General features: G+C 69.6%; 93 protein-coding genes (1 of these 93 cut by a window edge). 38 read left to right on the plus strand and 55 right to left on the minus strand.

The genetic code is table 11. The annotated features are described in order from the left end of the window. Positions 1–65: 65 nt before the first annotated feature. From ACK4K7_RS00465 to ACK4K7_RS00475, 3 genes are all read left to right on the plus strand, one after another. Positions 66–353 carry a hypothetical protein gene (locus ACK4K7_RS00465; protein ID WP_431863151.1) on the plus strand — a complete coding sequence of 96 codons (288 nt, stop codon included), beginning with the start codon at positions 66–68 and terminating at the stop codon, positions 351–353. An 899-nt stretch (positions 354–1252) separates the two neighbouring features. Continuing rightward, entirely contained in the window at positions 1253–1657 is a 405-nt protein-coding gene (locus ACK4K7_RS00470) for a hypothetical protein (protein WP_431863152.1), read from the plus strand. A 132-nt stretch (positions 1658–1789) separates the two neighbouring features. After that, positions 1790–2380, plus strand: coding sequence for a hypothetical protein (locus tag ACK4K7_RS00475; protein WP_431863153.1), 591 nt, complete (start codon positions 1790–1792; stop codon positions 2378–2380). A gap of 282 nt (positions 2381–2662) precedes the next feature. Here the strand turns inward: ACK4K7_RS00475 and ACK4K7_RS00480 are convergent, their stop codons facing one another. The 3 genes from ACK4K7_RS00480 to thrS all read right to left on the minus strand — a co-directional run bounded on the left by ACK4K7_RS00480 (position 2663) and on the right by thrS (position 8403). Then, positions 2663–5485, minus strand: coding sequence for a TonB-dependent receptor (locus ACK4K7_RS00480; RefSeq protein ID WP_431863155.1), 2823 nt, complete (start codon positions 5483–5485; stop codon positions 2663–2665). Positions 5486–5749: 264 nt separating this feature from the next. Continuing rightward, positions 5750–6280, minus strand: a complete 531-nt coding sequence (gene infC, locus ACK4K7_RS00485; RefSeq protein WP_431863156.1) for a translation initiation factor IF-3 — start codon at positions 6278–6280, stop codon at positions 5750–5752. A gap of 119 nt (positions 6281–6399) precedes the next feature. Then, positions 6400–8403 (minus strand): threonine--tRNA ligase, encoded by a 2004-nt coding sequence (gene thrS, locus ACK4K7_RS00490; RefSeq protein ID WP_431863157.1) that lies wholly within the window; start codon positions 8401–8403, stop codon positions 6400–6402. 283 nt (positions 8404–8686) lie between these two features. On the opposite strand from thrS, the gene ACK4K7_RS00495 reads away from it, so the two are divergent. Further along, the gene (locus tag ACK4K7_RS00495; RefSeq protein ID WP_431863158.1) at positions 8687–10435 is read left to right on the plus strand and encodes a DUF885 domain-containing protein; all 1749 of its coding nucleotides are present in this window, start codon (positions 8687–8689) and stop codon (positions 10433–10435) included. A gap of 178 nt (positions 10436–10613) precedes the next feature. On the opposite strand, the gene ACK4K7_RS00500 is transcribed toward ACK4K7_RS00495, so the two are convergent. From ACK4K7_RS00500 to ACK4K7_RS00520, 5 genes are all read right to left on the minus strand, one after another. Continuing rightward, positions 10614–11081, minus strand: a complete 468-nt coding sequence (locus ACK4K7_RS00500) for a hypothetical protein (protein ID WP_431863159.1) — start codon at positions 11079–11081, stop codon at positions 10614–10616. 63 nt (positions 11082–11144) lie between these two features. After that, positions 11145–12479 carry a M24 family metallopeptidase gene (locus ACK4K7_RS00505; protein WP_431863161.1) on the minus strand — a complete coding sequence of 445 codons (1335 nt, stop codon included), beginning with the start codon at positions 12477–12479 and terminating at the stop codon, positions 11145–11147. Then, positions 12476–12781, minus strand: coding sequence for a DUF3297 family protein (locus ACK4K7_RS00510; protein ID WP_431863162.1), 306 nt, complete (start codon positions 12779–12781; stop codon positions 12476–12478). The genes ACK4K7_RS00505 and ACK4K7_RS00510 overlap by 4 nt, the downstream gene beginning before the upstream one ends. 1 nt (position 12782) lies before the next feature. Next, complete coding sequence (locus ACK4K7_RS00515) at positions 12783–14618, minus strand: DUF885 domain-containing protein (RefSeq protein WP_431863163.1); 1836 nt, start codon at positions 14616–14618, stop codon at positions 12783–12785. A gap of 35 nt (positions 14619–14653) precedes the next feature. Next, positions 14654–16513: a DUF885 domain-containing protein gene (locus ACK4K7_RS00520; RefSeq protein WP_431863164.1), complete on the minus strand. Its 1860-nt coding sequence runs from the start codon at positions 16511–16513 to the stop codon at positions 14654–14656. 59 nt (positions 16514–16572) lie between these two features. Here ACK4K7_RS00520 and xth point away from each other — a divergent pair, with 59 nt between their 5' ends. The 3 genes from xth to ACK4K7_RS00535 all read left to right on the plus strand — a co-directional run bounded on the left by xth (position 16573) and on the right by ACK4K7_RS00535 (position 19487). Further along, positions 16573–17346 (plus strand): exodeoxyribonuclease III, encoded by a 774-nt coding sequence (xth, locus tag ACK4K7_RS00525; RefSeq protein WP_431863165.1) that lies wholly within the window; start codon positions 16573–16575, stop codon positions 17344–17346. Between the two features lie 112 nt (positions 17347–17458). After that, the gene (locus ACK4K7_RS00530) at positions 17459–18811 is read left to right on the plus strand and encodes an amidohydrolase family protein (protein WP_431863166.1); all 1353 of its coding nucleotides are present in this window, start codon (positions 17459–17461) and stop codon (positions 18809–18811) included. A gap of 82 nt (positions 18812–18893) precedes the next feature. Continuing rightward, a complete protein-coding gene (locus ACK4K7_RS00535; RefSeq protein WP_431863167.1) occupies positions 18894–19487 on the plus strand; it encodes a hypothetical protein in 594 nt (197 codons plus the stop codon). An 85-nt stretch (positions 19488–19572) separates the two neighbouring features. Here ACK4K7_RS00535 and ACK4K7_RS00540 read toward each other — a convergent pair whose 3' ends face one another. After that, positions 19573–20832, minus strand: a complete 1260-nt coding sequence (locus tag ACK4K7_RS00540; RefSeq protein WP_431863168.1) for a cytochrome P450 — start codon at positions 20830–20832, stop codon at positions 19573–19575. 137 nt (positions 20833–20969) lie between these two features. Here ACK4K7_RS00540 and guaA point away from each other — a divergent pair, with 137 nt between their 5' ends. Next, positions 20970–22529, plus strand: a complete 1560-nt coding sequence (guaA, locus tag ACK4K7_RS00545; protein ID WP_431863170.1) for a glutamine-hydrolyzing GMP synthase — start codon at positions 20970–20972, stop codon at positions 22527–22529. Between the two features lie 32 nt (positions 22530–22561). Here the strand turns inward: guaA and ACK4K7_RS00550 are convergent, their stop codons facing one another. The 4 genes from ACK4K7_RS00550 to ACK4K7_RS00565 are packed head-to-tail and all read right to left on the minus strand — an operon-like array spanning position 22562 to position 24966. After that, positions 22562–22777 carry a DUF2007 domain-containing protein gene (locus ACK4K7_RS00550; RefSeq protein WP_431863615.1) on the minus strand — a complete coding sequence of 72 codons (216 nt, stop codon included), beginning with the start codon at positions 22775–22777 and terminating at the stop codon, positions 22562–22564. After that, positions 22777–23313, minus strand: a complete 537-nt coding sequence (locus tag ACK4K7_RS00555) for a DUF924 family protein (RefSeq protein WP_431863171.1) — start codon at positions 23311–23313, stop codon at positions 22777–22779. Before ACK4K7_RS00555 ends, ACK4K7_RS00550 begins: the two co-directional genes overlap by 1 nt. Then, a complete protein-coding gene (gene tldD / locus ACK4K7_RS00560; RefSeq protein ID WP_431863172.1) occupies positions 23310–24740 on the minus strand; it encodes a metalloprotease TldD in 1431 nt (476 codons plus the stop codon). Before tldD ends, ACK4K7_RS00555 begins: the two co-directional genes overlap by 4 nt. A gap of 19 nt (positions 24741–24759) precedes the next feature. Beyond that, positions 24760–24966: a zinc-finger domain-containing protein gene (locus ACK4K7_RS00565; RefSeq protein ID WP_431863173.1), complete on the minus strand. Its 207-nt coding sequence runs from the start codon at positions 24964–24966 to the stop codon at positions 24760–24762. Positions 24967–25599: 633 nt separating this feature from the next. Between ACK4K7_RS00565 and ACK4K7_RS00570 the strand changes: the two genes are divergently transcribed. Further along, positions 25600–25869 (plus strand): type II toxin-antitoxin system ParD family antitoxin, encoded by a 270-nt coding sequence (locus ACK4K7_RS00570; protein ID WP_431863174.1) that lies wholly within the window; start codon positions 25600–25602, stop codon positions 25867–25869. Continuing rightward, on the plus strand, positions 25866–26165 hold the full coding sequence (locus tag ACK4K7_RS00575; RefSeq protein ID WP_431863175.1) for a type II toxin-antitoxin system RelE/ParE family toxin: 300 nt from the start codon (positions 25866–25868) through the stop codon (positions 26163–26165). The genes ACK4K7_RS00570 and ACK4K7_RS00575 overlap by 4 nt, the downstream gene beginning before the upstream one ends. A gap of 360 nt (positions 26166–26525) precedes the next feature. On the opposite strand, the gene ACK4K7_RS00580 is transcribed toward ACK4K7_RS00575, so the two are convergent. From ACK4K7_RS00580 to uvrA, 3 genes are read right to left on the minus strand one after another with little or no spacing between them, the layout of a single operon-like run. Next, positions 26526–26675: a hypothetical protein gene (locus ACK4K7_RS00580; protein WP_431863176.1), complete on the minus strand. Its 150-nt coding sequence runs from the start codon at positions 26673–26675 to the stop codon at positions 26526–26528. A gap of 19 nt (positions 26676–26694) precedes the next feature. After that, the gene (locus tag ACK4K7_RS00585; protein ID WP_431863177.1) at positions 26695–27243 is read right to left on the minus strand and encodes a hypothetical protein; all 549 of its coding nucleotides are present in this window, start codon (positions 27241–27243) and stop codon (positions 26695–26697) included. Beyond that, complete coding sequence (gene uvrA / locus ACK4K7_RS00590) at positions 27240–30254, minus strand: excinuclease ABC subunit UvrA (RefSeq protein ID WP_431863178.1); 3015 nt, start codon at positions 30252–30254, stop codon at positions 27240–27242. Before uvrA ends, ACK4K7_RS00585 begins: the two co-directional genes overlap by 4 nt. Positions 30255–30412: 158 nt before the next feature. On the opposite strand from uvrA, the gene ACK4K7_RS00595 reads away from it, so the two are divergent. Together ACK4K7_RS00595 and ACK4K7_RS00600 are read left to right on the plus strand one after the other, a co-directional pair. Then, positions 30413–31687 (plus strand): serpin family protein, encoded by a 1275-nt coding sequence (locus ACK4K7_RS00595; RefSeq protein WP_431863179.1) that lies wholly within the window; start codon positions 30413–30415, stop codon positions 31685–31687. A 52-nt stretch (positions 31688–31739) separates the two neighbouring features. Then, positions 31740–33605, plus strand: coding sequence for an ABC-F family ATP-binding cassette domain-containing protein (locus ACK4K7_RS00600; protein WP_431863180.1), 1866 nt, complete (start codon positions 31740–31742; stop codon positions 33603–33605). Between the two features lie 41 nt (positions 33606–33646). Here ACK4K7_RS00600 and ACK4K7_RS00605 read toward each other — a convergent pair whose 3' ends face one another. Next, a complete protein-coding gene (locus tag ACK4K7_RS00605) occupies positions 33647–34438 on the minus strand; it encodes an SDR family oxidoreductase (protein WP_431863181.1) in 792 nt (263 codons plus the stop codon). A 71-nt stretch (positions 34439–34509) separates the two neighbouring features. Next, a complete protein-coding gene (yghU, locus tag ACK4K7_RS00610; RefSeq protein WP_431863182.1) occupies positions 34510–35391 on the minus strand; it encodes a glutathione-dependent disulfide-bond oxidoreductase in 882 nt (293 codons plus the stop codon). A 111-nt stretch (positions 35392–35502) separates the two neighbouring features. Between yghU and purT the strand changes: the two genes are divergently transcribed. Next, the gene (gene purT / locus ACK4K7_RS00615; protein ID WP_431863183.1) at positions 35503–36675 is read left to right on the plus strand and encodes a formate-dependent phosphoribosylglycinamide formyltransferase; all 1173 of its coding nucleotides are present in this window, start codon (positions 35503–35505) and stop codon (positions 36673–36675) included. Here purT and ACK4K7_RS00620 read toward each other — a convergent pair. From ACK4K7_RS00620 to ACK4K7_RS00645, 6 genes are all read right to left on the minus strand, one after another. Next, the gene (locus tag ACK4K7_RS00620; protein WP_431863184.1) at positions 36666–37130 is read right to left on the minus strand and encodes a hypothetical protein; all 465 of its coding nucleotides are present in this window, start codon (positions 37128–37130) and stop codon (positions 36666–36668) included. The two genes, purT and ACK4K7_RS00620, sit on opposite strands and share 10 nt — an antisense overlap. A gap of 115 nt (positions 37131–37245) precedes the next feature. Next, positions 37246–39375 carry a M13 family metallopeptidase gene (locus ACK4K7_RS00625; RefSeq protein ID WP_431863185.1) on the minus strand — a complete coding sequence of 710 codons (2130 nt, stop codon included), beginning with the start codon at positions 39373–39375 and terminating at the stop codon, positions 37246–37248. Positions 39376–39496: 121 nt separating this feature from the next. After that, positions 39497–41143: a mechanosensitive ion channel family protein gene (locus ACK4K7_RS00630; protein WP_431863186.1), complete on the minus strand. Its 1647-nt coding sequence runs from the start codon at positions 41141–41143 to the stop codon at positions 39497–39499. Next, positions 41077–41541, minus strand: coding sequence for a peroxiredoxin (locus ACK4K7_RS00635; RefSeq protein ID WP_431863187.1), 465 nt, complete (start codon positions 41539–41541; stop codon positions 41077–41079). The genes ACK4K7_RS00630 and ACK4K7_RS00635 overlap by 67 nt, the downstream gene beginning before the upstream one ends. A 4-nt stretch (positions 41542–41545) precedes the next feature. Further along, positions 41546–44257 carry a bifunctional [glutamate--ammonia ligase]-adenylyl-L-tyrosine phosphorylase/[glutamate--ammonia-ligase] adenylyltransferase gene (gene glnE / locus ACK4K7_RS00640; RefSeq protein WP_431863188.1) on the minus strand — a complete coding sequence of 904 codons (2712 nt, stop codon included), beginning with the start codon at positions 44255–44257 and terminating at the stop codon, positions 41546–41548. 347 nt (positions 44258–44604) lie between these two features. Continuing rightward, entirely contained in the window at positions 44605–44865 is a 261-nt protein-coding gene (locus ACK4K7_RS00645; protein WP_431863189.1) for a GlsB/YeaQ/YmgE family stress response membrane protein, read from the minus strand. Between the two features lie 207 nt (positions 44866–45072). On the opposite strand from ACK4K7_RS00645, the gene ACK4K7_RS00650 reads away from it, so the two are divergent. From ACK4K7_RS00650 to ACK4K7_RS00665, 4 genes are all read left to right on the plus strand, one after another. Then, on the plus strand, positions 45073–46287 hold the full coding sequence (locus ACK4K7_RS00650; RefSeq protein ID WP_431863616.1) for an efflux RND transporter periplasmic adaptor subunit: 1215 nt from the start codon (positions 45073–45075) through the stop codon (positions 46285–46287). 12 nt (positions 46288–46299) lie between these two features. Continuing rightward, on the plus strand, positions 46300–49386 hold the full coding sequence (locus tag ACK4K7_RS00655; RefSeq protein WP_431863190.1) for an efflux RND transporter permease subunit: 3087 nt from the start codon (positions 46300–46302) through the stop codon (positions 49384–49386). Between the two features lie 117 nt (positions 49387–49503). Continuing rightward, entirely contained in the window at positions 49504–50769 is a 1266-nt protein-coding gene (locus ACK4K7_RS00660; RefSeq protein ID WP_431863191.1) for a DUF445 domain-containing protein, read from the plus strand. A gap of 74 nt (positions 50770–50843) precedes the next feature. Further along, positions 50844–52196 carry an amidohydrolase family protein gene (locus ACK4K7_RS00665; protein WP_431863192.1) on the plus strand — a complete coding sequence of 451 codons (1353 nt, stop codon included), beginning with the start codon at positions 50844–50846 and terminating at the stop codon, positions 52194–52196. A 46-nt stretch (positions 52197–52242) separates the two neighbouring features. On the opposite strand, the gene murA is transcribed toward ACK4K7_RS00665, so the two are convergent. Then, on the minus strand, positions 52243–53526 hold the full coding sequence (gene murA / locus ACK4K7_RS00670; protein ID WP_431863193.1) for a UDP-N-acetylglucosamine 1-carboxyvinyltransferase: 1284 nt from the start codon (positions 53524–53526) through the stop codon (positions 52243–52245). A gap of 211 nt (positions 53527–53737) precedes the next feature. On the opposite strand from murA, the gene ACK4K7_RS00675 reads away from it, so the two are divergent. Beyond that, positions 53738–54430, plus strand: a complete 693-nt coding sequence (locus ACK4K7_RS00675) for a Crp/Fnr family transcriptional regulator (RefSeq protein ID WP_431863194.1) — start codon at positions 53738–53740, stop codon at positions 54428–54430. Positions 54431–54446: 16 nt separating this feature from the next. On the opposite strand, the gene clpS is transcribed toward ACK4K7_RS00675, so the two are convergent. Beyond that, complete coding sequence (gene clpS, locus ACK4K7_RS00680) at positions 54447–54806, minus strand: ATP-dependent Clp protease adapter ClpS (protein ID WP_431863195.1); 360 nt, start codon at positions 54804–54806, stop codon at positions 54447–54449. A 91-nt stretch (positions 54807–54897) separates the two neighbouring features. On the opposite strand from clpS, the gene ACK4K7_RS00685 reads away from it, so the two are divergent. After that, the gene (locus ACK4K7_RS00685) at positions 54898–56274 is read left to right on the plus strand and encodes a cytochrome P450 (protein ID WP_431863196.1); all 1377 of its coding nucleotides are present in this window, start codon (positions 54898–54900) and stop codon (positions 56272–56274) included. 73 nt (positions 56275–56347) lie between these two features. Beyond that, the gene (locus ACK4K7_RS00690; protein WP_431863197.1) at positions 56348–58417 is read left to right on the plus strand and encodes a TonB-dependent receptor; all 2070 of its coding nucleotides are present in this window, start codon (positions 56348–56350) and stop codon (positions 58415–58417) included. A 3-nt stretch (positions 58418–58420) separates the two neighbouring features. Here the strand turns inward: ACK4K7_RS00690 and ACK4K7_RS00695 are convergent, their stop codons facing one another. Together ACK4K7_RS00695 and ACK4K7_RS00700 are read right to left on the minus strand one after the other, a co-directional pair. After that, on the minus strand, positions 58421–60166 hold the full coding sequence (locus tag ACK4K7_RS00695) for a hypothetical protein (RefSeq protein WP_431863198.1): 1746 nt from the start codon (positions 60164–60166) through the stop codon (positions 58421–58423). A 119-nt stretch (positions 60167–60285) separates the two neighbouring features. Continuing rightward, on the minus strand, positions 60286–60981 hold the full coding sequence (locus tag ACK4K7_RS00700) for a hypothetical protein (RefSeq protein ID WP_431863199.1): 696 nt from the start codon (positions 60979–60981) through the stop codon (positions 60286–60288). Positions 60982–61055: 74 nt separating this feature from the next. On the opposite strand from ACK4K7_RS00700, the gene recF reads away from it, so the two are divergent. Both recF and gyrB read left to right on the plus strand, forming a co-directional pair. Further along, positions 61056–62120: a DNA replication/repair protein RecF gene (gene recF, locus ACK4K7_RS00705; RefSeq protein ID WP_431863200.1), complete on the plus strand. Its 1065-nt coding sequence runs from the start codon at positions 61056–61058 to the stop codon at positions 62118–62120. 60 nt (positions 62121–62180) lie between these two features. Further along, the gene (gene gyrB / locus ACK4K7_RS00710) at positions 62181–64706 is read left to right on the plus strand and encodes a DNA topoisomerase (ATP-hydrolyzing) subunit B (RefSeq protein ID WP_431863202.1); all 2526 of its coding nucleotides are present in this window, start codon (positions 62181–62183) and stop codon (positions 64704–64706) included. Between the two features lie 218 nt (positions 64707–64924). Here the strand turns inward: gyrB and ACK4K7_RS00715 are convergent, their stop codons facing one another. The 6 genes from ACK4K7_RS00715 to ACK4K7_RS00740 are packed head-to-tail and all read right to left on the minus strand — an operon-like array spanning position 64925 to position 70854. Next, positions 64925–65353: a Na+/H+ antiporter subunit G gene (locus ACK4K7_RS00715; RefSeq protein WP_431863203.1), complete on the minus strand. Its 429-nt coding sequence runs from the start codon at positions 65351–65353 to the stop codon at positions 64925–64927. Positions 65354–65357: 4 nt separating this feature from the next. Then, a complete protein-coding gene (locus ACK4K7_RS00720) occupies positions 65358–65627 on the minus strand; it encodes a K+/H+ antiporter subunit F (protein WP_431863204.1) in 270 nt (89 codons plus the stop codon). Then, positions 65624–66115 (minus strand): Na+/H+ antiporter subunit E, encoded by a 492-nt coding sequence (locus ACK4K7_RS00725; RefSeq protein ID WP_431863205.1) that lies wholly within the window; start codon positions 66113–66115, stop codon positions 65624–65626. The genes ACK4K7_RS00720 and ACK4K7_RS00725 overlap by 4 nt, the downstream gene beginning before the upstream one ends. Before the next feature lies 1 nt (position 66116). Beyond that, positions 66117–67640, minus strand: coding sequence for a monovalent cation/H+ antiporter subunit D (locus ACK4K7_RS00730; RefSeq protein WP_431863207.1), 1524 nt, complete (start codon positions 67638–67640; stop codon positions 66117–66119). Beyond that, entirely contained in the window at positions 67637–68005 is a 369-nt protein-coding gene (locus ACK4K7_RS00735) for a Na+/H+ antiporter subunit C (RefSeq protein WP_431863208.1), read from the minus strand. The genes ACK4K7_RS00730 and ACK4K7_RS00735 overlap by 4 nt, the downstream gene beginning before the upstream one ends. Beyond that, the gene (locus tag ACK4K7_RS00740; protein WP_431863209.1) at positions 68002–70854 is read right to left on the minus strand and encodes a monovalent cation/H+ antiporter subunit A; all 2853 of its coding nucleotides are present in this window, start codon (positions 70852–70854) and stop codon (positions 68002–68004) included. Before ACK4K7_RS00740 ends, ACK4K7_RS00735 begins: the two co-directional genes overlap by 4 nt. Positions 70855–71048: 194 nt before the next feature. On the opposite strand from ACK4K7_RS00740, the gene ACK4K7_RS00745 reads away from it, so the two are divergent. The 4 genes from ACK4K7_RS00745 (at position 71049) to ACK4K7_RS00760 (ending at position 76785) form a co-directional block, all read left to right on the plus strand. Continuing rightward, positions 71049–72053 (plus strand): 2-hydroxyacid dehydrogenase, encoded by a 1005-nt coding sequence (locus ACK4K7_RS00745; protein ID WP_431863210.1) that lies wholly within the window; start codon positions 71049–71051, stop codon positions 72051–72053. Between the two features lie 4 nt (positions 72054–72057). Beyond that, positions 72058–73533, plus strand: coding sequence for an L-lactate permease (locus ACK4K7_RS00750; protein WP_431863211.1), 1476 nt, complete (start codon positions 72058–72060; stop codon positions 73531–73533). Between the two features lie 74 nt (positions 73534–73607). Then, on the plus strand, positions 73608–75197 hold the full coding sequence (gene purH / locus ACK4K7_RS00755) for a bifunctional phosphoribosylaminoimidazolecarboxamide formyltransferase/IMP cyclohydrolase (RefSeq protein WP_431863212.1): 1590 nt from the start codon (positions 73608–73610) through the stop codon (positions 75195–75197). A gap of 58 nt (positions 75198–75255) precedes the next feature. Continuing rightward, entirely contained in the window at positions 75256–76785 is a 1530-nt protein-coding gene (locus tag ACK4K7_RS00760) for an FAD-dependent oxidoreductase (RefSeq protein WP_431863213.1), read from the plus strand. Here the strand turns inward: ACK4K7_RS00760 and ACK4K7_RS00765 are convergent. Together ACK4K7_RS00765 and polA are read right to left on the minus strand one after the other, a co-directional pair. Next, on the minus strand, positions 76742–78274 hold the full coding sequence (locus tag ACK4K7_RS00765) for a lipopolysaccharide biosynthesis protein (RefSeq protein WP_431863214.1): 1533 nt from the start codon (positions 78272–78274) through the stop codon (positions 76742–76744). The genes ACK4K7_RS00760 and ACK4K7_RS00765 overlap by 44 nt on opposite strands. Then, positions 78271–81039 carry a DNA polymerase I gene (gene polA, locus ACK4K7_RS00770; protein ID WP_431863215.1) on the minus strand — a complete coding sequence of 923 codons (2769 nt, stop codon included), beginning with the start codon at positions 81037–81039 and terminating at the stop codon, positions 78271–78273. Before polA ends, ACK4K7_RS00765 begins: the two co-directional genes overlap by 4 nt. A 96-nt stretch (positions 81040–81135) precedes the next feature. On the opposite strand from polA, the gene ACK4K7_RS00775 reads away from it, so the two are divergent. Further along, positions 81136–81960: an alpha/beta fold hydrolase gene (locus tag ACK4K7_RS00775; protein WP_431863216.1), complete on the plus strand. Its 825-nt coding sequence runs from the start codon at positions 81136–81138 to the stop codon at positions 81958–81960. A 22-nt stretch (positions 81961–81982) separates the two neighbouring features. On the opposite strand, the gene nadB is transcribed toward ACK4K7_RS00775, so the two are convergent. Genes nadB through ACK4K7_RS00810 form a run of 7 tightly spaced genes read right to left on the minus strand, consistent with a single transcriptional unit; the run spans position 81983 to position 88721 of the window. Further along, positions 81983–83575 carry an L-aspartate oxidase gene (nadB, locus tag ACK4K7_RS00780; RefSeq protein ID WP_431863217.1) on the minus strand — a complete coding sequence of 531 codons (1593 nt, stop codon included), beginning with the start codon at positions 83573–83575 and terminating at the stop codon, positions 81983–81985. Positions 83576–83632: 57 nt separating this feature from the next. Next, positions 83633–84562, minus strand: coding sequence for an ABC transporter ATP-binding protein (locus tag ACK4K7_RS00785; protein ID WP_431863218.1), 930 nt, complete (start codon positions 84560–84562; stop codon positions 83633–83635). Between the two features lie 59 nt (positions 84563–84621). Beyond that, the gene (gene ruvA, locus ACK4K7_RS00790; RefSeq protein ID WP_431863219.1) at positions 84622–85230 is read right to left on the minus strand and encodes a Holliday junction branch migration protein RuvA; all 609 of its coding nucleotides are present in this window, start codon (positions 85228–85230) and stop codon (positions 84622–84624) included. 58 nt (positions 85231–85288) lie between these two features. Next, a complete protein-coding gene (gene ruvC, locus ACK4K7_RS00795) occupies positions 85289–85786 on the minus strand; it encodes a crossover junction endodeoxyribonuclease RuvC (protein WP_431863220.1) in 498 nt (165 codons plus the stop codon). Positions 85787–85799: 13 nt separating this feature from the next. Next, positions 85800–86543, minus strand: coding sequence for a YebC/PmpR family DNA-binding transcriptional regulator (locus ACK4K7_RS00800; protein WP_431863221.1), 744 nt, complete (start codon positions 86541–86543; stop codon positions 85800–85802). A 40-nt stretch (positions 86544–86583) separates the two neighbouring features. After that, entirely contained in the window at positions 86584–87312 is a 729-nt protein-coding gene (locus ACK4K7_RS00805; RefSeq protein WP_431863222.1) for a hypothetical protein, read from the minus strand. A gap of 29 nt (positions 87313–87341) precedes the next feature. After that, the gene (locus ACK4K7_RS00810; RefSeq protein WP_431863223.1) at positions 87342–88721 is read right to left on the minus strand and encodes an L-serine ammonia-lyase; all 1380 of its coding nucleotides are present in this window, start codon (positions 88719–88721) and stop codon (positions 87342–87344) included. 42 nt (positions 88722–88763) lie between these two features. On the opposite strand from ACK4K7_RS00810, the gene pabB reads away from it, so the two are divergent. Then, a complete protein-coding gene (gene pabB / locus ACK4K7_RS00815) occupies positions 88764–90503 on the plus strand; it encodes an aminodeoxychorismate synthase component I (protein WP_431863224.1) in 1740 nt (579 codons plus the stop codon). Here pabB and ACK4K7_RS00820 read toward each other — a convergent pair. After that, positions 90487–91212, minus strand: coding sequence for a hypothetical protein (locus ACK4K7_RS00820; protein WP_431863225.1), 726 nt, complete (start codon positions 91210–91212; stop codon positions 90487–90489). The two genes, pabB and ACK4K7_RS00820, sit on opposite strands and share 17 nt — an antisense overlap. Positions 91213–91250: 38 nt before the next feature. Further along, complete coding sequence (gene pdeM, locus ACK4K7_RS00825; RefSeq protein ID WP_431863226.1) at positions 91251–91913, minus strand: ligase-associated DNA damage response endonuclease PdeM; 663 nt, start codon at positions 91911–91913, stop codon at positions 91251–91253. Between the two features lie 99 nt (positions 91914–92012). Here pdeM and ACK4K7_RS00830 point away from each other — a divergent pair, with 99 nt between their 5' ends. Both ACK4K7_RS00830 and ACK4K7_RS00835 read left to right on the plus strand, forming a co-directional pair. Continuing rightward, positions 92013–92555, plus strand: coding sequence for an RNA polymerase sigma factor (locus tag ACK4K7_RS00830; RefSeq protein WP_431863227.1), 543 nt, complete (start codon positions 92013–92015; stop codon positions 92553–92555). A gap of 2 nt (positions 92556–92557) precedes the next feature. Further along, positions 92558–92920, plus strand: a complete 363-nt coding sequence (locus tag ACK4K7_RS00835) for a DUF6768 family protein (protein WP_431863228.1) — start codon at positions 92558–92560, stop codon at positions 92918–92920. Here ACK4K7_RS00835 and ACK4K7_RS00840 read toward each other — a convergent pair whose 3' ends face one another. The 4 genes from ACK4K7_RS00840 to ACK4K7_RS00855 all read right to left on the minus strand — a co-directional run bounded on the left by ACK4K7_RS00840 (position 92921) and on the right by ACK4K7_RS00855 (position 97567). Further along, positions 92921–93067, minus strand: coding sequence for a hypothetical protein (locus ACK4K7_RS00840; RefSeq protein WP_431863230.1), 147 nt, complete (start codon positions 93065–93067; stop codon positions 92921–92923). It lies immediately after the preceding gene. A 137-nt stretch (positions 93068–93204) separates the two neighbouring features. Continuing rightward, the gene (locus ACK4K7_RS00845; protein ID WP_431863232.1) at positions 93205–93684 is read right to left on the minus strand and encodes an MgtC/SapB family protein; all 480 of its coding nucleotides are present in this window, start codon (positions 93682–93684) and stop codon (positions 93205–93207) included. 75 nt (positions 93685–93759) lie between these two features. Beyond that, on the minus strand, positions 93760–96294 hold the full coding sequence (locus ACK4K7_RS00850; RefSeq protein ID WP_431863233.1) for a PAS domain-containing protein: 2535 nt from the start codon (positions 96292–96294) through the stop codon (positions 93760–93762). A gap of 73 nt (positions 96295–96367) precedes the next feature. After that, positions 96368–97567, minus strand: coding sequence for a dipeptidase (locus tag ACK4K7_RS00855; protein WP_431863234.1), 1200 nt, complete (start codon positions 97565–97567; stop codon positions 96368–96370). Between the two features lie 125 nt (positions 97568–97692). Between ACK4K7_RS00855 and ACK4K7_RS00860 the strand changes: the two genes are divergently transcribed. Beyond that, the gene (locus ACK4K7_RS00860; protein WP_431863236.1) at positions 97693–99297 is read left to right on the plus strand and encodes an ATP-binding protein; all 1605 of its coding nucleotides are present in this window, start codon (positions 97693–97695) and stop codon (positions 99295–99297) included. Here the strand turns inward: ACK4K7_RS00860 and ACK4K7_RS00865 are convergent. Then, complete coding sequence (locus ACK4K7_RS00865) at positions 99294–99938, minus strand: sugar transferase (protein ID WP_431863237.1); 645 nt, start codon at positions 99936–99938, stop codon at positions 99294–99296. The two genes, ACK4K7_RS00860 and ACK4K7_RS00865, sit on opposite strands and share 4 nt — an antisense overlap. After that, a complete protein-coding gene (locus ACK4K7_RS00870) occupies positions 99925–101073 on the minus strand; it encodes a glycosyltransferase family 4 protein (RefSeq protein WP_431863239.1) in 1149 nt (382 codons plus the stop codon). The genes ACK4K7_RS00865 and ACK4K7_RS00870 overlap by 14 nt, the downstream gene beginning before the upstream one ends. Positions 101074–101186: 113 nt before the next feature. Here ACK4K7_RS00870 and asnB point away from each other — a divergent pair, with 113 nt between their 5' ends. Together asnB and ACK4K7_RS00880 are read left to right on the plus strand one after the other, a co-directional pair. Continuing rightward, the gene (gene asnB, locus ACK4K7_RS00875; RefSeq protein ID WP_431863240.1) at positions 101187–103169 is read left to right on the plus strand and encodes an asparagine synthase (glutamine-hydrolyzing); all 1983 of its coding nucleotides are present in this window, start codon (positions 101187–101189) and stop codon (positions 103167–103169) included. After that, complete coding sequence (locus tag ACK4K7_RS00880; protein ID WP_431863241.1) at positions 103162–103800, plus strand: acetyltransferase; 639 nt, start codon at positions 103162–103164, stop codon at positions 103798–103800. The genes asnB and ACK4K7_RS00880 overlap by 8 nt, the downstream gene beginning before the upstream one ends. Here ACK4K7_RS00880 and ACK4K7_RS00885 read toward each other — a convergent pair. Genes ACK4K7_RS00885 through ACK4K7_RS00895 form a run of 3 tightly spaced genes read right to left on the minus strand, consistent with a single transcriptional unit; the run spans position 103753 to position 108219 of the window. Beyond that, a complete protein-coding gene (locus ACK4K7_RS00885; RefSeq protein ID WP_431863242.1) occupies positions 103753–105723 on the minus strand; it encodes a polysaccharide biosynthesis protein in 1971 nt (656 codons plus the stop codon). The two genes, ACK4K7_RS00880 and ACK4K7_RS00885, sit on opposite strands and share 48 nt — an antisense overlap. 46 nt (positions 105724–105769) lie before the next feature. Further along, entirely contained in the window at positions 105770–106999 is a 1230-nt protein-coding gene (locus tag ACK4K7_RS00890) for a DegT/DnrJ/EryC1/StrS family aminotransferase (RefSeq protein ID WP_431863243.1), read from the minus strand. A 23-nt stretch (positions 107000–107022) separates the two neighbouring features. Continuing rightward, positions 107023–108219 carry a hypothetical protein gene (locus ACK4K7_RS00895; protein ID WP_431863244.1) on the minus strand — a complete coding sequence of 399 codons (1197 nt, stop codon included), beginning with the start codon at positions 108217–108219 and terminating at the stop codon, positions 107023–107025. Between the two features lie 306 nt (positions 108220–108525). On the opposite strand from ACK4K7_RS00895, the gene rfbA reads away from it, so the two are divergent. The 5 genes from rfbA to ACK4K7_RS00920 all read left to right on the plus strand — a co-directional run bounded on the left by rfbA (position 108526) and on the right by ACK4K7_RS00920 (position 113627). Continuing rightward, the gene (gene rfbA / locus ACK4K7_RS00900; RefSeq protein WP_431863245.1) at positions 108526–109434 is read left to right on the plus strand and encodes a glucose-1-phosphate thymidylyltransferase RfbA; all 909 of its coding nucleotides are present in this window, start codon (positions 108526–108528) and stop codon (positions 109432–109434) included. Beyond that, entirely contained in the window at positions 109431–110501 is a 1071-nt protein-coding gene (gene rfbB / locus ACK4K7_RS00905) for a dTDP-glucose 4,6-dehydratase (protein ID WP_431863246.1), read from the plus strand. The genes rfbA and rfbB overlap by 4 nt, the downstream gene beginning before the upstream one ends. Before the next feature lie 29 nt (positions 110502–110530). After that, entirely contained in the window at positions 110531–111079 is a 549-nt protein-coding gene (gene rfbC, locus ACK4K7_RS00910; RefSeq protein WP_431863247.1) for a dTDP-4-dehydrorhamnose 3,5-epimerase, read from the plus strand. A 65-nt stretch (positions 111080–111144) separates the two neighbouring features. After that, positions 111145–112617, plus strand: a complete 1473-nt coding sequence (locus tag ACK4K7_RS00915; RefSeq protein ID WP_431863248.1) for an oligosaccharide flippase family protein — start codon at positions 111145–111147, stop codon at positions 112615–112617. Continuing rightward, positions 112614–113627 carry a glycosyltransferase family 2 protein gene (locus ACK4K7_RS00920; protein ID WP_431863249.1) on the plus strand — a complete coding sequence of 338 codons (1014 nt, stop codon included), beginning with the start codon at positions 112614–112616 and terminating at the stop codon, positions 113625–113627. Before ACK4K7_RS00915 ends, ACK4K7_RS00920 begins: the two co-directional genes overlap by 4 nt. A 5-nt stretch (positions 113628–113632) precedes the next feature. Here the strand turns inward: ACK4K7_RS00920 and ACK4K7_RS00925 are convergent, their stop codons facing one another. Then, on the minus strand, positions 113633–114069 hold the final stretch of the coding sequence (locus ACK4K7_RS00925; protein ID WP_431863250.1) for a glycosyltransferase family 2 protein. 517 nt of this gene lie beyond the right edge of the window; 437 of the gene's 954 nt are visible here — the last part of the coding sequence; its start codon lies beyond the right edge, outside the window — the gene reads right to left on this strand; the stop codon is at positions 113633–113635.

Genomic DNA, 114069 nt, shown 5'->3' on the forward strand with positions numbered 1-114069 from the left:
GGTTCTCCCCTCCCCCACCCCGCCGCCGCCCCCCCCCCCGCCCGCTCCCGCGGAGGAGACCCGCCATGCGCCGATGCGACGTCGACCGCCTGGACCCGACCCGAAGCTGGTGGGTCCCCGCCGTCGTGTCGCCGCGGCGCAACTGGCCCGGCGCCCCGGGCTGCCGGCGCGGCGCCCGCTTCCTGGTCGACTGCGCGACGCTGAGCGCGAGCCGCGAGCGCTTCGACCCGTTCGACAGCCGCCTCACCTGCCTGCAGTGGATCATGCGCCACCGCGCCGAGCTCGAACGCCAGCTCCCCGGCGCCCCGGTCCGCCCGGTCCGGCTCGACCGCTGGCTGCTGGGACTGGAGTGAAATCGCCGCGAAGTGGTACTTCGCGCGGGGTTTAGCGGGCCTTGTCCGGCCCGAAACCACCCCAAAGCTGCACTTCACCGGGGAAACGCCCTTCGAAAAACGGCGGATTCGCGTCGAACTTCACTTCATGCACGTGTTGCGCGACCAAAAGTGCGAACTTCGCCCACCCGGCGCGAGGAGAGAAAAGCGGCGGAACGGCTGGTGATCCAACGATGCGAAAGAGCGGTTCGCGCCGAGGGTCGCAGGCGAATTCCTACATTGCAAGGGGGAGTGAGGCCGATCGGGGGCGTCCGCTTACGACCAATCCCGGACATTCCCCAAGGACCTCCCTTCGTGTAGCCTCTCCCCATGTGCCTTAGCGTCTATCTGGGAACTTCGCGCCCGCTCTCGTCGCCGTCGCCAGACGCCGGTCGGCTCGGAGTGGAAGCCGCAGCGTGGACCCCGCCGCCCTTACAAGGCCGCCAATTCATCTATTACCTTGGCAGGAAGGGTGACGGGGCGGGACCACTCGAGTGCTCGTGCTTGTTGGCCGAGCACGTCAAGTGGACCGAGAACGGCCCGCTTGTGGAACAGGACGACGCATACTCGCCGGAGGCATGCGCGTTCGCCGCGCTACGACAGCTTTGTGACCAAGCCACGCGAGACGCCGGAATTGCCACCATCGTTTGCGACGACAGTGGCGGCTTGCAGCAGGTTTGCTCGAAAGATGATTACTGCGAGGGCCTCATCCGACTGGACTCCATAGCTCGCGGAAACCTGCTGTTCGCTGGTGCGAGCGGAGATACCCCTTGGCGTGTTCTGCATGTGGTGCGGTAGCAAATGTCCGCTTTCCCGCCATTGCGGACGATCTCGGAGGGGTTCATCTTCGCTCGATGAGAGATGTCCTTCTCTCCGCTGCGTTGCTGATGCCGGCGGGATGCCTTGATATCTTCGGGACGGACAGCCGGGAGGAGGTCGCCTGGGCCGACGCCCCCGATGGGCTGACGCATGCAATCCTGCTGGAAACCAATGGCGGCGCGACGACCTCCTACGGCTATGAGATCGAGCTGCATCCCGCTCCGCACCAGGGCGAGCAGCCGGTTCCGGCCGGCCGCCTTTACGGCGCCGTTCGAAACGGCTGTGCTTCCGGCGTGACTCTTCGCTGGTTGTCGCCGACTGAACTGGTCCTGGATTTCAGCGAAGCGCGCGACGTTGATGTCCCTGCGCAGGTCATGGTTGGCGGCAGAGCGATAGCGGTCATCCCGCGATCCGGTGTCTCCGATCCCGGCGCGCCCTGCGGGAGTATGGGCGCCCACCGAAGCTGATTGCCTCTACCCTGGCGGTCATGCGGCATGGGGCTTCGCTGCCGCTGACGGGAACTAGTCGCTACCACCGCCGCCGCCGCACCTCCACCTTCAGCCATTGCGGTTCTCGCGGCCGTTAGCCACTATTCGAGGATGGCCATCACCAGCGGGGCAATGAGGGGATTGGTGGGCTCGCTGCTGGCTGTCGGCGGCGCCTTCCTGCCTTTTTACGCCATCACCACGTCGGTGCAGAACAGCTTCTGGGCAGAAGGCTATGACATTGCCCATTGGGCCGCCAGGTTCGCCATGATCGCGCCTGCCTTGGTCTTGGTCGTGAGCTTGGCGCAATATCTTGCCAGGCGGGGCTGGCTCAGCGTGTCCCGGACGCCCTATCTCCAGTTGGGCGCTGCGGCCTTGCTCCTGGGAGCATCTCTTGGATCGATGTCGGTTTGGTGGAATGCTGTCGAATATTTGAACGGCCGGTACGATCCTCATGCGGCGACGGTCTCCTTACCGATCGTCGGCATCGAGGAAAGAGGGAGGCCCGGCAGGCCGCCCGGCTACTTCCTCCTCGTTGAGGACAGCCAAGCGCCAGCTCGGCGAGCATCCTATTTCTGGGGACCGCACTATCCAACGAGCTGGAATCGCCCCGGCGCCTGCTTGGTCGGGAGCTCTGGGCCCGGGGCGCTCGGTCTAACATGGATCGGCAGTCGCCGAATTGAACAATGTCCCCGTAACTATTGAAGACCCGTCTGGACTTCGCAGTTCCACCGGCCGGAGGTCGAGCCCTCAGCCGAGGCCAGAACCTAGCCTGAGCCAAGTCCGTCATTGCGAGCGGAGCGCGGCAATCCATGGGCGTGGAGGCCCCTGGATTGCTTCGACGCTTTGCTCCTCGCAATGACAATCCGGCACCCCTCCACCACCGCCTTCGGCGGCGGTCCCCCTCCCCTTCAGGGAGGAGTCGGGCTCCCACAAAAAAGCCCCCGCCGTTGCCGGCGGGGGCCCTTTTTCGCGCCCTGTGCCCGCTTAGAAGCGGACGCGGCCGGTGATGCCGAAGGTGCGGGGTTCGGCGAGGAAGGCGGAGAAGATCTGCCGCCCGCCCGGGAATTGCGGATCGGTGAAGGGCGCCGTGCTCGCACCCGCCTGGAAGGGCGAGTTGAACGCGACCTGCGTGTAATTCTGGTTGAACAGATTCTGCCCCCACAGCTCCAGCGACCAGCGCTCTTCCGGGCCGCGGATGCCGATGCGGCCGTTCACCAGCGCATAGCTGTCCTGTTCCTTCTGCGGGAACAGGTCCGAGCCGGTGTTGTAATCGCTGGTGACGCGGGCATCGATGTAGAAGAGGCCCGACAGACCCGTATTGCCGATCGGCGGCGTGTAGGCGAAGGAGCCGGTGACGACCATCTCCGGCGCGTTCGACATATTGTTGCCGGGCAGCAGGCGCAGCGCCGGCGAGAGCGGAGCCCCGCTGCTGTTGCCGACCAGATTGTCGCGATATTTGGTGTCGGCGAAGGTCGCGCCGAGCGTCATCATCACTTCGCGCGACGGCCGCACCGAAGCTTCCAGTTCGATGCCCTGCGACACGACGCCGTGCGTGACCCGGTCCGGAGAGCAGCGGCCCGTGGCGGCCGCATTGGGATTGAAGTTGCCGGCCGTCGGGAAGGTGCTTTGATCGCGGTCGCCACCGCCCAGATTGTCGCGGCAGGCGTTGATGGTCTGCACCAGGAACACCGTGCCGTCGAACGTATTGAGCTGGAAATTGCGGAACTGCTGGCGGAAGGCGATGGCGTTGAAGGTCACCGCGCCTTGCGTCAGCTTCATGCCGATTTCGTAGGCGGTGTTGATTTCCGGGTCGAACTGCAGATTGCCGACCAGCGCCTGCGCGCCGCCGGGGGTGGAGGCGAAGGGCAGGATCGGCGATTTGAGCGCCGAGCGGTCGAGGTTGAAGCCGCCCGCTTTGTAGCCGCGCGAATAGCTGGCGTAGAGCAGGAGATCGCGGTTCGGCTTCCACGAGACGACGCCTGTGCCGGTGAATTCCGATTCGCTGCGGCGGTCGTTGATGGAGACGCCGTTCAGCTCCGCGGTGGAATTGCCCTGGCAGGTGAGGCCGATAAGGCCGCCCGCGAGCGCCGCGAGCCCCGGATTGGCGAGCAGCGGAAGCAGCGCCTGCTGCTGCGCGACGCAGGCCGTGTTGTCGTTGCCGAAGGTGGCGTTGAACCGCTTGCGCTCCCGCGTGTAGCGCAGGCCGCCCGTCAGGCTCAGCGTATCGGTGAGGTGGAAGATGTTGTGGGTGAAGACCGCGAAGTTGCGGCTGTTCTGCTCGTAAAGGTCGATCGTGGTGCCGCGATCGTTGACGCTGTTGAGGCGATCGAGACCGGCCACGATCGCCGGACCGGCCGGACCGAAGGGCGAGGGCACCGCCGGCGCGAGCGCGTTGCTGAGCACCGCGCGGCCGGTCGGCGTGATGCAGCCCGGCGAGGTCGGATCGTAGAAGCCGGCGAGGCCCGAACCGGAGATCAGGCGGCAGGTGGCGAAGCGGCCGTAATTGGCGCCGAACCGCAGATTGTCGCGGGTGGTGAGATCCTCGTTCGAAAAATAGGCGCCGACCAGCCAGTCCAGCCGGTCCGCGAACACGCTGCCCTGGAGGCGCAGCTCCTGGCTGAACGTCTGGAAGCGGCGGCCGGAATTGCCGTCGGCGGCGCGGTAGAGGATGTCGACCGGGCTGTAATCGGTGTCGGAGCCCTGCCAGCTGTCATAATCGCGATAGGCGGTGATCGAGGTCAGCGCGGCGCCGCCCAGATCCCAGTTCGCCTCCAGCGAGATGCCCTTGTCGGTGGTCTTGCCGTCATAGGAGCGGCCGGGCGTCACATAGATGTTGCGGCTGAACGGATTGGTGAAGGCGACCGCGGGCGTGCCGAGATCGCGCAGCACGTTGATGATGTTGTTGCCGTTCGGATTGGGCGCGCCGCCCACGAGCAGCGGGTTGGCCGGTTCATTCAAATTGCCGATCAGCGGGTTGAACTGCCGGTCGAGATAGACGGCGCCGCAGCAGCGCTCGTTGCGCCAGGTATAGTCGCCGATCAGGCGCAGCGAGAGCGCGTCGTTCGGCTCGTAGAGCAGCTGGCCGCGCACGAACAGGCGGTTGCGGTTGTTGACGTCGATGTCGTTGTTGACGTCGTTGTAGAAGCCGTCGCGGCGAACGTAGACGCCGTCGAGGCGGAAGCCGAGGCCGGTCTCGCCGATCGGCCCGGTGACGCCGGCATCGGCGCGGACATGATCGTAATTGCCGTAGGTGAGCGCGCCGAAGCCTTCGAACTGGTTGAGGTTCGGGCGCTTGGAGATGATGTGGATGAGGCCGGCCGAGGCGTTGCGGCCGAACAGGGTGCCCTGCGGGCCGCGCAGCACCTCGACCCGCTCGATCTCGCCGAGCTCGTTGAGGCCGATGCCGGAGCGCGAGCGGTAGACGCCGTCGATGAACACGGCGACCGAGCTTTCGAGGCCGGGATTGTCGCCGACCGTACCGATGCCGCGGATACGGGCCGAACCGTTCGCTTCGGTGCCGGTCGAGGAGACGAGCAGCGAGGGGGCGAGCTGGTTCAGCGCGCGGATGTCGCTGGCGCCGCTGTTCTGGAGGCTTTCGGCCGAGACGGCGGAGACGGCCAGCGGCACGTCCTGCAGGATCTGGCGGCGGCCCTGGGCGGTGACGATGATGTCGCCGGCCGCCGGTTCGCGAACCTCCCCGGCCTCGACCGGGCTGGCGACCGGAGTCGGCGACGAGGTGTCCTGCGCGAACGCAGGCGTCGAAAGCGCGAACGCGCCGACCGACATCAACCACACGGATTTGTTCATCTTAACCCCTCCATCCATTCTCGTTTGGATGAAGAGCTATCGGGTTTGCGACCGTCCTGCCAGCCGGAGAACCGCAGTTTTGCGTGAGATTCGGGCGATTATTGCATTTGCGCAACAGATAAGTTGCGGCTTGCAACGCAGTGCCGCGGCTGCCGCTACGGAAAGCGTGATTCGGACTTTCCGCCACCGCGGCGCCGCGCGCACGAAAACGGCCCCGGAAGCGCGCTCCCGGGGCCGTTTTCCGTGTCCGAGCGGCCGGCGGGCCTATTTCGGCGCCAGCACCATCAGCATCTGGCGGCCTTCCATGCGGGGATGCTGCTCGACCTTGGCGGTCTCCGCCACGTCGCCCTGCACCCGCTGGAGGAGGCGCATGCCGAGTTCGCCATGGGCGAGTTCGCGACCGCGGAAGCGGAGCGTCACCTTCACCTTGTCGCCCTCGTCGATGAAGGCGTGGATCTTCTTCATCTTCACGTCATAGTCGTGATCGTCGATGTTCGGACGCATCTTGATCTCCTTGATCTCCTGCGTCTTCTGGGTCTTGCGGGCGAGGTTGGCCTTTTTCTGGGCCTCGTACTTGTATTTGCCCACGTCCAGGAACTTGCACACCGGCGGATCGGCGTTGGGCGAGACCTCCACCAGATCGAGGCCGACATCGGCGGCCTGCTCGATCGCTTCGGCGGTGAGCATGACCCCGAGATTGTCGCCATTTTCATCGATCACGCGCACCTTGGGCACGGAGATGAATTCGTTGTAGCGGGGGCCGTTCAGCGGCGGCGCCATCGGGCGCCGGTTCATGGGGGGACGTATCGCGGTTTCTCCTGTGGACCTGTACCAGCCGATTACCTAGTGAATCTACGCGTCAATTGAAAGAGCGGCGGAGGCCTCCGCCGCGCTTTCGATCCGGCTGTGGCCGATCAGCCGCGTAGATCGGGGGGCAGCGCCTCCGCGCGCAGCCGCGCGACGACCGCGTCGAGGCCCAGCACCTCCTGCCGCGCGTCCTGGCCGAGCGGGCGCAGCGCCACGGTGCCCTCCTCCGCCTCGCGCTTGCCGACGACGAGGAGATAGGGGACCTTGGCGAGGCTGTGCTCGCGCACCTTGTAGTTGATCTTCTCATTGCGGGTGTCGGTCTCGACCCGGATCCCGGCCGCGCGCAGCTTTTCCGCCACTTCGCGGGCATAATCGTCGGCGTCGGACACGATCGTCGCGACCGCCGCCTGGACCGGCGCCAGCCACATCGGAAAGCGCCCGGCATGATGCTCGATCAGGATGCCGATGAAGCGCTCGAACGTGCCGAGGATGGCGCGGTGGAGCATGACCGGCCGGTGGCGCTCGCCGTCCTCGCCGACATAAGAGGCGTCGAGCCGCTCGGGCAGGACGGTGTCGGCCTGGATGGTGCCGACCTGCCAGGTGCGGCCGATCGCGTCCTTCAGGTGGAATTCCAGCTTGGGCGCGTAGAAGGCGCCTTCGCCGGGCAGTTCCTCCCAGCCATATTCGGCCGTCGCCCGCCCCGCCGCCTGGACGGCGTCGCGGAGGATCTGCTCGGCCTTGTCCCACATCGCGTCGTCGCCGAACCGGTTTTCGGGCCTGAGCGCGAGCTTGATCGCATAGTCCGAGAAGCCGAGATCGCGGTAGATGCCGTCGAGCAGGTCGCAGAAGGCGACGATCTCGCCCACCAGCTGGTCCTCGCGGCAGAAGATGTGCGCGTCGTCCTGGGTGAACTGGCGCACCCGCATGATGCCGTGCAGCGCGCCGTGCGGCTCGTTCCTGTGGCAGCAGCCGAACTCGGCCATCCGGATCGGCAGGTCGCGGTAGGACTTGATGCCCTGACGGAAGATGAGGACGTGGGCGGGGCAGTTCATCGGCTTCAGCGCCATCAGGTCGGCGTCGCCCGACAGGACCGGCGCGTCGTCGTCGGTGCCCGGAATCTCGTCCGGCACGATGAACATGTTCTCGCGATATTTGCCCCAGTGGCCGGACTGCTCCCACTGGCGCGCGTCCATCAGCTGCGGCGTCTTCACTTCCTCATAGCCGGCCGCGTCGAGCTTGCGGCGCATATAGGCTTCGAGCTGGCGCCAGACGAGGAAGCCCTTGGCGTGCCAGAAGACCGAGCCCTGCGCCTCGCTCTGGAGGTGGAACAGGTCCATCTCCTGGCCGATCTTGCGGTGGTCGCGCTTGGCCGCCTCCTCAAGCCGGACGAGATGCTCCTGGAGCTGCTTCTTGTTCAGCCAGCCGGTGCCGTAGATTCGGCTCAGCATCGGATTCTTCTGGTCGCCGCGCCAATAGGCGCCCGAGACGCGGGTGAGCTTGAAGGCCTGCGGGTCGAGCTTGCCGGTCGAGGCGAGATGGGGCCCGCGGCACATGTCGAGCCAGTCGCCGGCGCGGTAGACGGTGAGCTCCTCGCCTTCCGGCAGCTCGGCCGCCCATTCCGCCTTGAAGCTTTCGCCCTGCTCGCGGAAATAAGCGATGAGATCGTCGCGCGACCAGACCTCGCGCACCAAAGGCGCGTCGCGGGCGATCACGCGGCGCATCTCCTCCTCGATCGCCGGCAGGTCCTCGTCGGTGAACGGGCCGCGGCCGGGCGCGGGCGCGAAATCGTAATAGAAGCCGTCCTCGGTCGCCGGGCCGAAGGTGATCTGGGTGCCGGGGAACAGATTCTGCACCGCCTCGGCCAGCACATGGGCGTAATCGTGGCGGACGAGCTCCAACGCGTCCTTCTCGTCCCGCGCGGTCACGAGCGCGAGCTCGGCGTCGCCCTCGAACGGGCGAGCGAGGTCGCGCAGCTCCCCGTTGACGCGCGCGGCCAGCGCGGCCTTGGCGAGGCCGGGGCCGATCGCCGCCGCGACGTCGGCCGGGGTCGCCCCCGCCTGCATCTCGCGCACGGAGCCGTCGGGAAGCGAAATCTTGATCATCTCGGACATGGAACCGCACATAGCGCGGCGGCGGTGCGGGACAAGGGGCTTGGGTTGGAGCGCCCGTCCATCCTCCCTGTCGACGCAGGCGATGGGGAGGGGGGCCATGCGCAGGCTGGTGGAGGGGCGCGAGCGACGCGAGCCTGAGAACGCTGTTTGCCCCTCCACCGGGCTTCGCCCGGTCCCCCTCCCCATGGAGCTTCGCTCCACAGGGAGGATTGGGGCGGGGGCGTTGTGGATGCTGCTCGCACGGCTTAGGGTCCGCGCGCCCAACGAGAGAGAGGACCACGATTTGCGCACGTTCATCATCGCCGCCCTGCTCGCCACCAGCGCGCCCGCCGTCGCGGCGCCGGCCGACGATTTTCGCCGGCTGATGGACGAACATTGGCAGTGGACGCTACGCAACAATCCGGTCTGGGCCTCGACGCTCGGCTATCCCGGCTTCGAGGGGCAGGTCGCGGACATCAGCCTCGCCGCGCGCGAGCGGCAGGTGGCGGAGGCGCGGGCGCTGCTCGCCCGGCTCGACGCCATTCCGGCGGCCGAGCTCAGCCCGGCCGACCGCACCAACCAGGCGATGCTGCGCCGCGCGCTCAGCGAGGGGATCGAGGCGAGCCGCTTCGGCCAGCGCAACATCCTGTTCACCAACCGCTCCGGCTGGCACCAGGAAGCGGCCGGCATGGCGAACTTCCTGCCGTTCCGAAACCGGGCGGACTATGAAAGCTATCTGCGGCGGCTGGAGCAATATCCGCGCACCAACCGGGAGGCGATGGCGATCACCCGCCAGGCGGTGAGCCAGGGCTACAACCTGCCGTGCGAGGCGATGGAGAATTTCGACCGGACCATCATCGGCGTGGTGGTGGACGATCCCGCCCGGTCGCGCTTCTACCAGCCCTTCACCCGCACCCGCCCGCTCGACATGAGCGAGGCGGAATGGACCGCGATGCAGCAGCGCGCCCGCACCCTGATCGAAGGGACGCTCTACCCGGAATATCGCGCGCATCACCAATTCTACCTCAGCGAGGTCGCGCCGCGCTGCGCCCGCGAGGTCGGCGTGTCGGCCCAGCCGCAGGGCGCCGAATTTTACGCCTTCCGCGTGCGCCAGATGACGACCACCGACATGACGCCCGACCAGATCCACCAGCTCGGCCTGTCCGAAGTGGCGCGCATCCGGGCGGAGATGGAGGAGGTGTCCCGCGCCGCCGGCTTCCCGAGCCGCGAGGCCTTCATCCAGGAGCTGCGCACCAACCCGGTCTATTATCCCCGGACCGGCGAAGAGCTGATGCGCGAGGTGGCGCGGGTCACCAAGGAGATCGATGGTCACATGCCGCGCCTGTTCGGCACGCTGCCGAGGCTCCCCTACACGATCCGCGAGATCCCGGCCGAGACGGCGGAGGGCACGACCACGGCCTATTACAACCGCGGCTCGCTGGAGACCGGCATTCCGGGCATCTATTACGTCAACACGTCGAAGCTCGACCAGCGGCCGCTGTGGGAAGTGCCGGCGCTCAGCGTCCACGAGGCGGTGCCCGGCCACCACCACCAGATCGCGCTGCAGCAGGAGCTCGACCTGCCGGACTTCCGCCGCTTCGGTACCTTCGTCACCGCCTTCAGCGAAGGCTGGGGCCTTTATACCGAGCGGCTGGGCATCGAGATGGGCCTCTACGACACGCCGGCGCGGGACATGGGCCGCCTGTCCTACGAGATGTGGCGGGCGACGCGGCTGGTGGTCGACACCGGGCTGCACGCCAAGGGCTGGAACCGCCAGCAGGCGGTCGACTACATGATGGACAATACGGCGCTGTCGCGCGCCAATATCGAGGCGGAGGTCAACCGCTACATCGCCAATCCGGGCCAGGCGGTCGCCTACAAGATCGGCGAGCTCAAGTTCCGCGAGCTGCGCGCCCGCGCCGAGCAGGAGCTGGGCGGCCGCTTCGACATCCGCCGCTTCCACGACACGGTGCTGGAGCAGGGCGCGGTGCCGCTCGACGTGCTGGAGCGGCACGTGCTGGAGTGGATCGCGCGGGAGAAAGCGGCGGCGTGAGCGCCGCGTCTTTCGAGAGCGGACGGCGTCAAGGATCCTCCCCTTCGAGGGGAGGTGGCAGCCCGAAGGGCTGACGGAGGGGTGTCGGCGGCGGAGGATGTCTTCGGACGCTGACACCCCTCCACCAGCCTTCGGCTGGTCCCCCTCCCCTTGCAGGGGAGGATTTTCAGCCCCGGCTTCAGGGAATGGGCTGGCCCTGCGGGTCGACGCGCTGGTCGTTGCGGGCCTGGCGCATCATTTCCTCCCAGCAGCCGGTGATACCGTTCGGCCCGGTGGTCGAGCAGCTCATCGGACCTTCGCGGCCGACATATTGCAGCTCCTGCACGTTGATCGCCCAGCTCTCGTTGACGCGACGCTGCGGGTTTTCGCGGAAATTCTCCGGGATGCGGAACCGCTCCTCCTCGGGCTTGCGGGCGCAGACGATGATCTCGTCCGGACCGCTGGCCGGGCAGGGATCGGTGCCGTAGACCTCGATCACCGTGGTGCGGGTCTGGGCGTCGATCACGGCGGTGGCGTTGGGCGCGCCGGCGACCGGCGGGCCGGGGATCGACTGGGCCGGGACGCCCGGCACCGGCAGCCGTTCCTGCGCGGCCGCGCCGGCGGCTCCGGCGGCCAGCATCGCGGCCAGGAAGATGGCGGGTCGCATGGCGTTTCTCCTCGTCCAGGTCGCTGGAAAAAGGGATGAAAGCGCCGCTTTGTTCCCCGCCGGTCAGCCGCCGGGGATCAGGATCAGCTCGGTCTGGCGGCCGTTCAGGAAGCGGAAGGCGCGGCCGTCGAACCAGCCATTCTCCTCGAACATGAAGCGGACCTTCTGGCCGCCCCATTCGGGCACGGCGCGCTCCGCGTTGAGTTCGATCGACCAGGCGGTGTTCGGCTCGACCGGATAGTCGCCCTTGACGGGCACGCCGCCCTGCGCGTCCCACAGGCCGATCGTCGCGCCCGCGCCATGGCCGTGATAGCCGAGCGGGTGGGTGTAGATCGTCGCCTCGATCCCCTCGCGCGCGGCGCGGGCGCGGATCGCGGCGAGCGTCGCGTTGCCGCTGCGCCCGGCGCGCATCTCGGAGGTGTGGATGTCGACCAGCCGGCTCATCGCGGCCATGCCCTCGCGCAGGCCGCGCGGCGCCTCGGTTTCGCCGGGCCGGAGCACATAGGCCATGCGCTGATTGTCGGTGGTGAGGCCGAGATAGGAGATGCCGAAATCGATGTGGATGAGGTCGCCGGGCTGGATCGGCTCGCCGCTGGCCAGGCCCATGGTCGCGATCGAGAAGGTGCCCTGCTGCGGCCGCTGGATGTTGACGCTGGGATGGAACCAGGTCGACAGGCCGAGCTTCGACACGCGCTCGCGGAACCACCAGCGCAGATCGTCGGCGGTGGTGACGCCGGGGGTGATCGCGGCCGGCGACAGGCCTTCGGCGATGATCGCGTGGGTGATGCGCAGCAGCTGCGGATAGACCGCCATCTCGGCCGGGGTGCGCGTCTCCAGCCAGCCGAGCGAGAGCCGTTCCGGGCTGACCAGCCGGGCGGCATGATCGGGGCCGAGCGCGCGGACCAGAGCGTCGCGCTGGCTGGCGCTGAGGCCGTCGGCGAGCGGGAATTCCTCCGACATGTTGACGGCGATCCGCCGCGGATCGCGCTCCCGCACGATCTGGGCGAGGCGCGCCCACTGGTCGGGCTGCGCGTCGGGATCCCAGGCGGAGGCGAAGGTGCCGGCGGGATAGCGGGTGACCGCGATCCGCTCGACGCCCTGCTCCGGCCCGCGGTCGTGGAAGACGAGGATGGTGCGGCGGCGCGCGTTCAGCCAGGTCGCCGGCAGCATCGTCCTGACGACCGGATCCTCGTTATATTCGCCGGCGATCAGGATCCACATGTCGACGCCGTCGCGCCGCATCAGCGCGGGCACCAGCGCGTCGAGCCGCTCGGCGAGCCAGCGGTCCTGCACCGCCGCCCGCTCGCGCAGCGGCAGGATGTCGGGCATCGGCGGGGCCGCCGCCGCCGCGGCCGGCGCGGCGAGCGCGAGCAGCAAGGCGGCGGCGAGCCGGCTCACGCCTCGTCCTCCGCCTGATCGGCTTCGGCGGGGGCGGCGCCGCCCTGTTCCTGCCCCGCGGGACCCACGTCCGGATACCAGACCTCGACCTCGCCGTTGAGCTTGATCGTGACCGGCTGGCCGTAGCGGTCGAGCGCCTTGCCGGCGGCGACGCGGATCCAGCCTTCGGAGACGCAATATTCCTCCACGTCGGTGCGCTCGCGGCCCTTGAAGCGGACGTTGATGCCGCGGCGCAGCGGCTCCACGTCGAAATGCGGGCTGCGCGGATTGTTGGACAGGCGGTCGGGGGGCGTATCGGACATTTCAGCTCCTGTTGGCGGCGATATAGGCGTCGACCAGCTCCTCGAGCACGTCGAGCGGAACGGCTCCGTTCTCCAGCACGACGGCGTGGAAGTCGCGGATGTCGAAGCGGGGGCCGAGCGCGGAGCGGGCGCGGTCGCGCAGCTCCTGGATCTTCAGCTGCCCGATCATATAGGCGGTCGCCTGGCCGGGATTAAGGATGTAGCGCTCCACCTCCTTGGTGGCGTCCCGCTCGGAGAGGAGGCCGTTGTCGCGGAAATACTGGATCGCCTGCTCGCGGCTCCAGCGCTTGGCGTGAAGGCCGGTGTCGGTGACCAGCCGGATCGCCCGCCACAGAGCGGTCGAATACATGCCGAACTCGCTCATCGGATCCTGGTAGAAGCCCATCTCCTTGCCGAGCGCCTCGGCATAGAGGCCCCAGCCTTCGCCATAGGCGGTGTAGCCGCCGAAGCGGCGGAACTTCGGAACGTCCGGAAGCTCCTGCGCCAGCGCGCTCTGGAAATGGTGGCCGGGGGCGCCCTCGTGATAGGAGATCGCTTCGGTCTGAGGCTTGAGCACCTGGTTCATGTCGGCGAGGTTGACGTAATAGATGCCGGGCCGCGAACCGTCCGCCGACGGGCGGTTGTAGAAGGCGACCGGCGCGGTGTCCTGCCGCCAGGCCTCGACCGCGCGGACCTCCAGCGGCGCCCGCGGCAGGCGGCGGAACCACTGCGGGGCGGCGGCCATCGCCTGGTCGACGAAGGCGCGGGCGTCGGCGAGATACTGCTCCCGCCCTTCGGCGGTGTTCGGATATTTGAAGTCCGGGCTTTCGATCACGTGGCGGAAGAATTGCTGGCGCGTGCCCTGGAAGCCGACCTGGTTCCTGATCCGCTCCATCTCGCCATGGATGCGCGCCACTTCGCGCAGGCCGATCTCGTGGATCTGCTCGGCCGAAAGGTCGGTCGTGGTGTTGACCCGCAGCCGCTCCGCATAGAAGTCGCCGCCGTCCGGCAGGCTCCAGGCGCCATCATTGCCGGTCGCGCGCGGCTCGATCGCGTCGAGCGCGGCGAACATCGTGTCGAAGCCGCGGCGGAACGGCCCGTCCAGCGCCGCCGTCGCGTCCGCGACCAGCCGCGCCTTGACGTCGTCGCCGACCTGCAGGCGGCCGACCTTGGTCCGGAAATCGGCGAGCAGGGTGGAATCGGCCCCTTGAGTGAAGGGCGCGCCCTGCAGAACCGCGCGCGCGTCGGCGCGGACCGGCGCGAAGATGAAGCGCGGCGGCACGATGCCCATCTCCGCCTGGCCGCGGACGTTGGCCGAAATCTCGCCCATCACCCGCTCCACCTCGCGCAGGCGGGAGACATAGGCCTCGGCGTCCTCGACGCTGTCGATCCGGTGCTGGTTGATCAGGAAGGCGGGAATCGCGCCCGCAGGGCTCGAATTGGTCGAGATCGGGAAGAAGTGACGCCGCCAGCGCCAGCCCTCGCGCGAGCGTTCCACCTGGTCCTCGAACAGCCGGTAGCTGAGCCGCGCCGCCGGGCCGAGGCGCGCCGGATCGAATTGGGCGCGCATGTCGGCGAGCTGGCTTTCGGCGAGCCGCAGCTGCCGCTCGGCCTGCGCCTCCGTATAGTCGTTGAGCCGGTCGTAATGGACCTTGAGCCCGAGCGCGGTCAGCGCCTGCGGGTTCGACGCCATCTGGGCGTCGAACGCCTGATCCAGGAAGGCGGTGAGCCGCCGGTCCTCCGCTGCCGTGTCGGCCGCGGCGGCGGGCGGCGCGGCGGCGGGCGCGACGGCCGCCGGCTGCGGCGTCGCGCAGGCGGCGGTGGCGAGGAGAAGGGCGATGAGGGGGAGCTGTTTCAACGGCGGGTCCTTCGAAAGGCGGAAGAGGCGGCGCCTCAGCGGCGGTGGGCCGCGATGTAGAGGCCGACCTGGCGCTCCATCTCGTCGAGCGGCATGGCGCCGTTTTCGAGGATGGCGGCGTGGAAGTCGCGGATGTCGAAGCGGTCGCCCAGCTCCCGCCGCGCGCGGTCGCGCAGTTCGAAGATCTTGAGCTGGCCGATCTTGTAGGCGGTCGCCTGGCCGGGCCAGCCGATATAGCGCTCCACTTCCTTCACGATGTCGCGTTCGGACAGTAGCGAGTTGCGCTGGAAATATTCGATCGCCTGCTCGCGGGTCCAGCGCTTGTGATGGAGGCCGGTGTCGACCACCAGCCGCACCGCCCGCCACAGCTCCAGCGACTGCATCCCGAACTCGCTGTAGGGATCCTCGTAGAAGCCGAGCTCCTGGCCGAGCCGCTCGGCGTAAAGGCCCCAGCCCTCCACATAGGCGGTGTAGCCGCCGAAGCGGCGGAACATCGGCACGCCGTCCAGTTCCTGGGCCAGCGCGATCTGGAAATGGTGGCCGGGCGCGCCTTCATGATAGGCGATCGCCTCCACCTGCGGCTTCAGCACCTGCCGCATGTCGGACAGGTTCACATAATAGATGCCCGGGCGGGAGCCGTCCATCGACGGCTGGTTGTAGAAGGCGACGCCGGCGGTCTGCTCGCGCCATTCCTCGACGGCGCGGACCTCCAGCGGCGCGCGCGGCAGGCGCCGGAACATGCGCGGCGCGGCCGCCATCGCCTGGTCGATGAAGCGGCGCGAATCCGCCAGATACTGCTCCCGCCCTTCGGCGGTGTTGGGATATTGGAAGCGCGGATCGGTCTTCAGATGCTCGAAAAACTGCTCCAGCGTGCCGGTGAAGCCGACGCGGCGCATGATCTTTTCCATCTCGCCGTGGATGCGGGCGACTTCGCGCAGGCCGATCTGGTGGATCTCCTCCGGCGGCAGATCGGTGGTGGTCATCTGGCGCAGCTGGTGGGCGTAGAATTCGGCGCCGTTGGGCATGTTCCAGGCGCCGTGCTGCACCGGCGCGCGCGGCTCGATCGCGTCGAGCGTCGCCAGCATCGTCTCATAGCCGCGGCGGAAGGGGCCGGTGAGCGCGGCGGTCGCGTCGGCGATCAGCCGCTGCTTCGTCTCGGCCGGGGCATCGAGCCGCTCCACCTTGGCGCGGAAATCGGCCATCACCGTATTCTCCGCCCCGCCGTCGAACGGCGCGCCGGTGAGGATGCGGCGCCCGTCGTCGCGCACCGGCGCGAAGGCGAAGCGCGGCGGCACGATGCCCATCTCGGCCTGGCGGCGGGCATTGGCGCTGATCTCGTTCATCACCCGCTCCACCTCGCGCAGGCGGGACACATAGGCTTCGGCGTCCTCGACCGTGTCGACGCGGTGCTGGTTGATGAGGAAAGTGGGGATGTTGCCCATCGGGCTGCCCATCGTGGTGAAGGGCAGGCTGTGCCAGCGCCACTGATGGCCGGCGAGACCGCGCTGCACCTGATCCTCGAACAGGCGGTAGCTGAGCTGACCGGACGGGCCGAGGCGGGACGGATCGAATTCGGCGCGCAGCCGCGCCAGCGCCGCTTCGGCATGGGCGCGCTGCCGCTCGTTCGCCGCGTCGGTATAGTCGTTGAGCCGTCCGTAGTCGCGCTTCATGCCGAGCGCGGTCAGCGTCTGCGGGCTCATCGCCACCTGCTCCTGGAACACCTGGTCCAGGAAAGCGGTTAGGCGGCGGTCCTCCGCATTGGCCTCGGCCGACGCGGCGGCAGGGGCCGCGGGCGCCGCGGCTGCCGGAGCGGCGCTCGCAGCGCGCGGCGCCTCGTTCGCGGCGCAGGCGGCCAGGGACACGGAGGCGAGGAGGAGGAGGATCGGCTGCTTCACGGGCGGGGCATCCTTTTCGGAACGGGAACGAGGCCTTCCTATCGGCGGTTTGCCGGTTCGTGAAGATAGCGACCTTCAACGTGAACGGGGTGAACGGCCGGCTGGCGCGGCTGATCGAATGGCTGGAGGAGAGCCGGCCCGACGTCGCCTGCCTGCAGGAGCTGAAGGCGCCGCAGGACAAGTTTCCGCTGAAGGCGATCGAGCAGGCCGGCTATGGCGCGGCGTGGCAGGGGCAGAGCCGATGGAACGGCGTCGCCATCCTCGCCCGCGGCGCCGAGCCGGTCGAAACGCGGCGGAGTCTGCCAGGCGCGCCCGACGACGCGCAGGCGCGCTATATCGAGGCGGCGGTGAACGGCGTGCTGATCGGCTGCCTCTACGCGCCGAACGGCAATCCGGTGCCCGGGCCGAAGTTCGACTACAAAATGCGCTGGCTGGAGCGGCTCCACGCCCATGCCGCCGATCTGCTCGCCGCCGATTGTCCGGTGGTGCTGGCGGGCGACTATAACGTCATCCCGACCGACCGCGACGTCTACAAGCCCGAGCGCTGGGCCGACGACGCCCTGTTCCAGCCGGAGGCGCGGGAGGCCTATGCCCGGCTGGTGGCGCAGGGCTGGACCGACGCGCTCCGGCATCTGTTCCCGGACGAGCGGGTCTACACCTTCTGGGACTATTGGCGGAACGCCTGGGCACGCGACGCCGGCATCCGCATCGACCACCTCCTCCTCAGCCCGCGCGCCGCCCGGCGGCTGAAGACCGCGGGCGTCGACCGGGAGACCAGGGGCCGCGAAGGCGCGAGCGACCACGCCCCGACCTGGGTGACGCTGGAGGGGTAGGGAGATTGGCGCGCCCTTCCCTCTCCTCCCTGCACGCAGGGAGGGGAGGCCGCGCGGGGCTTGACCCACGGGCGGGGGGCGGGGATGAGGCGGGGCGTTGGGAGGGCCTGCCATGATCCGTCTGTTCGCCGCCGCGGCGGCCGCCTTGCTGCTGGCCGGTTGCGCGACCGTCCCGGGCGTGCCGGAGGCGCCGGCGCGCGCCGTCTATCGCGGGGCGACGTTGATCGACGGGACCGGTGCCGCGCCGCGGGCGGGGATGAGCCTGGTCACCGCAGGCGAGCGGATCGTCGCGGTGGTGCCGGACGCCGAACTGCCGCCGGAAAGCCTCGCCGGGGCACAGGTCCACGATCTTGGCGGCCGCTTCGTCATCCCCGGGCTGATCGACGCGCACCAGCATCTCGCCACGCCGCCCAACCTGCCGCGATCGCGCGCGCTGATGCGTCGCGACCTCTACGGCGGCATCACGGCGGTGCGGGTGATGGCGGACGATCTGCGGCCGGTGGCGGAGCTGGCGCGCGAGGCGCGGGCGGGAACGCTGCCCGGGCCGGACGTCAGCTTCGCCGCTCTGGTCGCGGGCCGCAGCTTCTTCGACGATCCGCGCACCCGCGCCGCGTCCGGCGAATATCGGCCGGGCGAGGCGCCCTGGATGCAGGCGATCGATGACCGGACCGACATCCCGCTCGCCGTCGCCCGCGCGCGCGGCACCGGCGCGACGGGCCTCAAAATCTACGCCAATCTGGAGCCGCATCTCGTCCGCGCGTTGACCGCGGAGGGGCGGCGCCAGGGCCTGGGCGTGTGGGCGCACGGAATGGTGTTTCCCACCCTGCCCGCCGACGTCATCGCCGCCGGGCCGCACGTCGTCTCCCACACCTGCTACCTTGCCTACCAGATCTCCGATCCTGCGCCGAGCACCTATCAGGAGCGCTTCCCGGTCGAGGCGGCGGCGCTGGCGGGCGGCGACCATCCGGCGATGGCCGCCTTGTTCCGGGAGATGAAGCGGCAGGGGATCGTCCTCGACGCGACCCTGCGCGTCTATGGCGAGGCCGAGCGGCGGCAGGCGGCGCGCGGAGGCCCGCCTTACCATTGCAGCCTGGAGCTCGCCGCCACGTTGACCGCGCAGGCGCATCGCGAAGGCGTTGACATCGCGGCCGGCACCGACGGGGCGACGGCGCGGACCGATCCCTGGCCCGCCTTGCACGAGGAGCTGGAACTGCTCGTCGCCCGCGCCGGGCTGACGCCGCTGGAGGCGCTGCGCTCGGCCACGTCGGTCGGCGCGCGGACGATCGGGCTGGAGGAGGAGATGGGGAGCATCGCGCCGGGCAAGCTCGCCAATTTCGTCGTGCTCGCCCGCGACCCCTCCCGGGACATCGGCGCGGTGCGCAGCGTGGTGACGACGGTGAAGCGCGGGCGCGTCTATCCGCGCGCCGGCTTCCGGCCGATCACGGCCGCTGAACTGCCCGATTGACCGCAGGCATTTGCGCGCCGCGCGCGGCGGGCTAAATGGGGCGCAGACGCCGGCTTGTCCGCCGGCCCTTCGGAGTGTTCGAATGCGCCACCTGCTGATGTCCGCCAGCCTTCTCCTCCTCGCCGCCGCCTGCGCGCGCAGCGAGGACGCCAACCTCACCCCGCCCGAGGAAGGCGGCTACAACACGGTCGAGCCGGTGCGCGCGCCGGAGGCCGAGGAGCAGGAGCTGGCGCTCGGCGAATGGCGGCAGTCGCTGCAGGAGGAGCAGCAGGTGGTCGAATTCGGCCCGACCGGGACCGAGCCGCTGATCAGCATCGTGTGCCGTCCGCAAGGCGGCGTGCTGCTGCAGCGCCACGGCGCCGTCCAGGTCGGCGGGTCGGAGATGATGACGGTGACGCTGGGCGGCGAGACCCGCCAGCTCGCCGTCACCGCGGGCACCGGCACGGTGCCGATGCTGGTCGCGGCGGTGCCGTCGAACGAGCCGATGCTACAGGGGCTGGCGACCAACCAGGAGCCGATCACGATCCGCATGGGCGACGGCGCGCCGATCATCGTGCCGCCGAGCCCGCTGGTCGGCGAGTTCATCCGCGGCTGCGCCGCCGACGCCCAGCAGGCGGCGGGCGCCGCGCGCGAAGCCGCCCCGGCCGCGCCGGCGGACGCGGGGAACGCTCAGTAGGGACTGGGGTCCCTCGCCGACGGCAAGGCCTTTTCCGGAGACCTACCCACCCCCGGCTCCTCCCTGCGTGCAGGGAGGGGAGTGTCTAGGCGCGTTCCAGGCGAACCGGGAGGCGGCGGTAGCCGTGGACGAAGCAGGAATTGACCCGCTCCGGCTCGCCGACCTGGACGGGGCGGAGGCCGCGGGCGACCAGCACCTCGAGCAGGGTGCCGATCTGAAGCTCGGCCAGGCGCGCGCCGACGCAGCGGTGGATGCCGAAGCCGAAGGCCAGGTGCCGCCGGGCGTTGGCGCGATCGGCGACGAAGCGGTCGGCATCGTCGAACACCGCCTCGTCGCGATTGCCCGACATGTACCAGATGACGACCTTGTCGCCCGCCTTGATCGTCTTGCCGGCGAGCTCATGCTCGGCGGTGGCGGTGCGGCGCATATGGGCGAGCGGCGTCTGCCAGCGGATCAGCTCCTGCGCGGCGTTCGGGACGAGCGCGGGGTCGGCGGCGACCTTGCCCCATTCGTCCGGCCAGAGCCGGTTCACGACCGGAAGCGCGCTCATCGAATTGCGGGTCGTGTCGTTGCCGCCGACGATCAGGAGGATGAGGTTGCCCAGATATTCCTGCGGCGTCATGTTCCGCGTCGCTTCGGAATGGATCATGCGGCTGATGAGATCGGGCCGCGGCTCGGCGCCCTGGCGCTCCTGCCAGAGGCGGGTGAAGAAGGCGGCGCATTCCCACAGCACCGCCATCCGCTTCGGCCCCAGCTCCGGATCGCGCGCCGCCTCGAGATCGCCCGCCCAGTCGGACCACAAGGTGAGCTTGCGCCGCTCCTCCCACGGGAAGTCGAACAGGATGGCGAGCATCTGGGTGGTGAGCTCGATCGACACCCGGTCGACCCAGTCGAACGTCTCGCCGACCGGCAGGGCGTCGATCACCTCTTCGGTGCGGGCGCGGACGGAGGGGCCGATCCGCTCGATCTCCGAGGGCGTGAAGGCGGGGGCGACGGTGCGGCGCTGGCCGGTATGTTCGGGCCGGTCCATCGCGATGAACATCGGCAGCAGGTCGTCGCCGAACAGAGGCTCGCCTTCGCCCAGGATGGTGATGCCGCCATATTGCCAGGAGGAGGAGAAGATGTCGGGCAGCGCCTCGACATGCATGATGTCGGCATGGCGGGTGATCGACCAATAGGGGCCGAAATCGCTTTCCGGCACGTAATGGACCGGATCCTCGGCGCGCAGCCGGGCGAAGAGCGGCGCGAAGTGGTCTTCCTTCCAAAGAGCGGCGGGACTGACGTCGACCGGCGGGATCGGGCTCGCCACGTCGAGCCGGGGCGTCATCGTCACCATCGTCGCCATGCAAAGCCTCCCGTCCTGCTGACATGGATGAAGATAGCGGAAGCCGACGGCGCTGGGAACGGAAAAGCGGACGGCGCGGGCGCGCCCGGCCCGCCGCCCGGCTTTACAGGGCGGCGGGGGCTCTCTATCCGCCCGCCATGACCGTCCAGCCCACAGATTCCATCCTGATCGTCGACTTCGGCAGCCAGGTCACCCAGCTCATCGCGCGGCGGGTGCGGGAGGCCGGGGTCTATTCCGAGATCGTGCCGTTCAACCGCGCGCTCGAGGGGCTGGAGCGGATGCAGCCCAAAGGCGTGATCCTGTCCGGCGGCCCGGCGTCCGTCACCACCGCCGACAGCCCGCGCGCCGCCGACGCGCTGTTCGAGGCGGGCGTGCCGATGCTCGGCATCTGTTACGGCCAGCAGCTGATGGCGGCGCAGCTCGGCGGGCGGGTGGTGAACGGCGACCATGCCGAATTCGGGCGCGCCTTCATCGAGGTGGTGGACGAATGCCCGCTGTTCGACGGGCTGTGGGCGCCGGGCGAGCGCCACCAGGTGTGGATGAGCCATGGCGACAAGGTCGAGGCGCTGCCCGAGGGCTTCCGCATCGTCGCCCGGTCCGAAGGCGCGCCGTTCGCCGCCACCGTCCACGACGCGCGGCGCTTCTACGGCGTGCAGTTCCACCCCGAAGTGGTGCACACGCCGGACGGCGCGCGGCTGATCGCCAATTTCGTGCGCCACGTCTGCGGCCTCGCCGGCGACTGGACGATGGCCGAGTTCCGCGCCGCCAAGATCGCGGACATCCGCGCCCAGGTGGGCGACGGCAAGGTGATCTGCGGCCTGTCCGGCGGCGTCGATTCGGCGGTGGCGGCGGTGCTGATCCACGAGGCGATCGGCCACCAGCTCACCTGCGTGTTCGTCGACCACGGCCTGATGCGCGCCGGCGAGGCGGAGCAGGTCGTGTCGCTGTTCCGCAACGCCTACAACATCCCGCTCGTCCATGTGGAGGCGGAGGAGCTGTTCCTGTCCGGCCTCGCCGGCGTCACCGACCCGGAGGCCAAGCGCAAGTTCATCGGCAAGACCTTCATCGACGTGTTCGAGGAGGAGGCGCGCAAGATCGGCGGCGCCGAATTCCTGGCGCAGGGCACGCTCTATCCCGACGTGATCGAAAGCGTCTCCTTCACCGGCGGACCGTCGGTGACGATCAAGAGCCACCACAATGTCGGCGGCCTGCCCGAGCGGATGAACATGCGGCTGGTCGAGCCGCTGCGCGAGCTGTTCAAGGACGAGGTGCGCGAGCTCGGCCGCGAGCTCGGCCTGCCCGACGCCTTCGTCGGCCGCCACCCCTTCCCCGGCCCCGGGCTCGCCATCCGCATCCCCGGCGAGGTCAGCAAGGAGCGCTGCGACATCCTGCGCAAGGCCGACGCCATCTACCTGGAGGAGATCCGCAACGCCGGCCTCTACGATGCGATCTGGCAGGCCTTCGCGGTGCTGCTGCCGGTCAAGACGGTGGGCGTGATGGGCGACGGGCGCACCTACGACCATGTCTGCGCGCTGCGCGCCGTCACCTCCACCGACGGCATGACCGCCGACATCTACCCGTTCGACAGCGCCTTCCTGTCGCGCGTCGCCACCCGCATCATCAACGAGGTGCGCGGCATCAACCGGGTGGTCTACGACTATACGTCCAAGCCCCCCGGCACGATCGAGTGGGAGTGAGGCGTTAGAAGCGGGCCTTTCGTCAGGCGTGGTCACCCCTCCCCTTCGGGGGGAGTGGCGAGGGCGCGGCGGGCGGCGGGTTCGTCGGTTTCGTCGACCATCAGGCGAACCGGGGTCATCGCGCCGATGCCGAGGCTGGAGAGGCCCGCGTCGAACAGCACCGCGGCGATGCCGTCGGCGGCGAGGCGGCTGCGGACGATCTCCGCCTCGATCCCGCTCTGGAAGACCTGGAGCTCGACCAGCGCCATCACCAGGGCACGTCCAGCCCGAACGCTTCTTCCTCGGCGGTCGAGCGGCGGCCGAGCATGCGGTTGCGGTGCGGGTAGCGGCCGAAGCGGGCGATGACGTCGTGATGCTTGCGGGCGAAGGCGAGCATCTCGTCGTCGCCGAGCCGGTGGAACAGGATCAGCGACTGCTTCTGATCGTCGAGATCCTCGCTGTGCTGGAAGGGCATGTAGAGGAAGCTGCGCTCCGGCTTGGGCAGCCGCTCGTCGAAGCCCTTGTCGATCGCCGCCTTGGCGATGGCGAGCGCCAGCGGATCGGTCGAGAATTGATCGGCATGGCCGCGATACATGTTGCGCGGGAACTGATCGAACAGGATGACCGCCGCCGCCGCCTTCTCCGGCGAGCCGAGGAATTCGGACGGATGGCGGTCGCGCTGCTCCTGCCACAGCTCCTCGAAGCGCTCCCTGATCTCCGCGTCCAGCGCCGCATCGGGCGACCACCATTGATCGGGCCGGAGGCCGAACCAGAAATCGAGGACGTCGCGGGTCCAGCCGCTCATGCCGCGGTGCCGCCGACGGTGAGGCCGTCGATGAGGAGGGTGGGCTGGCCGACGCCGGCGGGGACCGACTGGCCGCCCTTGCCGCAGACGCCGATCCCTTCGTCGAGCGCCATGTCGTCGCCGATCGCCCGCACTTTGGTCAGCACCGACGGGCCGTCGCCGATCAGGGTCGCGCCCTTGATCGGCGCGCCGAGCCGGCCGTTTTCGATCAGATAGGCCTCGGTGCAGGAGAAGACGAACTTGCCCGACACGATGTCGACCTGGCCGCCGCCGAAGCTCTTGGCGTAGATGCCCTTCTTCGCGCGCGACAGGATCTCGCCCGGATCGTCGCCGCCGCCCAGCATGAAGGTGTTGGTCATCCGGGGCATCGGCGCATGAGCGAAGCTTTCGCGGCGGCCGTTGCCGGTCGGCTCCACGCCCATCAGCCGCGCGTTCAGCCGGTCCTGCATATAGCCCTTGAGGATGCCGTCCTCGATCAGCACGGTGCGGCCGGTGGGCGTGCCTTCGTCGTCGATGGTGAGCGAGCCGCGGCGGTCGCCGACCGCGCCGTCGTCGACCACGGTGACGCCGGGCGCCGCCACCCGCTCGCCGATCCGGCCGGAGAAGGCCGACGTGCCCTTGCGGTTGAAATCGCCCTCCAGCCCGTGGCCGATCGCTTCGTGGAGGAGGACGCCGGGCCAGCCGGGGCCGAGCACCACCGTCATCTCGCCGGCCGGGGCATCGATCGATTCGAGGTTCACCAGCGCCTGGGCGAGCGCGATGTCGATGCCGCGCTGCCAGGCGGCCTCGTCGAACAGGCCATCGTAGAGATAGCGGCCGCCGAGGCCGTGGAATCCGGTTTCCCGCCGCCCGTCGCGTTCGACCACGATCTGGATGTTGAGCCGCACCAGCGGGCGCACGTCGTGCGCGGCAAAGCCGTCGGCGCGCAGGATGTCGACCACCGACCAGGAGCCGGCGAGGCCGACCGACACCTGGACGACGCGCGGATCGCGGGCGCGGGCGGCGGCGTCGATCTTCTGGCACAGCTCCACCTTGCGGGCGAACGGGACGAGGCCGAGCGGATCGGCGTCGGTATAGAGGCTGGCGTTGGTGCGGCGCGGCGGGGCGGCGGGGGCGCCCTTGGCCGAATCGAGCACCTGCATCGTTTCCGCCGCGCGGCGGATGGCGGCTTCGCTCAGCTCGTTGGCATGGGCGAAGGCGGTGGTCTCGCCCGACACGCCGCGCAGGCCGAAGCCGGCCTGGGTGTTGAAGTCCGCCGTCTTCAGCCGGCCGTCGTCGAAGCCGAAGCTCTCCGAGGCGGTATATTGGAGATAGAGCTCGCCGTCGTCGCAGGCGGCGAGCGCCTCGGCGGTGAGGCGGCGGGCGGCGTCGGGATCGAGCCCGCCATCGCGATAGAGGAAGCGGCGCGGATCGGAGAGCATGGTCATGCCCTCCCATATAGGCGCGTCAGACTTCGGCGCCAGTGTCCGCCGGGCCGCCCTTCAGGATGAAGCGCTTGTCGCAATAGCCGCAATCCACGAAGCCCTTCTCGTCGATCTGCAGATAGACGCGCGGATGGCCGAGCGCGGGATGGGTCGCGGACGCCCCGTCGCAGGCGACGCGCGGCAGCGAGGTGTAAGCGACTTCGGGCACGAAGGGATCGTCGATGGCCATGCCCGCGCCTTAGCAACAGCGAACCGGGGGGACAATCGGGTTCGGCGACTCGGGTCGGACCGGGGCGGAGGAGGCTAAGGTTCGGAAGGTTCGGCGTGCGGGAAAAATCCCGTCGATCAATGCGAGCGGATTGATCGATCGGGGCGATCAGAGGTCGGGCGGGGTGATGGGTGCGGTGGCGCATTCCCAGGATTGAACCAGAAAGGTTCGCTGTAGGACAGCTTTTTCTTGAGGCTTTGGGTGGGTTCACGCGAAGGCGGGAAGGCGCGAAGGGGGGTTTTCGCGCAGAGACGCAGAGGCGCGGAGGGTTCGGAGCGGGTGCGGCCCGGAGGGCAAGTCTGCAAGGGCGGTGGGGACGGCGGGTGATCCGGGAAGCGCTGAGCGCGGCGCGGCACGGCCCTTCTGCGCCTCTGCGTCTCTGCGCGCCACCTTGCTTTTCCGCGCCTCCGCGTGAAACGACGGCGCTGGAGTCCGTCTGCAACGGCGGTGAGCCGAGCGCCTTGGTGCATGTTTTCTGGCGACGAGCGCATCCAAGAGTGGCTCGGTCATATCATCGGCGGGCCTGCGGCACCCGGTGGACCTTGATCGAGGGCCGGCGGTATCATAAAGTGATACAAGGATGAAGGAGGCCCCATGCCCGCCAGCTATTCGCTCGGCCCCCATTTCGAGGAGCTGATCCGGCGCCAGGTGCGGAGCGGCCGCTATGCTTCGGCGAGCGAGGTGGTGCGCGAGGGGCTGCGGTTGATCGAGGAGCGCGAGGCCGAGCGCGAGGCGCGGCTGGAGGCGCTGAAGACGGAGATCGCCCGGGGCCGGGAGAGCGGGCCGGGCATACCGGCCGGGGAGGTGTTCGCGAAGGCGCGGGCGCGGATCGGCGAGGCCGCGGGCGGGCGGAAGGCGCGTTGAAGCGGCTGGAGTTCGCGCCGGAGGCGGAAGCGGACCTGATCGACATCGCAACCTATATCGCCGCCGACAATCCGGAACGCGCGCTGAGCTTTGTCGACGAGCTGGAGGCAAGCTGCGCCGGCCTGCTCGACTATCCCGATAGCGGACGCGAGCGCCCCGACCTGGCCCCCGGCCTCCGCTCGAAGCCGCACGGGCGCCACGTCATCTACTACACGCCGGGAGTGGACATGGTGCGGATCGAGCGCATCTTGCACGGAGCGCGGGATGTGGAGGGTGAGTTCGGGAAGGAGAAATAAGAGAGATACTGCCGACTCTGAACGCGTGCCTCGCCCTATATGTCGCGAGCAAAAGTTGATGAGGAGGAAGAATGATCCAGCAGTTTGCTGACCTGCTCGGCATCACTCGTGGAGAATCTGTATTCCGGCAAATTTCCGAGGTACGATGCTTTATCCAAACTGCCTGCCCGAATCTTCCACGACTGCCTCATAGAAGCCTTCTTCCTTGCTGCACGGTGGACGCGGGCCGATCAATAGCCCTCGATCCAAGACTCGCCGTCCGGCTGACTGGGCGTTCAACTCAGAAACTTGTGGAACTGAGGGAGACTGAAACCCAACGTGGTTCTCTCCTGCTTTTCGGGTCCTCGCTCCACCGCCCCCTTACCACTTCCCGCCCGCATCCTCGATCGCCTTGAGGAGGGCCTTCTTGCTCTCGGTGCGGCGGTTGCCCTTGTTGCGGGGAATGCGTAGCGGCCCGTTCTTCGCTTCGTAGGCGGCGCGGCGGGCGGCGATGTCCGCGGCGAAATCCACGAGCGGGACGGGGGCTGGCTTATCCTTCGAGGTCCGCGACGCCATATTCGCCTGCGCTTTCATGCCGGATGCGCTTTTCCATATAGTCGCGATCCACGTCGGCATGAAGGGCGAACAGGCGCCTCGCTTGCTCCAGCATCTCCGGCGCGGCGCCGGAGGCATATTGCCCCATGCGATCGGCGATCATGTCTTCCACCGATATGACCGCGGCCACACCGTCTTCGCCGAGATCGATCAGCCGCACGCGTTCGCGCTCCGCCAGTCCGCCCAGCAGCGAACGCGCCACCACCTCGAAGCCGAGTTGAAGATCGGGATGGATCCAGCCCCGCGTCGCACGTCCCCGCCCCGAGGGTCGAATGAAGCCGAGCCGCCGCAGCTCTTCCTCGAACTCCTGCTGCCACGGCGTGACGATGTCGAAATCGCCGGTGTTCAACGCGCTGCTCGTATAGATTTCGACAGCAGCACCGCCGACCAGCACGGGAGCGGACAAACCGCGCGCCTTCATCGCTTCACTCGCCCGGCCGAATAGGCGCAGGGCCTGTTCGAATTGCGGGCGGTAGACGCTCACTCGGCGGCTTCGCGGAGTTTGCGCTTGCGGGCGGCGGCGGGTTTATTCCGGCCTCCGGCTGCAATCGGGGGGGTGCCTCGGCTCCGCGCGGCAGGGGCGGGGTTGGCGAGGAGGGGGGCGAGATAGTGGCCGGTGTAGGAGCGGGGCTCCTGCGCCACTTGCTCCGGCGTCCCTTCGGCGACCACCTCGCCGCCTTTGTCCCCGCCCTCCGGTCCGAGGTCGAGGACCCAGTCCGCCGTCTTGATCACCTCCAGGTTGTGTTCGATCACCACGACGGTATTGCCCTGGTCCACCAGCGCGTGGAGCACCTCGAGCAGCTTCCTCACATCCTCAAAATGCAGCCCCGTGGTCGGCTCGTCGAGAATGTACAGCGTCTGCCCCGTCGCCCTCCGGCTCAGTTCCTTCGCCAGCTTCACCCGCTGGGCCTCGCCGCCGCTGAGCGTCGTCGCCTGCTGGCCGACCTTGATGTAGCCCAGGCCCACTTCCTCCAGCATGCGCATCTTGTCGCGGATCGGGGGGACGGCCTTGAAGAATTCGGCGGCGTCCTCGACGGTCATGTCGAGGATGTCGGCGATGCTCTTGCCCTTGAACTTCACCTCCAGCGTCTCGCGGTTGTAGCGGGCGCCGTGGCAGACGTCGCAGGTGACGTAGACGTCGGGGAGGAAGTGCATCTCGATCTTGAGCAGGCCGTCGCCCTTGCACGCCTCGCAGCGGCCGCCCTTCACGTTGAAGCTGAACCGGCCCGGCTTGTAGCCGCGCGCCTGCGCCTCCGGCAGGCCCGCGAACCAGTCGCGGATCTGGGTGAAGGCGCCGGTATAGGTGGCGGGGTTGGAGCGCGGGGTGCGGCCGATCGGCGACTGATCGATGTCGATCACCTTGTCGAGATATTGGAGGCCGCTCACCTTGTCGTGCTTGCCGGCCTGCAGGCGGGCGCCGTTCAGATGCCGCGCGGCGGCGGCGTAGAGCGTGTCGATGGTGAAGCTCGACTTGCCCGATCCCGACACGCCGGTGATGCAGGTGAAGGTGCCGAGCGGGATGCCGGCGGTCACATCCTTCAGATTGTTGGCGCGGGCGCCGTGCACCGTCAGTTTCTTGCCCGTGCCCTTGCGGCGGGCGGCGGGAAGGGCGACGGCGCGCCGGCCGGTCAGATAGTCGGCGGTGAGCGAGGCCTCGTTGGCGAGCACTTCGTCGAGGCTGCCGCGCGCCACCACCTCGCCGCCATGGACGCCGGCGCCCGGGCCCATGTCGATGACGTAATCGGCGGTGCGGATCGCATCCTCGTCATGTTCGACGACGAGCACGGTGTTGCCGAGATCGCGCAGGCGCTTGAGGGTGACGAGCAGCCGGTCGTTGTCGCGCTGGTGAAGGCCGATCGACGGTTCGTCGAGCACGTAGAGCACGCCCGACAGGCCGGAGCCGATCTGGCTGGCGAGGCGGATGCGCTGCGATTCCCCGCCGGACAAGGTGCCCGACGTGCGGTCGAGGCTCAGATAATCGAGCCCGACATTGTGGAGGAAGCCCAGACGCTCGTTGATCTCCTTCAGGATCGCGCGGGCGATCTCGCGCTGCTGCGGCTCGAGCCGGTCCTCCAGCGTCGCGAAGAAGGCTAGCGCATGGCCGACGGCGCGGCGCGTCGCCTGGCTGATGTCCTCGCCCGCCACCTTGACGCTGAGCGCCTCGGGGCGCAGGCGCGCGCCCTTGCAGGTCTCGCACGGGGCGGCGGACTGATATTTGGACAGCTCCTCGCGCATCCAGGCGCTTTCGGTCTGCAGCATGCGGCGGTTGAGATTGCCGATCACGCCTTCGAACGGCTTCTTCACCTGATAGGATTTGCGCCCGTCGACGAAGGTGAGCGTGACCGGGCGGCCGTTGGTGCCGGTGAGGATCACGTCCTGCACCTCCTGCGGCAGATCCTTCCACGGCGTGTCGAGCGCGAAGTCGAACTCCTCGGCGAGGCTGGCGAGCACCTGCATGTAATAAGGGCTGGGCGGATTGGAGCGCGCCCAAGGCACGACCGCGCCCTTCTTGATCGACAGATGCTCGTTGGGGACGATGAGGTCCGGATCGAACAGCAATTTCTCGCCCAGCCCGTCGCAGGCCGGGCAGGCGCCCTGCGGCGCGTTGAAGCTGAACAGCCGCGGCTCGATCTCGGAAATGGTGAAGCCGGAGACCGGGCAGGCGAATTTCTCGGAGAAGATGATCCGGCCCGGGGGGGCGTTGGACTGGAGGACGGCGCGGGTCTCGGAACCCCCTCCACCAGCCTGCGGCTGGTCCCCCTCCCCGTCCCGGGGAGGATCGGCGGGGTCGAGATAGACGAGGCCTTCCGCCAGCTTCAGCGCCGTTTCCAGGGAATCCGCCAGCCGCGTCTCGATGCCTTCGCGCACCACCAGCCGGTCGACCAGCACCTCGATGTCGTGCTTGTACTTCTTGTCGAGCGCGGGGGCCTCGTCGATGTCGTAGAGGGTGCCGTCGACGCGGACGCGGGTGAAGCCGTCCTTCTGCCACTGGGCGAGCTCCTTGCGATACTCGCCCTTGCGGCCGCGCACCACCGGCGCGAGCAGATAGAGCCGGGTGCCCTCGGGCAGCGCCATCACCCGGTCGACCATCTGGCTCACCGTCTGGGCGGAAATGGGAAGGCCGGTGGCGGGGCTGTAGGGCACGCCGACGCGCGCCCAGAGCAGGCGCATATAATCGTAGATTTCGGTGACGGTGGCGACGGTGGAGCGCGGGTTGCGCGACGTCGTCTTCTGCTCGATCGAGATGGCCGGCGACAGGCCCTCGATATGGTCGACGTCGGGCTTCTGCATCATCTCCAGGAACTGGCGCGCATAAGCCGACAGCGATTCGACGTAGCGGCGCTGCCCCTCGGCATAGATGGTGTCGAAGGCGAGGCTGGACTTGCCGGAGCCCGACAGGCCGGTGATCACCGTCAGCGTCTCGCGCGGGATGTCGATATCGACGTTCTTGAGGTTGTGCTCGCGCGCCCCGCGCACGGAAATATGGGTCAGCATGGGCCCGCTCGTTCCACCTATGTTCCTGATCTAAAGCCGCGCCCGCTCCGCGTCAACGCGAACAGCGCAGATGGGGGCGCGGGTGGTGAATGGCAAGGCGGACCCCCCGGGATCGGCCGCCATATTGATCCTCCCGCCGCTTCGCGCGTTGTGGGGGGATGAGGAGATTTGCCTTACCCCTGCTCGCTTTGCTCGCCGGCTGCGCGGTGCCCGGGGCGGCGCCCGAGGAGCAGGGGCGCGCGGGGGCAGCGCAGGGCGCGCCGGCGTGGCCCGCGGTGGCGGCGGGCGAGGAGCCGGCGGCGGTGGTGCGGGGGACGGCGCGGTTCGGGGTCGATCTTTATCGCCATCTGGCGGCGGAGGAGGGCAATCTGTTCTTCTCGCCGGTCGGCATCGTCACCGCCTTCGGCATGGCGCAGGCCGGCGCGCGCGGCGCGACCGAGGCGGAGATCGCCCGGGTGCTGCACTATCCGCTGCCCAACGAGCGGCTGCAGCCGGCGCTGGGCAGCGTGCTGCGGGCGCTGCCGATCGCGGCGGAAGGGCGGCAGCTCACGGTCGCCAACGCCTTGTGGGTGCATCGCGACCAGCCGCTCCGCGCCGAATATGCCGAGCTGCTGCGTGCCCAGTACGGCGCCGCGCCCGAGCAGGCGGATTTCGAGCTGCGGCGGGCCGAGGCGGCGGCGCGCATCAACGCCTGGGCCGAGCGCAACACCAACGGCCGCATCCGCAACCTGATCGGCCCCGACGATCTCGACGCGCAGACCCGGCTGGTGCTGACCAACGCGGTGTGGATGAAGGCCGACTGGTACCACCCGTTCGAGCCCGGCGCCACCGAGCGGCGCGCCTTCCATGCCGCCGCGGGCCCGCCCGCGCAGGTGCCGTTCCTGCGCACGAAGGAGCGCGCCTTCCGCCATATCGACCGGCCCGAGCTCCAGGCGATCGAGCTGCCCTATCGCGGCGAGGAGCTGTCGATGATCGTGATGCTGCCCAAGGGCGGCGGCGGGATCGGCGCGTTCGAGCGGCAGCTGAGCGCGGACCGGCTGGAGGCCTGGCAGGCGGAGCTGCGCGCCGCCGAGCCGGTGGTGGTGGACCTCGCGCTCCCGAAGATCCGGCTGGCGACGCGCTACCGGCTGGAGTCGGCGCTGCGCGCGCTCGGCATGGCGGTCGCCTTCAGCGGCGACGCGGATTTCTCCGGGATCGGCGGCGACGAGGACCTCGCCATCGACAAGGCGATCCACCAGACCTTCCTGCAGGTGGACGAACAGGGCACCGAGGCGGCGGCCGCGACCGGCCTCGTCATCCGCACGGTGAGCGCCCCGCCGCCGCCCCAGGCGCGCTTCCACGCCGACCGGCCCTTCTTCTTCCTGATCCGCGACAATCGCAGCGGCGCCCTCCTGTTCATGGGCCGGATCGCGGCGCCGGCGCCGCTGGAATGAGCCGGCGCTGACCGCGCTTGGGGAAGAGGCCCGGCGGTGCTAAGGCGCCGCCATGCTCAATCTGAAGGACATCACGGTCCGCCTCGGCGGGCGCACCATCCTTGACGGCGCCAGCGCCGCCCTGCCGCCGCGCGGGCGGATCGGCCTGATCGGCCGCAACGGCGCCGGCAAGTCGACCCTGGTGCGGGTGATCGCGGGCCAGATCGAGCCCGACAGCGGCAGCGCCGAAATGCCGCGCGCCGCCCGGCTCGGCTATATCGCGCAGGAAGCGCCCGGCGGCAGCGCGTCGCCGTTCGAGACCGTGCTCGCCGCAGACACCGAGCGCGCCGCCTTGCTGGAGGAAGCTGAGCGCAGCCAGGACCCGCACCGGCTCGGCGACATCCACGAGCGCTTGAACGCGATCGACGCCCATTCGGCGCCGGCGCGGGCGGCGCGGATCCTGGTCGGCCTCGGCTTCGACGAGGCGGCGCAGCACCGCGAGCTGGAAAGCTTTTCCGGCGGCTGGCGGATGCGGGTCGCGCTCGCCTCCCTGCTCTTCTCGCAGCCCGATGTGCTGCTGCTCGACGAGCCGTCCAACCATCTCGATCTCGAGGCGGTGCTGTGGCTGGAGGATTTCCTGAAATCCTATCCGGCGACCATCGTCATCGTGAGCCACGAACGCGACTTCCTCAACAATGTCGTCGACCATATCCTCCACCTCGATCGCGGCAAGCTGACCCTCTATCCGGGCGGCTACGACGCGTTCGAGCGCCAGCGCGCCGAGCGCCAGGCGCAGCAGGCGGCGGCGCGCGAGAAGCAGCTCGCCGAGCGCGCCAAGCTGCAGGACTATATCGCCCGCAACAGCGCCCGCGCCTCGACCGCCAAGCAGGCGCAGTCGCGCGCCAAGGCGCTGGCGCGGATGCAGCCGATCGCGGCCGTGCTCGACGATCCGTCGCTGTCGTTCGACTTTCCCGATCCCGACGAATTGCGTCCGCCGCTGATCACGCTCGACATGGCGAGCGTCGGCTATGGCGCCGATCCGGTGCTGACGCGGCTCAACCTGCGGCTCGATCCGGACGACCGGATCGCGCTGCTCGGCCGCAACGGCAACGGCAAGACGACGCTGGCGCGGCTGCTCGCCGCGCAGCTCAAGCCGATGGAGGGGGAGATGAACGCCTCCGCGCGGATGCGGGTCGGCTATTTCACCCAATATCAGGTGGAGGAGCTGCGATCGGACGACACGCCGCTCGACCATATGACCCGGCTGATGCCGGACGCGAAGCCGACGGCGGTGCGCGGCCAGCTCGGCCGCTTCGGCTTTTCGGGCGAGAAGGCGACGACCAAGGTCGGCAAGCTGTCGGGCGGGGAGCGGGCGCGGCTGGCGCTGGCGCTGATCACCCGCGACGCGCCGCACATGCTGATTCTCGACGAGCCGACCAACCATCTCGACGTCGACGCGCGCGAGGCGCTGATCCAGGCGCTCAACGCCTATAAGGGCGCGGTGCTGATCGTCAGCCACGACCGCCACATGCTGGAAATGACCGCCGACCGGCTGGTGCTGGTCCATGACGGCACCGCGCGCGATTATGACGGCAGCATCGAGGATTATATCGGCTTCGTGCTCGCCGGCGACGCCAAGCCCGCCGGGCGGGCCGAAAAGGTCAACAAGAAGGACGCGCGGCGGATGGCCGCCGAAGCGCGCGAAAAAGGCGCGGCCCTGCGCAAGCGCGCCAATGAGTCCGAGGCCGAGCTCGCCCGCCTCACCCGGGAGCGCAGCGCCATCGACCTCGCCATGTTCGACCCCGCCGCCGCCGACGCCGCGCTCGCCGGCCTCACCATGACCGACCTGATGAAGCGCCGCGCCGCCGTCGAACGGAGGATCGAAGCCGCCGAGACCGCCTGGCTGGAGGCCAGCGAGGCGCTGGAAGCGGCGGCCTGACGGGCGCCCGCTCCTCCCTGCGACGGGAGGAGCTGTGGGGCTCAGCTGGGGCCGAGCGAGGGGAGGGCGGCGTCGACGAGGCCGCCGTCGACCACCAGGGTATGGCCGATCACATAGTCGCCGGCGCGGCTGGCGAGGTAGATGGCGGCGGCCGCCATGTCCTCCGCCTCGCCGATCCGGCGGGCGGGAATGCCGGTCGCGATCGCGTCGCCATGGTCGCGCGCGGCCCGGTTCATCTCGCTGGCGAAGGCGCCGGGCGCGATCGCCGTCATCAGGATATGCTCCTTGACGAGCCGCGCCGCCATCCGCCGCGTCAGCTGGATCACCGCCGCCTTGGACGCCTGGTAGGAATAGGTCTCCATCGGATTGAGCCGCAGGCCGTCGATCGAGGCGATGTTGACCACCTTGGCGGGCCGCGCGAGGCTCGCCGCGGCGGCGAGCTGCGGGTGGAGCGCCTTGGTCAGGAAGAACAGCGACTTGACGTTGAGGTCCATCACCTTGTCCCAGCCGCTCTCCGGAAATTCGAGATAGTCCGCGCCCCAGGCCGCGCCGGCATTGTTGACGAGGATGTCGAGCCGTTCCTCGCGCTGGGCGATCTCCGCCGCCAGCGCCTCGCAGCCCTCCACCGTCGACAGATCGAGCGGGATGCCGACCACCCGGTCGCCGAGCGCCGCCACCGCCTCTTCGACCTGCGCCTCCTTGCGGGCGCTGATATAGACCCGCGCCGCGCCCGCCGCGAGGAAGCCCTCGACGATCATCCGTCCGATCCCGCGCGAACCGCCGGTGACGAGCGCGACCCGTCCTTCGAGGCTGAACAGGCTTGCAAGATCCATTGGCCGTCACTCCCTTTTCGATGCGCGGCAAGGTGTAGCGGCTGGACGTGCGCGGCGCGAGTCCGGAGAGATCAGCCGTCGGCCGCCAGCTTGTCCTGCGTGCGCGTGTCGAAATCGGCGGCGTCGTGGCGCTCGTGCAGCTGGAAGGCGGGATCGCCGGTGACCCGGTTCACCATCCGTCCGCGCCGCACCGCCGGGCGTTCGCCGACCTCGTCCGTCCAGCGGCGGAGGTTCTTGTAGGCGGCGACGTCGAGGAACTCGGCCGCCTCGTACAGCTCGCCGTTGGCGAGCGCGCCGTACCAGGGCCAGATCGCCATGTCCGCGATCGTATAGTCGTCGCCGGCGACGTAGCGGCTTTCGGCGAGCCGCCGGTCGAGCACGTCGAGCTGGCGCTTCACCTCCATCGCATAGCGGTTGACGGCATATTCGATCTTGAGGGGCGCATAAGCGTAGAAATGGCCGAAGCCGCCGCCCAGGAAGGGGCCGCTGCCCATCTGCCAGAACAGCCAGGACAGGCATTCGGCCCGCGCCGCGCCTTCGGCGGGGAGGAAGGCGCCGAACTTTTCCGCGAGATAGACGAGGATGGCGCCCGATTCGAACACCCGCACCGGCTCCGCGCCGCTCCGGTCCGTCAGCGCCGGGATCTTCGAATTGGGATTGACCGCGACGAAGCCGCTCCCGAACTGGTCGCCGTCCTGGATGCGGATCAGCCAGGCGTCATATTCGGCGCCCGCATGGCCGAGCGCGAGCAGCTCCTCCAGCATCACCGTCACCTTGACGCCGTTCGGGGTCGCCAGCGAATAGAGCTGGAGCGGATGGCGGCCGACCGGCAGTTCCTTGTCGTGCGTGGGGCCCGCCACCGGCCGGTTGATGTTGGCAAAGCGCCCGCCGCTCGCTTTGTCCCAGGTCCAGACCTTGGGCGGGGTCCATTCGCCGCTGCTCTCTTCGCTCATCCGCGTCCTCCTTCGGCTTGCCGGAACGCCCCCTTCGGCGCTTCGGGCGCGGCGGGCAAGCCTTCCCTCCGGCGCCGCGCCCGGATAGGGCGGCAGGCGGGAGGACGATCGATGAGCTTCACCGCGCGCATCCTGCTGCTGGGCTCGGGCGAGCTGGGCAAGGAATTCGCCATCTCCGCCAAGCGGCTCGGCGCGCATGTCGTCGCCTGCGACAGCTATGCCGGCGCGCCCGCCATGCAGGTCGCCGACGCGGCCGAGATATTCCCGATGCTGGACGGCGCCCGGCTCCGCGCCGCGGTCGAGGCGCACCGCCCCGACTTCATCGTCCCCGAAGTGGAGGCGATCCGCACCGAGATGCTGGCCGAGCTGGAGGCGGAGGGGCACCGCGTCGTCCCGTCCGCCCGCGCGGCGGCGATGACCATGAACCGCGACGCGATCCGCGCGCTTGCCGCCGAGGAGCTGGGCCTGCGCACCTCGCGCTACCGCTTCGCCGAAAGCCTGGAGGAGGTGGAGGCGGCCGCCGCCCATACCGGGCTGCCCTGCGTCGTGAAGCCGGTCATGTCCTCGTCCGGCAAGGGCCAGTCGACGGTGCGCACCCCGGCCGAGCTCGCGCCCGCCTGGAGCCATGCCGTCGCCAACATGCGCGGCGACCGGCCGCGGGTGATCGTCGAGGAGTTCGTCGCCTTCGACTATGAGATCACGCTGCTCACCGTCGCGACGCGCGAGGGCATCCTCTTCTGCCCGCCGATCGGCCACCGGCAGGAGCGGGGCGACTATCAGGAGAGCTGGCAGCCCGCCGCCATGTCGCCCGCCGCGCTCGCCCAGGCGCAGGAGATGGCCGCGCGGGTCGTCGGCGATCTGGGCGGCCACGGCATCTTCGGCGTGGAATTCTTCATCGCCGGCGAGGAGGCGATCTTCTCGGAGCTGAGCCCGCGCCCGCACGACACCGGCATGGTCACCCTGATCTCGCAGAACCTGTCCGAATTCGACCTTCACGCCCGCGCCATACTCGGCCTGCCGATCCCCGCGATCCACGTCCGCGGCCCGTCCGCATCGGCGGTGATCCTGGCGGACCGGGAGGCGGAGGCGTTCGCGTTCGAAGGAATGGCCGAGGCGCTGGCGCTCGGCGACGCGGCGCGGGAGGTGGACCTGCGCATCTTCGGCAAGCCGACGACGCGGCGCTTCCGGCGGATGGGCGTGGCGCTCGCCCGCGGAGACGACACCGACGCGGCCCGCGCGCTCGCGGCCGAGGCGGCGGCGAAGGTGCGGATCGTCTATTCGTAGGACGCGTAGAGCTCGGCCTGCTCGGCATTGACCGGATAATAAGCGTAGCGGTCGACGTCGAAGTCGAGCCGCGGCTCGGCGGCGGCAGAGGGCGTCACGACCTCATCCGCGAAGGCGACGCTCACCGCCGCGCGGCGGGGACGCGTATCGGAAAGCGGCTCGGGCGCCCAGCCCGTCTCCGCGTGGCGGTCGCGCGCGCCGAGATCGCAGCCGCCGCAATCCTGTGCCCGCGCCGCTTGCCCTTGCGTCCAGCCGTACAGCCCGGCGAAGGCGGCGCGGGGCGGCTCCGGCTCCCATTCGGGAACGGCGGCGCCGCGGTCCTTGGGGTGGATGGCGGGGCCCTGGAAATGGATGGGGTTGATCTGCGCGACCGAATCCTCGCCCAGATAGATGCCGGCGACCGCGCCGGCGATGGCGGCGAGGCCCAAGGCGGGCAATGTCAGCGGATGCGGCATCGCGGCAAGCTCCTCGAACTGAGCCCCACGGGGGCTGTCCGAAGAACGACCGCGCCGCCTTCGCGTTCCGGCCGTGCCTCCTCCCCCCGACCGGAGCCGGAGGGAGGAGCGAGGCTCACCAGATGCGGACGCGTTCTTCCGCCGGGATGTAGAGCGGGTCGCCCGGCTGGACGTTGAACGCTTCGTACCAGGCGTCGATGTTCCGGAGCGGCGCGAAAGCGCGGATCTGGCCCGGCGAGTGCGGGCCGTTCACGATCTGCTGCCGCAGCGCGTCGTCGCGCCACAGGATCCGCCACACCTGCGCCCAGCCCATGAAGAAGCGCTGGTCGCCGGTGAAGCCGTCGATCACCGGCGCCGGCCGGCCGCCGAGCGAGGCGCGATAGGCGTCGTGCGCGATCAGAAGCCCGCCCAGATCGCCGATATTCTCGCCCATCGACACGCGGCCGTTGATCCGCATGTCGGGCAGCGTCGGGAAGGTGTAGCTTTCATATTGCGCGCCGAGCCGGGCGGCCTGCGCCTCGAACTTGGCGGCGTCCTCGGCCGTCCACCAGTCGCGCAGCACGCCCGCGCCGTCCGACTTCCTGCCCTGGTCGTCGAAGCCGTGGGTGATCTCGTGGCCGATCACGCCGCCGATCGCGCCGTAATTGACCGCCGGATCGGCGTTCGGATCGAAGAAGGGCGGCTGCAGGATCGCGGCCGGGAACACGATCTCGTTGCGGACCGGGGAATAATAAGCGTTCACCGTCTGCGGGGTCATGCCCCATTCCGCCTTGTCGACCTCCTTGCCGATGCGGCCGCGCAGCCAGTCCCAGTTGAACTGCTGGACGCGCTCGACATTGCCGAACAGGTCGCCGTTGCGGATGCGCAGCGCCGAATAGTCGCGCCACTGTTCCGGATGACCGATCTTGACGTTGAAGGTCGACAGCTTGGCCAGCGCCTCCGCCTTGGTCTCCGGACCCATCCAGGTCAGGTTCTCGAGCCGGTGGCGCATCGCGACCTTCAGATTGTCGACCAGCTCGGCCATCTTCACCCGCGATTCCGCGGGGAAATAGAGCTGGACATAGTCGCGGCCGATCGCCTCGCCGAGGCCGCTCTCGGCCAGCGCCACGCCGCGCTTCCAGCGCTCCTGCTGCTCGGGCTGGCCCTGCAGGAACTTCAGTCGGAACTCGTAATTGGCGTCGACGAAGGCGCGCGACAGATAGGGCGCGGCCTGGTCGGCGGTGTGGAAGGCCTGCCACGCCTTCAGCGTGTCGAGATCAGCCTCCGCGAAGATGCGGGCGAGCTTCGGGAAGGCGGTGTTCTGCGACACCACCGCCCGTTCGGCATGGTCGATGCCGGCCGCCCGGAAATAAGCGGCCCAGGGGAAGCCCGGCGCGTCGCGCTGGAGGTCGGCCACCGTCATCGGATTGTAGGTCTTGTCGCGGTCGCGGCTTTCGGCGCGGGTCCAGTGCGCCTCGGCGATGCGGGTCTCGAGCGCGACGATCCGCTCGGCCGCCGCCGCCGGGTTCGCCCAGCCGGCGAGGCCGAGCATCTGCGCGACATATTGCTGGTAGCGCTCCTTCTGGGCGGCGAAGCGCTGGTCCAGATAGAGCTCGCGGTCGGACAGGCCGAGCCCGCCCTGGAACATGTAGAGCGCGTAGCGGTCCGGGTTGCGCTGGTCGTCGAACACGGTCGCGCCGAACAGCGAACGGCCGAAGCCGCCGGACGCGCGGCCCATCAGCTCGGCCATCTGGTCCTTGTCGCGGACGGCGCGGATGCGAGCGAGGTAAGGCTGCAGCGGCCGGGCGCCGAGCGCTTCCACCGCGGCTTCGTCCATGAAGCTGCCGTAGAGGCCGGCGATCTTCGCCTGGTCGCCGTCAGTGTCGGGATTGCCGACGCGATAGCCTTCGACCAGCCGGCGCACGCGCGCTTCGGACAGGTCGCGCAGCATGTGGAACGAGCCGTAGACCGAACGGTCGCCCGGGATCTGGGTGGTGCGCGCCCAATTGCCGCTGACGAAGTTGAAGAAATCGGCGCCCGGACGGACGCTGGTGTCCATGCCGGCGGTGTCGACGCCCCAGCTGCCGAGGCGCGGCGCCTCGATCGGCGCGCCGGCGGCGGAGCCGCCCGCGGTGGGGGCGGCGAAGGCGGACAGCGCCTGCATCGTGCAGGCCGCGTCGATGCAGCGATCATCGCCATGGGCGAAGGCCGTGCCGGCCGCGCCCAGCGCGAGTGCCGACGCGGCGAAAAACAGCTTCTTGTTCAAGGTCATCCCTCCTGGTGGAACATGTGGCGGCGCCCCTTGCCGCAAGCGCGCGCGACCGTGCCCGCCCTTCAGCGCAAACAGGATGGACCTTCGATGAACCGCGCACCGGGTTCGACGAACGTCAATTCCTGAGGCCGGCGAGCGGCGCCACCAGCCGCACCTTCTCCTCGGCCAGAATGTCGAGGATGCGCAGCACCATCGCCTCCTGCCGCTCCAGCCATTCGTCGAAATCGGCGGTGAGGACATAGCCGAACAGCTCGATCTGCAGCCGGTCCTCAATGGGCGCGAGCAGCCGCACCCGCATGGCATGGCCGAACAGCGTCTCGTCGCCGTGGAAGGCGGCGCGCAGCCGCTCCAGCAGCCGGCGCACCGTCCCGGGATCGGTGTCGCCGGCGATGGACAGCACCGGCTGGAAGAGGAAGCGGTCGCGCATCGAGAGATTCTCGATCTCGGCATTGACCAGGCTGGAATTGGGGATGGTGAGCAAGGTCCGGTCGAGCGTGCGCACCCGGCTTGAGCGCATGCCGACATCCTCGACCGTGCCGGTACGCGCGCCGAAGCGGCAGACATCGCCGACCTTGAACGGCCGGTCGGAGACGATCGACAGGCTGGCGATCAGATTCTCGATCGTCTTCTGCGCGCCGAGCGCCAGCGCGATGCCGCCGATGCCGAGCGCGGCCAGTGCGGCGGTCACGTCGAAGCCGAACACGTCGAAGATGGCGATGAAGGTGATCGCGATGATGGTGACCTTCGCGATCCGGTTGGCGACGCGGACGATCGCGACGCCGCTCGCGCGGCCGCGGCGGCTGAGGCCGGCGAGGAGGCGGTTCGACAACAGGTCGAGCAGCCGCCAGAGCAGCCAGCCGAAGGCGATCCAGCCAACCGTCAGCGTCACCCAGCTGAACGCCTCGCGCGCGACGATCGAGATGCCGAGCGCCGGCGCCAGCCAGCTCGCCAGCCCCACCGCCGCGAACAGGATGAGCGGCACCGCCGTCGCGCCGACGAACCGCCGCGTCTCCTGCAGCCGCGTGCCGCGGCGCAGCGGGATCTGGATGAGCCGCAGCACCAGCCAGCTGCCGCCGAAGGTGACGAGCACGATCGCGACGAGGGTGAGCCAGTGGGAAAGCGGCGCCCCGGCCACCTGCCAAGTGGTGAATTCGTCCGGAAGCCAGGCCTCCGCCGCCACGTCGGGCGCGCCGACGTCGAGCGCGAGCGCCGCGTTCAGCGTCTGACGCGACACCGCCCAGTAACGGCTGCCGTCCTCATTCTCGATGCGGCGCAACAGCAGGTCGATCCGGTCCTCGCCGCGGCCGACCCGGCCGACCCGCTCCAGATCGGGATCGAGCTGGTCCTCCAGCGATCCTTCGGGCGCGCGGCTGATCTCGGTGCGCGGGAGCAGCTCGCCTTCGCGGTCGAGCACCGCCTGGAACTGGCGGGCGAGGTCCGGCCCCAGCCGCGCCCGCCGCGCCGCGCTCATCCCCGACAGGTCGAGATAGCGGGCGGCGCGCTCATAGTCGCGGTCGGCGATCGCCTGGATATAGCCCGCCATCGCCCCGGCCGGCGTGGTGCGGCCGAACGGATCCTGCACCACCGGCGCCTCGGCCGGCGCGGCGGCATTGCCGAGGGCAGGCGCCTGCGCGCGCGCCGGGACGGCGGCGGCGAGGATCGCCGCGATCAGCAGCAGGAGCGGCGCGAAGCGGATCAGGGCAGGCTCCTCGCCGCCGCCAGCACCTCTTCGGCATGGCCGGGCACCTTCACCTTGCGCCACACCCGCTTCACCACCCCGTCGCGGTCGATCAGGAAGGTCGCGCGGTCGATGCCCATATATTTGCGGCCATACATGCTCTTTTCGATCCAGGTGCCGAACGCCTCGCAGACCGATCCGTCGGCATCGGTCGCGAGCTTCACCTTCAGATCATATTTGTCCGCGAACTTGCGGTGCTTGGCGGCATCGTCCTTCGACACGCCGATGATCCAGGTGCCCGCGTCGTCGAATTCGGACGCGAGCGCGGAAAAGTCCTGCGCCTCGCGGGTGCAGCCCGACGTGTCGTCCTTGGGGTAGAAATAAAGGACCAGCTTGTTGCCGCGGAAATCGGCGGGGCTGACGGTCTTTCCGTCCATCATCTCCAGCCGCACGTCCGGTGCGATCTCGCCTTCCTGTGCCATGTCGTCAGTCTCCCGATGCGGTCGCGGCGATGCTCCGCCAAACCTCGTATATGCTCTGCCGCGCGCGGTCGTGGGCTGCAAGCAGAGCGTCCCAATCTTCCATCCCGCAGGCCTGCGCCACCAGCGGGCGCGACGCCGGCGGCGGCTCGTCCGAGCGCGGCGACACCAGCCGCAGCGTGACCAGCATGCGGGTGAGCAGCCGCCAGGCGTCGGCGATCCCGCCCGGGAGCAGCCCTTCCTCCACCAGCTCGGCGATCGCCGCGCCGAGATTCGCGTGGAGTCCGGCGCGATGGGCGAGCTGCAGCGCCTGGACGGCGAATTCCAGGTCGATGAGGCCGCCGTCGCCGAGCTTGATGTCGAACGGGCCGCGCGCCGGCTTGTGGGCGGCGATCTCGGCCCGCATCCGGGCGGCGTCCGCCGCCACCTTGCCCGGATCGCGCGGGATCAGGAGCACGCCTTCCACCACCCGGGCGAGCGCCGCGCGGCCCTCCGCCGACCCGTAGACGGGACGCGCGCGGGTCATCGCCATATGTTCGAACGTCCAGGCGCGCTCGTGCTGATATTCGGCGAAGCTGGGCAGCGACACCGCGATCAGCCCGTCCTTTCCCGACGGGCGCAGGCGGGTGTCGACCTCGTAGAGCGGTCCCGCGGCGGTCGGCACGCTGAGCGCGGCGCTGACGCGCGGCGCGAGCCGGTTGAAATAATCGGTCGCGCGCAGCGGCTTCGGGCCGTCCGATTCCGCCTCGTGCGTGCCGCTGAACAGATAGACGAGGTCGAGGTCGGAGGCGTGGGTGAGCTGGGCGCCGCCGAGCCGGCCGAGGCCGAGGATCAGGAGCTCCGATCCCGGCACCTTGCCATGCGCCTTCTCGAACTCGGCGACGGCGGCGTCGGCGAGCACCCGCACGGCCGCCTCGGCGACGCGGGCATAGCCGCCCGCCACTTCCAGCGGATCGCCGCGCGCGAGCACGAGCTGGGCGCCGAGCGCGAAGCGGGCCTCGTTCACCCGGCGCCGGACGCGGTCCAGGACCAGCTGGTAATCCTCCTCGTCCCGTTCCGGCCGGCCGAAGTCTTGGGCGAGCGCGTCGACACAGCGGGCCGGCTCGAACGCGCTCGCGTCGATCAGGCCGTCGAGCAGCTCCGGCCGGCGGCCGAGCTGGTCGGCGAGCGTCGGCGCGTGGCTGAGGATGGTGGCGAGCAGCTCGGCCAGGCCCGGCCGCGCTTCCAGCAGCCGGTAGAAATTGACCCCGCTCGGCAACCGCGCCACCAGGTCGTCGAAGCGGTTGAGCGCGCGCATCGCGTCCGGCGCGCCGCTCACCGCCCGCACCAGCACCGGCAGCATGCCTTCGAAGGCCTCGCGCGCGGCCGGGCTGCGCAGCGAGCGCGCCTTGCCCGACCGCCAGCTCTCGATCCGCAGCCGCGCCGCCGCCGGGTCGGGGAAGCCGGCCTCTCCGAGCCGCGCCTCGAGCGCCTCGGCGGCGAGCGGCAGGCGCGCGTCGGTGTCCTCCCCCTCGCCGAGCGCGCCGTAGATCGCAGCCACCCGCCCGACGTCCGGCGCGAGCAGCGCCAGCAGCGCCTCCCCGTCCGCCAGCCCGTGCAGCGCCGCGACCCCGTCCAGCGCCGCGCGGTCCGCGGGCAGGCCGTGGGTCTGGCGGTCGTCGACCATCTGCAGCCGGTGCTCGATCGTGCGCAGCAGCCGGTAGGCGGCGGCGAGCGCGACCGCGTCATGCTGGCGGATGCGCCCCGCGTCGGCGAGCGCGTCAAGCGCGGGCAAGGTGGCGGGCGCGCGCAGCGCCGGCTCGCGCCCGCCATGGATCAGCTGGTGGATCTGGGCGAAGAACTCGATCTCGCGGATGCCGCCATGGCCGCGCTTCAGGTCGTAGCCGGGGCCGAACGCCTGGCCTTCCGCATAATGGTCGCGGATGCGGCGGGTGATCGACTGGAGCTCGCCCACCGCGCCGTAGTCGAGCGAGCGGCGCCAGACGAAGGGATGGATGGCCTCCAGGAAATAGCGGCCGAGCGCCTCGTCGCCGGCGGCGTGGCGGGCGCGGATGAAGGCCGCCCGCTCCCAGGGCAGCGCGCTCGATTCGTAATAGCTGATCGCCGCGTCGGCGGAGAGGACGATCGGCGTCACTTCGGGCGAGGGGCGCAGGCGCAGGTCGACCCGGAAGACATAGCCGTCCTCGGTCCGTTTCTGGAGGAGCTCGACCACGCGCTGGCCGATCCGGACCGCCGCCTGCGCCGGCTCCTCGCGCGGCTTCAGCGGCAGGGTGGCGGGGTCGTAGAGGAAGATGAGGTCGATGTCGGAGGAGTAATTGAGCTCGCGGCTACCGAGCTTGCCGAGCGCGATCGCGGCGAAGCCCGCCGGCGCCGCGTCCGGCGTGCGCTCCGCGATCGCGGCGGCGATGGCGGCGCTGAGCGCGCGGTCGGCGAGGGCGGACAGCGCCTCCACCACATCCTCCAGCGACAGCGCGCCGGCGAGGTCGCCGATGCCGAGCGCGAGCGCGGTGGCGCTGCGCTCCCGCCTCAGCCGGGCGGGGAGGCTCTCCGCGCCCTCCCCGGCGGCGCGCGCCAGCTCCAGCGCCCGGCCGAGCGCGCCCGCGCTAAGTGCTTCCGCCACCTGGGGAAAGGCGTCGAGCTGCCGCCTCAGGAAGGAGGAGTGTCTCCGCGCCCGCTGCAGCGCATCGTTAACCTCCGGATAACTAAGTGTTTCTTGCATGCCACATGGCCGATCGATTCCGTTCGGAGCGCGCAACGATTGAAACTCTCCTCGCCAAAGGGCGTTCTAACCGACGTGAATACGATCAATCCGAGACGAGAAGCCATGGTCAATGCTTCCTCAAGGCGGTTCGTGAAGGTGGCTCCGCCCACCGTTCACGCCGGCGTCGGGGATGCTTTGCGTCAGGCGTTCCAGCTGGACGGGGAACTCCGTTCGCTGAAGCCGTTCGAGGACCTCCTCGCGCGTCTCGACTGACGCGCCTGCGCTTCCCGGATCGATGGAAAGGCCTCTGAGGAAAAGGGGCGGCATGCGGGTCTCGCATGCCGCCTTTTTCGTCGTGGGCGGCGTCAGCGCCGCGCCACGATCATCCGGTAGATCCACAGGATCAGGATCGCGCCCAGCACGGCGGCGATGAAACCGGCGCCGCTGTCCTGATCGTACCAGCCGATGGCGTTGCCGATGAATCCCATCACGAACGCGCCGGCGATGCCGAGCAGGATCGTGACCAGGCAGCCGCCCGGATCGCGCCCCGGCATGATCCATTTGGCGAGCGCGCCGGCCAGGCCGCCGATGATGATCCAGCCCAGAAAACCGTAACCTGACAACATGTCTTCCTCCCTTGGTCGAACGGAATCAGCGGTTCGTCGGCGACCGCTGTTCAGCCATGGTAAAGCCGTAACAATGCTGGTAAGGGCGCGGTTCCGGCGCGTTGGGGACACGCCCGTGCAAATCAGCTTGAGGTTGGTGATATATTCGGCTAATACACCTAGCCGACGGACGCGATTCCGCCTGCCTGAGTGGGGAAGATGAAAGCCATGAACTACGAATCGACCACGTGGCGCCGCGAAGCGCTCGAGGATGTCGTGCTCGACGATGCGACGCTGGCGAAGCGGCGCAAGCGGCGGCGGCTGCTGATCGCCTTCGCGATCTTCCTCGTGGTGGCGATCGCGGTGGTGGCGGTGATGGCCGGGCGCGGCGGCGACGAGGCCGCGGCGCCGGCCGGCAAGGCCGCCGCGCCGGGCGCGCAGGCCGACGCCCTTCCCGTCGTGACCGTGATCGTGCCCGGCCGGCAGCAGGTGGCGACCGTCATTTCCTCGACCGGCTCGCTCGCCGCGCGGCGCGATCTTCCGGTCGGCGTTCCCGGCGAAGGCGGGCAGGTGTCGCGCGTGCTGGTCGAACCCGGCGACTGGGTGCGCGCCGGCCAGGTGCTCGCGACGATCGACCGCTCCGTCCAGACCCAGGAAGCGGCGCAGCTCGCCGCCCAGATCCAGGTGCAGCGCGCCGATCTCGCGCTCGCCCAGTCCGAACTCGAACGCTCGCTCGCGCTGGTGGAGCGCGGCTTCGTCAGCCAGGCCGACATCCAGCGCAAGACCGCGACCCGCGACGCGGCCGCGGCGCGGGTGCGCGTCGCCGAGGCCAATCTCGGCGCCGCCCGCGCCCGCATGGGCCGGCTCGACATCCGCGCTCCGGCCGCCGGCCTGGTGCTCGACCGCAACATCGAGGCGGGCCAGGTGGTCGGCCCGGGTTCGGGCGCGCTGTTCCGCATCGCCCAGGGCGGCGAGATGGAGCTGCTCGCGCGGCTTCCGCAGAGCGACATGGCGCGGGTCCGCGTCGGCGTCCCGGTCGCGGTGACTCCGGTCGGCTCGGCGACGTCCTATCAGGGCGTGGTGTGGCAGATGTCGCCGACCATCGACGCGCAGACCCGCCAGGGCGAGGCGCGCATCTCGGTGCCCTATCACCGCGACCTGCGGCCCGGCGGCTTCGCCTCGGCCGAGATCCGCGCCGGCGCGGTCGACGCGCCGCTGCTCCCCGAATCGGCGGTGCAGAGCGACGAGCGCGGCAACTTCGTCTATCTGGTCGACGGCAACGGCGCCGTCGTCCGGCGCGACGTGCGGGTCGGCGAGGTCGGCGACCGCGGCGTCGCGGTGGTCGAAGGCCTCGCGGGCGACGAACGGGTGGTGCTGTCGGCCGGCGCCTTCCTCAATCCGGGCCAGCGGGTGCGTCCCCAGCTGGCCGCGGCCGCCCGCTAAGGAACCGCCGCCATGAACCTTCGCAACATCTCCGCCTGGTCGATCCGCAACCCGGTCCCCTCGCTGGTCCTGTTCGCCTTCCTGACGCTGGCGGGCATCATCAGCTTCATGCGGATGGACGTGCAGCAGAATCCGGACATCGATTTCCCGATCGTCATCGTCCAGATCGCGCAGCCCGGCGCCGCCCCGTCGGAGCTGGAAACACAGGTCACCCAGCGCGTCGAGGCGGCGGTCCGTTCGATCACCGGCGTCGACGAGATCAACTCCTGGGTCAGCGAAGGTTCGTCCACCACCGTCATCCAGCTCGATCTCGGCACGCCGATCGACCGGGCGGTGGCCGACGTGCGCGACGCCGTCACCCAGATCCGCGGCGATCTTCCGGACGGCATCCTCGAGCCGCAGGTGCGCCGCGAGGACACCAGCAACGAGGACATCGCCTCCTTCTCCGCCGTCACCAGCAACATGACGCTGGAACAGCTCAGCTGGTATGTCGACAACACCGTCTCCAAGGAGCTGCTGGCGGTCCCCGGCCTCGCCACCGTGTCGCGCACCGGCGGCGTCAGCCGCGAGATCCGCGTCATCCTCGATCCGACCAAGCTGCAATCCTACGGCATCACCGCCGCGCAGGTGAACAACCAGCTGCGCCAGATCAACGTCAACGCCGCCGGCGGCCGCGCCGAGATCGCGGGCTCCGAACAGTCGGTGCGCGTGCTCGGCAACGCGATCAGCGCCCACGATCTCGCCAACACCCAGGTCGCGATCGGCGGCGGCCGCACCATCCGCCTCAGCGACGTCGCCGAGGTGCGCGACCTCTATGGCGAGCAGCGCTCCTTCGCGACCCAGAACGGGCAGCAGGTGCTGAGCTTCTCCTTCACCCGCGCGAAGAACGAATCCGACGTGTCCGTCTATGACGGCGCGGTCGAGAAGCTGCGCGCGCTGGAGGAACGCAATCCCGACGTGCGCTTCGTGGAGCTGTCCACCAGCGTCAAATATACCCGCTCGCAGTACGAATCCTCGATGATGGCGCTGATCGAAGGCGCCTTCCTGGCGGTGATCGTGGTGCTCCTGTTCCTGCGCGACTGGCGGGCGACCCTCATCTCCGCCATCGCCATCCCGCTGTCCGCCATCCCGACCTTCTGGTTCCTCGATCTGGTCGGCTTCTCGCTCAACCAGATGACCCTGCTCGGCCTCAGCCTGGTGGCGGGCGTGCTGGTCGACGACGCGATCGTGGAGATCGAGAACATCGTCCGCCACATGCGGATGGGCAAGAGCGCCTATCAGGCCTCGATCGAGGCGGCGGACGAGATCGGCCTCGCCGTCGTCGCCACCACCTTCTCGATCGTGGCGGTGTTCCTGCCGGTCAGCCTGATGCCGGGCGTCGCCGGGCAGTTCTTCCAGAATTTCGGCTATACGGTCGTCGTCGCGGTGCTGATCAGCCTCGCCGTCGCGCGACTCATAACGCCCATGTTCGCCGCTTACTTCCTGAAGGCCAAGGGCCATGCCCCGCACGGCGAGGGGCGGATCATGGACTGGTACATCGCGGTGCTGAAATGGACGCTGCGCCACCGCTGGGTGACCGTCCTCGGCGGCGCCGGCGCGCTGGCCGCGACGGTCGGCATGTTCATGGTGCTGCCGCAGACCTTCCAGCCGACCATCAACCAGGACCAGGCGACCGTTTCCATCGAAATGGCGCCCGGCACCACCCTGGCCCAGACCGCCGCCGTGGTCCGCCAGGTCGAGGAGCTGCTGCGCGCCGAGCCGGAGGTCGAGAACGTCTTCTCCCGCACCCGCGTGGGCAGCGGCAACGTCACCGCCCATTTCAGGGAAGACCGCGTCCGCACCAGCGTCGAGTTCGAGCAGGCGCTCGCGCCGCGGCTGGCGCAGATCCCCGACGCGCGCGCCTCGTTCCGCTCGCAGTTCGGCGGCGGCCGCGACATCACCATCACGCTGGGCGGCGACGATCCGGTCCAGCTGGCCGAAGTCGCCAACCGCCTGGTCGAGGAAATGGCGGCGATGCCGGAACTGGTCGCGCCGCGCGTCAGCGGCGACCTCCAGCGGCCGGAAATCACCATCCGCCCGCGCCAGGATCTCGCCGCCGAGCTCGGCGTCACCACCGCCGCGCTCAGCCAGGCGATCCGCATCGCGACGCTCGGCGACATCGATCAGAACAGCGCCCGCTTCTCGCTGTCCGACCGGCAGATCCCGATCCGGGTCTCGCTGGAGGAATCCTCGCGCCAGCGTCTGTCGACGATCGAGAATCTCCCGGTCCCGACCGCGACCGGAGGATCGGTGCCGCTGAAGCTCGTCGCCGACATCGGCTTCGGCGCCGGCCCGACCCGCATCGACCGCACCAACCAGACGCGCCGCATCAATATCGGCGCGGACCTCGCCCCCGGCATGGTCAGCGGCGAGGCCTACAAGAAGGTGAAGGCGTCGCAGACGATGCAGAACCTTCCGATGGGCGTCAGCGAGCTGGTGCTCGGCATGAACCGCTGGCAGCAGGAGATGATCACCAACTTCATGATCGCCGCCGTCGCCGGCCTGTTCCTGGTGCTCGCGGTGCTGGTCCTGCTCTACCGCCGCCTGCTGCCGCCCTTCGTCAACATGGGTTCGCTGCTGCTGGCGCCGCTCGGCGGCCTGCTCGCGCTCTGGATCACCGGCCACGCGGTGTCGCTGCCGGTCTATATCGGCCTCCTGATGCTGCTCGGCATCGTCGCCAAGAACTCGATCCTGCTGATCGACTTCGCGCTGGAGGAGATGGACCGCGGCATCGCCAAGTTCGAGGCGATCGTCGATGCCGGCCGCAAGCGCGCCCAGCCGATCGTGATGACGACGATGGCGATGTCCGCCGGCATGGTGCCGACCGCCGTCGCCTGGTCGGGCGACGGGGCGTGGCGCGCGCCGATGGGCATCGTGGTGATCGGCGGCCTGATGCTGTCGACGCTGCTCACCCTGATCCTGGTGCCCGGCACCTTCAGCCTCGCGCTCAGCGTCGAGAACTGGCTGGGGCCGCGGCTGAAGCGCTGGCTGACCAACGGCGGCAAGGACGCGCCGGCGCCGGCGCCCGCGCCGGACCCGGGCATCCAGCCGGCCGAGTGAGCCGCGCGATCCATTTGCCTTGCGGCACCGGATCGGGCAGCTTTCGGCCCGGGCACGGCGCCCTGGCGGTGGAGGCGAGCGGATGAACCAACCGGCATCTCGGTCATTGGGAGGCGCATGAGCCTCCTCGACCGGACCGGCCTGTCCCGCTTCAACCCGGCCCAGAGCGGCGCCCGCGGCATGCGCGCGCTCGCCACCGCGATGCTGGCCGGGATGGCGGCCCTGTTCATCGGCGCCACCAACCTGCTCGAGGTCCACCCCGCCTGGGGCTTCGTGCGCGCCTTCGCTGAGGCGGCGATGGTGGGCGGCATCGCCGACTGGTTCGCGGTCACCGCCTTGTTCCGGCACCCGATGGGCCTGCCGATCCCGCACACCGCCATCATCCCGCGCAACAAGGACCGGATCGGCGACACGCTGGCCCTGTTCCTGCGCGACAATTTCCTGACGCCCACCGTGGTCGCCCGGCGCATGCGGCGGCTCGACGTGGCCGGCGCCGCCGGGCGCTTCCTCGCCAGCCCGCCCGGCGAGGGGCGGCTGCGCCAGGGTGCCGCCCGCCTGGTCGCCGACATCCTGGAAGCGCTCGACGAGGAACGGCTCGGCGGGATGGTGAAGGGCGCGGTCGCGAACCGGATGCGGGCGATGGAGGTCTCCCCGCTCGCCGGCCAGTCGCTGGAGGCCGCGATCACCGAGGAGCGGCACGTCCCGCTGCTCGACGGCATCATCACCTGGGCCGGGCGCACGCTCGACGCCAACGAGGACATTATCCGCCGCATGGTGCACGACCGCGCCGGCTGGGTGGTGCGGCTCGCCGGGCTCGACGAGCGGCTCGCCGAAGCGATCATCGACGGGCTGCGCCGGCTCAGCATCGACATGGCGATCGACCCGCGCCACCCGCTGCGCGCCAAGGCTGAGGAGGGCCTCGCCAGCCTCGCTTTCCGCCTTCAGCACGATCCCGAGCTCCGCGCCCGGGTGGAGGCCTGGAAGGGCGAGATGATCGAGAACAAGGCGGTCGCCGACTGGGTGGACGGGCTGTGGGAAAATGCCCGCGCCGGCCTGCTCGCCGCCGCGCGCGACCCGGACGCCACGATGGCGGGCAAGTTCGGCGAGGCGCTAAAGCAGCTCGGCGAGACGCTGCAGGAGGACCCGCACCTCAACCGCGCCATCAACCAGTTCGCCCGCCGCGCCGCCGTCGGCGTGGTGAAAAGCTATGGCAGCGACATCGTCGCCCTCGTCTCCGAGACGGTGCGCGGCTGGGACGCGCGTACCGTCACCACCCGGCTGGAGGCGGCGGTCGGCCGCGACCTCCAATATATCCGCATCAACGGCACCCTGGTCGGCGGGCTGGTCGGCCTCACCATCCACACCGTCGAACATCTGATCTGACCGCCGGCGCGAAGAATGAGTTGCAACCGCGCCGCCGGGCTGCATTGTCGCGCGAAGCAGAGGAGAGGGATCAGATGAAGCTTTTCGTCCTATTGGGCGCCGCCGCGGCCGCGCTCGCCGCGCCGTTCGCCGCCGCCGCCCAGGCGCCGGCCGCGCAGCAGCAGCCGCAGCGCCAGCAGACCGTCGTCATCCATGCCGGCACCTTGCTCGCCGTGCCCGGCCAGGCGCCGCGCCGCAACGCCAGCGTGATCGTCGAGGGCCGCCGCATCGTCGAGGTGCGCGACGGCTTCGTCGACGTGCCGGGCGCGCGCGTCGTGGACCTGCGCGACCATACGGTGCTTCCCGGCCTCATCGACATGCACGTCCATCTGCGCGGCCTCGACGACCGGCTGCAGGCGCGGCTCCAGGCGCCGTTCCGCGATTATGAGGACGAGGCCTACACCGCCCTCCTCCACGCCCGCACCACCTTGCTCGCCGGCTTCACCACCGTGCGCGATCTCGGCAACGAGCCGCGCATGGTCACCACGCTGCGCGACGTGATCGAGGCGGGGCAGTTCGCCGGCCCGACCATCGTCGCTGCCGGGCGCGGCATTTCGGTGTCCGGCGGCCATGGCGACGTCAACGGCCTCAACCGCGACCTGACCGACATCGGCCGGGCGCGGGCGGACAATGTCTGCAACGGCGCCGACGATTGCCGCCGGGCGGTGCGCGCGCAGATCTCGGCCGGCGCCGACGTCATCAAATTCTCCGCCACCGGCGGGGTCCTCTCCAACGTCGCCGGCGGCCTCAACCGCCAGATGATGATGGACGAGATGCAGGCGATCGTTGAAACCGCGCGCACCTTCGGCCGCAAGGTCGCCGCCCACGCGCACGGCGTCGACGGCATCAACGCCGCGCTGGAGGCGGGGGTCGATTCGATCGAGCACGGCACCTTCACCGACGACCGCACCTTCCAGCTCTACCGGCGCTCGGGCGCCTGGTACGTGCCGACCCTGCTCGCGCCGGCGGCGGCGGTGGCGGACGGAGAGCGCGGCGCGCTCACCCCCGCCCAGTATCAGAAGGCGCGGGAAGCGGCCGGCAATGCGGAGCGCAGCTTCGCCCGCGCGCTTCGCGAAGGCGTCAACATCGCCTTCGGCACCGACAGCGGCGTCTCCCGCCACGGCGACAATGCGCAGGAGTTCGCGCTGATGGTGCGCAACGGCATGACCCCCGCCGCCGCGATCCGCTCGGCGACGGTGGGCGCCGCGACCCTGCTCGGCCGGGAAACGACGATCGGCACGATCGAAGCCGGCAAGGACGCCGACATCATCGCCGTCGCCGGCGATCCGCTGCAGGACGTGCGGCTGCTCGAAAATGTCGGCTTCGTGATGAAGCACGGCCGCGTCCACAAGCTGAACGGCGAACGCCAGCTCACCTCCGCGGATTGATCGAACTCCCTCCCCTCCCTGCACGCAGGGAGGGGGATTAGAGACTTCACCCGTCGCTGACGCGCTCGATGTCGGCGCCGACGGCCTGGAGCTTCTCCTCCAGCCGCTCATAGCCGCGGTCGAGATGGTAGACGCGCATCACCTCGGTCTGGCCCTCGGCCGCGAGGCCGGCCAGCACCAGGCTCATCGAGGCGCGCAGGTCCGTCGCCATCACCGGCGCGCCGTGGAGCTTGCCGACGCCCCGCACCACCGCCGAACGGCCCCTGACCTCGATGTCGGCGCCCATCCGGTTGAGCTCCGGCACGTGCATGTAGCGGTTCTCGAAGATCGTCTCGGTCAGGAGGCTGGTGCCCTGCGCCAAGGTCAGCATCGACATGAATTGCGCCTGCATGTCGGTCGGGAAGGCAGGATAGGGCGCGGTCGAGATGGTGAGCGGCTTCAGCCCGCCGTCGGAACGGACGCGCAGGCCGTCCGGAATGTCTTCGAGGATGAGGCCGGAATCGGTGAGGCCGGACAGGATCGACGGCATCGTCTCCTTGCGCGCGCCGATCAGGTCCAGCGTGCCGCCGGTGATCCCCGCCGCGCAGGCATAGGAGCCCGCCTCGATCCGGTCCGGCATCACCGCATAGGTCGCGCCGTGCAGCCGGTCGCGGCCGTGGACGGTCAGAGTGTCGGTGCGCAGCCCCTCGATCCGGGCGCCCATCGCGATCAGGCATTTGGCGAGATCGGTGATCTCCGGCTCGCGCGCGGCATTCTCGATCACGGTCGTGCCCTTGGCGAGCACGGCCGCCATCAGCGCATTCTCGGTCGCGCCGACCGAGACGAAGGGGAAGCTGATCGTGCCGCCGACGAGGCCGCCCTTGGGCGCCGTCGCCTTCACATAGCCGGACGCGATCTCGAGCTCCGCGCCCAGCGCCTGCAGCGCCTTGAGGTGGAGGTCGATCGGGCGCATGCCGATCGCGCAGCCGCCCGGCAGCGACACCGTCGCCTCGCCCGCCCGCGCCACCAGCGGCCCCAGCACCAGGATCGACGCGCGCATCTTGCGCACGATGTCGTAGGGGGCGGTGGTCGACACGATGTTGGCCGCGCGCAGCGTCATCACCCGGCCGAACTCGTCGGGCTTGGCGCCCTCCACCATCGTCGAGACGCCGAGCTGGTTGAGGAGGTGGCCGAAACTGTCGACGTCGGCCAGCCGCGGCAGGTTGCGCAGCGTCAGCGGCTCGTCGGTCAGCAGCGCGCAGGGCAGCAGCGTCAGCGCGGCGTTCTTGGCGCCGGAAATGCAGATCTTGCCCTGGAGGGGCTTGCCGCCCCGGATGATGATCCTGTCCATCGCGAGGCTCTTAATCCTTTGGCGGCGGCGCGCAAGCGGCGCCCCTCGGGTGGCGATGCGGCGCCCGGTCGGCGCGCCGTCGTAACGATCTTGATTTCGATCAGAGCGAGGCGGATGAATCCTGCCTAGAAGAGGCGCACATTTTCGTAACGCGTATCGGGGGATAACGCATTTGGGGGGAAGCTGCCTAGCTGATCGCCTGGCGCACCATGTGCGGCTCACCGACAGTGAGCGGCGCGCGCTCGAGGCGCTCGAGGAACAGGAACGCGTCTTCCGGCGCGGCGCCGTCGTGGTGAGCGAGCATGACGCCCGCCGCGAACTCTATGTCGTGCAGGAGGGCTGGCTGCACAGCGCCGTCCTGCTCGGCAACGGCAACCGCCAGATCATGCGCTTCCATTTCCCCGGCGACATCGTCGGCATTTCGGTGCTGGCCTTCGGCGAATCCGCCGAAACGGTGACGGCGGTCACCGACGCGACGCTCTGCCCGTTCGACCGCGACCGCCTGGCCGAACTGTTCGAACGGCATCCGCGCCTGTCCGCGCTCATCTTCACGCTGGCGGTGGCGGACCGGGTGACGCTGGCCGACCGGCTCGCCTCGATCGGCCGCACCTCGGCGCGGGCGCGGGTCGCCTCCTTGCTCTGCCAGATCTTCGCGCGCCTGCGCCTCCTGCACGACGGCGCGCGCGACGATTTCGCCATCCCGCTGACGCAGGAGGATATCGGCGACGCCACCGGCCTCACCTCGGTCCACGTCAACCGCATGATGCGCGGCCTGGTCGACGACGGGATCATCGAGCGCAGCGGCAACAATGTCCGCCTGATCGACGAGCGGCGCCTGTCGCGGGAAGCGGGCTATATGGACCGGTCGCGGATCGACACGAGCTGGCTGCCGCCCCCCAAATAAGCGGCGGCGCGCCCGGTCAGGCCTTTTCCAGCGTGCATTGCAGCGGATGCTGGTTCTGGCGGGCATAGTCGACGACCTGCGCCACCTTCGTCTCCGCGACCTCGTAGCTGAAGATACCGCACACGCCGACGCCGCGCTGGTGCACCTGCAGCATCACCCGCGTCGCGTCCTCGATGCTCATCCGGAAATAGAGCTGGAGGACGTGCACGACGAATTCCATCGGCGTGTAGTCGTCGTTCAGCATCAGCACCTTGTAGGGCGACGGCGTCTTGGTGCGGGTACGCGTGCGGGTGGCGACGCCAAGGCCGGTGCCTTCGTCGTCCCGCCGATCCGTTCCCGCTCTGATCACGCCCGCTCCGATCACTGTGTCGCTCATGTCCATTCCAACGCAATAAATAAGGCAAGGTGCCGAGCCCGGACAAGGGGTCGCGCTTGACTCCGTCCGCCAAATCGCGCGCTTTCGGCTTATGACCGCCCCCGCCCGACCGCGCTACGTCCCGCCGCACCCGCCCCGCGGCCCCGGACCGGTGCCGGTCTGGCGCGGCTTCTTCGGGGAACGGGCGCGCACCTCCGTCTACGGCTGGTCGCGCCAGGCCTTCGTCCAGGACCATATCCGCCGCAACGTGCTGGGCTGGACCGTCCACGTCCCGCTCGACCCCGCGGCGGTGCAGCATGTGCTGCTCGACAATGCCGCCAATTACGCGAAGCCCGAGCCGGTGAAGGCGATCCTCGCGCCGGTGATCGGGCGCGGCCTGCTCACCGCCGACGGCGCGCTGTGGCGTGACCAGCGGCGGATCGTCGCCGCCAATTTCGTGCCGGCGGCGGTGGAGGCGCTGGTGCCGTCCTTCGCCCGCGCCGCAGAAGCGGCCGCCGCCGCCTGGCCGGCGAGCGGCGTCGTCGACATGGCGCGCGCGGCGACCGAGACGACGCTGACGGTGATCGCCGACGCGCTGTTCGGCGGCGATCCGCGGCTGCGCACCGCCGAAGGCATGCGCCATATCGAAGCGGCGCTCGCCGGGGTGAGCGAGGCGCGGCTGCCAGCTTTGCTCGGGCTTCCGGTGATCGGCTGGAACGCCCGCATCCGCGCCGGGCAGCGCGGCCAGGCCTATCTGCGCGAGACGTTGAGCGCGGTGGTGCGGGACCGGCTTCCGGACGGCGGCGGCGACGATTTCCTCGGCCGGCTGGTGCGGATGCTGCGGGAGCGGTTCGCGCCGGACGAGGCGTTCGCGCTCGCCGTCGACAATGCCGCCACCTTCTATCTCGCCGGCCACGAGACCACCGCCAACGCGCTCTCCTGGGCGCTGTTCCTGCTCGCCGAGCAGCCCGACCTCCAGGCCGAGGCGGCGGCCGAGGCGCGAGCGGCGCTCGCCGCCGGGACCGACGATCCGGCGCTGCCCGACCGGCTGCCGCTGCTGCGCGCCGTGATCGACGAGACGCTGCGCCTCTACCCGCCCGCCCCGCGCTTCGACCGCCAGGCGCTGGGTCCGGACCGGCTCGGCGGGCGCGAGGTGGCGAAGGGCGACATCGTGTCGATCTGGCCCTGGATCCTCCACCGCCACAGCGCGCTGTGGGACGATCCCGACGCCTTCGACGCGCACCGCTTCCTGCCCGGCGCCGCGGCGGCGGAGCGGCACCGCTTCCAATATCTCCCGTTCGGCGCCGGCCCCCGGGTCTGCGTCGGCGCGCGATTCGCGATCGTCGAGGCGCTGGTGATTCTCGCCACCTGGCTCGCCCGCCATCATTTTTCCCCGCTGCCCGGGCGGGAGGTGCAAGTCTCTGGAATGGTTACGCTTCGGCCGAAGGGCGGGCTGCCGCTGCGGGTACGTAATCGAGAGAATTGCTAACTGCTATTGCGAATAATTCTCAATAGCTCTATCCGCCCCTTCCGACGCAAAGATGCGCAGGAAGGAAAGCAGCTTGTACCGTTCGATCTCCGCTCTCGCCCTCTCGGCCGCTCTGGCCGCGCCCGCTTATGCCGCCGACGCGGCGCTCGACCTGGCGGGGGACGTCATCGTCGTCACCGGCGCCCGGGACGAATATGGCGCGCGCACCATCCGTACCGGCACCCGCACCGATACCCCGCTGCAGGACGTGCCGCAGGCGGTGAGCGTGATCAGCGAGCGGCAGATCCAGGACCAGGGCCTGCGCTCGATCGGCGACGTGCTGCGCTACGTGCCCGGCACCACCATCGGCCAGGGCGAGGGGCATCGCGACCAGGTGACGCTGCGCGGCAACAACAGCACCGCCGACTTCTTCGTCGACGGCCTGCGCGACGACGTCCAATATTATCGCGGCCTCTACAACCTGCAGCGCGTCGAGGTGCTGAAGGGCCCCAATGCGATGATCTTCGGCCGCGGCGGCGGCGGCGGCGTCATCAACCGCGTCACCAAGCAGCCGCTGTTCGAAAGCTTCACCGGCGGCTCCGCCTCGGTCGACAGCTTCGGCGCCTGGTATGTCGATGCCGACGTGAACCAGCCCTTCGCGCCCGCCGCGGCCGGCCGCCTCAACGCCGTCTATGAGGAGCTGCGCAACCACCGCGACGCCTATGAGGGCCGCCGCTATGCGGTGAACCCCACCGCCCGCATCCTGTTCGGCCCCGACACCGGCTTCTCGGTCGGCTATGAATATGTGAACGACGAACGGGTGGTGGACCGCGGCGTCCCCGCTTTCCAGGGCCGGCCGGTCACCGGCTTCCGCGACACCTTCTTCGGCCTGCGCGGCCTCAACGACACCGCCTTCGAGGCGCATCTGCTGCGCGCCTCGTTCGAGCACCGCTTCGGCCCCGGCCTGACGCTGAACAGCCGCCTCCTCTACGGCGACTATGACAAATATTATTCCAACGCCTATCCGGGCGGCGTCGTGACGCTGAACCCGGCCGGCCAGCGTCAGCTCACCATCGCCAGCTATGCCGACGGCTTCCAGCGCGAAAATCTGTTCAGCCAGAACGATCTCGTCTGGTCGTTCGGCGGCGGCGCCGTCCGCCACACCTTGCTCGCCGGCATCGAATATGGCCGGCAGAAGGGCGGCAACCAGCGCTTCAACGGCACCAGCGCCACCATCCTCCTCGCCGATCCGCCGCAGATCCCGGCGCTCGCCATCTCCGCCGCCCCGGCGCGCTCCACCTTCAGCGACGTCGACGTGCTCGCCCTTTACGTCCAGGACCAGATCGCCATCGGCGACCATCTGCAGCTGATCGCCGGCCTTCGCTACGACCGCTTCGACCTCGAGGTCGCCGATCTGGTCGGCGGCGGCGTCGCGGCGCGCACCGACGACCTCTGGTCGCCGCGCCTCGGCCTGGTGGTGAAGCCGGTGGAGCCGGTGTCGCTTTATGCGAGCTACAGCCGCTCCTACCTCCCGCAGTCGGGCGACCAGTTCAACGCGCTCGACGTCACCGCCGCCGCGCTGGAGCCGGAGCGGTTCGACAATTACGAAATCGGCGTCAAATGGCAGGCGCTGCCCGCCTTGCTGGTCTCGGCCGCCGCCTACCGGCTGGATCGCACCAACACCCGCGCGCCCGGCGCCACGCCCGGCACCGTGGTCCAGACCGGCAGCCAGCGCAGCCGCGGCATCGAGATCGAGGCGGTCGGCGAGATCGCGCCGCACTGGAACGTCAGCGCCGGCTATACCCTGCAAAAGGCGGACATCCGCGCCACCACCAGCGCCGCGCCCGCGGGCCGCGAGGTGGCGCAGGTGCCGCGCCACCAGGCGTCGCTCTGGACCCGCTACGACGCGACGCCGCGCTTCGGCGCCGGCCTCGGCATCGCGCACCAGTCGAAGAGCTTCGCGTCGATCAGCAACGCGGTCGTGCTTCCCGCTTATACCCGGGTCGACGCCGCCCTCTTCCTGCGCCTCGCCGACGGGGTGGACGCGCAGCTCAACCTCGAAAATCTGTTCGACGAGGAATATTTCCCCACCGCCCACAGCGACGCCAACATCACCACCGGCGCCCCCCGCAGCGTCCGCGGCACCGTCCGCTTCCGCTTCTAGGGCCTATTCGCCCAGCGCCGCATAGGTGAACAGCCGGAAGCGGTAGCGCTGCTGGGCGCGCATATTCTCGGCGATGCGGCCGTGGAGCGCATCGTCCCACCGCGCCCAGCGGGCGATGAATGCCTCGGTCCGCGCCGGAGCGCCCGCGTCCTGGATGGCGAGCACCTCGCGCAGCAGCGCCTCGACCGCGTCGTGATAGCGCTCGTAATCGATGCGCAGCCGCCCGTCGGCCGGGTCGTAGCGCAGCACGCCCCGGTTCATGAACCAGTTGAACTGCATCAGCTGCATCGTCTGGTAGGGCTGGTCGCGGCGCGGCGGATTGTTGTTGAGCATGCGGAAGACGCCGCTCGCATAATGGGCGCGCAGCTGGTCGGCGGTGAAATAGCCGCTCGTCGCCAGCTGCCGCCCGGCGAACAGCGACACCAGGTCCGCCTTCATCTCCTCGACAAGGTTCGCATCGGCGCCGAGCGCCACGTCCAGGTCGCGGCCGTCGCGGGTGCGGTCGACGCCCAGATAATGGCCGATCTCGTGCCACAAGGTGCGATGGAAATTGGCGTCCGCCGTCAGATGGTCGTGATATTCCGGCGCCACCGCCGCCCGCCAGACGGCGCTGCCCGCGCCGAAGATGGCGGGCGACCGCATGATGTTGGCGCGCAGCAATATGGTGCGGCCGTAGCGGCGGGCGAGATAGGTTTCGTTGGGCAGGATGGTGGCGGTGTTGCCGCCGCGCGACTGGCCGAAATCCGCGACCACGTCGTAGACGCCGACCGGGATGTCGTCGCGCACCCTCTTGTGCCGGTCGTAGGGCAGGGCGTTCTCGATCGCCTGGATGCCGCCCAGCGCCTCGCGCAGCGCCCGCCCCTCCTCGCCGCGCGCGGCGAGCACGTTCAGCGAGTAGAAGGCGCGGGTGCCGCTCAGCTCGTCGTCATAGGTCTCGTAGGCGCCGATCTGCGCATTCAGATTGCGGAAGTCGCCGGTGATCCAGGCGGCGTCGCCGGATTCGTAATCGTCGCTCAGCAGATCGCGGGCGCGGTTGCGCAGGAATTTGGCGAATTCCCAATCGTCGCGCTCCACCGCGTCGGCGGCTTCGTTGAGCAGGCCGTGGGCGCGCAGCGTCTCGTCCGGCCAGCGCACCGAATAAGGCAGCGCGTAGAGCGTCGCCCGGTCCGGCGCGGCGGCGAACGCCTCCAGCCGCGCGCGCAGCCCGGGATGGAGCGTGTCGAGCACCGGATGCCGCTGCAGCACGCCGAGGTCGCGGGCGAGCGTCTCCGCATCGGCGCGGCGGATGACGGAGCGCAGATGGGTGAGCTCCGCCTGCCGCTCCGGATGGGCGGCGAGATAGGCCTCATATTCCTCACGCCCGAGGTCCCAGGGATAGACGTTCTTCCCCGGCGGCGCCGGCTCCACCCCGGCGAAAGGCTCGCGGCGGTTGTCGAGGGTGGTCGCGACCGGCCCCTGGAACAGCCGGTAGAGCGTGGCGGCGTCGCCCGTCAGCCGCCGGCGCGCGTCCAGCGCCGCCCGGTGGCGCTGCTCCTCATAAAGGTCTTGGAAGATCCGCCCGACCTCGATCAGCTTCGCGACCGCCGTCCGCTCGCCTTCCGACAAATGGGAGATGTCGGGCGCCAGCCGGATCGTCTCGGTCCGCTCCAGGATCTCGCGCTGCTGCGCCGCCGTCCAGGGCGCCGGCGCCTGCGCCGCGAGCGGAGCGGCGAGCGGAAGGAGAAGGAAAAGAGCGGTCTTGAGTTTCACGGGACGCACCTCGTCAGCTGCTGCCCGCCCAATGTGGCAGCTGCCGGCCCGGCGGGATACGCCTTTCTGCGCGGCAAAATTCCTCCCCTGCAAAGGGGAAGGATCGTTGATCCCGCGCCTTAGTGCCCCGGATCCTCGTCGTCGGCGAGCATGGCGGCGAGCTCGTCCCGGCTCATCGGTTCGGCGGGGACGGCGAAGCGCTCGGCCGCGATCGGCCCGCTTTGCTCGGCGGCGAGCACCATCCGTTCGATGCGCAGCGGCGCGCCCCGTTTCAGCAGCTCGGCAAGCTCGGCCGCGAAGCCGGGCGGCCGGCCCGCGATCGTGGCGGCGAACAGCGGGCTTTCCGCGATCGCTTCGGCCAGCGCCGCGCCGGCCAGGGCGAGCGCGGGGTCCTCGGCGAGCACCAGGCTGCCGTCGGCGCCCAGCGGGGACTCGGGAAGGATCCAGCGCGTGCCGGTGCGGCCGCCGACTGTCTCCTCGCCGTCGGGCCGCAGCCAGAATCCGATCGCGGGCGGCCCGTCCGGACCGGCCCCGGCGGCGCCGGCGATCGACGCCGCCTTCTCGCCGGAGGCGGCGTGGAGATCGGCATAGCGGACCACCGCCGGACGGTCGCCGCCGGTCAGCACGCCATAGGCGCCGTCCGGCCGGAACAGGCTGTACTCGCTGCCGCCCTCCGGGCCGACCCGGGCATGCCCGGCGGCATCCGCCTCCACCTTGAGGCGCGCGCCGCCCGGCGCCTCGTAGACCAATGTCACCTGCGCCGCCGCGGCGCCTGCCGCGCCCCATGCCGCCGCCGCGAGAAACAGCTTACGCATCAATGCCCTCCACTGGCGGCGAGGATAGCAGGGCGCGCTTGTCGGCGACAGAGGCGAACCGCTAGAGGATGCGCGTGCACGTCTCCCGCCTCTCGCTGGTCGATTTCCGTTCCTATGCGGACGTGGCGGTGGCGCCGGGGCCGGGCTTCGTGATCCTGACCGGCGACAATGGCGCGGGCAAGACCAACATGCTGGAGGCGGTGTCGCTGCTCGCGCCCGGGCGGGGGCTGCGCCGCGCCGCGCTGGCGGAAATGGCGCGGCAAGGCGGCTCCGGCGGCTTCGCGGTCGCCGCCCGGATCGCGCCCGCCGGGGTCGATCTCGGCACCGGCACCGCCGCCGCCGCGCCCGAGCGGCGCCAGGTGCGGGTGGGCGGCGCCGCCGCCTCGGCCAACAGCCTGTCGGAATGGCTGTCGGTGCTGTGGCTGACGCCGGCGATGGACCGCCTGTTCCTCGAAGGCGCCGGCGGGCGCCGGCGCTTCCTCGACCGGCTGGTCCTCGCCCTCCATCCCGGTCATGCCGGCCACGCCTCGCGCTACGAAGCGGCGATGCGGGCGCGCAACAAGCTGCTCGCCGGGGAGCGGCCGGACGCCGCCTGGCTGGCCGCGCTCGAGGCGCGGATGGCGGAGCATGGCGCGGCGCTGGCCGAAGCGCGGGCGGCGACGGTCGCGGCGCTGGCCGAGCGGCTGGCGGACGCGCCCGACGGCCCCTTCGCCCGCGCGTCGATCGCGCTCGATCCGGGGTTCGACGCCGACCTCGCCCCCGCTCTGCTCGCCGCCCGCGCGCGCGACGCCGCCGCCGGCCGGGCGCTGCTCGGGCCGCACCGCGCCGACCTCGCGGTCGTCCACGCCGCCAAGCGGCAGCCGGCCGCGCTCTGTTCGACCGGCGAGCAGAAGGCGCTGCTGATCGGCCTCGTCCTCGCCCATGCCGCGCTCGTCGCCGACCGGACCGGCCGCGCGCCGCTCCTCCTCCTCGACGAGATCGCCGCCCATCTCGACCCCGCCCGCCGCGCCGCCCTGTTCGAACGGCTGGCCGGCACCGGCGGCCAGGTGTGGATGACCGGCACCGAACGCGCGCCGTTCGAAGGCGTGGGCGATGCCAGCTGGATCGACGTGTCGCCGGGCCGCGCGGACGCCTCCTGAGGCGGGAGCCGCGCCGCCTTTTTCCTTTCGTTCCGGTCGGTCGCTCCCTATATGATCGCCATGGCATCTACCCCGAATGAAAACAGCTACGGCGCCGAGTCCATCAAGGTGCTGAAGGGCCTCGACGCCGTCCGCAAGCGGCCGGGCATGTATATCGGCGACACCGACGACGGATCGGGCCTCCACCACATGGTGTTCGAGGTCTCCGACAATGCGATCGACGAAGCGCTGGCCGGGCATTGCGACCTCGTGCGCATCACCCTCAATCCCGACGGATCGGTCTCGGTCGAGGACAATGGCCGCGGCATCCCGACCGACATCCATCCCGAAGAGGGCGTGTCGGCCGCCGAAGTGATCATGACCCAGCTCCACGCCGGCGGAAAGTTCGAGAACACGTCCGACGACAACGCCTACAAGGTGTCGGGCGGCCTGCACGGCGTCGGCGTGTCGGTGGTGAACGCGCTGTCGGAATGGCTGGAACTCACTGTCTGGCGCGACGGCAAGGAGCATTGGATGCGCTTCCGCCACGGCGACGCCGAAGCGCCGCTGAAGGTGGTCGGCGACGCGCCCGACGGCAAGCGCGGCACCCGCGTCACCTTCCTGCCCAGCCCGGACACGTTCAAGATCGTCGAGTTCGATTTCGACAAGCTCGAGCACCGCTTCCGCGAGCTCGCCTTCCTCAACAGCGGCGTGCGCCTGCTGCTGAGCGACGCGCGGCACGAGGAGGAGAAGCTCGTCGAGCTTTACTACGAAGGCGGGATCGCCGCCTTCGTGCGCTGGCTCGACCGCGCCAAGACGCCGCTCATCCCCGAGCCGATCTCCGTCACCGGCCAGCGCGACCAGATCGGCATCGACGTCGCGCTCGAATGGAACGACAGCTATTACGAGCAGGTCCTGACCTTCACCAACAACATCCCGCAGCGCGACGGCGGCACCCATCTCGCCGCCTTCCGCGCGGCGCTGACCCGCACGCTCAACAATTATGCCGACAAATCGGGCGCGCTCAAAAAGGAGAAGGTCAGCCTCACCGGCGACGACATGCGCGAGGGGCTGACCGCGATCGTCTCGGTGAAGCTGCCGGACCCCAAGTTCAGCTCGCAGACCAAGGACAAGCTCGTCTCCTCCGAGGTGCGCCAGCCGCTCGAAAGCCTGATCGCCGACAAATTGTCGGACTGGCTGGAGGAGAATCCGGCCCACGCCCGCACCATCGTCCAGAAGATCATCGACGCCGCCGCCGCGCGCGAGGCGGCGAGGAAGGCGCGCGAGCTCACCCGCCGCAAGGGCGTGATGGACATCGCCTCCCTGCCCGGCAAGCTCGCCGACTGCCAGGAGCGCGATCCCGCCAAGTCGGAGCTGTTCCTGGTCGAGGGCGACAGCGCCGGCGGCTCGGCCAAGCAGGGCCGCGACCGCCACTATCAGGCGATCCTGCCCTTGAAGGGCAAGATATTGAACGTCGAGCGCGCGCGCTTCGACCGCATGCTCTCGTCCAAGGAGGTCGGCACCCTCATCCAGGCGATGGGCACCGGCATCGGCCGCGACGATTTCAACATCGACAAGCTGCGCTATCACAAGATCGTGATCATGACGGACGCCGACGTCGACGGCGCCCATATCCGCACGCTGCTGCTCACCTTCTTCTATCGGCAGATGCCCCAGATCATCGAGCGCGGGCACCTCTACATCGCCCAGCCGCCGCTCTACAAAGTCGCCAAGGGCCGCTCCGAAGTCTATCTGAAGGACGATACCAGGCTCGACGATTATCTGGTCGATGCCGGCATCGGCGCGATGGTGCTCGAAACCGCCGACGGCCCGCGTTCCGGCGAGGACCTGCGCGCGCTCGCCGAGCATGGGCGGCGCGTGCGCACCTTGATGCGCTACATTCCGCGCCGCTACGATCCGACCATCATCGAGGCGCTGGCGCTGGCCGGCGCGCTCGATCCCGAGCTCAGGGACCGCGACCGCGCGCAGGCGATCGCGCGCGGCGCCGCCTGGCTGCAGGCGAGCGACGAGGAAGGGACCTGGTCGGGCGAGGCGAGCGAGGAGGGCAATTACGTCCTGCGCCGGCTATGGCGGGGCGTCACCGACCATCATGTCGTCGACCACAAATTCCTGATCTCGGCCGAGGCGCGCAAGCTCCACGCGCTGGCGCAGGAGCAGGCGGCGACCTATGCCCGCGCCTCGCGCCTGGTCGCGCTGAAGGGCGCCGGGGCCCCCGCCGCCGACGCGGCCGACACCAATCCGGACAGCGACACGCCGAACGAGAATGCCTCGGGCGTGCCTTCCTCGGTTCGGGCGCCGGACGCGCGCGGCGCGCTGGTCACCCGCCCGACCCAGCTGCTGGAAGCGATCCTCGCCAGCGGCCGCAAGGGCATGTCGATCCAGCGCTACAAGGGCCTTGGCGAGATGAACGCCGATCAGCTGTGGGAAACCACCCTCGATCCGGAAAACCGCTCGCTCCTCAAGGTGGAGGTGTCGCAAGCCGACGTCGCCGACGAGATCTTCACCCGCCTGATGGGCGACGTCGTCGAACCCCGCCGCGAATTCATCCAGGACAACGCCCTCAACGTCGCCAACCTCGACGTCTGACCGAGATCCTCCCTGAGCGAAGACTCAGGGGAGGGCGACCGCCCGCGCGCGGGTGGTGGAGGGGTGACAGCGCCTCCGAAGCCGCCCACCCATTGGCAATGAATTCGTTGCGAGCCTCAAGCGTTTGGCTCTGCGACATGGCGGCATCCCAATTCCGCCCCGGAGACGGGCGATGCGCTATTCCCGGTATACTCCGACTTTCGCCTTGCGCGGGCGCGTCAGTCCCGCTCGTCCGTGTCGCGGTCGCGGGCGGCGCGTTCTTCGTGGGGTTCCCAGAAGGTCGCCCAGCCGCTCGGGCCGCCGGTGCCGGGCAGGCCTTCGGGAATGTCGTCGGCGGGGTTGGGATCGACCCGCCAGCCCTGGCGGTGGAGATGGGCCTTGGCGACCATGTTCGCCGCCACCGGCGCGGTGATGAACAGGAACAGGGTGATCAGCAGCTCGTGCGCGCTGAACGTGCCGCCATGGGTCGGAAACCAGATCATCGAGGCGATGAGGCAGGAGCCGACGCCGAGCGTCGTCGCCTTGGTCGGTCCGTGGAGTCGGGTCATCAGCGACGGCAGGCGCGCCAGGCCCCAGGAGCCGATCAGCGCGAAGGCGCCGCCCAGCACGATCAGGAAGGCGATCAGGATTTCGGCGAGCGCGGTCATGGCATCACTCCACGATGTCGCCGCGAAGCAGGAACTTGCAATAAGCGACGGTGCCGACGAAGCCGACCATCGCGAGCAGCAGCGCCGCCTCGAAATAGGTGGTGGTGGACTGGTGGATGCCGAACAGGATGATGAGCGCGATCGTGTTGATCACCATCGTGTCGAGCGCGAGGATGCGGTCGCCCCGGGTCGGGCCGCGCAGCAGCCGGTAGAGATTGAGCAGGATCGCCGCCGCGACGCAGGCGAAGGCGAAGGCGAGGGCATAGGCGATCATGAGAAGATCCTCATCAGCCGCGCCTCGTAGCGCTGCTTGATCCGAGCGACCTCGGCGGCGGGATCGCCGGTGTCGAGCGTGTGGACGAGGAGCGAGCGTCCGTCGGCGGCGACGTCGGCCGAGACGGTGCCCGGCGTCAGGCTGATCGTGCCGGCGAGCGCGGTGATCGCCTCGGCCGAGCGCAGCTCGAGCGGGACGACCAGCCAGCGCGAGCGCAGGTCGCGGTTGCGGCGGAACAGGATCAGCCGCGCCACCTGGAAATTGGCGACGAAGATGTCCCACACCACGACGCTCAGATAATCGAGCATCGGCCAGCCGAAGCGCAGCCGCGGGCGGTCCGGCCAGAAAGGCGCGGTGAACAGGGGCACCAGGATGCCGAACACGATCGCCAGGAACAGGCCGCCGATCGTGAAATTGTTGAGGAGCAGCATCCACACCACGATCAGCATGCCGGTGAGGCCGGGATGGGGGAACAGCTTCCTCAGCATCTCAACCTCCCTGCCGCGGGCCGAGCACCGCGTCGATATAGGTCTGGGGCGCGAACAATTGCGCCGACGCGGCCTCCATATAGGCGGTCGCCGGGCCGGCGAAGACGGTGAGCGCCGCCAGCAGGGCGAGGATCGCCGCCGGCGGGTAGAGGGCGACGCGGCGCAGCGCCGCGGGCGCGGGGCGCGGCGGCTCGTCGCTCTGCGCGCTCTTCCAGAAGATGGTGGAGCCGGCGCGGGCGAAGCCGAGGATGCCGAGGAAGGTGGTGCCGAGGATCGCCGCCCACACCCAGGCCGCCGCCGGATGGTCGATCGCGGCGTGGAGGATGAGGAGCTTGCCGACGAAGCCCGACAGCGGGGGCAGGCCGACGACCGCGATCGCGGTCAGCATGAACAGCACCGACAGGCCCTCGATCCCGCTGAAGCGCGGGCCGAGCGCGATCGCGTCGCCATAATCGGGCCGGCGCCGCGCGATCAGATCGGCAACCAGGAACAGGCAGGCGCCGGCGAGCGTGGTGTGCGGAAGATAATAGAGCGCCGCCGTCATCGCGCCCTGTTCGAACAAGGCGACGGCGGTGAGCAGGGTGCCGGTCGATCCGACGATCGCGAAGGCGGCCATGTCGCGAAGGCCGCGCGCGGCGACGAGGCCGACGAAGCCGATGAGGATGGTGAGCATCGCCGCCGGCAGCATCCAGGGCGCGGGCGCCCAGGCGGCGGCGCCGGCCCCGGCCGGGAAGACCAGGGTGACGACCCGGATGATCGAATAGACGCCGACCTTGGTCATGATCGCGAACAAAGCCGCGACCGGCGGCGAGGTGCTGGCATAGGTGCGCGGCAGCCAGAGATGGAGCGGCAGCAAGGCCGCCTTCAGCGCGAAGACGGCGACGAGGATGAGGGCGCCCGCCCGAAGCAGGCCCTGGTCGCCGTCCGGCAGGGCGGCGACGCGCACCGCCATGTCGGCGAAGTTGAGCGTGCCGGTCAGGCCGTAGAGAATGCCGATCGCCACCAGGAAGAGGGTGGAGCCGACGAGGTTGATGATCACATATTGGACGCCCGCCTTCAGCCGCGCCGGTCCCTGGCCGTGCAGCATCAGGCCGTAGGAAGCGATCAGCAGCACTTCGAAGAAGACGAACAGGTTGAACAGGTCGCCGGTCAGGAAGGCGCCGTTGAGGCCGAGCAGCTGGAAATGGAACAGCGGATGGAAATGCCAGCCGCGCCGGTCGAGATTGGTCGCGACTGCATAGCACAGGACGAGGAAGGCGAGCACCGAGACGAGCAGCAGCATCATCGCCGACAATCGGTCGAGCACCAGCACGATGCCGAACGGCGCCTGCCAGCCGCCGAGCGCGTAGGAGGTGATGCTCCCGTCGGATGCCTGCGCGAGCAGCGCGCCGGCGATCGCGACCAGGGCGCCGGCCGCGCTCACCGAAATGGCGCGGCCGATCAGGAGCGTCCGCCGCATGCCGAGCAGGGCGATGGCGGCGATCAGCGCCGGGAGCAGGACCGGGGCGACGATCAGGTGGTTCATGCCCGCTCGTCCTCCGCCGCCCCGTCGGGCGCGCCGTCGGGCGTCCCGTCGACATGGTCGGTGCCGGTTTCGAGATAGGTGCGCAGCGCCAGCACGACGACCAGGGCGGTCATGCCGAAGGCGATGACGATGGCGGTCAGCACCAGCGCCTGCGGCAGCGGATCGGTATATTCGGTGAGGCCCTTCTCATAGATGGGCGGGCGGTTCACCACCAGCCGCCCCATCGAGAAGAGGAAGACGTTGATCGCATAGGACAGCATCGCGAGGCCGAGCACCACCGGGAAGGTGCGGCCGCGCAGGCACAGATAGATGCCGGCGGCGGTCAGCACCGCGATGGTGGAGGCGACGAGGAATTCCAGGCTCATGCGCCGCCCTTCCTCGGCTCGCGGCTCGGGTCGACGTCCATCGGCTCCTCCACCCGCTCCAGCTTTTCGGCGCGCTGCGCGACGTGGCTGAGCTCGGCCAGCGCCAGCATCACCGCGCCGATCACGGCAAGCGCCACCCCGATGTCGAAGGCGAGCGCGGTCGCGAGCTCGAACTCGCCGATCAGCGGCAGCGTGAAATAGTCGAACGCGCTCGAAAAGACCGGCGCGCCGAACAGGATCGCGCCGAGCCCGGTGAAGGCGGCGATCAGCACGCCCCAGGCGATCATCGGATGTTCGTCGATGTTGCGCCGCTTGTCGGCCCAGTCGAAGCCGGACGCCATATATTGCATCAGGAGGGCGATAGAGACGACCAGGCCCGCAATGAAGCCGCCGCCGGGCAGGTTGTGGCCGCGCAGGAAGATGTAGATGCCGGCGACGATCGCGAGCGGAAGCAGCAGCCGGGTCGCCACCACGAACATCATCGGGTGCCGCTCCGGCGAGCGGATCAGGTCCGGCATCCAGTGGAGCAGGCGCCGGCCGGACGCGCCCCGGGTCGCGGTCTCGAGCAGGGCGAAGATGCCGAGCGCGGCGATGCCCAGCACGATGATCTCGCCGAACGTGTCGAAGGCGCGGAAATCGACCAGGGTGACGTTGACGACATTGGTGCCGCCGCCGCCCGAATAGCTGGTCGCCCAATGATAGTCGGAGATCGGGTTGTTGGGCTCGCGCGTCATCACGCCCCAGGCGGCGAAGCCCACCGCCGTCCCGCCGACCGCGCCCAGCGCCGCGTCCCGCAGCCGCCGCGGCGTCGAGCTGATCCGCATCGGCTTCTTGGGAAGGAGGTTGAGGGCGAGCAGCAGGAGGAGGATCGTCACCACCTCCACCGAAATCTGGGTGAGGGCGAGATCGGGCGCCGACAGATAGACGAAGCCCAACGAGATGACGAGGCCGATGACGCTGATATAGATGAGCGCGAGATAGCGCCGCCGCTGGGCGGAGACGACCGCGACCACCGCCGCCACCAGCGCCAGCCAGCCGATCACCGCCACCGGGGAGGCGGGGATGGTCGGGCGGGTGCCGAGCGAGAACCCGCCGGTCAGCACCCCTTCGACGCCGAGCAGCACCGCGACCGCGAAGAAGACGGCGAGATAGCGCTGCAGCGATCCGTTGTGGACGGCGAGCGTCGCCTTGCGGCTGCCCGCGACCAGCGCCTCGACGGTGCGGTCGAACAGCGACTTGGCGACTGGCACCGGCAGCCGCTCCCACAGCCGCACCGCCGCCTCGTAGCGCCACAGGATCAGCGCGCCGACCAAGATCGCGAGCACGCTCATCAGCAGCGCCGGCGTGAAGCCGTGCCAGAGGACGAGGTAGAAATGCGGCGGCTCGGCCCCGATCACCGCGGCCGACACGGTCTGGACCAGCGGCCCGGCGACGGCGGAGGGGAAGAGGCCGATCGCCACCACCAAAGCGACCAGCACCGCCGACGGACCCCACAGGCCGATCGGCGCGTCGTGCGGCGCCTTGGGATAATCCTGACGTTTCGGACCCAGATAGACGTGGAAGATGTAGCGCAGCGAATAAGCGACCGAGAGCGTGGCGGCGAGCGTCGCCACCACCGGCACCAGCCAGCTCAGTTCGCCCCACACGGTGCTGGCGGCTTCCTCCAGCATCATCTCCTTCGAGATGAAGCCGTTCAGAGGCGGGAAGCCCGCCATCGACAGCGAGGCGACGATGCCGAGCGTGGCGGCGATCGGCATGATGGTGACGAGCCCGCCCAGCCGCCGCGCGTCGCGGGTGCCGACCTCATGGTCGACGATGCCGGCGTTCATGAACAAGGCCGCCTTGAACGTGGCGTGGTTGAGGATGTGGAACACGCCGACCACCGCCGCCATCGGCGTTCCGAAGCCGAACAACATGGTGAGGAGGCCGAGATGGCTGACCGTCGAATAAGCGAGCAGGCCCTTGAGGTCGTCCTTGAACAGGGCGATCGCCGCGCCGACGAACATGGTGATCATGCCGGTGGTCGCGACGATGTAGAACCAGGCGTCGGTGCCGGCGAGCACCGGCCACAGCCGCGCGAGCAGGAACACGCCCGCCTTCACCATGGTGGCGCTGTGCAGATAGGCGCTGACCGGGGTCGGCGCCGCCATCGCGTGCGGCAGCCAGAAATGGAACGGGAACTGGGCGGACTTGGTGAAGCAGCCGATCAGGATCAGGATCAAAGCCGGCAGGTAGAGCGGCGAGGCCTGGATCGCTTCCCCCTGCTGCAGGATGACCGTGAGGTCGTAGGACCCGGCGATGTTGCCGAGCAGCAGCAGGCCGGCGATCAGCGCGAGCCCGCCGCCGCCGGTCACTGCGAGCGCCATGCGCGCGCCCTGCCGGCCTTCGGGCAGATGCCGCCAGAACCCGATCAGCAGGAAGGAGGAGAGGCTGGTCAGTTCCCAGAAGACGAACAGCATCAATATGTTGTCGGAGACGACGATGCCCAGCATCGCCCCCTGGAACAGCATCAGGAAGACGAAGAATCGCCCCATCGGATCCGCGCTCGACAGGTAGAAGCGCGCATAGATGATGATGAGAAGGCCGATGCCGAGGATCAGCCCGGCGAACATGAAGCCCAGCGGATCGAGGAAGAAATTGGCGCCGAGGCCGAGCGCGGGCACCCAGTCGATCCGCGCCGTCGCCACCTCGCCGGCGAACACGCCCGGCGCGGCGAGGCCGAGCAGGACCAAAGCCGCCACCGTCGCCGCACCGGCCGCCAGCGCATTGGCGTTGCGCCCGAGCCCGGAGGTCAGCGCGACCAGCAGCGCGCCGAGAAACGGCAGTGCCGACAACAGGACGAGGTTCACAGGCGCACCCCGCGCGCCCGTTCGGATGATCTTGTACGCCCCATGATCATGGCTTGGCCAACTGGCATCGGAAGCGCGGGGCTTCAAGCATAACCGTACCGAACCCGTCCGATTTCCGCCGCGCGCCCCTCACGGCGCGCGATTGCGGGCATCTACGTAAGGCGCGGTCCGCCCCGATCGGCAAAGAGGCCGCCATGAGAATCGCCGTCTTCAGCACCCGCCCCTACGACCGCCGCTTCCTCGAGGAGGCGAACGGCAGGTCCGGCCACGTCCTCGATTTCATCGAGGCGCGGCTCGGCCCCGGCACCGCCCCGCTCGCCCGCGGGGCCGACGCGGTCTGCGCCTTCGTCAACGACGCGCTCAACCGGGCGACGCTGGCGGCGCTCGCCGACGCGGGCGTGGGCCTCGTCGCCTTGCGCTGCGCGGGCTTCAACAATGTCGATCTCGCCGCGGCCGAGGCGCTCGGCATCCGCGTCGCGCGGGTGCCGGCTTATTCGCCGCACGCGGTGGCCGAACATACGGTGGCGCTGATCCTCGCGCTCAACCGCAAGATCCACCGCGCCTATGCGCGGGTGCGCGAAGGCAATTTCGCCCTGGACGGCCTGCTCGGCTTCGATCTTCGCGGCCGCACCGTCGGCGTGGTGGGGGTCGGCAAGATCGGCATCGAATTCGCCCGCATCATGCGCGGCTTCGGCTGCACCTTGATCGGCGCCGATCCCGCCCCCGACCCCGAATTCGCGGCGATCGGTGGCCGGATCGTCGATTTTCCGGAGCTGCTGCGCGGCGCCGACATCGTCTCGCTCCACTGCCCGCTCACCCCCGCCACCCGCCACCTGATCGACGCGGAGGCCGTCGCGGCGATGCGGCCCGGCGTGATGCTGATTAACACCAGCCGCGGCGCGGTAGTGGACACCAAGGCGGCGATCGACGGCCTGAAGTCCGGCCGCATCGGCCATCTCGGCCTCGACGTCTATGAGGAGGAAGGCGACCTCTTCTTCGAAGATCTGTCGGACCAGGTGATCCGCGACGACGTCTTCGCCCGCTTGCTCACCTTCCCCAACGTGCTCATCACCGGCCACCAGGCCTTCTTCACCGAGGAAGCGATGCGGGCGATCGCGGACACGACCATCGCCAATGTCGACGGCTTCGCGCGGACGGGAAGGGCGCTGCACGAAGTGAGCGTCGACAAGCTGGCCTGACGCGATGGCGGCGATGCTGGCCCTGCTGCCGATCGCGTTGCTGGTCGGTCTGATGGCGGGGCTGCGCTGGTCGGCGGCCGTGGCGGGTCTCGTCTGCGCGCTGGTGACGGCGGTCGTCGCGATCCTCGGCTTCGGCCATGGCGCGGACGGGCTGGCGCCGGCCCTGCTCGGTCCCGCCGCCGAGGCCGCCTTCACCGCGCTCAGCATCGTCTGGATCGTGTTCGGCGCGCTCGCCTTGCACGAATATCAGCTGCGCGGCGGTGGCATCGCCGCGCTCGGCCGGTGGCTCGCCGGGTTCGGCGGGGACCGGCGGGTCGCCGCTCTGCTGGTCGCGTGGTTCTTCGCCTTGTTCCTCGAAGGGGCGGCGGGCTTCGGGACGCCGGTCGCGCTCGCCGCGCCGCTGCTGGTCGGCCTCGGCTTCCCGCCCGCGACGGCGCTCGTCATGGTGCTCGTCGGCCATGCGGCCGGCGTGTCGTTCGGTGCGCTCGGGACGCCGATGGTGCCGCTGCTCGCCGCCGCGCGGGTCGATCCGGCGGCGCTGTCGCTGGCGATCCTGCTGCTCCACGCGGCGCTCGCCTGGGCGCTGCTCGCCTTGGTGCTCCGGTTCGCCGGCGCCCGGCGGACCGGACCGTGGGTGCTCGCCGGGACGGCGCTCTTCTTCCTTCCCGCCGCGCTTCTCGCCTGGTGGGTGGGGCCGGAGCTTCCGACGCTCGGCGGCGCCCTCGTCGGCGCGGGCCTGTTCGTCCTGCTGGTCCGCCGGAAGGGCGGCGGAGGCGCCGATGGGGGCGGCCGCGATCTCCTCCGCGCCGCCTTGCCCTATCTGTTCGCCGTCGCCCTGGTCCTCGCCACCCGGCTCGTCCCGCCGGTCCGGGAAGCGCTCGGCGGCGTCACGCTCGGCTGGACCCTGCCCGGCGGTTATGCGGGAGAAGTCGCGCCTTTGTTCCACCCGGGCACCCTGCTCGTCGCCGCGCTGGTCCTGGCGGCCGCGGTCCGGCCCGGCGGCGCGGCGATGCTTCTCCCCTCCGCGCGCGGCGCGGCGGCGCGGCTGCCCCGGGTGCTGCTGGCGCTGGTCGCGGTGCTGCTGGTCGCGCGGCTGATGGCCCATTCCGGCATGATCGCCGCGCTGGCCGAGGGCGCCGGCCGGGCGCTCGGCCCCGCCTGGCCGCTTGCCGCGCCGCTCGCCGCGGCCGCGGGCTCCTTCGTCACCGGTTCCGCCACCGCCTCCAACATCCTCTTGGCCGACCTCCAGATCGAGATCGCGGCGGCGGCCGGCCTGTCGCCGCTGCTGGTAGCGGCGGCGCAGGGCTTCGGCGCGGCGATCGGCAACATCGTCGCCCCGCACAATATCGTCGCCGGCGCCGCGACGGTCGGCCTCACCGGATCGGAAGGCAAGGTGTTGAAACGCACCCTGCCCGTCTGCCTCCTCTACGCCGCCGCCGGCGGCGCCCTCCTCCTCGCTGCCCAAGCCGCCTGGAGCTGACGCGCTAGGGGGGTGAAAGGCGGGCGGCATGCGGTTATGGCACCGGCCGACGCCTCTCCAGCCTGGGAAACAAGATGACCGACGTGAAGATCGCCCGCGCCCTCCTGTCCGTGTCCGACAAGACCGGCCTAGCCGAGCTGGGGACGGCGCTGGCGCGGCACGGGGTGGAGCTGGTGTCGACCGGCGGCACCGCCAAGGCGCTGCGCGAGGCGGGGCTGGAGGTGCGGGACGTGTCCGACCTCACCGGATTTCCGGAGATGATGGACGGTCGGGTGAAGACGCTGCACCCGAAGGTCCATGGCGGCCTGCTCGCCGTCCGCGACGATCCCGCCCATGCCGGGGCGATGGCGGCGCACGGCATCGGCGCGATCGACATTGTCGTCGTCAATCTCTACCCCTTCTCCGAGACGGTGGCGAAGGGCGCCGGCCGCGCGGAGGTGATCGAGAATATCGACATCGGCGGCCCGTCCATGGTCCGCTCCGCCGCCAAGAACCATGCCTATGTCGCGATCCTGACCGATCCGGCCGACTACGGCGCGCTGGTCGAGGCGCTGGACGCGAGCGGCGGGTCGACCTCGCTCGATCTCCGCAAACGCCTTGCCGCCAAGGCGTTCGCGGCCACCGCCGCCTACGATTCGGCGATCGCCTCCTGGTTCGCCTTCGCCGACCAGGGGCAGATGTTTCCCGACACGCTGCCGGTGGTGATGCGCCGCGGACCCGAGCTTCGCTATGGCGAGAATCCGCACCAGCAGGCGGCGCTCTACCTTCCCGCCGGCCCGCACGCCCGCGGCATCGCCCAGGCCAAGCAGGTGCAGGGCAAGGCGCTCAGCTACAACAATTACAACGATGCCGACGCGGCGCTGGAGCTGGTCGGCGAGTTCCGCGGCGCGGGCCCAGCCTGCGTGATCGTCAAGCACGCCAATCCCTGCGGCGTCGCGACCGCGGCCACCCTGCTCGACGCATACGAAGCCGCGTTCCGCTGCGACACCGTCTCGGCCTTCGGCGGCATCGTCGCGGTGAACGCGCCGCTCGACGCCGCCGCGGCCGAGGCGATCACCCAGATCTTCACCGAAGTGGTGATCGCGCCCGACGCCGACGCCGAGGCGCGGGAGATTTTCGCGCGGAAGAAGAATCTGCGCCTGCTGCTGACCGGCGAACTCGCCGATCCCGCGCGCTCCGGCCTGACGCTGAAGTCGATCGCCGGCGGCTATCTGGTGCAGGGCCGCGACAACGGCCGGATCGGCGCGGGCGACCTCAAGGTCGTGACCAGGCGGGCGCCGAGCGCGCGCGAGCTGGCCGACTGCCTGTTCGCCTGGACAGTCGCCAAGCACGTCAAGTCAAACGCCATCGTCTATGCCAGGGACGGCGCCACCGCCGGCATCGGCGCGGGGCAGATGAACCGGCTCGAATCGGCGCGCATCGCCGCCTGGAAGGCCAAGGACGCCGCCGACAAGGCGGGCTGGGCCGAGCCGCGCACGATCGGTTCGGCGGTCGCGTCCGACGCCTTCTTCCCCTTCGCCGACGGGCTGCTGGCCGCCGTCGAGGCGGGCGCGACCGCGGTGATCCAGCCCGGCGGATCGATCCGCGACGAGGAAGTGATCGCCGCCGCCGACGAGGCGGGCCTCGCGATGGTCTTCACCGGAATGCGCCACTTCCGCCACTGAGCCGGAACCCCTTCGTCCGCCCCGCCGTTGCTCTTCCGGATATGGAGGAGCAGCGGAGATGAACGTCGGCGACGAGCGCAGCAGGTCCTGCTGGATGGAGGAAGGCCCGGCCGCGGACGCGCCGCCGCTCGAGAGCCACGCGACCTGCGACGTGGTGGTGGTCGGCTCCGGCATCGCCGGCCTCTCCACCGCTTATGAGCTCGCACGCTTCGGCCGGCAGGTGATCGTGATCGACCGCGGCCGCATCGGCTGGGGCATGACGGTGCGCACCACCGCCCATCTCGCCACCGAACTCGACGACTTCTATTCCGAGCTGATTGCGATCCGCGGCGAGGACGACGCCCGCATCTATCATGACAGCCAGGTCGCGGCGGTGAACCGGATCGAGGCGATCGTCCGCGACGAGGGGATCGACTGCGACTTCGCCCGCATCGACGGCTATCTGTTCGCCGCCGAGGACAGCCACCGCGCCGACCTGGAGGAGGAATATCAGGCCTGCCGCGCGATCGGCGTCGACGTCGAATGGGCGGACCGGGCGCCGGTGCCCGGATGCGACACGGGCCTCGCGCTGCGCTTCCCCAACCAGGCCCGCTTCCACCCGATCAAATATCTGCGCGGCCTTGCCCGCGCGATCGAGGCGCGGGGCGGCCGGCTCTACGCGAACACCGCTTATGTGAGCGAGACCGAGGATGCCGACGGCGTCACCATCGAAACCGAAGGCGGTTTCGCGATCCGCGCCTCGGCGGCGGTGTTCGCGACCAATTCGCCGGTCAACGACAAGCTCGTCATCCACACGAAGCAATTGCCGGACCGCACCTATGTGGTGGCGGGGCGGGTGCCGAAAGGATCGGTGCCCGACGCGCTCGTCTGGGACAGCTACGACGCCTATCATTATGTCCGCATCCAGCCGCTCGGCGAGACGGAGGATCTGCTGATCGTCGGCGGCGAGGACCATCGCACCGGCGAGGCGCCGGACATCGAGGCGCGGCTCGACGCGCTGGAGCGCTGGACGCGCGAACGCTACCCCGCCTTCACCCGCGCGGATTATCGCTGGTCCGGCCAGGTGCTGGAGCCGATCGACTTCCTCCCCTTTTCCGGCCGCAATCCGGGCAGCCGCCACCTCTACGTCCATACCGGCGATTCCGGCCAGGGGATCACCAACGGCGTCGCCGGCAGCCTCACCCTCCTGCCGCTGATCATCGGCGAGGACAGCCGCTTCGCGCCCTTGCTCGATCCATCGCGCAAGACGGTGTCGTCCACCTCGGCGATGGAGTTCGCCCGCGGCCAGGCGGGCGTGGTCAAGAACTTCTCCGAATATGTGCAGCCCGGCGACGTCGGCTCGGTCGACGACATCCCGCCGGGCGGCGGCGCGATCGTGACCGAAGGGGTGCGCAAGCTCGCCTGCTACCGCAAGGAAGACGGGACGCTGGTGCGCCGCTCGGCGGTCTGCACCCATACCGGCTGCCTCGTCCACTGGAACGGGTTCGAGAAATGCTGGGACTGCCCCTGCCACGGCTCGCACTTCGCGCCGGAGGGAGAGGTGCTCAACGGCCCGGCGGTTCAGCCCCTGCCGGCGGCGGAAGCGTAGGCTCCTCCCCGCTTTTGCGCATCCTGAAGAGGATGCGGTCCTCGGCGGTGAAGCCCTTGTACCAGACGACGATGCCGAACGCGACGAGGATGGCCGGCACGCCGAGCGCGAGCTGCAGCCATTCGGGCAGCTGCACCGCCGCGAAGCCGACCACCGTCGCCGTCGCCGCCGCCCAGACCAGCGGCCAGCGCCAGCCCTGGACCGGGGCGCCGAGCAGCCGGCGCAGCAGTCGCGCCTTCAGCACCGAAGCCATGCCGAGCGCGAGCATCAGCGCGATCGCCGCGCCCGCCGCCTGGTAGGATTGCGGCAGGCCGAGCGCGCGCATGCCGAGGATGAGGGCGACGGTCAGCGCCGCCTGTACCGTCACCATGAAGAGCGAGATCATGAGGTTGCGCCCGCGGGCGACATAGACGAGCGCCGCTTCCGACACCGCCGCCGTCGCCGCCACCGCTTCGGCGGCGAGCAGGAAGGCGAGCGCCGCGGTGCCGCCGACGAAGGCCGCGCCGACCAGCCCCATCACCGCCTCGCCCGGTATGCCGAGCGCGAGGCCGATGCCCGCCTGCGCCGCGATGATCCAGAAGCCGACCTGGCGGACCTGCTTCGCCACCGCCTTGCGGTCGCCTTCGGCGAGCTTCTGGGTGATGACGGGGGCGAGGATCGGGTCGAAGCTGGTCTTGAGCTTCTGCGGCAGCGAAGCGACCTGCTGCGCCACATAATAGACGCCGACGAATTGCGGGGCGACGAACAGGCCGAGGATGGCGATGTCGAGCCGGCGCGAGCCCCATTCGATCGCGTCGGCGGCGGCGAGCGGCATGTTGCGCTTGGCGGCGCGGAACAGCTCGACCGGCTCCGGCGACCAGCCGCGCGGCAGGCCGTAGCTACGGACCAGCGGCCAGAGCGAGGCGACGAGCCCCGCGACCACCGAGACGACATAGGCGATGATGAGCCCGTCGCGCGAGGAGACGAAGACGAGCAGGCCCGCCGCGATGCTGATCGTCCACGGCTCGACGATCGCCCGCGCCTTCACTGTGGCGGCGATATTGTGCTGATAGGCGAGCGCGGCGAGCGCCACGTCGGCGCCGGCGATCGCGAAGATGACGAGCGGGAGCAGCCATTCGGCGCCGCGTATGTCGCCGGCCGGGAACATCGCCTGCGGAAACAGCATCAGGATCGCGCTCGCCGCGGCCGAGGCGATCAGCGCCGCGAGGATCCCGTCCCACACGACGCAGACGTGCGGCCGCGACGTCTTCGACAATTGCTCGGCGAGTCCCCGCTTCAGCCCGAGCGTCGCGAGCTGGGCGGCGAATTCGATCACGATCACCGCATAGGCGAAGCGCCCTAGCAGCTCCGCGCCGTAGAGATGGCCGGCGATGAACAGGAACGGCAGCCGCGCGGCGAGCCGCAGCAGGAAGCCGAAGAAGTTGGTCCGCCCGCCCTTGGCGAGCGCGGCGATGTCGTCGCTTCCGCCTGCGGGGGGCGGATTGCTCAATGCGCCGCGCCCCAATTGGGGCCGGTGCCGATCTCGACGCCGAGCGGAACGGAGAGCTTCACCGCGGGTTCGGCCGCATTTTCCATGACGCGGCGGATGACGGCGGAGGCGCGCTCCACGTCTTCGACGGGGACTTCGAACACCAGCTCGTCATGCACCTGCATCAGCATGCGGGTGCGACCGAGCCCCTCGGCCTCCAGCGCCGGGCACATGCGGGCCATGGCGCGCTTGATGATGTCCGCGCTGGTGCCCTGGATCGGCGCGTTGACGGCGGCGCGCTCGGCGCCCTGGCGTTCGTGCTGCACCTTGCTGCGGATGCCCGGGAAATGGGTCTTGCGGCCGAACAGCGTGGTGGTGAAGCCGGTCTCGCGCACCCCGGTCAGCGTCGCGTGGATATAGTCGCGGATGCCGGGGAAGCGGTCGAAATAGCGGTCGATCATCGCCTGCGCCTCGTCGGCGGTGATGGACAGGCGGCCGGCGAGGCCCCAGCGCGAGATGCCGTAGAGGATGGCGAAGTTGATCGTCTTGGCCGACGCGCGGGTGTCGCGGGTGACCTCGCCGAACAGTTCCTGCGCGGTGAGGCTGTGAATGTCCGCCCCTTCCGCGAACGCCTGCTTCAGCTGCGGAACGTCCGCCATATGGGCGGCGAGCCTCAGCTCGATCTGGCTGTAGTCGGCGGCGAGCATCACGAAGCCGTCCTCGGCGATGAAGGCGTCGCGGATGCGGCGGCCAATCTCGGTCCGGATCGGGATGTTCTGGAGATTGGGGTCGGTCGAGGACAGGCGCCCGGTCTGCGCGCCCGACAGCGAATAGGTGGTGTGGACGCGGCCGGTATCCTTGTTGATCTGCTCCTGCAGCGCGTCCGTGTAGGTGGATTTGAGCTTCGTGAGCTGACGCCAGTCGAGCACCAGCTGGGCGATCGGCGCGCCCTCGCGCGCGAGCCGTTCCAGCTCGTTGACGTCGGTCGACCAGACGCCGGACTTGCCCTTGCGGCCACCCTTCAGGCCCATCTGGTCGAACAATATCTCGCCCAATTGCTTGGGGCTGCCGATGGTGAAGCGGCAGCCGGCGAGGCCGCAGATCCGCTCCTCCAGCGCCTCGATCTGGACGTTGAACTCGGCGGAGAGCTTGCGCAGCTCCTCCCGGTCGACCTTGACCCCCTCCCGCTCCATCCGGGCGATGACCGGGACGAGCGGGCGGTCGACCATTTCGTAGACGCGGGTCGCCCGCTCGTGCGGCAGGCGGACCTTGAAGCGGCGCCACAGCCGCAGCGTCACGTCGGCATCCTCGGCCGCATATTCGGTGGCGCGGTCGAGCGGCACCTTGTCGAACGTGATCTGCTTCTGCCCGGTGCCGCACACTTCCTTGTAGGTGAGGCATTGATGGTCGAGATGCTTTTTGGCGAGATCGTCCATCGCGTGGCTGTTGAGCCCGCCTGCGTCGAGGTTGAAGCTCATCACCAGCGTGTCGTCGACCGGCGCCACGTCGATGCCGCGGACGTTGAACAGCACCCAGTCGAATTTGAAATTGTGGCCGATCTTGAGGATTGCGGGATCCTCGAGCAGCGGCTTCAGCCGGGCGAGGACGAGGTCGGCGGGGAGCTGGTCCGGCCGTTCGGCGAGGAGATCGTCGCCGCCATGTTCGAGCGGCACGTAGCAGGCCTTGCCGCAGGCGGTGGCGAGGCTGATCCCGACGAGCCGGGCGCTGACGCAGTCGCGGCTGTCGGTCTCGGTGTCGAGCGCGACGAAGCCCTGCGCGCGCGCCTCCTCGATCCAGCGGTCGAGCTCGTCCATGTCGGTGACGGCGCGATAGGCGGAGCGGTCGATCGGCGGTTCCGGCCGCACCTCGGCCTGCACGGGGGCTGCGCCGACGGTGATGGGGCCGGCCGGCGCGCGGGCGCCGCCTTCGAGGCGGGCGAGCAGCGAGCGGAAGCCCTGATCCTCCAGGAACTCGCGCAGCGGCTCCTTGGGAATGCCCTTGATCTCCAGCCCCTCCAGCGGCTCGGGCAGCGGCGCGTCGCAGACCAAGGCGACGAGCTGGCGCGACAGCCGCGCCGCCTCGGCATGCTCGGTGAGATTCTGCTTCAGCTTGGGCTTCTTGATCTCGTCGAGATGGGCGAGCACCCCTTCGACGTCGCCATATTGCTGGATCAGCTGGGAGGCGGTCTTCGGGCCGACGCCCGGAACGCCGGGGACGTTGTCGACGCTGTCGCCCATCAGCGCCAGCACCTCGCCCAGCTGCTCGGGCGGGACTCCGAACTTCTCGATCACATAATCGCGGCCGATGCGGCGGTCGTTCATCGTGTCGTAGAGGTCGAGACCCGGCTCGATCAGCTGCATCAGATCCTTGTCGGAGCTGACGATGGTGACCTTCCAGCCTTCCTTCAGCGCCGCCTTGGCATAGCAGGCGATGATGTCGTCGGCCTCCAGACCCTCCTCCTCGATGCAGGGGATCGAAAAGGCGCGGGTGGCGTCGCGGATCAGCGGGAATTGCGGGACGAGCTCGGGCGGCGGCGGCGGCCGGTGGGCCTTGTAGCCGTCATACATGTCGTTGCGGAACGTCTTCGAAGAGGCGTCGAAGATGACGGCGAGATGCGTCGGGCCGTCGGCCTGCTTCAGGTCCTCGGCCAGCTTCCAGAGCATGGTCGTATAGCCGTAGACCGCGCCGACGTTGAGCCCGTGGCGGTTGGTGAGCGGCGGCAGCCGGTGGAAGGCCCGGAAGATGTAGCTCGAACCGTCGACGAGGTAGAGGTGGTTGTCGGCCATTGACGGCTGATAGCAAAGGGTGGGCGGGTGGCAAGCGCGCCTTGCCGGCCGCTTGCGTCATCAACCGTTCAAATGCCCCGCGCTAGAGACGGCGGCATGAAGACGACCAAGATTCTCACTCTCACGCTCGGCGCCGGCCTCGCCGCCTGCACGCCCGCCGAGCTTCCCGCCAGGGCGCCGTTCGAGCCCACCCGATTCTCCGTCGAGGTGCAGGGCACCGGCCCCGACGTCATCCTGATCCCCGGCCTCACCGCCGGCCGCGACGTCTGGAGCGGCACGGTGCGGGCGGTGCCGGGCTATCGCTATCATCTCGTCCAGGTGGCGGGCTTCGCCGGCGATCCGCCGCGCGGCAATGCCGAAGGCGACGTGGTGGCGCCGCTCGCCGAGGAGATCGGCCGCTACATCGCCGCCAGCGGGCTGCAGCGGCCGGCGATCGTCGGCCATTCGATGGGCGGAACGGTGGCGATGATGATCGCCGCGCGCCAGCCCGACCGCGTCGGCCGGGTGATGGTGGTCGACATGCTGCCCCAGCCGGCCGGCCTGCTCGGCTCCTCGGCCGCCAATATGGGTCCGCTCGCCAATTCGCTGCGCGACCTCGCCGCGACGCCGGGGGGACGGCGCCTGTTCGAGAGCTTCCTCGGCAATCGCGGCAGCGACAGCGACGTGGTCGCCCGCGCCATGCACGAACTCGCCACCACCGACCTCACCACCGAACTGGGCCGTATCCGCGTGCCGTTCGCCGTGGTCTATGCGGCGCCGGACGCGCGCATGCAGGCCCGCGCCGACGCCAACTACCGCGCCGCCTACGCCCACGCCCGCGACGCGCGCCTGGTCCGGATCGACGACAGCGGCCACATGATCATGTACGACCAGCCCCGCCGCTTCCACGAGGAGCTGAAGGGTTTCCTGGCGGCTCGCTAGATCCTCCCCGTACCGGGGAGGATCAAGGCACCAGCACCGTGTCGACCGCGTCGGGGAGGAGGTCGGGGTGGTCGAGCGTGAAGTGGAGGCCGCGGCTTTCCTGGCGGGTGAGGGCGGAGCGGACGATGAGGTCGGAGACCTCGACCAGGTTGCGAAGCTCGATGAGATCCGGCGTCACCCGGAAATTGCCGTAATAATCCTGCACCTCCTGGCGCAGCAGATTGACCCGGTTGAGCGCCCGCTCCAGCCGCTTGGTGGTGCGCACGATCCCGACATAGTCCCACATGAAGCGGCGGATCTCGCGCCAATTGTGGTGGACGACCACTTCCTCGTCCGAATGGGTGACGCGGCTTTCGTCCCACGGCCGGATCGCCGGCGGCGGCGGCAGTTCGGACCAGTTGGCGTTGACGTGCCGCGCGGCCGCGATGCCGTAGACCAGGCATTCCAGCACCGAGTTCGACGCCAGCCGGTTGGCGCCGTGCAGCCCCGACATCGTCACTTCGCCGGCCGCGTAGAGGCCCGGGACGTCGGTCCGCCCGTCGAGGTCCACCATCACCCCGCCGCAGGTATAATGGGCGGCCGGCACCACCGGGATCGGATCGCGCGTGATGTCGATGCCGAGTTCCAGCAGGCGGGCGTGGATGGTCGGGAAATGGGCGCGCACGAATTCCGGGTCGCGGTGGCTGATGTCGAGATGGACGTAGTCGAGGCCGAGCCGCTTCAGTTCATGGTCGATCGCGCGAGCGACCACGTCGCGCGGCGCTAGCTCCGCGCGCCGGTCGAAGCGCGGCATGAACCGCTCGCCGCTGCCCGGCAGGCGCAGCCGCCCGCCCTCGCCCCGCATCGCTTCGGTGATGAGGAAGTTCTTGACCTCCAGATTGTAGAGGCAGGTCGGGTGGAACTGGTTGAATTCCATGTTCGACACCCGGCACCCCGCGCGCCAGGCCATGGCGATGCCGTCGCCGGTCGATCCCCGGGGATTGGTCGAATAGAGCCAGGCCCGGCTCGCGCCGCCGGTGGCGAGGATGGTGGCGCGGCCGGTGTACAGCGACACCGCGCCGCTGGCGGCGTCGAGCGCGTAGACGCCCCACACCCTCTTCGCATCCGAGCCGCGCTCGACATGGCGGCGGGTGACGAGATCGACCGCGACCTGATTGGGGATGAGGGTGATGTTGGGATGCCGCGCCGCCGCCCGTTCCAGCGCCTGCTGCACCGCCCAGCCGGTGGCGTCGGCGACATGGACGATCCGGCGATGGCTGTGGCCGCCTTCGCGGGTGAGGTGCCAGCGCGCTTCTCCGCCGGCGTCGAACGGGACCCCGAGTTCGGCCAGCCGCTCGATCGCCGCGGGCGCGTTCCCGACCACGAACTCGACGGTGCGCCGGTCGTTGAGGCCGGCGCCGGCGACGATCGTGTCCTCGATATGGCTGTCAAACGTGTCGCCCGCTTCCAACACGGCCGCGATGCCGCCCTGCGCCCAGGCGGTGGAGCCCGACGACAAGGTTCCCTTGGCGAGCACCGCCACCTTGAGATGCGACGCGAGGTTGAGCGCCGCCGACAGCCCGGCCGCCCCCGAGCCGATCACGACCACGTCGAAGGCGTGGTGTTCCGAGCTCATGTCGCGCACTTCCGTTCGGGCCGAACGGTTGGGACCATTCTGGTCGGAGTTTTCGTTTCAGGCCGCGGCATTCGCCGCCCGCGTGAGGTTCAGGAACACGTCCTCCAGATCGGCCTCGCGGGTCGAGACGTCGACGATGCCGAGCCCTTCGCGCTGCAACGCCGCCAGCACGTCGCCGGCATTCACCTTGTCCTTGCGGTAGGTGATGGCGAGCGTCCTGTCGCCCTTGAGGTCGATCTTCTCGAAACAGGCATTGACGGGCGGGACGGCGAGGTCGCGGTCGACGGTCACCTCGACCGCCTTTTCCTGCGCCATGCCGATCAGGCTGCGGGTCGTCTCATTGGCGATGAGGCGGCCGTGATTGATGATGGCGATGCGGTCGCACAGCTGCTCCGCCTCTTCCAGATAATGGGTGGTGAGGACCACGGTGACGCCCTGCGCATGGAGCTGGCGGACATAGTCCCACAATTGCTGGCGAAGCTCGATGTCGACGCCCGCAGTCGGCTCGTCGAGCACGAGGATCGGCGGCGAATGGACCATCGCCTTGGCGACCAGCAGGCGCCGCTTCATGCCGCCCGACAGAGTGCGGGAATAAGCGTTCGCCTTGTCTTCCAGCCGCACCGCGCGCAGCAGCTCCGTCGTGCGCCGCCGCTCCTTCGGAACGCCGTAGAGGCCGGCCTGGATTTCCAGCGTCTCGGCGGGGGTGAAGAAGGGATCGAACAGGATTTCCTGCGGCACGATCCCGATCGACGCCTTGGCGTTGCGCGGATGGGCGTCGATGTCGAAGCCCCAGATCGACGCCGTGCCGCCCGATTTGCGGACCAGCCCGGCCAGGATGTTGATCAGGGTCGACTTGCCGGCGCCGTTCGGACCGAGCAGCCCGAAGATTTGCCCGCGCGGAACGTCGAGGCTGACCCCCTCGAGCGCGCGCTTGCCGCCGTCATAGGTTTTTTCAAGGGCGCGGATCGAGATTGCGGCTTCGGTCATCGCCAGCGGCGATAGCGGCAGAAGCGAGTGCGGGGAAGGCGAGTTGTGGCTGCGGCGGTTCAGCGCGCCGCCTTGCGCAGCGCCGCGCGAACCAGCGCGTCGAGCGTCGCGCCGGGGCCGAGCTCGGCCTCGGCGGCGGCGACGGCCGTGGCGGCCTCGCTTGGGCGGAAGCCGAGGCCGGTCAGCGCGGCGAGCGCGTCCTGGGCGAGAGTGCCCGCCGGGGCGCCCGCGCCGCCCACCGCCGTGCCGCCGGCGCCGAGCGCGATGCCGCCCGCTTTGTCCTTCAATTCGTTGACGATGCGCTGGGCGAGCTTCGGGCCGACACCGGGGGCGCGGCCGACCATCGCCTTGTCGCCGCTCGCCACCGCGCGGTGGAGCTCGTCGACGGAGAGGGTGGAAAGGATGCCGAGCGCGACCCGGCTGCCGACGCCCTGGACCGAGACGAGCAGGCGGAACCAGTCCCGCTCCTCCGCCGAGCCGAAACCGACGAGGCGCATCGAATCCTCGCTGACCAGCATCTCGGTGTGGAGCGCCACATCCTCACCGATCGCGCCGAGCGCCGACAGCGTGCGGGCCGAGGCGGAGACGAGGTAGCCGACGCCGTTCACGTCGATCACGGCGAAGTCGGCGCCGAAGGAATCGAGCTTGCCCCTGAGCTTCGCGATCACTGCACCGTCCCCTTTTCCGCGGCCGTTCGTCGCGGGCCGATCCGTTTTCCGTCCCTACTCAGGAAGCGGGGGTGGAGAAAGCCCGCGCGCTGGCGAGATGATGGGCATGGGTGATCGCGACGGCGAGCGCGTCGGCCGCGTCGGCCCCGGTGATGCGCACGCCCGGCAGCAGCCGCTGCACCATCGCATGGACCTGCGTCTTGGCGGCGCCGCCCGTCCCCACCACCGCTTTCTTGACCAGCCGCGGCGCATATTCGCCGACCGCGATGCCGCTGCGCGCCGCGGCGAGCAGGATCACGCCCCGTGCCTGGCCGAGCTTCAGCGTCGATTGCGGATTGTCGTTCACGAACACCTCCTCCACCGCCGCCGCGTCGGGCCGGTGGGCGAGGAGCAGGTCGGCGAGCGCGTCGTGCAGCGCGACCAGCCGGTCGGCCAGCGCCGCCTTGGCATCGGTGCGCACCTGCCCGTTGGCGACATGCGACAACCGGTTCCCCGACGCCGCGATCACTCCCCACCCGGTGCAGCCAAGCCCCGGATCGAGGCCGAGGATGATCAAAGCCGGGGGACCATCAGGCGAGCGCTTCCATCACCTCGTCGGGTACGTCGTAATTGCCCCAGACGGTCTGGACGTCGTCGTCGTCCTCCAGCGCGTCGATCAGCTTCATCAGCTGGCCGGCGTCGTCGGCGCCGACCTCGACCAGCGTCTGCGGGCGCCAGGCGAGCTTCACGCTCTCCGGCTCGCCGAGCGCGGCCTCGATCGCCTTGGACACTTCGTGCAGGTCCTCCTGCGCGGTCCAGATTTCGTGGCCTTCCTCGCCGGACTGCACGTCCTCCGCGCCCGCCTCGATCGCCGCTTCCAGCACCTTGTCGGCGTCGCCGGCGGCGGCGGGATAGGTGATGAGGCCCAGCCGGTCGAAGCCGTGACTGACCGAGCCGGACGCGCCCAGATTGCCGCCATTCTTCGAGAAGATGGTGCGCATGTTGGTGGCGGTGCGGTTGCGGTTGTCGGTCAGCGCCTCGACGATCAGCGCCACGCCGCCGGGGCCGAAGCCTTCGTAGCGCAGCTCCTCGTAATTCTCCGCCTCGCCGCCCGAAGCCTTGTCGATCGCGCGCTGGATATTGTCCTTCGGCATCGACTGCGCCTTGGCGGCGGCGATGGCGGCGCGCAGGCGTGGGTTCATGTCGGGATCGGGCAGGCCCATCTTGGCCGCCACGGTGAGCTCGCGCGAGAGCTTCGAAAACATCGCCGAGCGCTTTTTGTCCTGCGCGCCCTTGCGGTGCATGATGTTCTTGAATTTGCTGTGACCGGCCATGGCCGTTCGTCATCCTTGATGTGAAAGGGATCGCCGCTCTCTAGGCGAGCGCGGGCGCCTCGCGCAATGGCCGGGACCCGGCCGCGATCGTCCAGGCGACGACCGCGAGCGCGGCGGACAGTGCGAGCTGCAGTGCAGAGACGAGGCCGTCGACGATCGCGACGGCGGCGAGCAGGTCCGGCCGGTCAAACAGCTGGAGCGCGTAATGGGTGAGGGCGTGGTGCGCCGCGACCACCGGCAAGATGGCGAGATAAGCGAGCACCAGGGCGCCATTTTGTCCGGCAAGCCGCCGCCACGCGCCGGTCGGCCCGAGCGTCCGGTCGCCGACCGCGAGCGCCGCCTGCCAGGCGAAGAGCCGCACAAGCAGCAGGCCCGCCAGCGCGCCGAGCAGGGCGGAGACCGCCCCGGTCGTCGCGACGCCGCGGTTGCCGACGATCAGCGTGGCGAGGCCGGTCATCGCGCCCATCAGGACGGTGACGCCGATCATGAACAAGGCGTAGCGGCCGAGCGCCGCGGTGGGCGCGGCGGGCCGCTCCACGCCCGCGAGGCGGCGGGTCAAAGCGTAGCCGAGCCAGAAGACCAGTACGACCCGAACCGCGACGGCGGCGGTGAAGGCGGGCGTCGCGGCGCCGCCCGCCGCGATCACGAAGAAGTCGATGAGATTGGTCCCGGCCGTGACCGCAAAGGCGACGATCCACCAGCCCCGGCCCATCCGCCCCAGAAGCCCGAACATCCGCGCCGCCGCGCCGCCCCGCGCTCCACCGTCCATCTTCGATTCCCCCCTTGTTTCGGGGCAGCCTAGCACTCCACCACATTGACGGCGAGGCCGCCGAGGCTGGTCTCCTTGTAGCGCTCGTTCATGTCGAGCCCGGTCTTGCGCATCGTTTCGATCACCTGGTCGAGGCTGACCCGGTGGGAGCCGTCGCCCACGAGGGCGAGGCGGCTCGCCTCGATCGCCTTCACCGCGCCCACGGCGTTGCGCTCGATGCACGGCACCTGGACCAGCCCGCCGACCGGATCGCAGGTGAGGCCGAGATTGTGCTCCATGCCGATCTCCGCCGCATTCTCGATTTGGGCTGGCGTTCCGCCGAGCGCGGCGGTGAGCCCCGCCGCCGCCATCGAGCAGGCGACGCCGACCTCGCCCTGGCAGCCGACCTCGGCGCCGGAGATGGAGGCATTTTCCTTGAACAGCGAGCCGACCGCCGCGGCGGTGAGCAGGAAGATGCGCACGCCCTCGTCGGTCGCGCGCGGGGTGAAGCGCTGATAGTAACGCAGCACGGCGGGGACGATCCCGGCCGCGCCGTTGGTGGGCGCGGTGACGACGCGGCCGCCGGCGGCATTCTCCTCGTTCACCGCCAGCGCCCACAGGTTCACCCAGTCGATAACGGTGAGCGGATCCTGCAGCGCCCGCTCCGCCCGCTCGGTGAGAAGACGGTGGAGCGCGGGCGCGCGCCGCTTGACGTTGAGCCCGCCGGGCAGGATGCCGTCCGCCGCCATGCCGCGATCGATGCAGGCCGACATCGCGTCCGCGATCGCCGCCAGCCGGGCGTCGATCTCCTCGTCCGACAAAACCTCGCGCTCGTTGGCGCGGGCGATCTCGGCGATCGTCAGACCTTCGCGCGCCGCGATGGCAAGCAGCTCCTCGCCCGATCCGAAATCGTAGCGGGCGGCGATCGCGCCGGCGGGCGGCGCGTTGCGGGCGATCGCCGCTTCGTCCACCACCGCGCCGCCACCAACCGAATAATAGATCGCGCTGTCGAGCGCCCGGCCGTCCGCGTCCTCCGCGGTGAAGCGCATGCCGTTCGAATGATGAGGCAGCCGCTCGCGCTGCAGGAAGCGCAGGTCGCGCGCTTCGTCGAAGGCGATGTCGCGCGTGCCGCCGAGCCTCAGCCGGCCGGTCTCGCGGATGCGGGCGACGGTGCGGTCGGCTGCGTCCGGATCCATCCGGTCGGGCCGGTCGCCGGACAGGCCGAGGAGGACGGCGCGGTCGGTGGCATGGCCCTTGCCCGTCAGCGCCAGCGAGCCGTAGAGATCGGCCTCCACCCGCGCCACCGCGTCGAGGAGGCCGCGCGCCCGCAGCATCTCGACAAAGTTGCAGGCGGCCGTCATCGGCCCCATCGTGTGGGAAGAGGATGGACCAACCCCGATCTTGAAGAGATCGAAGACGCTGCAAACCACGAAGATTCTCCTTGTCCGGCGACATGGGCCGACGGCGCGGCCATGGCAAGCATGACCGCGCCCTTCGTGCTGCTGGAAGAAGCGCGCGGCGGCGCGCGGGCGCTGCTGCTCGCCGATCCGCTGGATGTCCTCGAGGCGCGGCGGCCGGAGGAGGTGCGCCCCGCTTTCGACCGGCTGCGCGCCGAAAAGGGCCATTGGGCGGGCTTCATCGCCTATGAGGCGGGCCATGCGCTGGAGCCGAAGCTGGCGCCGCGCGCGCGGGAGGGGCGGCCGCTCCTGTGGTTCGGACGGTTCGCGGCGGCCGAGGAGGTGGCGCTGGCGGACCTGCTGCCCGATCCCGCCGGCGCCTGGGCGGGGGTCCCCCGGCCGCGGGTCGGCGAGGCGCAACATGCCGCCGCCGTCCGGCGCATCCAGGACCATATCGCGGCCGGCGACATCTATCAGGCGAACCTCACCTTCCAGGCGGAGGTGAAGGTGGCGGGCCACCCGCTCGCCCTCTACGCGGCGATCCGGCGCCGGGCGCGGGCGGGGCATGGCGGCATCGTCTTCACCGGCGCCGACTGGCTGTTGTCCTTTTCGCCCGAACTGTTCTTCACCTTCGCCAAAGGCCGGCTCGAGGCGCGGCCGATGAAGGGGACGGCGGCGCGCGGCGCCGATCCCTCCGCCGACCGCGCCGCCGTGGAGGCGCTGCGCGCGGATCCCAAGCAGCGCGCCGAAAATCTGATGATCGTCGATCTGCTGCGCAACGACCTCTCCCGGGTCGCCGTGCCGGGCAGCGTGCGGGTGCCGGAGCTGTTCGCGATCGAGACCTATCCGACCGTCCACCAGATGACCTCCACCGTCGTCGCCGAGGCGGAGGCGGGGATCGGCCCGGTCGAGGTGATCGAGGCGCTGTTCCCGTGCGGATCGATTACCGGGGCGCCCAAGATCCGGGCGATGGAGCTGATCGACGGGATCGAGCCGGAACCGCGCGGCATCTATACCGGTTCGATCGGCAGGCTTGCGCCGGGCGGCGAAGCCGGTTTCAATGTGGCGATCAGGACCCTGGCCCTGCGCGCCGGCGACAATGTCGCCTCGCTCGGGCTCGGATCCGGCATTGTGGCGGACAGCCGCGCCGCCGACGAATGGCGCGAATGTCTGGCGAAGGGAGCCTTTGTGAACGATCCGGACCGGCGCTTCGATCTCATCGAGACGATGCGCTTCGACCCGCATCAGGGGCTGCCCGATCTGGAGCGCCACCTCGCCCGCCTGAAGGCGAGCGCCGACGCGCTCGATTTCCGGTTCGACCGGCACGGGGCCCGCAACGAGCTGCAGGCGGCGACCTTCCGCCTGCGCGCGGCCGCGAAGGTGCGCCTGCTGCTGAGCCGGAGCGGGGCGATGGCGATCGAGGTGGGGCCGTTCCCCGCCGCGCCGCGCCAGCCGGTGGAGGTGGCGCTGGCGCCGCTTCCGGTCGCGCCGGAGGATTTCCGGCTGCGCCACAAGACCAGCGACCGCGCCTTCTACGACGAGGCGCGCGCGGACGCGGGCGCGTTCGAGACCCTGTTCACCGATCCGGCCGGCTTCCTCACCGAAGGCAGCTTCACCCATCTGTTCGTCGACCGGAAGGGCATGCTCCTGACACCGCCGCTGGCGCGCGGGCTGTTGCCCGGCGTGCTCCGCGAGCGGCTGATCGAGGAGGGCCGCGCCGAGGAGGCGGACCTCGTCCCCGCCGATCTCATCAACGGCTTCTTCGTCGGCAATGCGCTCCGCGGCCTCCTTTCCGCGATCATTCGGCGATCATGAGCAGCAGGGCATAGCCGCCCGCCCCAGCCAGGAAGGCGGGGAAGCGACTCTCCGTATCCCCGGGCAGTTCCTCCTTCAGGACGTTGAGCACGATCGATCCGGCCAGCAGCGCGAACAGCGCCGACAGCCACACGGCGCCGATCTCGGTCGCCGCGCCGAGCGCCCAGCCCGCTACCGGCGCAAGGCCCAGCAGCCAGCGCCCCCGCGCGTGGAACAGTCGCCCGTGATGCGCACGCAGCGCCTGGTCGTTGACGAGGAAATGGACGCCCATCGCCAGCACGAACAGCAACAGGCTGCCCATCCCGCCGCCGTCGCGGTGCACCAGCAGATAACCGATCAGCACATTGTACAGCGCGAAGACGCCGAGATGAGTCCAGAAGACGGACGGCGAATGTTCGACGCAGCGCTCCGAGGAGCGGCGCAGCATCGCGTCCACCCCGTAGAAGATCGACAGGCCCGCGAGCGCCACCACATAAACGTGTCGCTCCAGCGCCGCGAGCGGCCCCGTCACATGGTCGGCGAGCGCGCGTTGGTGGTGAGCGAGGTCGGGCAGCAGGTGGACGAACACATAAGCCACCGCGATCCCGCCCGCCGCCGAATGCCAGGCGTTGCGACCGCGCTCGCCGAAGCCGTGCAGCCGGTCGCCCAGCAGGTGCACCGATGCGAACAGCAGCGCCGCCGCGAGGCTGGGGAGAAGGTCCGCCGCCATGCCCGATCAACCCGAAGGGGCGTGCAAATATCCCGGCGTCAGGCGGCGATCGGAAAGCGCAGCAGCCGGTCGGCGACGGGCACCAGCGCCTGCGCCTCCGGACCCACGGCGCGGACGATCTCCGGATGATGGGCGTCGAGCCCGCCGGTCAGCGCGCCGAAGGCGGGAAGGATGATCTTGCGCTCGGTCGCGACGAAGCAGCGGCGCGAGATCCGCCGGCCGCGATGGGTGATGCGCAGCTTCGGGTGGAAATGGCCGGACAGTTCCGGCCGCGACTCGTGCGGATCGGCTTCGTGGCGGAGCACGAGGCCGTCGACCACCGCTTCCGCCACGATCTCGCCGCCGCAATGATCGGCGAACCCCGGGTCGTGATTGCCGGCGATCCAGGTCCAGCGGGTGGCGGCGGTGAGGCCGGTCAGCAGTTCCCGCGCCCTGGCCGGCAGCCGGTCGCAGCCGTGGCGGTCGTGGAAGCTGTCGCCCAGGCACCAGATCTCCTCCGCCCCGCTCGCCGCGACGACGGCGGCGAGGTCCGACAGGGTGGCGATCGAATCATAAGGCGGCAGCATCTGGCCGAGCCGCGCGAACCAGCTCGCTTTCTCGAGGTGAAGGTCGGCGACCAGCAGCGCGCGCCGCGCCGGCCAGAACACCGCCCCCTGCGGCAGCGCCATCAGATCGTGTCCTGAGAACGAAAAGCGAACCATGGCGCAGGCTATGCTGGCCCCGCCATGTTTTTTCAAGCGGCATTGAACCGGCCGCCCTAGGCACGGCACCTATGTCGCGAACCAGCGAGGGGACGGGAGGTGAGCGAAGGCAGGGACAAGGCGCAAGCGCTCGACGCCTACCTGGTCGCGGGGGCCCGCGGCGGCGATGCGAAGGCCTTCGCCCTCCTCGTCCGGCGCTGGGACGGGCGGCTGCGCGCCCATGCCTGGCGGCTGCTGCGCGACGAGGAACAGGCGCGCGACGCCGTCCAGGACGGCTGGGCGGAGATCGTGCGGGGGCTGAGGCGGCTGCAGGACGAACGCGCCTTCGCGGCCTGGGCCTATCGAATCGTGTCGCGCCGCTGCGCCCGGACGATCGGGGCCGCGCAGGCCCGGCGGCGGCTGGAAGCGGCGGTGGCGGCGGCGCCCGCCCCCGCGGCGCCCGAGGCCGCGCCGGACGCGGAGCGGCTGCGGCGGGCGATCGCCGCGCTGCCGCCGGAACAGGGCGCCGCCGTCGCCCTGTTCCATCTCGAAGACATGACAGTCGCCGAAGTGGCGGTGGCTCTCGACGTCCCGGCGGGCACGGTGAAGACCCGCCTCATGCATGCGCGGCGCAAGCTGCGCGCGGCGCTGGAAGGAGAATGACGATGCGGGATCTCGACCGGATGATCGACGAGGCGCTGGACCAGGAGGAGCGCGAGCTGCTCGCCCGGATCGGGCCGGAGCCGGGCTTCTTCGGCCAGGCGTTCGGCCTGTTCGGCGGCCGGCTCGGCTGGGTCAACGCGCTGATGATGGCGGTGCAGGCGGCCCTGTTCCTCGGCGGCGTCTATGCGGCCTTCATGTTCTTCGACGCGGCCGAGCCGGTGGCGCAGCTGCGCTGGGGGCTGCCGGCGGCGGTGCTGCTGATCCTGTCGCTGATGATCAAGCTGTCGCTGTGGCCGCAAATCCATGCCGACCGGCTGATGCGCGAACTGAAGCGGATCGAGCTGCAGCTCGCGCGCAGGGGCTGATCAGCGGGCCTCGGCGGCGGGCGGAGCGGGCGGGGCATTGCGCGCCTCGCCCGATTCGTGCTGGGTCGCGAAGAAGAGGGCGGTGCCGAGCAGGAAGCCCTGGCCCACCAGCAGGAACGGATTCTGCAGCTTCTTCAACACCTTCATCTGACCACCCCAATGACGGCCGGGCGATATTGCCCGGCGCGCCTTTTCTCCCGGAAAGCGCGGCCCCTTACGGCCCCGGAAGGAGAATTGCACCAACTTTTTCGCTGATGCCCCGGCAAGGCTGAAGCCAGGGTGAATCAGTCGCCGGCTTTGTCCCGCTGCTCGGTCGGGAGAAAGCGGCGGAAGATGCGCAGCAGCGTCAGCAGCGCAAGCGCGAATCCGGCGCCGACCAGCACCACCAGATATTGCCCGGCCCCGCAGGCGATGCCGATCGACGCGGTGATCCAGATGTTCGCCGCCGTCGTCATGTTGCGCACGGTGCGGCCCTGCACGAAGATCATGCCGGCGGCGATGAAGCCGATCGCCTGGCTGAGCCCCTGGATCGCGCGCAGCGGATCGGGGGCGAAATCGTCCGCGCGCAGCTGATCGAACAGGATGAGCGAGGAGACCATGATCATCGCCGACGAGAGCGCGACCAGCGCGTGGGTGCGGATGCCCGCCTCGTGGCCGTTCAGCTCCCGGTCGAGCCCGAGGAGCAGCCCGATCAGCGACGCGAGACCGAGCCGCAGCATCAGCTCGCCGAGCGAATGGACCTCCAGCGGATCGGCCGTGAACATAACGCAGCTGCAACGGCCGCCCGGACGAAAGGTTCACCAGCAAAGAAGCCGCACCAGTCTGCCCCGAGCCGAGACTCAGGAAGCGGCAGGGGTGGCGTCCAGGGTCTGGGCGATGGCGGCGGCGAGTTCGTCCATGCCGAAGGGCTTGCGCAGCACGGGCGCGTCGCGGCCGACCGCCGCGTCGAGCTGTTCGCTTTCGGCATAGCCGGTGGCGAACAGGATCGGCAGGGCCGGGCGGCGCTCGCGCAGGCGCCGGGCGACTTCGGCACCGTTCATGCCGGGCATCGCGAAGTCGAGCAGAACCAAATCGGGCCGCGATTCCTCGGCGCGGGCGAGCGCCTCCTCGCCATTCTCCGCCGTCACCACGTCATGGCCCAGCCCCTCGAGCGTGTCGGCGAGGAAGCCGCGCACGTCCGGATCGTCGTCCACCACCAGAATCCGCGCCCCGCACGCGACGCCCGCCGCCGCCTCCGGCTCCGCGTCGGCCGGCGGCTCGTCGGGCGCGGCCGAGACGGAGCGGCGGAGGAGGATGTGGACGCGCGTGCCCTGGCCGGCCGCGCTCTCGATGCGGGCGGTGCCGCCCGCCTGGCGCGCGATGCCGTAGACCTGGGCGAGGCCGAGGCCGGTGCCCTTGCCGAGCGGCTTGGTGGAGAAGAAGGGCTCCATCGCGCGGGCGAGCACGTCGGGCGCCATCCCCTCGCCGGTGTCGGCGACGGTGATGCGGACATAATCGTCCGGCTCCAGCTCGGCGCTGTTCTCCTCCCGCACCAGAGCGGTGGCGATGGTGAGGGTGCCGCCGTCCGGCATCGCGTCGCGGGCGTTGATGGCGAGGTTGAGGATCGCGTTTTCGAGCTGGTTGACGTCGCACACCGCATGGTCGGCCGCCGGATCCAGTTCGGTGCGGATGCGGACCGCCGAGCCGATCGTGTGGCGCAGGATCGCGCGCATATTGTCGATCACCGCGTTCACCGCGACCGGCGTCATGCTGATCCGCTGGATGCGGGAGAAAGCGAGCAGCTGGCCGGTGAGCTTGGCGCCGCGCCGGCTCGATTCCAGCGCGGCCTCGGCGATGCGCTTCAGCCGCGGATCCTCGACCCGCCGGGCGATCATCTCCAGCCCGCCCATGATCGGCGTCAGCAGATTGTTGAAATCGTGGGCGATGCCGCCGGTCAGCTGGCCCACCGCCTCCATCTTCTGCGCTTGGCGGAGCGCCTCCTCGGCGCGCTCCCGCTCGGCGATCTCGGACGTCAGCCGGTCGAGCGCGGCGCTGAGATCGGCGGTGCGCTCGGCCACCCTGCCCTCGAGCATCTCGTTCACTTCGCGCAGCGCCGCTTCCGCCGCCTTGGCGTCGGTCACGTCGTGCGCCACCCCGATGAAGCCGACATGTTCCCCGTCCGGGCCCCAGCGCGGCTGGGATTCGGAGCGCAGCCAGCGCCACTGGCCGTCCGCGCGCAGATAGCGCCCCTCCAGCACGAACGGCTTCAGCGTCGCTTCGCCGGCCAGCGATTCGGCGACGATCCGTTCGATGTCGTCGGGATGGATGCGGCTGCGCCAGTCATAGTCGATCGCCTCCTCGTAGGAGACGCCGAGGAATTCGGCATAGGCGATGTTGACGAAGCCGCGCTTGCGGTCGAGCTTGGTCACCCACATCGGCACCGGCGCGCTGTCGGCGATCAGCCGGAACCGTTCCTCGCTCTCGCGCAGCTTGGCTTCGGCGAGATGGCGGGCGGTGACGTCATAGCCTTCGACGAAGATCCCGGTGACGCGGCCTTCCTTGTCCTTGATCGGCTGATAGACGAAATCGACCAGCCGCTCCTCCGGCTCCGCGTCGGGCTTCGAGCTTATGGCGACGGCGATGCCGTGGCCGGTGAACGGCTCGCCGCTGCGATAGACGCGGTCGAGCAGCTCGAAAAAGCCCTGGCCGGCGATCTCGGGCAGCGCGTCGCGCACGGTGCGGCCGACGAGATCGCGCTTGCCGACCAGGTTCGCATAAGCGTCGTTGGCGAGTTCGAAGCAATGGTCCGGCCCGCGCAGCACGGCGATGAAGCTCGGCGCGCGGTCGAACAATTGCCGCAACCGGTCCGCCTCCTCCACCCGCCGCCGCTCGGCCAGCACGGTGTCGGTCGTTTCCATGCAGGTGCAGAACATGCCGCACACCGCCCCGTCCTCGCCGCGCAGCGGGCTGTAGGAGAAGGTGAACCAGGTCTCCTCCTCGAACCCCTTGCGCCGCATGGTGAGCGGCAGATTTTCCCAATAGGTCCCCTCGCCCGCCATCGCCCGCTCCACCAGCGGCAGGATGTCGGGCCAGATTTCCGCCCAGATATCCTCGAAGCGGCGGCCGAGCGCGCCCGGATGCTTGTCGCCCAGGATTTCGGCATAGCCGTCATTGTAGAGGAAGGTGAGCTCCGGTCCCCAGGCGAGGAACATCGGGAATTTCGAGCCGAGCGCGACGCCGACGATGGTCTTGAGCGGCTGCGGCCAGCCGGAGGGATCGCCGAGCGGCGTCGCCGTCCAGTCGAACGTCCGCATGCGCGCGCCCATCTCGCCGCCGTCGGCGAGGAAGCAGTGCGCGGACGCATTGGGCAGGCCCGGAACGGCGGCGGCCGGCATCAGACGATCATCGCTCCCCTCGGACGGTCCAGAAGCCGGAATCTAGCGGGGCCGGCGTCCGGAAGGAAGGCCGTCACGGCCGGCTTTGTGCCGCGAAGGCTTCGGCCTGGCGCATCACCCGCAGCAGATTGCCGCCCATGATCTTGGCGATGTCGGCTTCCGAGAAGCCTTCGCGGCGGAGGCGCGCGGTGATGCGGGGGAGCGCCGTCACGTCTTCCATGCCGATCACGCCGCCGCCGCCGTCCCAATCGGCGCCGAGCCCGACATGGTCGACGCCCATCACCCGCACCGAATGGAGCAGGCTGCGCATGTGGAGGTCGAAATCGGCGGTGGTGTAGGGCCGCTGCGCGTCGAGCGCGGCGCGGTCGGCGAGCAGCTGCCGCCGCTGCTGCGCGTCCAGATTGTGCCAGTTGGCGTGGCGGCGGTTGATCTCCTGGCGCTCCGGCGAGCTGTCGTGCGCGACGAGGAAGATCGAGTTGATGAACATCACCCCGCCCTTCGCCGCGAGCCGCCGCAGCCGATCGTCGTCGATGTTGCGGGGATGGTCGAAGATCGCCTTGGGTCCCGAATGCGACAGCACGATCGGCACCTGGCTGAGCTCCAGCATCTGATCGAAGGCGGCGTCGGACGAATGGCTGGCATCGATCAGCATGCCGAGCCGGTTCATCTCCGCCACCCAGCGCCGGCCGAGCGGCGAGAGGCCGCGCCAGCGCGGCGTGTCGGTGGTGGAATCGGCGAACTGGTTGTTGCGGCTGTGGACCGGGCCGGCCATGCGCACCCCCAGCCGATGGAAGGTGGTGAGGAGCGACAGGTCCTCGCCCAGCGGCCAGCTGTTCTCGATGCTCTGGAAGGCGATCTTCTTGCCCTCGCGATGCAGCCGCTCGGCGTCGTCGGCGGTGGTGGCGAGCGCGATCCGGTCTGAATTGGCGGCGATCACCCGCTGGATCGCGGCGGCGCGCAGCAGCGCCCGGTCGCGCGCCTCGGCATAAGCGGCCGGGTTGAGCTCGCCCTGGCCCAGATAAATGACGAAGAAGCCGCCATCGAGCCCGCCTTCCGCCATGCGCGGCAGATCGACCTGGCTGCCGTCATATTCGTAGCGGTTGAGCGCGCCGAAATCCCAGCCGGGCCGTTCGAACAGCATCGGCGTGTCGAGATGGGTGTCGAGCACCAGCATGCTGTCGTGGACCAGCCGGTCCTCCGGCGTCACGTCCGGATGGGCCATGGCGGGCGCGGCGAGGAACAGCGCCGAGGCGCACAGCAGGGCAGTTCGCATATCAATCCTGTCTCTCCGGAAGCTTCGGCTCCAGCATGGAAGGGGGATTGCGGGGGCGCAACCCCCCCGCTTGCCTTCGCCGGTTCACGCGCCCATCTTGCACCCCGACGGAGCGTGGGGGATCGATGGCGAAGTTACGGCGTCTCGACTGGCTCTACATCGACCTTCCCTTCGCCCGGGCGGGGAGCGCCAACGCCTATCTTCTCGCCGTCACCATCTCCGGCCTCGCGCTGCTGCTGCGGCTCAGCCTCGATCCGTGGCTGGAGGGAATCCAGTTCATCACCTTCTATCCCGCGGTGCTCGCCGCCGCCTTGTTCTGTGGGTTCGGGGCGGGGCTGTTCTCGGTCCTGTTCTGCACCCTTGCCGTCTGGTTCTTCCTGGTCGAACCGCGCGGGACGGTCGGCGGGGCCGCCTTCGAACAGGTGCTCGCCCTGATCTTGTTCGTGGTGGTGGCGGGGCTGACGGTGCTGGTGGTGGGGGCGATGCGGGTGGCGGTGCGCAAGCATCGCGAGCTCAGCCGCACGCTGCGCCAGCGCATCGAGCAGCGCACCGCCGAGCTGCGCCAGGCCGAGGCCAATCTCGCCCAGTCGCAGAAGATGGAGGCGGTGGGCCAGCTGACCGGCGGCATCGCGCACGATTTCAACAATATGCTGGCGGTGGTGCTCGGCAATCTCGACATGGCGCAGCGCCGGCTGGGCGAAGGACGGACCGACGTCTTCCGCCAGATCGACAATGCGATGGACGGGGCGAAGCGCGCCGCCGCCCTCACCCAGCGGCTGCTCGCCTTCGCCCGCCGCCAGCCGCTCGAGCCGGCGGTGGTCGACGTCAACAGGCTGCTCGGCGACACGGCCGAGCTGCTGCGGCGCACGCTCGGCGAGGCGGTCCGCATCGAATGCGCGCTGTCCAAGGACACGTGGCGGGTGTGCGCCGATCCCGGCCAGCTCGAAAGCGCGATCATCAACCTCGCCGTCAACGCCCGCGACGCGATGCCGGACGGCGGGACGCTCCGCATCGAATGCGAGAACCGGGCGCTTAGGGAGGAAGAGGTGGCGGGGAGACCGGTGCTTCGGCCGGGCGACCATGTGCTGATCCGCGTCGCCGACACCGGCTGCGGCATGCCGCCCGACGTGGCGAGCCGCGCGTTCGAGCCCTTCTTCACCACCAAGGATGTGGGCCGCGGCACCGGCCTCGGCCTCAGCCAGGTCTACGGCTTCATCCGCCAGTCGGGCGGTCATGTCGAAATCCACAGCGACGAGGGTGCGGGGACACGAATCCTGCTGTTCCTCCCCCGCCACCAAGGAGAGGCGCCCTCCGGAACGGGCGCCGGCGCGGCCGACCCGGTCGCGCCGCGCGGCCGGGCGGAGGAGGTGGTGCTGGCGGTGGAGGACGAGGACCAGGTCCGCCGCACCGCGGTCGAGGCGCTGACCGAGCTCGGCTACGGCGTGCGCGAGGCGCGCAGCGGCGTCGAGGCGCTCGCCATCCTCGCCAACGATCACTCGGTCGACCTGCTGTTCACCGACATGGTGATGCCGGGGCTGGACGGCCGCGCGCTGGTCGCCCGGGCGCTCCGCCAGCGGCCGGACCTGCGCATCCTCTACACCACCGGCTACAGCCGCGAGAACGGCGGCGGCGCGCCGACGCTGGAAGGCCCGCTTCTCCAGAAGCCCTACGCCTACGACCAGCTCGCCCGCGCCATCCGCGACGCGCTCGATCGGGAGGCGGGGCGCTAGGGGGCGGGGTCACCGTCGCGGCCGGGTTCCCGCTCTCCGGCCTCGCCCAGGAATTCGGGCATGGTCGCCGATCCTTCCGCGCTGATGCCGCGCCGGCCGAACACCTCGCCGAGCGTCATGAACAGGATCCTGAGATCGAGCAGGAAGCTGCGATTGTCGACATACCAGACGTCGAGCGCGAACTTTTCCGGCCAGCCGATCGCGTTGCGGCCGTTGACCTGGCTCCAGCCGGTGAGGCCGGGGCGGACCTCGTGCCGGCGCGCCTGTTCGGGCGAATAGCGCTCCAGATAGGCCATCAGCAGCGGCCGCGGGCCGACCAGGCTCATGTCGCCGCGCAGCACGTTCCAAAGCTCCGGCAGCTCGTCGAGGCTGGTGGAGCGCAGAAAGCGGCCGAAGCGGGTGAGCCGCTCGGCGTCGCTCAGCGGCCGGCCGTCCGCGTCGACCGCGTCGCGCATGGTGCGGAACTTGATCAGGGTGAAGGGGCGGCCGTGGAGGCCGGGGCGGACCTGCCGGAACAGCACCGGCCGGCCCAGCGCCAGCGCGACCGCGGCCGCCGTCCCGGCCAGCACGGGCGACAGCAGGATCAGCGCCGCCGCGGAGACGGCGATGTCGAACATGCGCTTCAGGTCAAAGGCCGGCATGGCGGAGGATCTCGCGGTTGACCTGATGGACGTCATATTTCTCCTCGGCGATGCGGCGCGAGGCGGCGCCCATGCGGGCGGCGAGCTCCGGCTCCTCGACGAAGCGGCGCATGGCGGCGAGCAGCGCGTCCGCGTCGCGCGGCGGGACGAGGAAGCCGTTCACGCCCTCCCGCACCGTCTCGCGGCAGCCGGGCGCGTCGGTGGTGACGACCGCGCGGCCCATCGCCATCGCCTCGAGCACGGAACGGGGCGTTCCCTCTCGGTAGGAGGGAAGCACGTAGACGCTGGCCTCGCCGATCGCCGGACGCACGTCGTCGAGCCGGCCGAGCATCTCGACGCCCGCCGCCTCGATCTCGTGCAGCTCCGCCTCGCCGATCGCGTCGGGCGACGCGTCCCGCCAGCCGGCGAGCGCGATGCGAAGGTCCGGACGCTCCCGCTTCAGCCGGCGCGCCGCCTGCGTATATTCGCGCACGCCCTTGTCCTTGAGGAAGCGGGCAATCATCAGGAAGGACGGCGCACCGGGCAGCGGCCGCGGGGCGAAATGAGCGATGTCGACGCCGGAGCCGTTCACCACCGCGGTCGGCAAACGGGCAGGAAGCAGGCCCATCTTGCGGAAGTCCTCGCGGTCGTCGCCGTTCTGGAAAATCGCGACGGCCGCCTTGCGCAGGCCGCGCCGGTAGCCGAGCCGGCCGATGAAGCGGCTGAGCAGACGCTTGGGCTCGCGTCCGCCGGTGAAGGCGTAGCCGAGGCCGGTGACCAGGGCGACGAAGCGCGCGCCCACCGCCGCCGCGGCCGGTCCGCCGAGCAGGATGGGGGTGATCGTATAGGCGATCACGACGTCGGGCTTCAGGCGGCGGAAGAGGCGCCGCAGATCCGCCATCGTGCGGAGCGCCGTCAGCGGGTTGAGGCTGGCGCGCCCGAGTCGGATGTCGATCGGCTCGGCCCCCAGCGCGCGCACGGCGGCGGCGACCGCCTGGTCGATGCCCGGCGCGAGAGCGAACACGCGGTGCCCGCGCGCGACCATCTCCGCGATCAGCGGCCCGCGAAAGGTGATGAGCGACGGCGCGAAGCCGCCCAGCAGCACCACCCGCCGGCCGTCCGCCGCCGCTTCGTTATTGTCCACATGTCCCGCCACGCCGGCCCTTTGGCCCGGCAACCCCTTCATTTGCAAGAGCGACCGGCGGAAGCTAGATGGAGCCCGAATGCCGGCGGTCCCCGTTCCGGCCGGAGAAGTCTTCTATGTGCGGCATGACCGGTTTCCTGGGCGGACGCTGGCGCACCGGCGAGGCCGGGGCGCGCGGCCTCGTGCGCGCCATGGCCGGCGCGGTTCACCACCGCGGACCGGACGGCGGCGGCGACTGGATCGATCCCGACAGCGCCGTCGCGCTCGGCCACCGCCGCCTCGCCGTGCTCGATCTCTCGCCCGCCGGCGAGCAGCCGATGACGTCGCCGAGCGGCCGCTACGTCACCGTCTATAACGGCGAGATCTACAATCATCCCGAGCTTCGCGCCGCGCTGGAGGCGGAGGGGAAGGCGCCCCGCTGGCGCGGCCATTCGGACACCGAGACGATGCTGACGGCGATCGACGCCTGGGGCATCGAGGCGGCGCTGAAGCGGATGGTGGGCATGTTCGCCATCGCGCTGTGGGACCGGTCGGAAAAGCGGCTCACCCTCGCCCGCGACCGGTTCGGAGAGAAGCCGCTTTACTATGGATGGCAGGGCAGCGGCGAGGACGCCGTGTTCCTGTTCGGGTCCGAGCTCAAGTCGCTGGCCCGTCATCCCGCGTTCCGGGGCGAGATCGACCGGCGGGCGCTCACGCTCTACACCCGCTTCAGCTATGTGCCGGCGCCGCATTCGATCTATGCGGGCATTTCCAAGCTTGCCCCCGGCACCTTCCTGACGCTCGCCGCGGGCGAACGCGAGCCGCGCATCGTGCCTTATTGGTCGCTTGTCGAGGTCGCGGCGGCCGGCGTGGCGGACCCGGTGCGGCTGGGCGCCGAAGAGGCGTGCGACGAGCTCGAGGCGCTGCTCATGAAGGCGGTGCGGCGGCAGATGATCTCCGACGTGCCGCTCGGCGCCTTTCTCTCCGGCGGCGTCGATTCCTCGACGGTGGTCGCTTTGATGCAGGCGCAGTCGTCGCGCCCGGTCAAGACCTTCACGGTCGGCTTCCACGAAGGCGCCTATAACGAGGCGGATCACGCCGCCGCGGTGGCCCGCCACCTGGGCACCGACCATACCGATCTCTTCATGCAGCCGGCGGACGCTCTGGCCGTCATCCCGAGCCTTCCCGCCATTTACGACGAGCCGTTCGCCGACGCGTCGCAGATACCGACCACCCTGGTGTCGCGGCTCGCGCGGCAGCACGTCACGGTGTCGCTGTCGGGGGACGCCGCCGACGAGCTGTTCGCCGGCTACAATCGCTACCGCCTCACCGCCAATCACTGGCGCCGCCTCGCCCGCGTGCCTCGGTCGTTGCGGCGGCTTACGGCGGCAGGCTTGCTCTCGGTCTCTCCTTCCGCCTGGGACCGCATCGCCGGGCGCCTGCCCGGTGCTTCCGGCCTGTCGCTCCCGGGCGAGAAGATCCACAAGGGGGCGGGCGTGCTCGCCAGCCGGTCGGCCGACGATCTCTACCACGGCCTCGTGTCGAGCTGGCGCGATCCCGCGTCGGTCGTGCTCGGCGGATCGGAGCCGGAGCGCGACATCCCTCCGGCGTTGCAGGCGTTCGGCGATATCGAGCGGATGATGGCGCTCGACCAACTCACCTATCTGCCCGACGACATCCTCACCAAGGTGGACCGGGCGGCCATGTCGGTGTCGCTCGAAACCCGCGTGCCGTTCCTCGACCATGAGGTGGTCGAATATGGCTGGCGCCTCCCGCTCGACTACAAGCTGCGCGGCGGCGAGACCAAGTGGGCGCTGCGCCAGATCCTCTACCGCCACGTGCCCCGCGAGCTGATCGAGCGGCCGAAGATGGGCTTCGGGATTCCGATCGACGACTGGCTGCGCGGTCCCTTGCGCCCCTGGGCGGAGGCGCTGCTCGATCCCGACCGTCTCCGGCAGGAAGGCTATTTCGATCCGGCCCCGATCCGCCGCGTCTGGGATGCGCACCAGTCGGGACAGGTCAACAGCCAGTATCTTCTGTGGACGATCCTGATGTTCCAGTCCTGGCTGGAAGCGCGCGGGAACGCGGAGCAGGAGTCCGCCGTGCCGCGGGAAGCCGCCTTTGGCTGAGGACGGCCGGATGCCGCCGCCGGCGATCTTCGGCGCGGGCGGGCACGCCAAGGTGGTGCTCGAATCGCTGCTGCGCGCGTATCCGGAAGCCGAGCCCGTGCTGCTCGACGATGCGGCGGACGCGCCCGGCCGCCGCCTGCTCGGCCACGCCGTGTCGGGCGGGCGCGACTGGCTGCTGGCGCACCGGCCGGGGGCCCGGGTGATTCCCGCGATCGGCGACAATCGCGCCCGGGCGGAATTGCTCGCCTGGCTGGAGGAGAACGGCTTCATGCCCGCCGCGCTCGTCGATCCGACGGCGGTCGTGAGCCCGAGCGCGCGGGTCGGCGCCGGGGCCTATGTCGCGCCCAACGCCACGGTGAATGCCGAAGCCGAAATCGGCGCCGGCGCGATCGTCAACACCGCGGCGAGCGTGGATCATGACGCCGTCCTCGGCCGCACCGTCCATATCGGGCCGGGGGCGCGGCTGTGCGGCGGCGTAGTCGTCGGGGCGCGGACCCTGATCGGCACCGGCGCCTGCGTGATCCCCGGCGTCAGGATCGGTGCCGACGCGGTGGTCGGCGCCGGGAGCGTGGTGGTTCGCGACCTAGCTGACGGCGCGCGCGTCGCGGGGAACCCCGCCCGGCCGATCTGAAGCGGCCTCGATCTGGCCCTGATCGGGCCTGATCAATTCCTGGAGCTTCGCGCGGACCGCGGACGCATCGCCGGCGAAGATGGCGGCGCGCAGCAGGTCGACATGCGGCCGCAGCTCGGTGAACGGCACGTGCCGCTCCTTCGCCATCTTGATCCGCGGATGGGCGGTGTCGAGCGTCTCGTCGCCGACGAACAGCTCCTCGTAGAGCTTCTCGCCGGGGCGGAGGCCCACATAGGAGATTTCGACGTCGCCGTTCGGATTGTCCGCATCGCGCACGGTCATCCCCGACAGGCCGATCATGTTGCGGGCGAGCTCGGCGATCCGGATCGGCTCGCCCATGTCGAGCACATAGACCTCGCCGCCCTGCGCCATTGCGCTCGCCTGAAGCACCAGCTGAGTCGCCTCCGGGATCGACATGAAGAATCGGGTGACGTCCGGATGGGTGACGGTGACCGGCCCGCCCTTCTTGATCTGCTCGCGGAACCTCTGGACGACCGAGCCCGAGGAATCGAGCACGTTGCCGAAGCGCACGATCCCGAAGCGGGTGTCGCCCATGTCCGACAGCGCCTGGACGATGAGTTCGGCGACGCGCTTGCTCGCGCCCATCACGCTTTCGGGACGGACCGCCTTGTCGGTGGAGATCATCGTGAAGCGGGTGAGCTTGGCCTCCAGCGCCGCGCGGGCCAGGATCCAGGTGCCGATGACGTTGTTCTCGACGCCGATCACCTCGTTATGTTCGAGCAGCGGCACATGCTTGTACGCGGCGGCGTGGTAGATCGTGTCGACCTCGTGGCCGCGGATGATGTCGCGGACCAGCAGCTCGTTCAGCATCGAGCCGACGATCGGCACCAGCGTCGGGCGCTCGGCCGGATCGCGGGCGTGCAGGAGCTCGATCAACTGCTGCTCGATCGTGTAGAGCGCGAATTCCGAGTGATCGAGCAGGACCAACTTGGCCGGACGGCCGCGGACGATCTGCCGGCAGATTTCCGATCCGATCGATCCGCCGGCGCCGGTGATCAGGATCGAGCGCCCGTCCACCGCCTCGTGGATCAACGCGCTGAGCGGTTCGACGGGATCGCGGCGCAGCAGATCGTTGACGTCGATCGGCCGCATGTCGCTGATGGTGAAGCGGCCCGACACGATCTCTTCGGGCGAAGGGACGGTCTTCACCTCGACATTGAGCTTGTTGAGGCGCCAGATCGCGTTGAGGCGCTGCGACCGGGTGGCCTGCGGAATGGCGAGATAGATTTCCTGCACCTCATTCTCGCGCACCCGCGTCTCGAGATTGAGCGGCGAGTAGATGACGGTGCCGGCGACGATCTGGCCGCGCAGCGCGGGATCGTCGTCGACGAAGCCGCACAGATGAAGATTGGGATCGCGCCGAACCGATTCGGCAAGGCTGATGCCGGCCGGATTGGCGCCGTAGATGAGCACGTTGCGCTGGCGTCCCGCGGCGCGTTCGGGGGTGAAGCGGGTCGCGCTCACCACCAGGCCCGCCATGACGTAGCGGCCCATGAACAGCAGCACGAACAGGAAGCCGCAATAGATGAAGCCGACCGAGCGCGGGACCATGATCTGGATGCCGTCGACCGTCATCGTCGCGCGGGTCAGGTAGACGAGCAGCGCCCAAGCGGTCGCCGCGAGCGCGGCGCCGAAGAAGATGCGGCTGACCGTGCCGAGATCGAAGAAGCGCAGGACGATGCGGTAGATGCGCAGCTGCGACAGGCCGAAGATGCCGATCGCGAAGGCCACCGCCGCGGCCGCGATGACGACCGGGTCGTTCGGAACGTAAGGCTCACCGAAGCGCGCCGAAAAGGCGCCCCACAGCGCCAGCATCATCGCGACGAAATCATACGCGATCAGGATCGAGCGTTTGCTTGCCCGGTCGGCCTGCGAGAGGCGGGTGAGAAGTCTTTGAACCATAACGAATTCGCGCTCTTAACCGATTGCCCGCTTTTTGCGAAGCTTCTTAGCCGAGGACCTGGCGCACGATGCCGGCCAGCGCCGCGGCACGCTGACGGACCAGCTCCGGACGCAGCGTCGGGTGCACCTCGACCATCAGGCTGCTCTTCCCGAGCGCCCGCGCATGGGGGAGCTCCGGACGCGGCAGATCGGCGAAGGCGCCTTCCAGATAGACTTCGGAACACGACCCGGAGAACAGCCGCAGCTCAGCTTCCGAAGCCAGACGCAGGATCTCGTCCCGCGTCGGCTCCGGATCCGGTCCTTCGACGTAGAAATAGAATTTGTAGAAGGCGTGGCGCATTCCCGCGCCGGGCAGCGGCATGCGGATGCCGGAGATTCCCCGAAGCGCCTCGGCCCAGATGCCGGCATTGCGTTCGCGCGCGCCATGCCAGGCTTCGAGCTTTTCAATCTGCCTGAGGCCGATCGCCGCCTGCATGCCGGTCAACCGCCAGTTGGTGCCCACGGAATCGTGCAGCCAGCGGAAGCCCGGCGCCCTGGGCGGCGTCAGCGCCTTCACCCGGTCCTTGCCATGGTCCTTGTAGCTCCACGCCCAGTCATAGGCGTCCCCGTCCCGGAAGATGGTCGCGCCGCCTTCGCCGCCCAGCGTCATGATCTTGTCCTGACAGAAGGAGAAAGCGGCGGCGTCGCCGAAGCTGCCGGCCTGGCGGCCGTCGATCTCCGCCCCGTGCGACTGGGCGCAATCCTCGATCACCTTGAGGCCGCGCGCCTTCGCGAGATCCATGATCGCCGGCATGTCGCACGGCCAGCCGGCGAGATGTACCGGGATGATGGCGCGGGTGCGCTCCGTCAGAACCGCTTCGATCGTTTCGGCGGTGATGTTGCCGCTGTCCGGATCGATGTCGGCGAACACCGGAGTGGCGCCGACGAGACGGGCGCAGCTCGCCGACGCAACGAAGGTGCGCGGCGTCACCACCACCTCGTCGCCCGGGCCGATCCCGAACGCGCGCAGCGGAAGTTCGAGCGCGAGCGAGCCGTTGGCGAGCGCGATGCAGTGGCCGCCGCCGAAGCGCTCGGCGAACGCCTTTTCGAAAGCGAAGACCTCGCCGCCGGTCCACTGATTGACCCGCCCGGACCGCAGCACCGCGGCGACGGCGTCGATCTCGTCCTCGTCGTAGAAGGGCCAATGCTCGTCCGGCCGGGGCGAAAGGTCCGGAGCCGAAGCCGGCATCGCTTCGGCGTCGTCCACGGCTGCGGCGGCGGTCACATCATGGGTCATCGGTTGCGTCTTTCTGATATCCGCTAGCGGCCGATCGGGGCAGGCAGCCCGGAATGGGCGGGAGCGAAGCCGGTCGCGACGGGCGCTTCGACGGCGACGGCCGGGGCATGCCGCGCCCGCAAGACCCCGACGACCGAGATGAAGAAGGTGAGCAGCGCCGGCATCATCATCATCTTCTGCCTGAGCCCGAGGCCGACATTGTAGTTGACCATGGCAAGGAGGATCGTCAGCGCGATGAAGAAGACCAGCGCGAAGCGGGCGAAGAAGACCTTGCGCGCGAGCGCCGCCGATGTCCGCGCGTGCCGCACCAGCAACAGGAAGATGAACAAAAGCAGCAGGTTCTCGAGCGAGGCAACGTAGCCAAGCATGCCGACCGCGTCGAGGAACATCGGGCGGAAGAGCAGGCTGAACAGCTTCACTGGGAAAGACGCGCCGACGATGCTGACGTCGCCGCCCGATTCCTCGCCGATCGTGGATGTCCGCTCGAAGAATTCGCTGACCGACTCCGCGTTCGAGAGATCGACGGTGAAGCTGCTCTGGACCGTCGCGGCGACGGCGACCGCTCCGACCATCGTCACGGCCAGCAGGGCGGATTTCACCAGCGTTCGGGTGCGCGGCTCGAAGAACACGGCGATCGCCAGCGTCATGACCGTGATCAGCGCGATGTGCGGCCGCACCAGGACCATGATGAAGATGCCCGCGATCACCAGCGGCCAGCGGCTCTTCAGGCGAAAGGCGGCGAAGACGCACATCGCGACGCCGAGGAACAGCGGCGCATCCTTGCCGATCGCGCTCGTCCAGAAATGCACGCCGGGGATGAACAGGAGTAGGTAGGGCAGCCCGGTGCGCGGAAGCTCCAACTCTTCATGCACGTCGTCGAACGTTCGGATCAGGAACAAGATGCCCCAGAAGCCGATCGCCTGGAATACCATGAAGTAATCCAGGAATGTGCCACCTAAAGTGTTTTTCGCAGTCTGGACGAAACTGATGAGAAACGCGGTTCCGAAGCTCCAATCCCCGTGATATCCAATGGGATCGTAGTAATAAAGATGGACGTCCCCGCCAAACTCCTGCGTATATGAGTAATAGGCAAACGACGCGCAAATGTGGATCAGCAGCAGCGCGGCGAAGATGACGGCCCTCGGCCGCGTCTCGTGCGCGCGCGCGAACACCACGCCGGAAAGCGCCAGCAGGATGCCGAGAATGCCGATTACGGACACCGACCGTGATCTCCAGACGAAAGGGGCGGCACAGTGCGTACCCGAACGGCGGAATGCCCCGCAGGGGTGCGCATTCCCGCACCGACGACGGACGAAGCCTCATCGAAGGCGGTCGCCCATTACACCAGCGGCGGACAGGTTTAAAGCCCCTTCCGCCAACCCTTTTTCGGTTCCGGCCTGCCACGGACCGGGCCGGACGGCCCCGGGGAGTTGCTCTGGACGCGCACTTGCGCAGTCACTATCAGGCCCCGTCTCCGGGCGACCTACGTCCGGAGCAGCGGCAGCGGCAGCGGAAGGATTGCGGTCTTGAAGGGTATCATCTTGGCCGGCGGGAGCGGCACCCGCTTGTATCCGGCGACCCTGTCGGTCTCCAAACAGCTGCTTCCGGTCTACGACAAGCCGATGATCTACTATCCGCTCGCGACCCTGATGCTGGCCGGCATCCGCGAGATCCTGGTGATCTCCACGCCGCGCGACCTGCCGAGCTTCAGGAGCCTGCTCGGCGACGGATCGGCATTCGGGATCGAGATCAGCTATGCCGAGCAGCCCCAGCCGAACGGGCTCGCCGAAGCCTTCATCATCGGCCGGGATTTCGTGGGAGAGGACAGCGCCGCCCTGATCCTCGGCGACAACATCTTCTTCGGCGTCGGGCTGTCGGAGGTGTGCCGATCGGCCGCCGGTCGGCCGAGTGGCGCAACGGTGTTCGCTTATCATGTCGAGGATCCGCAGCGCTACGGCGTGGTGGAATTCGATCCCGATTCGATGATGGCCGTCGACATCGTCGAGAAGCCGAAGGCGCCGAAATCGAACTGGGCGGTGACCGGCCTCTATTTCTACGACAACCGGGTGCTCGACATCGCGGCGAACGTCAAACCGTCGGACCGCGGCGAACTGGAGATCACCGACGTCAATCGCGCCTATCTGGAAATGGGCGAACTCAACGTCGTGCGGCTCGGCCGCGGCTACGCCTGGCTCGACACGGGCACCCATGACAGCCTCCACGAGGCCTCCTCCTTCGTCCGGACCGTCGAGCACCGGCAGGGGATCAAGGTCATGTCTCCCGAGGAGATCGCCTTCGATCTCGGCTATCTGACGGCCGACGATCTGGTCGCCGCGGCCGAGCGGATGGGCAAATCGGACTATGCCAACTTCCTTCGGCGCAGGGCGGCGGAAGGTCCGGCCGGTCCAGGCGCGCTGTACGGGCAGCGCCGATGACCGCGCGCAAGACGATCCTCGTGACGGGCGGCGCCGGCTTCATCGGCTCCGCCGTCTGCCGCCACTTCGTGAGCACCGGCCGCTATCGCGTCGTCAATCTCGACAAGCTCACCTACGCCGGTAATCTCGCCTCGCTGCGGGCCGTGGAAGGGTCGCCCGACTACCGGTTCGTCCAGGCCGACATCGCCGACGACGGGACCGTGCGGTCGCTGCTTCGCGAGGAAAAGGTCGATGCCATCATGCATCTGGCCGCCGAGAGCCATGTCGACCGTTCGATCGACGGTCCGGGCGCGTTCCTGGAGACGAACGTCGTCGGCACCTTTCGCCTGCTGAACTCCGCTCTCGATTACTGGCGCGAACTCGACGGCGAGTGCCAGGCCGCCTTCCGGTTCCACCACATCTCCACCGACGAAGTGTTCGGCGACCTTCCGTTCGACAGCGGCATCTTTACCGAGGAGACGCCCTACGCGCCGTCGTCGCCTTATTCCGCGTCGAAGGCGGCTTCGGACCATTTCGTGCGCGCCTGGCATGAAACCTACGGCCTGCCGGTCGTCCTCTCCAACTGTTCGAACAATTACGGACCGTTCCATTTCCCCGAGAAGCTGGTGCCGCTCGTCATCCTCAACGCGCTCGAGGGACGGCCTTTGCCCGTCTACGGCAAGGGCGAGAATGTGCGCGACTGGCTGTTCGTCGACGATCATGTGAAGGCGCTGGAGGCGGTGGTGACCGCCGGTCGCCTCGGCGAAAGCTACAATATCGGGGGTCGGGCGGAACGCACCAACCTGGCCGTGGTCGAGGCGATCTGCGACATCCTGGACCGGCACCGCCCGCTCGCCGACGCAAGCAGCCGCCGCGCCCTCATCACCTTCGTCGCCGACCGGCCCGGACACGACCGCCGCTATGCGATCGATCCCGCCAAAATCGAGCGCGAGCTCGGCTGGCGCGCGGAGGAGACCTTCGAAAGCGGGCTCGAGAAGACCATCTTGTGGTATCTCGACAATGACTGGTGGTGGCGCCCGATCCGCGAGAAGAAATATGCCGGGGCGCGCCTCGGCCATGGCGGCTGACACCGAGAGCCCTACCAGCGGAGACTGGCTTGAACATCCTGACCACCGATCTTCCCGACGTCCTGCTGATCGAGCCGCGCGCCTTTCCGGACGAGCGCGGCTTCTTCATGGAGAGCTACAACCGGTCGCGCTTCTCCGAGGCGGTGGGGCGGGACGTGGCGTTCGTCCAGGACAATCACAGCTCGTCGTGCCGCGGCGTTCTGCGCGGTCTCCACTACCAACTGACGCCGAAGGCGCAGGGCAAGCTGGTGCGGGTCGTCGCCGGGGAGATTTTCGACGTGGCGGTCGACATGCGCCGCTCCTCGCCCCGGTTCGGCAAGTGGACGGGCGCTCGGCTCAGCGCCGAGAACCGGCGCCAGCTCTGGATTCCGGAAGGTTTCGCCCACGGCTTCCTTGTGCTCAGCGACCGCGCGGAAGTGCTGTACAAGGCCACCGACTATTACGCGCCCGATCATGAGGGGTCGCTCGCCTGGGACGATCCGAGCGTGGGCATCGACTGGCCGGACGCCGGCGAGGTCCTGCTGTCCGACAAGGACGCTCGGGCGCCGCGCTTGTCCGAAGCCCGGCTTTTCGACTAAGCGGCTGATACCGCGCGGATCGCGCCGCAGATCGGCACGCGCCTCCGTCCCGGGAAGGGCCTTCGGTGAGCATTTCCAGACACACGACCTACAACATGCTCGGCGCGTTGGCGCCGCTCGTTGTGACGCTGCTGACCGTGCCGCTCTATCTGGAAGTGGTCGGGGTGGAACGGTACGGCGCGCTGACGCTGTGCTGGATCGTCATCGGCTATTTCGGCTTTCTCGACCTCGGCCTGGGACCGGCGGTGGCGCAACGCACCGCCGCTTCGCTGCGAGGCGGCGAGGCGGGGGAGCAGGGCGCGATCTTCACCACCGCGACGCTGCTCAGCGTGGCGATGGGGATCACCGCCGGGATCCTCTTCTACGCCGCCTCCCTGCTCTATCCGGAGTTTGCCAGCGAACGGTCAGAGCTCACCGGCGAGTTTCTCGAGGCGACGCCGCTGCTGGCGCTGCTGGTGCCGCTGGTGATGATGAACAGCGTGGCGACGGGGATGCTGCAGGGGCAGGAGCGCTTCCTCACCCTCAACGTCATCGTGGCGATCAGCTCGACGCTGATGTCCGCCCTGCCGCTCCTCTTTGCCTGGCTGACCGTTCCGAACCTGTTCACTCTGGTGGCGGGCGCGCTGGCGGCGAGGGTCGTCGGGTGCCTGCTTGCCTTCGCCGCGGCGCGGGGTTCGCTGGGGCGCGGAGGGCTGGGCGGGTTCCGGGCCGGCCTGGTCGTTCCGCTTCTGAAGTTCGGCGGCTGGGTGACGGTCACCACGGCGGCGGCTCCGCTGCTGCTCACCATCGACCGGCTGGCGCTGGGCGCGCTGCTGGGCGCGGCCGCGGTGGCAGCCTATGCGATCGCCTACAGTCTGGTGTCGCGGCTCAGCATGGTTCCGACCAGCCTTGCGACGGCCCTGTTTCCCCGCTTCGCGGGATCGCAGGCGGAAGAGCGGGACCGCCTCGTCTCGGTCAGCGTCCCGGCGATCGCCGTCATCATGACGCCGGCGGTGGTGGCAGGGCTCGTCGCGACCCGGCCGTTCTTCGAACTGTGGATCGGGCAGGAGCTTGCCGCCATTTGCGCGCCGGTCGCCTACATCCTGTTCCTCGGGGTCTGGGTGAACAGCTTCGGCCAGATCCCCTTCGCGCTCCTGCAGGGATCGGGGCGGCCGGACATCGTCTCGAAGCTCCATCTCGCGGAGCTGGCGCCCTATTGGGCCGTGCTGTTCGCCGGCATCTGGGCGTTCGGCCTCCCGGGAGCGGCGGCTGCATGGGCACTCAGAATGGCGGCGGACACCCTGCTCCTCTATCTGCTCGCGGGTACGGGGATGGCCAGGTTGCGGCAGCTCGTGCCGCCGGCTTTGCTGGTGGTCGCGAGCTTCCTCGCCGCGGCGCTCGCTCCGGCGGGGTGGCGGGAGGCGCTGGGTGCCGGTCTGCTGGTGGCCGCCATGATCTGGGCCTGGCATGCCATGCCGCCCTTCCTGAAACAGCAGCTCGCCGCTTTGGCCGCGCGCGTTCGCGGCCGCGGCGCGCCCGCGAGCGAGGCTTCCCGATGAACGAAACGATTTCTCCCGAAGGCACGAGCGTTCGGTCCGTCTCCGTCGCGATGGCGACCTACAATGGCGCGCGCCATCTGTCCGAGCAGCTGGCCAGCCTCGCCGGGCAGACGCGGCTTCCCGACGAGCTGGTGGTGACCGACGACGGCTCCACCGACGGGACTCGCGAGCTGATCGAGACGTTCGCGCGGACGGCGCCGTTCGCCGTGCGCCTGCATCCCAACGAGGAGCGCCTCGGCGTCACGCGCAATTTCGAACGCGCGCTTTCGCTGTGCACGGGCGACATCGTCTTCCTGTCTGACCAGGACGATGTGTGGCTGGCGGACAAGATCGAGGAAGTGGTGAAGGCGTTCGAGGCGGATCCCGGCGTCCAGATCGTCCTCAACGACAAGATCATCACCGACGGGCAGCTGGTGTCCACCGGCGCCACCATGCTGTCGAACATAAGGGGGTTCGGCGCCCCCGATTCCTGCTTCGTCGCCGGCTGCTGCGCCGCGATGCGCGCCGATTGGCGGAAGCTCGCGCTCCCGATCCCCGAGGGCATGTCGGCCCATGACAGCTGGATCGTCGGCCTCGCCCACCGGCTTGGAAGCGCCAAGATCGTCGAAAAGCCCCTGCAACTCTACCGGCGACACGACAGCAACGTCTCGCAGAACGCCTATAGCAGCACGCGGCGCGTCGGCCTGGTCGATCGTCTGCGGCAGGAGATGAAGGACGGGGCGGGCAGCGCATCGAATCCGGAAGAATATTGGGAATATTTCCTGACGGGACAGGCAGCGGAGATGAAGCGGATCGAAGAGGCCGCGCCGCTGATCGACGAGATGGGCCTGCGCGCGCAAGCCGACCAGGCTCTGGAGGAACTGCGGTCGGTCAACGCCGCCACGTCGGCGCGTAAGGAGATCGCCACGATGGGGCGGCTGAAGAGGATCGGCGCCATCGCCCGCCTCTGGTCGCAAGGCGGCTATCGGCATTTCAGCGGTTTGAAGAGCGCCGCGAAGGACCTGGTCTAAACGGTTCAGCTCAACCGTCGGAGCAGCCGCCGCGCCAGCCGCTCGGCCGCGCAGCGGCCGCGCAGGCCCAGCAGGCGGGTGAGGGTTCGATGAAGCGGCCCGCCGGGATGGCCGGTCAGGCCGAGAGCGCGCGCTTCCGCGAGCGCCTCGGACCCGAGATCCGGGCTGCCGCGCAAGTGGCAGGTGACGGCAGCGGCGTAGAGAGAACGCGCGCAGGCGGATCTGACGACAGCGGGCTCAATCGTCTGGGAAGGGATGCCGAGCAGCTTGCGGGGCACGGCGAGCAGCGCGTCCAGATGCCGGTTCGTTTGCGTCAGGCGGTTGGGATTGTCGTGGATCACATAGACGCCGCGCCCCTGATCGGACCGGGCGACGGCGGCGCCGAGGAGCAAGGCGCGCATGGCCACTTCGCCGTCCTCCGCACGATGGAATGCCGGATCCC

The organism is Allosphingosinicella sp., assembly GCF_046295735.1.
Lineage (GTDB): Bacteria > Pseudomonadota > Alphaproteobacteria > Sphingomonadales > Sphingomonadaceae > Allosphingosinicella.

What these genes read in the sequence shown, in the direction of transcription:
- ACK4K7_RS00465 (WP_431863151.1), top strand. Translation starts at nt 66, where the DNA reads ATGCGCCGATGCGACGTCGACCGCCTGGACCCGACCCGAAGCTGGTGG.
- ACK4K7_RS00475 (WP_431863153.1), top strand. Translation starts at nt 1,790, where the DNA reads ATGGCCATCACCAGCGGGGCAATGAGGGGATTGGTGGGCTCGCTGCTG.
- ACK4K7_RS00480 (WP_431863155.1), bottom strand. Translation starts at nt 5,485, where the DNA reads ATGAACAAATCCGTGTGGTTGATGTCGGTCGGCGCGTTCGCGCTTTCG.
- infC (WP_431863156.1), bottom strand. Translation starts at nt 6,280, where the DNA reads ATGAACCGGCGCCCGATGGCGCCGCCGCTGAACGGCCCCCGCTACAAC.
- thrS (WP_431863157.1), bottom strand. Translation starts at nt 8,403, where the DNA reads ATGTCCGAGATGATCAAGATTTCGCTTCCCGACGGCTCCGTGCGCGAG.
- ACK4K7_RS00500 (WP_431863159.1), bottom strand. Translation starts at nt 11,081, where the DNA reads ATGCGACCCGCCATCTTCCTGGCCGCGATGCTGGCCGCCGGAGCCGCC.
- ACK4K7_RS00510 (WP_431863162.1), bottom strand. Translation starts at nt 12,781, where the DNA reads ATGTCCGATACGCCCCCCGACCGCCTGTCCAACAATCCGCGCAGCCCG.
- ACK4K7_RS00530 (WP_431863166.1), top strand. Translation starts at nt 17,459, where the DNA reads ATGATCCGTCTGTTCGCCGCCGCGGCGGCCGCCTTGCTGCTGGCCGGT.
- ACK4K7_RS00535 (WP_431863167.1), top strand. Translation starts at nt 18,894, where the DNA reads ATGCGCCACCTGCTGATGTCCGCCAGCCTTCTCCTCCTCGCCGCCGCC.
- ACK4K7_RS00540 (WP_431863168.1), bottom strand. Translation starts at nt 20,832, where the DNA reads ATGGCGACGATGGTGACGATGACGCCCCGGCTCGACGTGGCGAGCCCG.
- guaA (WP_431863170.1), top strand. Translation starts at nt 20,970, where the DNA reads ATGACCGTCCAGCCCACAGATTCCATCCTGATCGTCGACTTCGGCAGC.
- ACK4K7_RS00550 (WP_431863615.1), bottom strand. Translation starts at nt 22,777, where the DNA reads ATGGCGCTGGTCGAGCTCCAGGTCTTCCAGAGCGGGATCGAGGCGGAG.
- ACK4K7_RS00555 (WP_431863171.1), bottom strand. Translation starts at nt 23,313, where the DNA reads ATGAGCGGCTGGACCCGCGACGTCCTCGATTTCTGGTTCGGCCTCCGG.
- tldD (WP_431863172.1), bottom strand. Translation starts at nt 24,740, where the DNA reads ATGACCATGCTCTCCGATCCGCGCCGCTTCCTCTATCGCGATGGCGGG.
- ACK4K7_RS00565 (WP_431863173.1), bottom strand. Translation starts at nt 24,966, where the DNA reads ATGGCCATCGACGATCCCTTCGTGCCCGAAGTCGCTTACACCTCGCTG.
- ACK4K7_RS00570 (WP_431863174.1), top strand. Translation starts at nt 25,600, where the DNA reads ATGCCCGCCAGCTATTCGCTCGGCCCCCATTTCGAGGAGCTGATCCGG.
- uvrA (WP_431863178.1), bottom strand. Translation starts at nt 30,254, where the DNA reads ATGCTGACCCATATTTCCGTGCGCGGGGCGCGCGAGCACAACCTCAAG.
- ACK4K7_RS00595 (WP_431863179.1), top strand. Translation starts at nt 30,413, where the DNA reads ATGAGGAGATTTGCCTTACCCCTGCTCGCTTTGCTCGCCGGCTGCGCG.
- ACK4K7_RS00600 (WP_431863180.1), top strand. Translation starts at nt 31,740, where the DNA reads ATGCTCAATCTGAAGGACATCACGGTCCGCCTCGGCGGGCGCACCATC.
- ACK4K7_RS00605 (WP_431863181.1), bottom strand. Translation starts at nt 34,438, where the DNA reads ATGGATCTTGCAAGCCTGTTCAGCCTCGAAGGACGGGTCGCGCTCGTC.
- yghU (WP_431863182.1), bottom strand. Translation starts at nt 35,391, where the DNA reads ATGAGCGAAGAGAGCAGCGGCGAATGGACCCCGCCCAAGGTCTGGACC.
- purT (WP_431863183.1), top strand. Translation starts at nt 35,503, where the DNA reads ATGAGCTTCACCGCGCGCATCCTGCTGCTGGGCTCGGGCGAGCTGGGC.
- ACK4K7_RS00620 (WP_431863184.1), bottom strand. Translation starts at nt 37,130, where the DNA reads ATGCCGCATCCGCTGACATTGCCCGCCTTGGGCCTCGCCGCCATCGCC.
- ACK4K7_RS00635 (WP_431863187.1), bottom strand. Translation starts at nt 41,541, where the DNA reads ATGGCACAGGAAGGCGAGATCGCACCGGACGTGCGGCTGGAGATGATG.
- glnE (WP_431863188.1), bottom strand. Translation starts at nt 44,257, where the DNA reads ATGCAAGAAACACTTAGTTATCCGGAGGTTAACGATGCGCTGCAGCGG.
- ACK4K7_RS00645 (WP_431863189.1), bottom strand. Translation starts at nt 44,865, where the DNA reads ATGTTGTCAGGTTACGGTTTTCTGGGCTGGATCATCATCGGCGGCCTG.
- ACK4K7_RS00650 (WP_431863616.1), top strand. Translation starts at nt 45,073, where the DNA reads ATGAACTACGAATCGACCACGTGGCGCCGCGAAGCGCTCGAGGATGTC.
- ACK4K7_RS00655 (WP_431863190.1), top strand. Translation starts at nt 46,300, where the DNA reads ATGAACCTTCGCAACATCTCCGCCTGGTCGATCCGCAACCCGGTCCCC.
- ACK4K7_RS00660 (WP_431863191.1), top strand. Translation starts at nt 49,504, where the DNA reads ATGAGCCTCCTCGACCGGACCGGCCTGTCCCGCTTCAACCCGGCCCAG.
- ACK4K7_RS00665 (WP_431863192.1), top strand. Translation starts at nt 50,844, where the DNA reads ATGAAGCTTTTCGTCCTATTGGGCGCCGCCGCGGCCGCGCTCGCCGCG.
- murA (WP_431863193.1), bottom strand. Translation starts at nt 53,526, where the DNA reads ATGGACAGGATCATCATCCGGGGCGGCAAGCCCCTCCAGGGCAAGATC.
- clpS (WP_431863195.1), bottom strand. Translation starts at nt 54,806, where the DNA reads ATGAGCGACACAGTGATCGGAGCGGGCGTGATCAGAGCGGGAACGGAT.
- ACK4K7_RS00685 (WP_431863196.1), top strand. Translation starts at nt 54,898, where the DNA reads ATGACCGCCCCCGCCCGACCGCGCTACGTCCCGCCGCACCCGCCCCGC.
- ACK4K7_RS00700 (WP_431863199.1), bottom strand. Translation starts at nt 60,981, where the DNA reads ATGCGTAAGCTGTTTCTCGCGGCGGCGGCATGGGGCGCGGCAGGCGCC.
- gyrB (WP_431863202.1), top strand. Translation starts at nt 62,181, where the DNA reads ATGGCATCTACCCCGAATGAAAACAGCTACGGCGCCGAGTCCATCAAG.
- ACK4K7_RS00715 (WP_431863203.1), bottom strand. Translation starts at nt 65,353, where the DNA reads ATGACCGCGCTCGCCGAAATCCTGATCGCCTTCCTGATCGTGCTGGGC.
- ACK4K7_RS00720 (WP_431863204.1), bottom strand. Translation starts at nt 65,627, where the DNA reads ATGATCGCCTATGCCCTCGCCTTCGCCTTCGCCTGCGTCGCGGCGGCG.
- ACK4K7_RS00725 (WP_431863205.1), bottom strand. Translation starts at nt 66,115, where the DNA reads ATGCTGAGGAAGCTGTTCCCCCATCCCGGCCTCACCGGCATGCTGATC.
- ACK4K7_RS00730 (WP_431863207.1), bottom strand. Translation starts at nt 67,640, where the DNA reads ATGAACCACCTGATCGTCGCCCCGGTCCTGCTCCCGGCGCTGATCGCC.
- ACK4K7_RS00735 (WP_431863208.1), bottom strand. Translation starts at nt 68,005, where the DNA reads ATGAGCCTGGAATTCCTCGTCGCCTCCACCATCGCGGTGCTGACCGCC.
- ACK4K7_RS00745 (WP_431863210.1), top strand. Translation starts at nt 71,049, where the DNA reads ATGAGAATCGCCGTCTTCAGCACCCGCCCCTACGACCGCCGCTTCCTC.
- ACK4K7_RS00750 (WP_431863211.1), top strand. Translation starts at nt 72,058, where the DNA reads ATGGCGGCGATGCTGGCCCTGCTGCCGATCGCGTTGCTGGTCGGTCTG.
- purH (WP_431863212.1), top strand. Translation starts at nt 73,608, where the DNA reads ATGACCGACGTGAAGATCGCCCGCGCCCTCCTGTCCGTGTCCGACAAG.
- ACK4K7_RS00760 (WP_431863213.1), top strand. Translation starts at nt 75,256, where the DNA reads ATGAACGTCGGCGACGAGCGCAGCAGGTCCTGCTGGATGGAGGAAGGC.
- polA (WP_431863215.1), bottom strand. Translation starts at nt 81,039, where the DNA reads ATGGCCGACAACCACCTCTACCTCGTCGACGGTTCGAGCTACATCTTC.
- ACK4K7_RS00775 (WP_431863216.1), top strand. Translation starts at nt 81,136, where the DNA reads ATGAAGACGACCAAGATTCTCACTCTCACGCTCGGCGCCGGCCTCGCC.
- nadB (WP_431863217.1), bottom strand. Translation starts at nt 83,575, where the DNA reads ATGAGCTCGGAACACCACGCCTTCGACGTGGTCGTGATCGGCTCGGGG.
- ACK4K7_RS00785 (WP_431863218.1), bottom strand. Translation starts at nt 84,562, where the DNA reads ATGACCGAAGCCGCAATCTCGATCCGCGCCCTTGAAAAAACCTATGAC.
- ACK4K7_RS00800 (WP_431863221.1), bottom strand. Translation starts at nt 86,543, where the DNA reads ATGGCCGGTCACAGCAAATTCAAGAACATCATGCACCGCAAGGGCGCG.
- ACK4K7_RS00805 (WP_431863222.1), bottom strand. Translation starts at nt 87,312, where the DNA reads ATGGACGGTGGAGCGCGGGGCGGCGCGGCGGCGCGGATGTTCGGGCTT.
- pabB (WP_431863224.1), top strand. Translation starts at nt 88,764, where the DNA reads ATGGCAAGCATGACCGCGCCCTTCGTGCTGCTGGAAGAAGCGCGCGGC.
- ACK4K7_RS00820 (WP_431863225.1), bottom strand. Translation starts at nt 91,212, where the DNA reads ATGGCGGCGGACCTTCTCCCCAGCCTCGCGGCGGCGCTGCTGTTCGCA.
- pdeM (WP_431863226.1), bottom strand. Translation starts at nt 91,913, where the DNA reads ATGGTTCGCTTTTCGTTCTCAGGACACGATCTGATGGCGCTGCCGCAG.
- ACK4K7_RS00835 (WP_431863228.1), top strand. Translation starts at nt 92,558, where the DNA reads ATGCGGGATCTCGACCGGATGATCGACGAGGCGCTGGACCAGGAGGAG.
- ACK4K7_RS00840 (WP_431863230.1), bottom strand. Translation starts at nt 93,067, where the DNA reads ATGAAGGTGTTGAAGAAGCTGCAGAATCCGTTCCTGCTGGTGGGCCAG.
- ACK4K7_RS00845 (WP_431863232.1), bottom strand. Translation starts at nt 93,684, where the DNA reads ATGTTCACGGCCGATCCGCTGGAGGTCCATTCGCTCGGCGAGCTGATG.
- ACK4K7_RS00850 (WP_431863233.1), bottom strand. Translation starts at nt 96,294, where the DNA reads ATGCCGGCCGCCGCCGTTCCGGGCCTGCCCAATGCGTCCGCGCACTGC.
- ACK4K7_RS00855 (WP_431863234.1), bottom strand. Translation starts at nt 97,567, where the DNA reads ATGCGAACTGCCCTGCTGTGCGCCTCGGCGCTGTTCCTCGCCGCGCCC.
- ACK4K7_RS00860 (WP_431863236.1), top strand. Translation starts at nt 97,693, where the DNA reads ATGGCGAAGTTACGGCGTCTCGACTGGCTCTACATCGACCTTCCCTTC.
- ACK4K7_RS00865 (WP_431863237.1), bottom strand. Translation starts at nt 99,938, where the DNA reads ATGCCGGCCTTTGACCTGAAGCGCATGTTCGACATCGCCGTCTCCGCG.
- asnB (WP_431863240.1), top strand. Translation starts at nt 101,187, where the DNA reads ATGACCGGTTTCCTGGGCGGACGCTGGCGCACCGGCGAGGCCGGGGCG.
- ACK4K7_RS00885 (WP_431863242.1), bottom strand. Translation starts at nt 105,723, where the DNA reads ATGGTTCAAAGACTTCTCACCCGCCTCTCGCAGGCCGACCGGGCAAGC.
- ACK4K7_RS00890 (WP_431863243.1), bottom strand. Translation starts at nt 106,999, where the DNA reads ATGACCCATGATGTGACCGCCGCCGCAGCCGTGGACGACGCCGAAGCG.
- rfbB (WP_431863246.1), top strand. Translation starts at nt 109,431, where the DNA reads ATGACCGCGCGCAAGACGATCCTCGTGACGGGCGGCGCCGGCTTCATC.
- ACK4K7_RS00920 (WP_431863249.1), top strand. Translation starts at nt 112,614, where the DNA reads ATGAACGAAACGATTTCTCCCGAAGGCACGAGCGTTCGGTCCGTCTCC.